The organism is Bradyrhizobium oligotrophicum (assembly GCF_051168495.1).
Lineage (GTDB): Bacteria > Pseudomonadota > Alphaproteobacteria > Rhizobiales > Xanthobacteraceae > Bradyrhizobium > Bradyrhizobium oligotrophicum_A.
In genome coordinates, this window is the sequence record NZ_JBNPVB010000017.1 from 57,672 (window position 1) to 172,335 (window position 114,664).

Below are 114,664 nucleotides of genomic sequence, written 5' to 3' on the forward strand. Positions count from 1 at the left end.
ACGGACTCCAAGCGCCTGCAGCAGGTGCTGAAGAACCTGCTCTCGAATGCCTTCAAGTTCACCGCAGATGGCGGCGTCCGCCTGAAAGTGTCGGCAGCGCTGGGCGGATGGAGCGCCGAACATCTGGTGCTCAACAATGCGCCCGCAGTGATCGCTTTCGAAGTGTCGGACACCGGCATCGGCATTCCCCAGGACAAGCAGAAGCTGATCTTCGAGGCGTTCCAGCAGGCCGATGCCGGCACGAGCCGTAAATATGGCGGCACCGGCCTCGGGCTTGCGATCAGCCGCGAACTCGCCAACCTGCTCGGCGGCGAAATCCATCTCAAGAGCGCGCCCGGCAAGGGCAGCACTTTCACGCTCTATCTGCCGCTGAAGTATTCCGGCCCGGCCACGGCGCCGCGCATCAGCCCGGCGCCCTCGATCCCCTACATTCAAACTCCCGCTCTGCAGTCGGCCGCCGCGCCGGAGCGCGCGATCGAGCAACTGGCGGATGATCGGCTCGACCTCGCGGCAGGTGACACGATCCTCCTGATCGTCGAGGACGACCCCCACTACGCCCGTGTGCTGATCGATCTCGCGCGCGACAAGGGCTTCAAGGTCCTGGTTGCAAGCCGCGGCGCCGAGGCGCTCGATCTCGCCAAGCAGTACCAGCCCGCCGCGATCTCCCTGGACGTGTTCCTGCCGGACATGCTCGGCTGGACCGTCCTGAGCCAGCTCAAGCACAATCCGCTGACGCGGCACATTCCCGTGCAAATCATCACGCTCGATGAAGACCGCCAGCACGCGCTGGCGCGCGGAGCCTTCTCGTTCGTCAGCAAGCCGACGACGACGGAAGGCGTCAGCGCGGCGCTGGCTCAGATCAAGGAATATGCCAAGCCGCGACGCAAGCGGCTGCTGATCGTCGAAGACAACGCCGCAGAGCAGATGAGCATTCGCGAACTGCTGGACCACGACGACATCGAGATCGTCGCAGCTGAAACCGGCGCCGACGCACTCGACGCCATGCGCAGTGCGCCATGGGACTGCGTCGTGCTCGATCTGCGCCTGCCGGACATGAGCGGCTTCGATGTGCTCGATCAGTTGCGCTCCGACGAGGCCTTGTCCGGGGTGCCGGTGGTCGTGTTCACGGGACGCGAATTGTCGGCTGAGGAAGATGCGGAACTCCACACCATCGCGCGCAGCATCGTCGTCAAGGGCGTGGAGTCGCCCGAGCGCCTGCTTGATGAGACCTCGCTGTTCCTGCATCGCGTGATCACGGAACTGCCGGTCGAGAAGCAGCGCATGCTGGAAAAGCTCAACAGTTCCGACGAAGATTTGATCGGCAAGACGGTGCTGCTGGTGGACGACGACGCGCGCAATATCTTTGCTCTGTCGAGCGTGCTGGAACGCCGCGGCATGAAGGTGCTGACCGCGACCACCGGCAGCGAGGCGATCGAATTGGTACAAGACAACCCGGAGATTGCGATCGTGCTGATGGACATCATGATGCCCCAGATGGACGGCTATCAAACCATCGGCGTCATCAGGCAGAAGCCGATCTTCGCCCGGCTCCCGATCATCGCGCTGACCGCGAAAGCCATGAAGGGAGATCGCGAGAAGTGCCTTGAAGCCGGCGCGTCCGACTATCTGGCAAAACCCGTCAACACCGAACAGCTGCTTCTTGCGATCCGCATGTGGCTGCACCGCTGAACGGCACAACGATCATGGAACATGAGAAGGTCAACATTCTCCTGGTTGACGACCAGCCTGCGAAACTGCTGGCTTATGAAGTCATCCTCAAGGATCTCGGAGAAAATCTCGTCGTCGCGACCTCGGGCCGCGAGGCGCTCGAGATCCTGTTGAAGAACGAGATCGCCGTCATCCTGGTCGACGTCTGCATGCCCGAACTGGACGGCTTCGAGCTGGCGCAGATGATCCGCGAGCATCCGCGGTTCCAGAAAATCGCGATCATCTTCATTTCCGCCGTTCAGGTCAGCGATTTCGATCGGCTGCGCGGCTATGAGATGGGTGCCGTCGACTACGTCCCGGTTCCGGTCATACCAGAGGTGTTGCGGGCCAAGATCAAGGTCTTCACCGAGCTTTATCGCAAGACCCGCGAGCTGGAGCACTTGAACCTGGAGCTCGAAAACCGCGTGCGCGCACGCACCGCGGAGCTCGAGCGATCAACGGCTCAGTTGAGGGAAAGCGAGCAGCGCCGCAGCATGGCCATCGCGGCCGGCAGGATGGGATCGTGGGACTGGGACTGCGTCAACGGCGACTGGATGTGGGACGAGGGGCAGTACCGCATCTTCGGGGTGACGCCGCAGACCTTCGAGCTCAACAGCGTGAACATCATGAGTCTGCTGCACCCCGATGATGCCGAGCGAGCGCGGCAGCTGGTCGCGGAGTTCGACCGCGGGGCGACATCCTGCGAAGCAGAGTTTCGTATCAACAGGCCGGACGGCGACGAGCGCTGGTGCGTCGGAACGGCGGCGGTGACTGCGGACATGGCCGGTCGCGTGATTCGCGTCAGCGGTGTCACCATCGACATCACCGAGCGCAAGCGGGCGGAGGAGCGCCAGAACCTGTTGACCCGCGAGGTCGATCACCGTGCCAAGAACGCACTGACCTTGGCGCAATCGATCGTCAGGCTGACCAAGGCCGATAGCATGAGGACCTATGTCAGCGCCGTCGAGGGCCGCATCAGTGCGCTCGCCCGCGTTCATACCATCCTCTCCCTGTCGAGCTGGCAGGGCGCAGAGATCAGCCGGCTGGTGGCCGAAGAGCTCGCCCCCTACGCGACCGGGGGCCAAGTCGGTTTCGGCGGCCCGGAACTGCAGCTCCAGCCGGCCATGGCGCAGACCCTGGCGTTGGCGCTGCACGAATTGGTCACGAACTCCGCCAAATACGGTGCGCTGTCGGCGCCCTCGGGCCATCTATCGGTCCAATGGACGATCGAGCATGAACGGCTCGATCTCATCTGGATCGAAACCGGCGGCCCGCTGGTCCATGTGCCGACCTCGCGCGGCTTTGGTACCCGCAGCCTGATGGCGAGCGTCGAGAGCCAGCTGGGCGGCCGGGCAGTGTTCGACTGGCGTCCGGAGGGACTCGTCTGCCGCCTCGTCGTGCCGCTTCGCCCCGACGCGACGCCGCCAGAGATCACGTCGTCTTTCACGGTCGCAGCGTCCAACGACGGACGAAAGCGCGCGGCCGGCTGACCGCTGCCCCAGGGCTCAGCCGGCCGCCTCCCTGGTGATCCGAACGGGCACCGACTTCGCGGCAGGCACCTTGCTGCCTTCGGCGTAGTGCTTGAGCGGGATCAATCCGTTGCACTCCGGATAGTAGGCGGCGATGCTGAATTTAGGAATGTCGTATGCGACGGTCTGCAACCCGCCGAGAGAACGATCGACGCCGTCATCGGCAACAGTCGAAAGACGTATGAGATCGCCCTGCTCGATGCCCAGCTCCTTCATGTCGGTCGCATTCATGAACACGACCTGCCGCCCCCCAGTGACGCCGCGGAAGCGATCGTCCTCGTTGTAGATCGTGGTGTTGAACTGGCCGTCGGCGCGCAACGTCATCAGCTGGAATATGCCGTTGCCGTGTTCAGGCGGGCTGAGCGCAGCTTTGGGCACCGTGAAATTGGCCTTGCCGGTTGCGGTCTTCCATTTGCGCTCGCGGGCGCCGAGCGGCCGCGGAAAGCCGCCGGGCTGGAACAGCCGCGCGTTGAAATCCCTGAACTGGTCGGGATAGGTGCGTTCGATCGCGTCTCTCACCAGTGCGTAGTTGCCGACCCAGGCGTCCCAGTCGACGCGCGGATTGGGCGGCAGCGTCGCCTTGGCAAGACCGGCGACGATGGCCGGCTCGGACAACAAGCCCTCGGCGACCGGCTTGCGCTGGCCGCGCGAGCCCTGGATGCAGGTGGTGGAATCTTCCATGGCGACGGCTTGGTCGCCGCCCGCCTGGCGATCGATATCGATCCGGCCGAGGCATGGCAGCAGGTAGGTGACCTCGCCCGGAATGATATGGGTGCGATTGAGCTTGGTCGCGATCTGCACCGAAAGCCGCAGCTTCGCCCAGGCCGGCTCCATCAGCGAGCGCTCCGGCACGGCGCGCAGGAAATTGCCGCCGAGCCCGACGAATCCCTTCACTTGGCCCGCGATGATCGCCTCGCAGGCATCGACCGTCGTGAGGCCGTCCCATCGCGGCGGCGCGAAGTCATAGAGCTCGGCCAACCTGTCGAGTGGCACCAGCCTGGCCTTCTCGGAGATTCCGACGGTGCGCTGCCCCTGGACGTTGGAGTGCCCGCGAACCGGCGAGATGCCCGCGCCCGGCTTGCCGATGTTTCCGCGCAACAGCAACAGGTTCACGATCATCTTCGCCGTCTCGACGCCATGGCGATGCTGCGTGATCCCCATCCCGTAATTGGCGATCACGGCGTGCGCCGATGCGTAGACCGTGGCGGCATCGACAATCGCGGCGCGGCCGAGGCCGGACGCCCGCTCGATGTCATCCCAAGACGCCTCCCGGCAGCAGTTGGCGAATTGTTCGAAACCGGATGTGTGCTGCTCGATGAAAGCAACATCGAGCACGCGCGGACTCTTCGCGGCGATGGCCGCATCATCCGCCTCGATCACGACCTTGCACATCCCGAGCAGCGCGGCCGCATCACCGCCGACCCTGACCTGATGGTACTGCGTGCTGATCCGGGTACTGCCGGTCAGCACCATCTCGATGGGATTCTGCGGATCGGTGAAGCGCTCCAGACCGCGCTCGCGCAAGGGATTGAACGTGATGATGGGAACGCCGCGCTTCGCCGCCTGCTGCAGGGGATGCAGCATGCGCGGTGAGTTCGTCGTCGTGTTCTGGCCGAAGAACATGATGCAATCGGCCTTGTCGAAATCCTCCAGCAGCACGGTTCCGACGGAAACTCCGATCACCTCGGGCAGCGCCACCGACGTGGACTCATGGCACATGTTGGAACTGTCCGGAAAATTGTTCGTGCCGTACATGCGCCCGAACAGCTGGTACATGTAGCTCGTCTCGAGCGACGCCCGGCCCGACGTGTAAAACACGGCGTCGTGCGGATCGAGCTTGTTGAGCTCGGCGCCGATCTCGCGAAACGCATCGACCCAGCTCACCGCAACGTAGCGGTCCGTGGCCGCATCATGGCGCATCGGATGCGTCAGGCGCCCCTGCGCTTCCAACTGATGGTCCGACCACGTCCGCAATTCGGCCAATGGATGCGCTGCGAAGAATTCGGGCCCGACGGTCTTGCCGGTGATCTCCCACGCGGTCGCCTTGGCGCCGTTCTCGCAGAATTCGAAGGCATGCGGCTTAGCCGGCTTCGCCCATGAGCAGCTGACGCACATGAAGCCGCCCGGCTTGTTCTGCTTCAGCAGGATCTCGCTGCCGAGCAGCGTCACTTCCTCCTGCGTCAGGATGCCGAGCACAGCCTGAACGGAGCCCCAGCCGCCGGCTGGAGACTTGTAGTCCTGGATCTTCGCCTTGTCGCTCACAGCAGGTCTCCACGGCCGGAAACCCGGCCAACCCGCGATCACTGCGTCGGTTCCGTTCTCATGCGAGGTTGGGATCTGGGCGGCGGCAGCGGCCGTCGAGCGCGAGGAAGTTAGGAACGACGAGCGGCGGCAGACGTCTTCCTTATGTCTCCGGCGGCGTTCCCCCATCTCGTCGGAGGCAACTCCGTGTGGACTGCGGCCCAGCGTTCAATTCGTTGAATGCTGGGCCCGTCCAGGCGGAGAAAGCCGGGAGATCCCGGCTTTCTCCGCAACGCCTCACGCAGCGCTACGCTGGACGTGACGCCCTTCCTTAATTTCCTCGATGATCTTGGCGCTAAAGGCTTCCAGATCGCCCGGATTTCGCGAGGTGATGATGCCCTGGTCGACGACGACCTCCGCGTCCTGCCATTGCGCGCCGGCATTGGCGACGTCGGACTTGATCGATTTGTAGGACGTCATCTTGCGCCCCTTGGCGATGCCGGTCTCGATCAGGAGCCACGGCGCATGACAGACCGCGGCCACGATCTTCTTCGCATCGAACATGTCCTTGATGAACTTCAGCGCCTTCGGCTCGACGCGCAGCAGATCCGGATTGATCTGGCCACCGGGCAATACGATGGCGTCATAGTCGGAGGCCGAGGCCTGGTCGAGCGTCTTGTCGACGTCGACGGACCGTCCCCAATCCTTCTGGTCCCAGCCTTTGATCGAGCCCGTGGCGAGCGAGATGATGTCCACGGTGGCTCCGGCCTGCTTCAGGCGATCGCGCGGCACTTCGAGCTCCGATTGTTCGAACCCGTTGGTGGCGAGAATTGCGATCCGCTTTCCCTTGATGCCCATCATCATCTCCTGTTCAGATTGACAACTTGGGCAACCTTGCGGACGCAACCATCGTTCCGCGACCGTGCACGACCGATTGTCACAACTGATCGATTGATCGACCGACGGATCATGGAACAGCAATGGCTGGCGGCTGTTTGTTTGCGGGAGCGGCCCTGGACCGTACCGCGAGCATACTGCGCGGCGCGGGCGAACCGGGCTCTCCGCAGGCGGACTGCGATCAGGAGCTCCTCGTGCCTTATGCCTTGTTTGAGAATGACGAAAGGTTGACCCGCGCGTTCCGGACGGAGCGTGAGGTGTGGGACGCGGCAGAGCAGGCGGATCTCGTCACCTTCGATCCCCACGGCGAGAAGGTCCTCGACAACAATTTGGAGATCAAGCCGTGCGAGGTCGCGCCCGACGAACTCGCAGGCGCGGGCGATGACCTCGTCATGCCGAAAACGCGCGATGCAGATGCGAGCCGTGGCAAAGCCTCAGCGCAGCACCCCATGTTTCCCCCTCAGGCGAACACCACGAAAAAGTCCGCATAGACGCCGCTCGAATGCGGAACAAGACGTTCTGCGCATTCTGGCGACGGCCCCGGACGCGGCGGCAATCTGCTTCTTTGAGGCCCCCCGCTCAGCCGTGCCTGGCCCCCCGGCCCCGGCGCGGCAGATCATCCGCCTGCTCCAGCTTGAGCCGCTCACGTTGCTCACGCAACCCCTCCAGGTTTGCCAGCATTCGCTGCAGCAGCGCCTGCGCCGGCTGCGTGGCAATACCGGCGCGCTGCAGCTGTACGATCTCTCGCCGCTGCCGGCCGACCTGAATGCGCAGCCGGTCGATTTCCGCTCGAATGAAATTGAGATCGCGCATGGCTGCACCTTTCAAGACCGGAGATCGAGATGGCAATATCATAGAACAAAAAAAGAACAAAATGCAAGCCGTCATGGAACCGGCTGTGCCCCGGTGCGGAGATCGGCAAAGAAACGGTACTGCAGTGTTTCCGGGCCGCGGCCTGACGCAGTCGCGAATCAAGACTCGGTTGTTTAGTCTTTGCGGCATTTCAGGAGTGCATCATGGTTGCGGATAGTGACAGCAAGGTTGCTTGGCATCGCGCTCAGCTCAAGAAGAACCGCGCAGCGCTCAAGCAGATCGAGACGGCACGTTTCACGGTCGGCGAGAGCGCCGACGCCAAGGCGATCGAACGGACCCGACGGCAGGTTGCAGACCTCCAGCTCAAGATCCGCGAGTCGGAACAGGTCGTCGGCCCCTATGACAAACAGGCGCGGCGCCCGCTGGCCACCGACTTGCGCAGCCTCTCCAACGTTGCCTGGCGCAACTGGACCGGCAACGGTCCGCGCTGACGACGACGAGCGCTCGCCGTCCTAGTCGATGGCCTTCCGCTGCCCGCCCGAAGACTCTCCAGCGATTGCCGAGATGTTTGCCGCCTGGGATTCGTCGGTTCGTTGCGTCCAGCGCGCCAACCGCTCGTCACTCCTGCGCAATGCCTCCAGATCGATCCGTCCTTCCGCCAGGGCCTGCCTGGCGCAGGCGAACACGCGATGGAACTGGGTGCCGTCATAAGCCACGAGCAGAAGATCGGCTCCCCCGTTGAGCGCCTCAACGACGGCCTTGCAGAGGTCGCGACCGTAGATCGCCCCCATGACGAGATCGTCGGTCACGATCACACCCTGATAGCTCCATCGGCCGCGGATGAGGCCGTCGAGCACGGCCTTGGAATGCGAGGCCGGCCGCTCCGCATCGATCGCCTCGACGACGACATGACCGACCATCATCGCCGCATGCGAGTTGCCGAGCACCTGACGGAACGGCTGCCAGTCCGACTGTTCCAACATATCGGCGGATGTGTCGAGCTGTGCCGAGAAGTGATGCGTATCGGCCTCCACGCGCCCCAGGCCGGGGAAATGCTTGACCGCCGCACGAACACCGCTTGCGTCCAGACCGCGGACATAGCCGAGCGCGATATCGCCGACCACGGCCGGATCGTTGGAGATCGCCCGCTGTCCGATGAGGGTGTGGAAGTCGAGGCGGTTGCGCGTCCAGCGCGGACGGAGATCGACGACCGGGGCAAGATTGAAGTTGATGCCCGCCGCCGCCAATGCCCGTCCTTGGGCGCGCCCCATCTCGAATGCGTCATGCGTGCGCCGGGCTGCCGGCAGATCGGCCAGCGTCGCGAGCCCAGGCATGTTCGGCAGGGTCGGAGACAGATGTGCGACCTTGCCGCCCTCCTGATCAGCCGAGACAAGCAGCGGCGGCAGCCCGGCTTTCGTTCGCTCGACCTGCAGTCGCGCGATGTCGCCGCCCAATTCAGCGGCGGTCCGTCCCCGCACGTTGTGGTGAGTCACGTAGACGCCGGCGATCAGGCCCTGCCGCGCCAACGCCGCGGCATCATCTGCTGACGTATAGCCGACGATGAAATGGCGTCCGAGCAGGTGCGCCACCTCCGGCGCGGTCCGCAATGTCTCGTATTTGCGCCAAGCGAACATGAATTGCGTTGCTGTCAGAGCGAGCAATGGGATGCACCATGTCAGCACCAAGAGCCGCCCCGCGACGCCCCGGCGCCAGCGTCCGCCCAGCAAGAGCAGGAGCGGAGCCGCAATGCCGATCATCAGCAGGGCGGCGTGGCCGGTCCCGCGCAGGCGAACCAGATACGGCTCGTTGCTGTTGAGCGTGATGAAGATGAAGAGCAGAGCGAGGATCCAGAGGACCACGGTTCTGATACGTCCGAGCATGTGTGCAGCCGATCATTGCAGGAAGGACGGCTCCTGCGTAACAACGCCGATCCGCCTGCGCCAGCTGCGGAATTGCGTCTGCACGAAATCTGCAAACAAATCCTGAAATGCTGCAGACCCGCTCGGGAGCGGCTGCACGCCGCCGCGTCATGCTCGGTCATCGGCTGGCGACTGCCAGCCGTGTCGTGACCAACGAGGATCCTCGCAAATGACCAGCACCGCCGAGCTGACGGCCGCTCCGACCGCCCCTCTCTCCATGTGGCACAAATTCGCCGTCGCCTTCGCGCTTCTCGGGCTCGCAGACGTCCTGTTCTACGATCAGGTCCCGGGGCTGTCCTTTCCGCTCTTCGTCGCAGCGCTGGTTGCGGCCAGCCTGCTCGCCAATCATGCCAGCATCGTTCGGACGCGCATGATGCTTGCGGTCATCATGCTCGTCGTCGGCCTGATACCTGCGATCGAGGATCTGACCCTGCTGTCAGCATCGTGCGTTGTCCTCGTCACGATCTCGGTCGTCGCCCTATCAACCAATCCCATCGCATCAGGGCTCGGCCTGCCGCTGACGTCCGCACGACAGCTGCTTCTGGTCGGACCGTTCAGGCTCATACCCGACATGATCGCCACGTTTCGCGCCCATGATTTCACGCGGCTTCTGCTGGCCTGGAGCATCCCGGTCGCGCTCGGCCTCGTCTTCAGCCTCCTGTTTGCTGCGGCCAATCCCGTGATCGAGCATTGGCTCGATCAACTACAGCCCCAGCACATCGTCTCCAGCCTGAGCTTCGGCCGCCCTCTGTTTTGGTTTCTGATGCTGTCTCTGATCTGGCCGTTCATCCATCTGCGCTGGCGGCAACAGACGAAGACGCCGGACGCACCGATCGATGCCGGAGCCGATGAAGCACCATCGGTCGTTACGCCTCTGCTCAGTCCGCAAACCGCGGTCCGCTCGCTGCTCCTGTTCAACCTGCTATTTGCGATCCAGAACATGCTCGATGGCGCCTATCTGTGGGGACATGCGGCTCTTCCGAACGGAATGACCTACGCCACCTATGCCCACCGTGGCAGCTATCCGCTGATCGCCACGGCACTCCTGGCCGCGGCCTTCGTCATCGTCGCCGTCCGCGCCAGACGGGAGGATGAGCCGCGGCTGATCCGTCCGCTGGTCTATCTCTGGGTCGGACAGAATCTGCTGCTGGTGATATCCTCCTTGCAGCGGGTCCACATCTACATCCAAACCTACCTTCTGACCCATTGGCGCATCGCGGCGCTGATCTGGATGGCGCTGGTTGCAGTCGGCCTGATCCTGATCGTGGCCCGAATCGTCCTCGACCGCTCGACGGTGTGGCTGGTCCGCATGAACCTGGTGACGCTCGCCGCAACCCTCTATTGCTGCGCCCTCGTCAACTTCACCGGACTGATCGCCGACTACAACGTCGTCCACAGCCGCGAGGCAGGACGGACCGGGGTCGCCATCGACATGCCGTATCTCGTGAGCCTCGGCCCGCGGGCCCTTCCGGCGGTCCGGCGAGCCATGCTGCTGTTGCCGCAGGAGCCAGCATTGTCGCGGATAAACGACCGGCTGCTGGAGCAGCAGGCAAGCGACATGGCCAACTGGCGCTCCTGGACGTTCCGCGGCTGGCGCTTGCAGCGCTATCTCGATACACATCCCGTGTCCCAGAAACCAAGCTGATGTCCCGCCGCGGAGCCCCGATCGTGTCCCCCCGAATCCTCATCGTCGACGACGATCCGCACATCCGCGAGGTCCTGCGCGTTGCCTTGAGCAAGGCGGGCATGGCGGTCACGGAGGCGGCCGACGGCCGCGCCGCGCTGGTCCGGTTCGCCGAGGACCGGCCCGACCTCATCGTGCTCGACGTCGGCATGCCGGAATTCGACGGCCTCGAGGTCTGCCGGCGCATCCGGCGGACCTCGCAGGTGCCGGTCCTGTTCCTGTCGGCACGGGACGAGGAAATCGACCGGATCCTCGGGCTCGAAATCGGCGGCGACGACTACGTCACCAAGCCGTTCAGCCCGCGCGAACTCGTCGCCCGCGTCAACGTCATTCTCCGGCGGGTGACGTCCGGCGGCACCGAACGCTCGGCCGATCCGGAGGAGCTCGTCCATGGCCGGCTGCGCCTCGACCCACAGCAACATGTGGCGCGCTTCGGAGACAGGCCGCTCACGCTCACGGCGCTCGAATTCAGCATCCTGCGCACGCTGATGACGCGCCCCGCGGTCGTGTACAGCCGCGACCAGATCATGAGCGCGGCGTATCAGCTCAACATCCAGGTCTCCGACCGGACCATCGACAGCCACATCCGCAACATCCGCGCCAAGCTCGCCGCCGTCCACTGCGAGGATGCCATAGAGACGGTGCATGGCGTCGGCTTCCGGCTGGGCCGCTGCGGCGGGACGTGATGGCCACCAAGCCCAAGACGAAGTGGCGGCCGTCGCTCGGACAGATCGTGTTCGGGGTGCTGGCGCTGGTCGGCACCCTGCCGCTGGTCGGGCTGTTCTTCTTCCGCATCTACGACAATCAGTTGATCCGCCAGACCCAGGCCGAATTGATCGCACAGAGCGGCGTGCTCGCGGCGGTCTTCGCCGAGGAGGTTTCGGCACGCCTCACCGCGGGCATTCCGCTGGGCGCCGAGCTGCCGCCCGAGACCCGGCCCGATGCCTCCGACGAGGTGACGCCGATCCGCCCTTTGCTCGATCTCCTGGCCAACGACCTGTTCGTCCGCCGGCCGGATGCCCGCGAAGCGGTCCGGCCTGCCGATCCCGCCTATGTCGCGATCGGCGCGCGGCTGTTGCCGATCATCCGCGAAACCCAGAAGGTGACGCTGGCGGGATATCGCGTGCTCGACCCGCAGGGCGTCGTGATCGCCGGCCGCGACGAGATGGGCAAGTCGCTTAGCCATATCGACGAGGTCGCCGCCGCACTGACGGGAAGGTACAGCGCAGCGCTACGCATCCGCATTCCCGACAAGGCGCCGCCGCCGATCTATTCGATCAGCCGCGGCGTCGGCGTCCACGTCTTCTCGGCCATGCCGGTGATCGTCAACGATCATGTCGCCGGCGTCATCTACACCTCGCGGACGCCCCGCAACATCTTCGAGCATCTCTACGTGGAGCGCGGCAAGTTCATTGCCGCCGGCTCCACCATCATCCTGACCACGTTGCTGGTCGGCCTCATCGTGGCACGCACGATCACGCGGCCGATGCGCGAGCTGGTCGATCGTGCCGGCCGGATCGGCCGCAACGATCCCACCGGCTTCCGCCCGCTCGCCCACTATGGCACGCGCGACTTCGCCGAGCTGGCCGAGCACTTCTTCGCCATGGCCGACCAGCTCGCGCGGCGATCCAACTATATCAAGAACTTCTCCGCGCACCTGACCCATGAGCTCAAGTCGCCGCTGACCTCGATCAAGGGCGCGGCCGAGCTGCTGCTGGATTCGCTGCACGCCACGTCGGGCCGGCTCACGCACGCCGAGCAGGAGAAGTTTCTCACCAACATCCTTGGCGATGCCGAGCGGCTGGACCGGATGGCGCAGCGTCTGCGCGAGCTGGCCCGTGCCGAAGCCGTGCAGCACAGTGATCAGAGCAGCCTGGCCGAAGTGATGGACGCGCTGCGCGCGCGTTTTCCCGCGGCCGGAATCGAAACACGTGGCGCATTGGACCGTCCCATCAGGCTCTCGAGCGAGACCCTTCTGATCGTCCTCACCCATCTCGCGGACAACGCCGTGCGTCATGGGGCCGGGACGATCAGCCTCGAGTTGGAGAATGATACCGGTCAGCAGGTCTTGAGGGTGAGCAACGACGGCAGTCCGATCTCGCAAGCGAACCGCGAGCGGATCTTCGACGCGTTCTTCACCACGCGTCGCGACAGCGGCGGCACCGGGATGGGGCTGGCGATCGTGCGCGCCATCATGATGAGCCACGGCGGGCAGATCGACCTGCTGCCGTCCGAGCACGACGTCCGTTTCGAACTGCACCTGCCGGCCGGTGAAGAGGCAAGACACGCCGACCTCAAATAGCACACCGCCCTCTCTCTTCTCCGAAGTTGCGCGCGAGATACGAATCCTCCTGTGGAGGACGCGGTCTAGGGCAGCCCCGGAGGCCGCCTCGCCGGGGCCGCGAGCGCAAACAATACCTCCGCCATGACGCTGCGGAAGTCCAGGCATCCTGCCGATCGTTCGTATACGAGCAATCCATTTTCCGATGGCGACCGAGCGGGCCTTGCGGCTGCGACGGTCGGTCCACGCAATTCGGAATGACTTGGCCTGACGATCCGCGTAAGGTCCACGGCATTGCACCATCGGCCAGCTTCGCCGAGGGCCTTCGGGAGACGTTGATGAGTTCCAGCCGTTTTGAGATCAACCGCCGTACCGCGCTTCTGACCTCTGCCGCGATCGCGGCGAACGTGGTCAACCCGTTCCGGGCCTTCGCCCAAGAGACCCCGCGCAAGGGCGGCGTGTTCAACGTGCACTACGGCGCCGAGCAGCGTCAGCTCAATCCCAGCCTGCAGGCCTCGACCGGTGTCTACATCATCGGCGGCAAGATCCAGGAGAATCTCGTCGACCTCGACGCCAATGGTCAGCCGGTCGGCGTGCTCGCCGAGAGCTGGGAAGCCACGCCCGATGGCAAGACCGTCACCTTCAAGCTGCGCAAGGGCGTCACCTGGCACGACGGCAAGCCGTTCACATCCGAGGACGTCGCCTTCACCGCCATGAACATGTGGAAGAAGATCCTCAACTACGGATCAACGCTGCAGCTGTTCCTGACCGCCGTCGACACGCCCGATCCGCAGACCGCGATCTTCCGCTACGAGCGGCCGATGCCGCTCAACCTGCTGCTGCGGGCCCTGCCCGATCTCGGCTACGTCTCGGCCAAGCACATCTACGAGTCCGGCGACATCCGCCAGAACCCGGTGAACCTCGCACCGATCGGGACCGGACCGTTCAAATTCGTGAAGTACGAGCGCGGGCAATACATCATCGCCGATCGCAACGCTGACTATTGGCGGCCGAACGCGCCCTATCTCGACCGCATCGTCTGGAAGGTGATCACCGACCGATCGGCCGCCGCAGCCCAGATGGAAGCCGGCGAGCTGCACTACAGCCCGTTCTCCGGCCTGACGATCTCGGACATGGCGCGTCTCGGCAAGGACAAGCGCTTCATCGTCTCGACCAAGGGCAACGAGGGCAACGCGCGTACCAACACGCTCGAATTCAACGTCCGCCGCAAGGAGCTGGCGGACGTCAAGGTCCGCCGCGCCATCGCGCATGCGATCAATGTCCCCTTCTTCATCGACAACTTCCTCGGCGATTTCGCCAAGCTCGGCACCGGACCGATCCCGTCGACCTCGACCGATTTCTATCCGGGCGCCGACACGCCGCAATATCCCTACGACAAGGCCAAGGCCGCGGCCCTGCTCGACGAGGCCGGCTACAAGCCCGGCGCCGGCGGCGCCCGCTTCGCGCTGAAGCTGCTGCCCGCCCCGTGGGGCGAGGACATCTCGCTGTGGTCGACCTTCATCCAGCAGTCGCTGGGCGAGGTCGGCATTGCCGTGGAGATCGTGCGCAACGACGGCGGCGGCTTCCTCAAGCAGGTCTATGATGAGCACGCGTTCGACCTCGCCACCGGCTGGCACCAGTACCGCAACGATCCCGCGGTCTCGACAACCGTCTGGTATCGCTCCGGCCAGCCCAAGGGCGCGCCGTGGACCAACCAGTGGGGCTGGGACGACGCCAAGATCGACAAGATCATCGATGACGCGGCGACCGAGGTCGATCCGGCCAAGCGCAAGGCGCTCTATGCCGACTTCGTGCGCGAGGCCAATACCGAGCTGCCGGTGTGGATGCCGATCGAACAGATCTTCGTCACCGTGATCACCGCAAAGGCGCGCAACCATTCGAACACGCCGCGCTGGGGATCGTCGAGCTGGCACGATCTGTGGCTTTCCGCGTGAGCCGAACTCGGTCAGAATGAGGCCATGCGCATCCTGAGCCTTGCGGGGCGGCGGCTCGCCGCCTCGATCCCAACCCTGTTCCTGATCCTGATCGGCGTCTTCCTCCTGCTGCAGTTCGCGCCGGGCGACACGGTCGACGCCATGATGGCCCAGATGGGCGGCGGCGACGCGGCCACCGCCCGCGAGTTGCGCCGCTTCTATGGGCTCGACGTCTCGGTCCCGATGCAGCTCGCCAACTATCTGTGGCGCCTGGTGCGGCTCGATCTCGGCTTCTCCGCGATCTACGGCAAGCCGGTCGCCGCCGTCATCCTGGAGCGGCTGCCGCCGACCCTGCTGCTGATGACCTCCGCTCTGTCATTTGCGTTCTTCTTCGGCTTGGTGTTCGGCGTGATCGCAGCGCGCGGCGTCAACCGATGGCCGGATACGCTGATCTCGACGGTCGGCCTGATCTTCTACGCGACGCCCTCGTTCTGGTTCGGCCTGATGGCCATCGTGGTGTTCTCGATCTATCTGCAATGGCTGCCGGCCGGCGGCTTCGAGGACATCGGCGCGGTCAGGACCGGGATCTGGCGCGTGCTCGACATCGCCAGCCATCTGGTGCTGCCGTCGCTGACGCTCGGCCTGATCTTCCTGGCGATCTACCTGCGCATCATGCGCGCCTCGATGCTCGAGGTGCTGAATCTCGATTTCGTCCGCACCGCGCGCGCCAAGGGCCTCGACGAGACCCGCATCATCACCCGTCATGTGCTGCGTAATGCCCTGCTGCCGATGGTGACGCTGATCGGACTTCAGGCGGGCACGATGCTCGGCGGCTCGGTCGTCGTCGAGACCGTGTTCTCGCTGCCGGGCCTCGGACGCCTCGCCTACGAATCCGTGATCCAGCGCGATCTCAACACGCTGTTGGGAATCGTGTTCGTATCGGCGCTGCTGGTGATCCTGGTCAACTTCGTCACCGATCTGCTCTATGCGCGGCTCGACCCCCGCATCACGGCGGAGAGCTAGCGATGGATGCCGTGAAGCGATATTTTCGCAGCCCTGCCGCTGTATTGGGCCTGATCCTGCTGCTGATCGTCGTGGCCATGGCGGTCAGCGCCGGCTATTTCTATCCGCGCGATCCGCTCGCGCTGGCCGGCCGGCCCCTGATCTGGCCGTTCGCCAATCCACGCTTCCTGCTCGGCACCGACAATTCGGGGCGCGACATCGCGGCGCAGATCTTCTACGGCGCCCGCATCTCGCTGCTGATCGGCGGCGTCGCGACGCTCATTGCGGTGACCATCGGCGTGATGGTCGGAGCGCTCGCGGGCTACTATGGCGGCTGGATCGACAACGTCCTGATGCGGATCACCGAGGCGTTCCAGACGCTGCCGAACTTCGTGCTGCTGCTGGTGCTGGTGGCTGTGTTCGGCTCGACATTGACGACGGTCACAGTCGCCGTCGGCATCGTCTCCTGGCCCGCGCCGGCGCGGCTGACACGGGCGGAGTTCCTGTCGCTGCGCGGCCGCGAATTCGTCCAGGCCGGCCGCACGCTCGGCATGCGCGACACGCAGCTGATCCTGCGCGAGATCCTGCCGAATGCGCTGCCGCCGGTGATCGTCTATGCCGGCGTCGTCATGGCGGTCGCTATCCTGCTGGAGAGCGCGCTCGCCTTCCTGCGGCTGTCGGATGCCAACGTCGCCTCCTGGGGCAATCTGATCGGCCTCGGGCGCGACGTGCTGCGCGTGCAATGGTACGTCTCGGCGATCCCCGGCGTCGCCATCCTGATCACCGTGCTCGCCGTGTCGCTGGTCGGCCAAGGCCTGAACGATGCACTGAACCCGCGGCTGAAGCAGCGATGAGTTCGAGCGAGCCCATTCTCACTGTCGACCGCCTCAGCGTTCGTCTGCCAAAGGGCGCCGACCGCACGCATGCGATCTCCGAGGTGTCGCTGTCGATCGCCGAACACGAGATCCTCTGCATCGTCGGCGAATCCGGCTCCGGCAAGTCGATGATGGCCAATGCGATCATGCGGCTGCTGCCGGACGGCGTGACCACCGACGGCGGACACATCCTGTTCTCGGGCCGCGATCTCTGCACCGCGACAGCGGCCGAGATGCGCCGCATCCGCGGCGCCGACATCGCCATGGTATTCCAAGAGCCGATGACGGCGCTCAATCCGCTGCGCACGATCGGCGATCAGATCGGCGAGGTTCTCGACATCCATACCGAGCTGTCGAAAACCGACATCCGATCGCGCGTGCAGTCGCTGTTGTCCGACGTGAACATTCCGGATCCGCTCCGCGCGGCGAAGGCGTACCCCCACGAGCTCTCCGGCGGCCAGCGCCAGCGCGCGATGATCGCGATGGCCTTGGCACTCGATCCGAAGCTGCTGATCGCCGACGAGCCGACCACGGCGCTCGACGTCACGACGCAGGCGCAGATCCTGAAGCTGATCCGCGAGCTGCAGCAGCGGCGCAAGACCGCGGTGCTGTTCATCACCCATGATTTCGGCGTCGTCGCCGAGATTGCCGACCGGGTCGTGGTGATGCAGCATGGCGTGGTGGTCGAGCATGGTCCCGCAGCCGACGTGCTGCGCAATCCGCAACATCCCTATACGCGGCAACTGATCGCTGCCGTGCCGCCCGTTGCGGCAGCGGCGCCACGCAAGCTGTCGGGAGAGACGATTCTGGCGCTGTCCGGCGTGTCGAAGACCTATCGCACCGGCGGCTTCCTCGGCCGTGGCGCGCGCGTGACCCATGCGGTCAAGGACGTCGCGTTGACGCTGCCGAAAGGCGCGACGCTCGGCATCGTCGGCGAATCCGGCTCCGGCAAATCGACCCTCGCCCGCTGCATCATTCGCCTCATCGATCCGGATGCAGGATCGATCCTGCTTGGCGGCCAGGACTGGGCGCGTCTGTCGCGCAACGAAATCCGCACGCGGACCCGGCAGATGCAGATGGTGTTCCAGGATCCGTTCGGCTCGCTGAACCCGCGTCGCAAGGCCGCCGAGCTGGTGGCGCAGGGACCGATGGTGCACGGCACGCCGCGTGATCAGGCGCTCGCCGAGGCGCGCGAGCTGTTCGCACTGGTGGGTCTCGACCCGTCTGCCGCCGATCGCTTCCCGAACGAGTTCTCCGGCGGCCAGCGTCAGCGGATCGGACTTGCCCGCGCGCTGGCGCTGAAGCCCGACGTGCTCGTCGCCGACGAGCCGGTGTCCGCGCTCGACGTCTCGGTGCAGGCGCAGGTCCTGCGGCTGCTCACCGACCTGCGCGAGCGGCTCGGCCTTTCGATCATCTTCATCACCCATGACCTGCGCGTCGCGGCCCAGATCTGCGACCTCGTCGCCGTCATGAAGGACGGCGTCGTCGTCGAGCATGGCCTGACGGGCGACGTGTTCGGAGCCCCGCAGCATCCCTATACGAAGGCCCTGCTCGAAGCCATTCCGGGTGGCGACTTCGCCCGGACGGCACATGGCTGAGCTCTAGGCGATCTCGCGGGCGTCGCGATAGCGGTACAGCAGCAGCATCAGCGGTGCGAACGGTCGCAGCAGCGCATGCGCCGGAATCGTCACCGGCTCCGTGAACGGCAGTGCCAGTTCGTTGGCCGGCACGCCGCGCACCGCCTTCGCAAGCTCGGCCCCGAGCGGAATCGTCAGCGCGACCGCGCGGCCATTGCAGCCGGTCCAGCCATAGGCGTCGGGGCCGAGACGGTGAATGCGCGGCATGTAGTCCGTGGTCATGCCGACATAGCCGTTCCAGACATAGTCGAACCTGACCTCGCCGATCTGCGGCCATAGCCGTTGCAGGCGCTCGGCCACGCGCGCCTTCAGCCGCCCGGCCTTATTGCCGGGGCCGATCACGGCACCGCCGGTCACCAGCCGGTTGCGGGCATCGTAGCGCGCGAAATACAGCTCGCCATGGGTGTCGGACATCGCCTGCCGCGATGGGATGATCGTCTTGCGGACGTTGTCCGACAGCGGCTGCGTCGCCATCTGCCACGACAGCACCGGCATCACCTCATGCGCGATATCGGGAGCGAGCGCCTTGGAAAACTCGCCGCTATAGGCATTGCTGGCCAGCACCAGCGCACGGGCGGACAGCTCGCCCTGCGCGGTCCGCACCACCCAGCGATCGCCTCGCCGCGCGAAATCGATCACCGGCGAGCGGGCATAGATGCGGCCGCCAAGGCTCAGCACCGTGCGGGCCAAGCCACGCGCAAGCGCCAGCGGATTGATGTGCCCACCTGTTCTGTTCCAGAAGCCGCCATGCCACGCGTCCGAGCCGAGCATGTCGCGCGCCTGATCGCGCGACAGCAGTTCGACATCGGCGCCGAACTTCGACCACTGCTTGAACCGGCGCTCGGCGATCTTGATGCGGCCCGGCGAATGCACCGGCTGCACCCAGCCGGCCTGCTCGTGCTCGGCGTCGATCCCGTAGCGCCTGACCGTGTCGAACAGCGTGGAGGCGCTGTCGCGCAGCATCGTGACGAACCGCTCACCGGCGGCGCCGTGACGGGCGATCAGATCCTCTGGATCGGGACGAGACAGCGTCGGGATGACCTGGCCGTTATTCCGGCCCGAGGCGCCCCAGCCGGGCTCCATCGCCTCGACGATCGCAACGTCGACACCGGACTCGCGCAGATGAAGCGCGGTCGACAGGCCGGTGAAGCCTCCGCCGATGATGACGACCTCGGCCTGCGCGCTGCCCTGAAGCTCCGGCAGATCAGGTCCGGGCGGGGTCTGCGCGGCCCACAGGGATGGCGGCCATTGAACGTCTCGTTTCATCGTGCTCATCGCGGACGACTCATCCTTGCTGGTCCACCGGCGTCGGGGAGACCGATCTTGCCTTGCGCCCGGCGACCGGCTGCGCCGGTTGCGGCGCATGGGTCGATTGGGCATAGTTCGGCCGCCAATATGCCAATTTCGCTGCAAGGAGACAAACGCGTGGCCCTCAACAATGTCATCGGTATTGATCACGCGGTCGTCGTGGTGAAGGATCTCGACGCGGCGGCCGAGACCTGGAAGCAGCTCGGCTTCACGCTGTCGCCGCGCGGCACCCACAGCGCCAAGATGGGATCGGGTAATTACACCATCATGCTCGATCCCGATTACATTGAGCTGCTCGGCATTCTCGCCGAGACCGACCACAACATTCCGACTCGCAACTTCCTCGCCCAGCGCGGTGAAGGCATCGAGCGCATCGCCTTCACGGCGATCGATTCGGCCGCGGGCGCCGAGGAGATTCGCGCCAGGGGATTCGAGCCGATCGGACCGATCGACTTCGAGCGTCCGGTGCCCCTCCCCGACGGCACGATCTCCGCCGCCAAATTCCGCGTGTTTCAATGGCCGGTGACGGAGGCCCCGGGCGGCCTGCGCATCTTCGCCTGCCAGCACAAGACGCGCGAGACGGTGTGGATTCCGGTGTTGATGAGCCACGCCAATGCAGCCAAGCAGCTCAAGCAGGCGCTGATCGTGACGCCGGACCCGGCGACGGATGCGGCACATCTGTCGCGCCTGATCGATCGCGAGGGGCGCACCGAATCCGATGGCGCGGTGACCGTCGCCTCGGGTGGCGACCGCGCCGATTTCGTGTTCCTGACCAGGGATCAACTGGCGGCGCGCTATCCTGGAGTGTCCCTCGCCGGCCTGCCCGAACGTGGCGGCGCCGGCCTCGTGTTGGCCTCGCATGATCTGAGCGCGACGGAAGCGGTGCTCGGCGCATCCGCCGTGCGCAGCGGCGCGAGCCTCGTGGTGCCGCCGGCCTCCGCAACGGGAACGCTGCTCGCCTTCGTGGCAGGTTAAAAATAGAAGAGACAGCGGCCGCGCCCGTCGCGGCCGCCACGATCTCATTCTGCCGGCTGGAACATGGCCGGGCGGCCACGCTGGCTGTCGAGCCAGCCGACGAGACGATCCATCAGTCCGCCACTCGACTCCGAGGGCTGTGCCGACGAGACGAACGGATCGCAGTGGCATTTGGCGCCGGCCGCGCGCGACATCTTCGCAACGGCCTCGGTCATCGCCGGCGCGCCGCAGGTGTAGACGACGTCGTCCGGCCGCAACTCGGGCATGTGCTCGGTCGGACGACCGCTGCGGATCGCGGGCGAGACGTTCTGCGGCTCCGACACGATCGGGATGATCTTGACGTTCGGAAACCGCGCCAAGCGGCACAGCGCCTGATGCATGTAGAACGACTGCAGCGTGCGCGACACGACGATGAAGACGATCTCGCGCTTCGGATTTTCGGTGATGGCGGCGACCGCGATCGCCCACATCGGAGCGAAGCCGGTGCCGCTGGCGACCAGGATGATGCGGCCCCGATGCTTCTGCCGGAAGAAGGCCGTGCCCAGCGGCGCCGTCAGCTTGACGCGGTGGCCGACCTGGATGTCGCGGCCGAACGCCGACGACACCAGACCATCCTTCAGAATGCGGATGTGCAGATAGAGCAGATGGCTGTCGGGGGCACCGACCATCGGGTAGGTCGGGCTGTAGCAGCGGGTCGGGAAGCCGCGATACTGAACCTTTGCGTATTGCCCAGGGAAGAACCGCAGCGGCTTCGGCATCTCCAGCGTCACGCCGACGACGTCGGGCGCGAGCCGCACGAGATCACCCACCTCGCAGTTCATGGTGACGGTGTCGGGCACCGGCTCCGTGATGATCTTCAGATCGGACACGACGCGAGCCTGGCACGCATGCGCCATGTCGCCTTCCATCCCGCCGAACAGTTTGCCGTCGACGACCGTCACCTTGCACGATCCGCAGATTCCGCTGCGGCAGTCATGGGGCAGATCCACGCCGCTGTTGATGGCGCCGTCGAGCAGGATGTCGCCCACATTCGCGTAGAACGTTTCCCTGTTGTACTGGATCTTGCAAATCTTACCCATTACTGCACCTCAAGTCGCATCGGCCGGATCTGCCTCGTATGTCTGATCTGGGTGTGGTCAAAAGCCGCGACGCGCATGAAGACACCGTTCTTGATGGGAACGTCGTACTTGCTTTTCGTGTCCATTTTGCGGGCAATTTCGAGCGTCCAGTGGCCGGCGGCCCAGCGGGCCGCACAACGGATGTCGGCGCGATCGCCGGTGAACTCGCCGCTGATGAGAACACCGGGCACGACCGTCCCGATCGGCGTCTGGGCGTCGGCTTCGGCGGAATACGGCACGGATTCGGCTTCCGTCATGAACCAGCGCGCGCCTTCGCTCTCGCCGATGTTCGGATCGAGACTGATCTCTCCCATCGCCGCCGTCATCGCGGCAACGTCCTTCGGAAGGCGCTTTGGTCTCACGCCCCGATTCCCGAGCCTCGCCGCCTCCCTGTCGATCACGAAATTGTCCGAATAGTTCGCCGTACCCGGATCCGCGGCGAAGCCGCCCTTGTAGGGCGCGAGCCCTTTCACCTGGTCCGGCGTCGGTTCGGCCGGCGGGCCGAAATGATCATCGTCCATCCAGCCCGTCGGGCCGCCGCTCGTGGCCTTCCACAACCATGCGTCGGCATAGAGATTCGGTGCGGGCGTGTAGTGGATGCCGCGTCCCGACAGCGTCGCCGGCTTGTCGGGCATCGGCTGCGAGCTCATGTGGAAGGTTCGGTCTGCGGCCAGCGTGATCGGCAGCGTCGTGAACAGCAATGAGAATTTGTCTTCGTTGAAGTCGTTCTCGTCCCCCTTGTCGAAACCGTTCTGCAGCAGATGCCATCCATCCGCCTTCTTGATCATCGGCAGCTGTTTCAACGAACGGGTCGGATCTTCCCAGATCACGAGGAAGTACACCCACATGCCGTCATGCGCTGCCTTGATCCACACGCGCGATTCGCCGGTGCCGTCGAAATTGTCGCCCTGATTGGTCGTCACCATGTGCGGCTGGATGTTGCGCCAGACGCGATCGGATGAATCGCCGTCGAGCGTCGGCGCGTCGGATGTGGCGATTCGGTACACCGTGACCGTGTCCTCGGCGTAGTAGTCGGCAGCGAACATCGCCGAGCCGACCACGATCGCTGCAGCCGTCGCGACCATGAACGGATTGGCCTGAAAGCTCGGATTGCGGCGGCGCGAATTGCCCTTCGCCGGAGCCTGCGGCGGACGTATCCGGCCCGGCGGCATGCGCGGCTCGACGCGGCCACGCACCGGCTCTTCCATGCGCCGCGGAGCGGCCACCGGCTCACGCACGGCGGGCCGCGCAGCAGGCGCCGGCCTTCTTGGAGGCGCCTCCGCCTCCTCCAGCTTTTCGGACTGCTCGACCAGCATCGTGAGCAGCTCGACGGGATCGAGCTTCGGCGGCGGCGGCGGCAGCGGTGCCGGACGGAAGACGCGATAGAGCTGCATCGTTCCGCCAATGCTGAAGTGAACCAGGACGTGGAGCACCACGAAGGCCGGAATGACCCACGTCGCGTACCAGTGGATCATCATGGTGACGTAGCCGGAGGCCACGCCGAAGAAGAGCATGCCGCCGGTGACGATCAGGATCGCCATCGAGATGAAAAGCACCCAGTGCAGCATCACGCTGATGGAGCCCAGCCGCGCCGGGCGGCGTCCGAGCAGCCCCTTGACGCGCATCTTGTCGACGGTGACGCGCCGGCCGAGCCCCGACTTCGAGATATAGATCATGTAGGCGACTGCGACGCTCGCGAGCACCACCCCCGCCGGCATGTGCCAGGTCCAGGTCCGGTGCCGCGGCAGCAGCCAGTCGAGATTGTTCGCGATCCAGGCATGGCCCGGCGCTTCGGTCGCCATGCGAAGCCCCGTCAGGAACGCGATCACCGTGGCCCCGACGAGGGTCCAGTGCAGAATGATCGTGCCATAGTCGGTCTTGCGAATCTTCATGCGTGCGCCTCCCGACATGCGCGCACGCGATCGGCGCGATTCAAAGCCGATCCGGCGACCGTATTTCGCTTCCGCGGATCGATCCGGCGCAGGATGGTCGACGAAAGACTCCTGCTGGCCGGCTCGCGACCCGAATCCATTCCCGCATCACGCGTCCCGACGATGGTGATGTAGTCCAACAACTTGTCGTCCCCCGGATATTCTTGAGTGGCAACTTCGCCTGACTTCGGCGTCGACCGCGCCGTCCTGAATGTCGATCGTTGCCCCGCTATGCTTGAGGGTGACCGGCCCGGTCACCGCCTTGATTGGTCAGCTGTCGCGGTCAGAGCCGGTGACGAGTTGCTCCGATCGCGCGAGACTGGCCCTGCTTCGCCCTCCCCTTGATTTTGTCTCGACCGTCTCTGCTACACCGCTTGCCGGATTCACCGTCGCCGCATGTTCGTTGACAGAACAATCCGACGATTGCTCCTACCGACTGAGCTGATTGTGCGTTTCGTATTGATGCACGGAGCCGCATGTCGATGTGTAGCCGCCGCCGCCATGATCGTTCTCCGTACCATCATCGAATACCGCACGGTCGTGATGCCAACGCCTGTGCGTTGCACCGCAGGAAGATTTATTCGCCTTCGTGGCTTCATTCGGCCCGGACCACGGCCAATGAGTGCAGAAGCAAGGTGATAGCCGGACCAATGTGTGACGCGGGTCGTACATGGATAGCGCCTTGACGTCGCAACTATCGAGAATCGTGAACTGATTTCGGAGCGCGCCGATCGCCGCGCACACGCCACACCAATCTGCAGCGGAACCCGCGCCGTGCCGTTCCACGGAGAATTCGCGCGCAGCGCTGCGACAGAAAGGGACGCGTGTCCAATTGTTGCCGGAAATTCGTCGGCATCGACTGTCAATAGCGCTGATTGAAGCACTGATGTCTGGGAGACGCGTCTGGATGAGTCTGGCTCAAGACCGCCCGAAAACGAAAGCCGCGGCTGCTCTCAACGATCTTCTTTCGGGAAGCGACGATCCGGTCACGCGCGGACTACGTCAGGCGCTCAAGCGCATGGCCGGCATCGGCGTGTTCAGCGGCGTCATCAACGTTCTGATGCTGTCGGGCTCCGTATACATGATGCAGGTCAATGACCGCGTGGTTCCGAGCAAGAACCTGGCGACGCTCATCGGCCTGTCGGTCATGATTCTGGTTGCCTATCTGATCCAGGGCTATTTCGACGCGTTACGCACCCGCATGCTCTGCCGCGTGGCCACCGTGTTCGATGCTAGCCTGCAGGGCGCGATTCACCACGCCCTGGCCACCCTACCGCTGCGCGGCACCAAGCCGATGATGATGCAGCAGCCGCTGCGCGATCTCGACCAGCTCCGCGCCTTCATGTCGAGCATGGGACCGACCGCCTTTCTCGACATGCCCTGGATTCCGATCTTTCTGATCGGCATGTTCCTGTTTCACCCGCTGATCGGCATCACCGCCGTCATCGGCACCGCGGCGATCATCTCGATGACGCTCGTCACCGATCGTCTGTCGCGGCAGGCGAGCAAATCCGCCAGCGACACCAGCGCCGCGCGGCAGGTTCTCGCCGATGCCACCCAGCGCAATGCCGAGGTGATCCGCGCGCTCGGAATGTCCGATCGCTTCTCGGCCCGCTGGAACGCCGTCAACGAGCGCTATCTGAAGGACAATATCCGCGCCAGCGACGTCTACGCCAATCTCGGGGCCGCCGCGAAGGTGCTGCGCTTCATTCTGCAGTCGGGCATGCTCGGCATCGGTGCGGCGCTCGTCGTCTCCGAGCAGGCATCCGGCGGCGTCATGATGGCCTCGTCGATCCTGATGGGCCGCGCGCTCGCCCCGGTGGAGATCGCGCTGGGCAGCTGGAAACAGCTGGTCGCCGCGCGCGAGGGCATCGCGCGGCTGCGCGACATCTGCAAAGCCACCGCCAAGCCGGAGGCGCCTCCGGTGGCGTTGCCGCGCCCGTTCCGCGAGCTCACCGTCCAGGAGCTGACCGTGGCCGCACCGGCCACCGATCGCCCGATCGTTCAAAACGTGTCGTTCTCGATCAAGGCAGGCACGGGTCTGGCGCTGCTCGGCGCGAGCGCCTCGGGCAAGACCTCGCTGTCGAAGGCGCTGGTCGGCATCTGGCCCGCGCAGCACGGAAGCGTTCGTCTCGACGGTGCAGCGCTCGACCAGTGGAGCAACGAAGATCTCGGCCGCCACATCGGCTACCTGCCGCAGGACGTCGCACTGTTCGACGGCAGCATCGCCGACAACATCTGCCGTTTCGACGAGAATGGGAGTTCGGACGCAATCCTCAAGGCCGCGCAGATCGCCGGCGTCCACGACATCATCCTGCGGCTGCCGGAAGGCTATTCGACGCGAATCGGCCAGGGCGGGATGTCGCTGTCGGCCGGTCAGCGGCAGCGCGTCGGTCTTGCGCGCGCGGTGTATGGCGATCCATTCCTGATCGTCCTGGACGAGCCGAATGCGAATCTGGACACCGACGGCGAGAATGCGCTGAGCCGCGCCATCCAGATCATGCGGCAGCAGAATCAGAGCATCGTCATCGTCATCTCGCATCGTCCGAGCGCGCTGAATGCTCTGAACATGGCGCTGGTGCTGTACGAAGGCAAAGCGATCGCGTTCGGTCCCTGTCAGGAGATCTTTGCCCGCGTGGCCGGCGCCAACAAGGTCGCCGCAGGACCCGCCATTGCCCACGCCGCCGCTGCACCGAGGGTCGCCGCTCCCGCTGCGGCGCCAAATCCGAACGCCCGATCGCTTCGTCGCGCCGCCCCAGCAGAAAGCGCTTGATCAATGAAACACATCAACGACTTCAGGCCCTTCGACGATGACGATTACGTGCGACCGAAGAGCCGCGCTGTCGGTCCGCAGGGCGATGCGTTGATTCTCGAACTGCAGCGGCTGCAGGGCGCCTTCGACGACGGTTCGGAGGACGACCCGCGGCAGCGTCGCAGCGCACGCGAGGGCGGCAAGAAGCGACGGCGTCCTCCGCCGGCGCAAGCCAAGACCAAGCCGCGCTCCAAGAAAAAAGGCAGCAGGATGGGCCGCGCCCTCGACGCATCGCTGTCGCTGTTCGGCCTCGGCACCCCCGCGCCCCGCACGGCACGCCGGGGCGAAGGCATCCGCGAGATGGATTGGCAACGGCCCGCACCAGTGCGCGCCTACGAGCCGGAGCTGTCGCTGCCGCCACGCAATGCGCCCGCGCGCGTGCCGGGCAACAATGCGGCCCCTGTCGTGGACCTGAGGGATTCGCGACGCGATAGCGCTGTCGTCGCTCCGCGGCCGATGGGACACCAGAACCTCCCTGCCCGCCTTGCGCATGCCCCTGCCGTGCCGCAGACCGGGGTCCGTCGGCTGGTCGGCACCGCCGGGACAGCGCTGACGACAGGCATGACCTTCATTGCCACGCAGGGAACGGCGGCCGATCTCGACGACGACTCGGACGAGTCGCTCGTTCCGCGCGTCGGCCGCATGTTCGAAAACGAACTGCGTCTCGGCTTGCGCGTCCTGCTGGTGGCGGGCGTCTTCGGCGGCGGCTGGCTCACCCTGGTGCCGCTGGCCGGCGCGATCGTGGTGCCGGGCAATCTCGTGGTGCAATCCAACGTGAAGGCCATTCAGCATCCGACCGGCGGTATCATCGCGGAAATCAAGGTCGACAATGGCAAGCGCGTCGCGGCCGGCGATCTGCTGGTGCGGCTCGACGCGACGCAGAGCCAGGCCCAGCTGCAGTCGATCACCAAACAGCTGAACGAGCAGCGCGCCAAGATTGCTCGCCTTTCCGCCGAGCGCGACGGCCTGGAGCAGCCGGACTATCCGGCAACGATGACGTCCCGTGCCGACGATCCTCACGTTCGTGCGGTGATCGCCTCGGAGAATGCGTTGTTCAAGGCCCGTGCCGTCACGCGCAGGAGCCAGAAGGAATTGCTGCAGGGGCGCATCGTTCAGCTCAACAACGAGATCAGCGGCATGGAGGCTCAGCTCGATTCGAAGAACAAGCAGATCGACCTCATCAAGGGCGAACTGGCCGGCGTGCAGGATCTCTATGACAAGCGCCTCGTCCCGCTGACGCGGCTGACGACGCTGCAGCGGGAAGCCGCCCGAATCGACGGTGAACGCGGCCAGCTGGTGTCCAGCGTTGCAGAAACGAAGTCCAAGATCAGCGAAGCCGAACTGCAGACCGTCAAGATCGATCAGGATTTCCGTAGCGAAGTGGTGAAGGATCTGAGCGAAGCGCAGGCCAAGGAAGGCGATCTGGTCGAGAAGGGCGTCGCCGCCCGCGATCAGCTGGACCGCATCGAAATGCGCGCGCCGAACTCCGGCACCATCCACCAGCTTGCGGTTCACACCATCGGCGGCGTCATCAAGCCCGGCGAGACCGTCATGGAGCTGGTTCCTGATTCCGACGAGTTGCAGGTCGAGGGGCATGTGCAGCCCAAGGACATCGATCACGTCCACACCGGACAGGATGCGATGGTCCATTTCAACGCCTTCAACCAGCGCACCACGCCGCAGTTGAGCGGCCAGGTCTCGTTCGTGTCGCCTGACATTACCAACGACCAGCGAACGGGCTCCACCTTCTACACGGTGAGGATCACGCTGTCGGACGAGGAGCGGAAGCGGCTCGGCAGCGTCAATCTCATGCCGGGCATGCAGGCCGAAGTGTACGTTCAGACCGGGAGCCGCACGATGCTCAGCTATCTGATGAAGCCGGTGCTCGATCAGTGGCGCCGCGCCTTCGTGGAGTAATCGGCCCGATCAGCAGCGGCCTGCGAGTTGTTTGGCGAGGAAGCGCCGGCCGCATCAGTACCTGAACATGAACGTTGCAAACTTTTCCGGTGCCTCGAACCCGATGGTGCCGACGGTTGCGATACAGCCGACCGACGCTCCATCAGGCGTCAGCACCGACGCGCGCGATCGCGCGGACAGGCCGCGACTGCCGCCGCCATCGGCCGTCCCGACCCAGGACGGACCGCAGGGCCTGCGCTTCGACTTCAACGACGGCTGCCGCGTCATGCTGCCCGACAATGGACAGCCCTGGCGTGTCCGGTTGAGCGATCTCGAGACCGCCAACGTCCTGTTCGACGTCGAGCTGCGCTCGGGACACGTCAACAGCAGCAAGCGCTACTTCGTCCCATTCAGGCTCGAAGTCTGGTCAGCGTCCGAACTCCTGCTGCGCCACGATTACGACGCCACCGGACGCGACGTCCTGATCCAGTTTCCGGTCGGCACCATCGGCGACGTCATCGGGTGGCTGGGCTATGCCGTGAAGTTCAAGGAGCTGCACCAGTGCCGGCTCATCTGCGCGATGGGAGAAACGCTGATCCCGCTGTTCCGCGCCTCCTATCCGGACGTCACGTTCGTGACTCACGAGATGGTTCGGGCGGAGCAATATTACGCGACCTACTCGGTCGCCCTGTTCTTCGACGATGCAGACCAGGTTTATCAGCCCTGTGACTTCCGGCAGGTCGGCCTGCACCGGACCGCAGCCTACATTCTCGGCGTCGACCCGGCCGAACGGCCGCCACGCGTGGCGCTCAGCGATGAAGGCCGCCCCATCGCGGAACCCTATGTCTGCATCGCCGTACAGGCCACGACTCAATGCAAGCACTGGAACAATCCCGACGGCTGGCGGAGCATCGTCGGCTTCCTCAAGGCGAGCGGATACCGGGTCATCTGCATCGATCAGAAGGCGGAGCGCAGCCACGGAGCTTTCCGGACGCTGCGTCCCGCCGATGCCGAGGATCAGACCGGGGACCGGCCGCTGCAGGAGCGTGCCCGCTGGCTGCGGCACGCGGCCTTCTTCATCGGCCTCTCCTCCGGCCTGTCATGGCTGGCCTGGGCCGTCGGAACGCCGGTCGTGCTGATCAGCGGCTTCACTCATCCGACCAACGAGTTTGCGACCCCCTATCGCGTCATCAACCATCACGCCTGCAACAGCTGTTGGAATGACGCGCGACATCGCTTCGATCACGAGGATGCTCTGTGGTGTCCGCGGTGGAAGGGCACGCCCCGGCAATTCGAATGCACGCGTCTGATCACGGCAGAACAGGTCGAGGGGATGGTGCGCAGAATCCCCGGCTTCGGACAGGGCGTGCGTCCGCAACCGCGCCTGCAGGTTTCGGCCGCTCCGCACGATGCCGCCTTGGCAGCAAGTTCGCCACCGGCCCCGACCGGCGGTGACGAGCCGATTGCGCTTGCCACGCTGCTGGCGCAGCCGCGCGGTGACGTTGCTCGCGGCGGCCTTGCCGTCGGTGTGACGGTCGGCGCAGGACGACTGCTGGATCACGCCGCCGCTCAGATCGCGGAAGGCGACCGCACCGCAACCGCCGGCGATCTGGTCGGTGCATTGCAGAACTACAAGCACAGCGTCGATATCGTCAGGCACCTGACCCAGGCCGATCCCGACAATGCCGGCTTTCAACGCAACCTATCAGTGGCCTTGAATCGAATCGGCGCCGTATTGTTCGTGCAGCGAAATCTTCCGGGCGCGCATGCGGCTTATTCCGCCAGCCTCGCCATCGTCCAGAAGCTGACGGCAGCCGATCGCACCAATCTCGGCTTTCAGCGCGATCTAGCCTGGGGCCACGCTCTGCTGGCAGACGTGCTCGCCGCCCAGGGCCGCCATGCCGAAGCGTTCGAACAGCGCCGCTCCAACGCGGCGCTGTTCACCCGGCTCGCCGGCATCGCGCCCAACGATTCGTCGCTGCAGCAATCGCTCGCGACGTCCTACCAGAGCCTCGGCGACGCCTTCGTTCCGCTCGGCAAGATCGACGGCGCGCTGACCGTCTATCGGATCAGCCTTGGCCTGACCAAGCGCGGACTTGATGCAAACGGGCAGGATCCGGCCTGGAACCAGATCTACACCAGCCTGCTGCAGAAGATCCGGGCCGCGCTGCTGGCGCAACGCCAAGCCGCACCGCCGTCCTGAACAGCCCGCGACGAAATCATCGATATATTTCGGTTGTGCCTCGGCAGCCCGCTCATCGACGCAGGCGGTGATCCGTTGCGCCTATCGCCTCGATGCGGACGCGAAGAGGATTGTGGCAAGTCAAGATGCCTGCCCTGGGCCGTCAGGCCCTTCCAGCCTCTCCATCTCTACCGATCGGTCGCTCACCGGCGAGATGCAGGCGGGATCTTGACGGCAATGTGCCGTTCGCATCGCATCGATGGCGCCCGTAATCTGCCGCTTGCCACTGGAAATCAATCACTTGGCAGCTCGTTTGGTCGGATCGTTCGCGGCTCCGCGATGCCCGAACAACAACATATTTGCGGACGTCCCCGCGCCTCTTTTGGCCCGATTACTGCGACCATATAGCGCCATGCGACAAAGTACCGCGCGACAGACGGGCGCACGGTACGGAGGCGCATCGACGGCAAGGCGCAGTTCGAACGCGCCGCGTGTCCGCGGCAGGCCGATGCAGTTCCGCATCGTCTGGCCAGTTTCGGTACGGGGCCCTGCCGGGCGTCGGATGAACTTGGGGAGAGATGATCCATGGCGAACAACACCTTCAACCCGACGGCCCTGGCCAACGGCACGTCGAACCTGCTGGTGCGCGCCTCCGCGCTCAACCTGTCGACCGATCTGGTCCAGGCAGGCGTCGTGTTCAACGATGCGGTCCGCGCCTCGCTCGGCCTGTTTACGCAGGCCGGCAGCGGCAACTCGAATCCGTTCCTCGGCAGCTACACGACGGATCTACATGCCGTGCAGAACGACATCGCAGCGATGCTCGCCAATCCGGGACAAGTGACCCTCGGCGGCCAGACCTTTACTCTCAATGCCACCGACACCGCGGTCCTCACCAACGTGCAGGCACAGATCTCGACCCTGATCACCGCTGCAGGGCAGACCACCAACGCGGCGACGATCACCGCGGCAGACCAGACAGTCCATGCAATCCAGCAGGAGATCCTGCAGGAGATCAACGGCGACGCGCATCTCTCCGGCGCCCTCAACAAGGTGACGTTCCTCGCCAACACTGGCGGCCAGGACGTCGGCTTCCAGAATTCGCCGGCCGGCGCCGACGATGCGACGACCCTGGCTGCGGCGACCGCCGGCAACACGCTCAAGGACGTCGGCCTCGTGTTCAACAAGGTGGTCGATCTTGCCTCCGGCGGCATCCACACCGGCAATCTGCAGGAGGTGACGACCGACCTCACCGCGATCTCGCAGGGACTGACCAATATCCTGAACAACAAGACTCAGCTCGCACAGATCGAGAACGGCGAGACTGCGAACGCCGCAGCGCTGACCACGATCCATCTGCAGACGGTGCTCGGACAGGTCAATCTCGAGCTGACCCAATACGCCAAGGCGGAAACGACGGGCAATCAGGCGGCGCTGCGCGGCACCGCCGACAATCTGCTCGACAGTATCGACATCATTCAGGGCGACGCCAACCTGAACATGGCAGCCGGCGGCAACGGCACGCCAGGCCACGCCGGCGGCTTCGCCGAGGATCCCGGCGGATTGACCGGGACCGTGACCAAGTTCCAGGACAATCAGGCGCAGACCAATTTCTGGGCCGCGTTCCTGGCCGAGGCCAACACCATCAACGCGACGTTGCAGAAGATCTCGACCGGAGGCGCACAGGCCAGCGCGGCGCTGATCACGCAGATTCAGAACTATCAGCAGTTCGGCGCCAATTTCGACGCCGCCCAGGGCAACGTGTTCCGCGGCCGCTTCGACAACGAACTGCTCAGCGGCACGCTGGAAGCCGATACGGCAGCGGCGGTGAAGGGCCTGCAGGGCATCCTCAACGGTGACACGGGTGCAGCGCTCGCCGCCGACAAGGCGATGCTCGCCGCGGCTGGCCAGGGCTTCGCGGCCGACGCCATGGACGTCTCCGGCAACAACATCGCCATCGGCGGTGCGACCTATGTCGGCTCGGCGACGACGGTCTCGACGGCGACGTCGGTGCACGGCCTCGCCCAGGGCACGATCCCGGTGACGGCAACCCCGAACATCGCGAACGGCACGGGCGGCAGCAGCACGACGCCGCCGGGTACGGGTGGCGGCGGAACGGGGACCGGCGGGATGCACACGACGCCGGTGAATTTCAGCCCCACGGCACTCGCCAACGGCACGTCGAACCTGCTGACCCGCGCCACGGCGATCCAGCATTCGACCGATCTCGTGCAGGCCGGCGTCGTCTTCAACGATGCCGTTCGCGCCTCGCTCGGCCTGTTCAGCCTCGCCGGCAGCGGCAACTCACCGACCTTCCTCAGCAGCTATCAGGCCGACATCACCGCGGTGCAGACCGACATCGCGGCAATGCTCGCCAATCCGGGTCAGGTGACGCTCGGCGGACAGACCTTCACGCTGAACGCCACCGACACGGCGGTGCTGAGCAATGTCGAGGGCCAACTGGGCACGCTGCTGCAAGCTGCCGGTCAGTTCGCGAACGCGACGACACAGGCCGCAGCCAGCCAGACGATCCATGCGCTGCAGCAGGAGATCCTGGGCGAGATCCACAACGACGCACATCTGGCGAACGCACTGAACAACGTGCCCTTCCTTGCCAATACCGGCGGTCAGGACGTCGCATTTCAGACCTCTCCGGCCGGAGCTGACGATCCGACGAGCCTGGCTGCGGCCACCGCCGGCAACAGCCTCAAGGACGTCGGACTCGTCTTCAACAAGGTGGTCGAGCTCGCCTCCGGCGGCATCGACGCGGCGCACCTGCAGGAAATCAACACCGATCTCACGGCCGTGTCGCAGGGCCTGACGGCCATCCTCAACAACAAGACGCAGCTCGCGCAGATCGAAGCCGGCGAGACCGCGAACGCAGCCGCGCTGACCACGATTCACCTGCAGACGGCACTCGGCCAGATCAACCTGCAGCTGAACAAGTATGATCAGGCTGCGACGACCGGCAATCAGGCGGCGCTGCGCGGCACCGCCGACAATCTGCTGGACATTATCGACATCGTGCAGGGCGACACCAATCTCAACATGGCCGCGGGCGGCAACGGCAATGCGGGCCATTCCGGCGGCTTTGCCGAGGATCCTGGCGGACTGACCGGCACGGTCACCAAGTTCCAGGACAACCAGGCGCAGACCAATTTCTGGGCCGCCTTCCTGGCCGAGGCCAACACCATCAACGCAACGCTGCAGAAGGTCTCGACCGGCGGTGCACAGGCCAGCGCGGCGCTGATCACGCAGATCCAGAACTACCAGCAGTTCGGCGCCAATTTCGACGCCGCCCAGGGCGCCGTCTTCCAGGGCCGCTTCGACAACGAACTGCTGAGCGGCACGCTCGAGGCCGACACCGCGAATGCGGTGAAGGGCCTGCAGGGTATCCTGAACGGCGACACCGGTGCGGCCCTCACCGCCGACAAGGCGATGATCGCCGCCGCCGGCCAGGGCTTCGCCGCCGACGCGATGGACGTCTCCGGCAACAACATCCCCGTCAACGGCGGCACCTATGTCGGAACCGCTACGACCGTCTCGACGGCAACCTCGATCAAGGGCACCGCGCACGGCACCATCCCCGTTACGGCCACACCGAACCTCGCCAACGGCACCGGCGGCACTGCGGCTACCGGGACCACGACGGGTGGCACGGGAGCCGGCGGTACGGCGGGCGGAGGTACGACGAGCGGAGGCACGACCGGCACGTCGACGGGGACCACGACGGGCAACAACGACGCTGGTCACTGCCATGATCATCATGATCACAGCAGCCACGAGTCGCATACCGCAGGGAGCGCAATGGCCGGTCCCGACATGTCGCATCATCACGCGATGCATCACATGTGGGCCTGAGAGAGCGGTCCGGACGCGTCAGAACGCGGCTATCGCTCTCTGGCGCTCCAGAAAAGGAGACGAGCAGGAGATCAAAACGTGACACCAGGGAGAGCCGAGACGCATCAACCGTTCCTCGTCGATCGAGTCGGCTGTCGTTGGAACAGTTCCAAAGAGAGCGCGCGGAACGCGCGCAAGATCAGGGCAACTTCTTGTCTGGACCGTGTATCGATATGTCGCTTGAACGAGAATGTTGCGAATATGTCACGACTGAAATCAACGACTTAGAACTCTTCTTCAGGTTGCCGTGGCCGAGCTGCGACAATACGCGCATGCCCGAACAACATCATATTTGAGCACGCCGCGGCGCTTCTTTTGGCCCCATTGGAGCAAATAATTCCCAAGTGCTCTGAGGCTGCGACATTTCGCCCGCTCCGCGAAGGGGTGAACGAGACGCCGCAGCCCGATCAACGCCCGCGTGCTGCCGATACGCCAAGCAGCTGACGCCGGGTTGAAACTTGGGGAGATGATCTAATGGCAGCCAATACCTTCAACCCGACGGCGCTGGCGAATGGCACGTCCAACCTGCTGGTTCGCGCCTCGGCGCTGAACCTGTCGACCGATCTCGTGCAGGCCGGCGTCGTGTTCAACGACGCGGTCCGTATCTCGACCGGCCTGTTCTCGACGCCGCAGAACAGCGGCAACTCGAATCCGTTCCTCGGCAGCTACACGACCGACCTGCATGCGGTGCAGAACGACATCAACGCGATGCTCGCCAATCCCGGCCAAGTCACCCTGGGCGGCCAAGCGTTCACGCTCAACGCCACCGACACCGCAGTACTGACGCAGGTGTCGAACGAGATCACGACGCTGATCAACGCGGCGCCGAACACGACCAATCCCAACACGCTGGCCGAAGCCGACCAGACCATTCACAACGTTCAGCAGCTGATCCTGCAGCAGATCCAGGGCGACGCGCATCTGTCGTCGGCACTGAACAACGTTCAGTTCCTCGCCAATACGGGTGCGATGGATGTCGCCTTCCAGTCGCTGCCGGCCGGCAACGACAGCGCGGCCAATCTCGCGGCGGCGACTGCCGGCGATCTGGCGGCGATCGGCCAGGTGATGAACGCGGCAGCCGATCTCATTCTCGGTGGCATCAGCGCCAACAATCTGGGGCAGGCCACGGTCGACTTCACGGCCGCACAACAGGGGCTGAATGCGATCCTCAACGACCCTACAAAGCTGGCCGCGCTCGAGGCTGGTCTCACCGCGGTCGACGCGCAGACCACAACACTCCACCTGATGACACTGGCTGGCCAGATCGGATTGCAGCTCAACAAGTATGACAGCCCGGAAACCCAGGCCAACCCGACCGCCCTGCGCGGCACGGCCGACAACATCCTGGACATGATCGACGTCTTCCAGAACGACGCGACCCTCAATGCGGCGGCGGGCGGCACCGGTGCGCCGGGCCACGCCGGAGGCTGGTCGGAACTGCCGGGCGGCCTGACCGGCACGGTGACCCGATTCCAGGACAATCAGGTCCAGACCAACTTCTGGGCGTCGTTCCTGGCCGAGGCGAATACGCTGGGTGCCAAGCTCAACGCGGTGGCGAATGGCACCGCGGCGGCGACGCAGGACATCATCACGCAGATCGTGAACTACCAGAACTTCGGCACGCAGTTCAACAACGCGCAAGGCGCCGTCTTCCAGGGCCGCTTCGACAACGAGCTCGCCGCCGGCGCGCTGCAGTCCGACTCGGCTATGGCGACAAAGGCGCTACAGGGCATCATGAACGGCGACACGGGTGCTGCGCTCGCAACTGATCAGGCCATGCTGAAGGCGGCCGCCGCCAACTTCATCGGCAACGCCGGCGACATCGGCGGCAACAACATCGCCATCGGCGGCGTGGACTACGTGAACTCGGTGACGAGCTTCATACAGGCCACTGCCGTCAACGGCATTGCCATGGGCACGGGCGCGCCGGCCGGCGCCAACCCGAACATCGCCAACGGCACCGGCGGCACGCCGGCGAGCACGACCACGCCCGGCGGCGGCACGACGGGTGGAGGGACCACCGGTGGAGGCACGACAGGTGGAGGCACCACCGGAGGCGGCACTGCCGGCGGAGGCACGGCGGGTGGCGGCACGACCGGCGGTGGAACGACGGGCGGCGGAACGGCAGGCGGCGGAACGGCAGGCGGCGGCAACCAGACCACGACGACGCACTGTCACAGCCACCATCACCATAGCAGCCACCACACGGCCGCAGCGGCAGCCGCCGCAACGGCGGCGGCAGCATCGAGCGGACCCGACATGTCCCATCACCACGCGATGCATCACATGTGGGGCTGACGCCTCCAGCCAACGCGATGGCGTCGAGCCGGCGCAGACCAAACGGGTCTGCGCCGGCTCGACTACGTTTTGACGAGCACGCTTGCCCGCTCGCAAGTGACCGTAGATCCATCGGCACGCCACCTGCGCCAGAGCACTTGCCGCTCATCGCCAGACGCGTGCACCACCTTGATGAGTTCTGACCGATCGTTCGCGATCGGCCATCGGCAAGCCTCGGTTTCGCTTCATTCCGCCTCGACAACGGCTTTGGTCGACCATTCAGCAAGTTGGCATCATGAACGAGCCCGCCCTCGCCTTCCGTCCCCGACTCGTACCCGCGCCAGCGGGCGCCGATGCGCCTTCACCGACCGTGATCGACGAGCGCGCGCTGCGGATTGCCGAAGAAGCCTATCGCAAGGTGCTTGCCCTCCAGCCGCGGCATTTCCGAACGCTGTGCAGCCTCGCAATGGTGCGCCTGCAGCTCGGCGATGCGCACGAGGCGCGCACCCTGCTGGACCAGGCCGCAGAGCAAGCCGGCGAGTCCGCAGATCTGCATCTGTCGATCGGCAATATCTTTGCCGGGCTGGGCGACCTCGCCAAATCGAATACGCATCTGCAGCGTTCGGTCGCGCTCGACGATTCATCGACCGAAGCGCGCCTCCTGCTCGGCAGTGTCCTCACGAGCCTCGGCGATCCGGCGAGCGCTGCGCAGCACCTTGAGCTGGCGCTCGCCGCCCGCCCAGACGATGCCGATGCCCACCAGGCCCTCGGCTTTGCGTTGCAGCGTCTCGGCCAGCACGAGCGGGCGCTGTCGCATCACGAGGCCGCCCTGAGTGCCCGGCCAGATTTCGCGGCCGCCGCAGCCAGCCTGGGCGACGCCTGCCGCCAGCTCGGGCGGCATGCCGAGGCGATTGCGCACTACTCCCGCGCGCTCGAGATCCAGCCGACCGCGCCGGTCGTGCTGCTCAACATCGGCGGCTGCCAGCAGGCGAGCGGCCAGTTCGACGCCGCCATCCGCACCTATCAGCAGGCGCTCGCGCTCAGCCCGCATCTTGCGGAGGCGCACTACAATCTCGGCAACCTGCATCTGGAGATGAAGAGCTGGCCAACCGCCATCTTCCATTACGAGCGCGCCATCGCCGAGCGGCCCGATTTTCCCGAGGCCCACAACAATCTCGCCAACGCGCTGCAATCGCGCGGCAGGCCGGAGGAGGCGCTGGCGCATTATGACGAGGCGGTCCGCCGCCGTCCCGATTATGCCACGGCCCATCGCAATCGCGGCGACACGCTGCGCAACATGAAGCGCTTCGAGGAGGCGATCGCGAGCTATCGCACCGCCCTCGTCCATGATCCGCGCGATGCGACCACGATCAACCACCTCGCCGGGGTGCTGATGATCCTGGGCCGGCTCGACGACGCGGCGCGCGCGTATGAATCCGCCCTGGCGATCAATCCCCGCAACGTCGGCATTCATCTCAACTACGGCGTCGTCAAGCCGTTCACCTTGGACGACCCGCGCTGGGCACCGCTGCAGGATCTGGCGGCGGGCGCGGAGACGCTCAGCGACGACGCACGCATCGCCCTGCATTTCACGCTCGGGCGCGCTTATGCCGACATCAAGGACGGCGAACGGTCGCTGGTGCACCTCAACGCGGGAAACGGCCTCGAGCGGCGGCGCATCAACTATGACGAGAACCAGACCTTGCGCCAGATCGAGCGCATTCGCGCCGTCCTGTCCAGGGAGATGCTGCAGGCGCGCGCCGGACACGGTGATCCATCGCAGGCGCCGGTCTTCGTCATCGGCATGCCGCGATCCGGCACCAGCCTCATCGAGCAGATCCTGGCCAGCCATCCCGCAGTCCATGGCGCCGGCGAGGTCAACTATTTCGCCGCGGCCGCCGGGCAGTTGTCCGATCGCGCCGGGGGCGACTATCCGGAGATGCTCGCCAAATTCACCGATGCCGATTTCGCCATCCTGGCGCGTGCCTATCTCGAACGCTTCACCGACCTGCCGGCGGACACGCGCCGCATCGTCGACAAGATGCCCTCGAACTTCCTGTTTGCCGGGCTCATCCACCTTGCGCTGCCCCATGCGCGGATCATTCACGTCCGACGCAATCCGGTCGACACCTGCCTGTCCTGCTACACCCAGCTGTTCGCCGAGCCGCAGCCATTCGCCTATGATCTCGCCGAGCTCGGCCGCTACTACCGCGCCTATGATGGGCTGATGAGCCATTGGCGCGCCGCTCTGCCGGACGGCGTCATGCTGGAAGTGACGTATGAGGACGTGGTGCGCGACTTCGAGCCGCATGCCCGCAGGATCGTCGCCCATTGCGGGCTCGACTGGGACGATGCCTGCCTGACGTTCCATGAGACCGAGCGCCCGGTCAACACCGCGAGCCTGGTGCAGGTCCGCAAGCCGCTGTTCACAGGATCGGTCGGCCGCTGGCGGATGTATGGCGATCGCCTGAAGCCGCTGCTCGATGCACTCGGTCGGGCCGCGCTGCAGTCGACGATCGCCGACGCGATCGCCGGCGTTGCGCAACCCAAGGCCACAAACGTCGCCCCACCCGTGGTCACGCCGACGACGGAGGCGCATCCGTTCAACGCCGAGCAGCTCGGGTCCCTGCAGACGCTGGCCGAAGGCGCGGCCTCGGTGGCCAAGAAGCTGCAGAGCCGCGGCGACCACAAGGATGCCGAGACCGTGTTCCGGCTGATCCTGGCGGGACGGCCGAACCAGTTCGACGCCCTGGTCGGGCTCGGAATGATCTGCACCACCGCCAATCGCCTCGACGAGGCGAAGGACTATTTCCAGCGTGCGGTCGCAGTGAACGACCAATCCGCGGAAGCCCATGGCAGCATCGGCGCCGTCGAAGCCTCCGCCGGCCGCTACGAGGTGGCCGTGCGGCACTACGAGACCGCACTCGCATTGTCGCCGAGCCATCCCGGCATTCTCTACGCCTTTGCCATGGTCCGGCAGAATCAGGGACTGATCGACGAGGCGATGGCCCTGCTCCGGCGCGCCATCGACAACAAGCCGCAGCATCTCGACGCCTATTTCGCGCTCGGCAACCTGCTCTATACGGCCGGCAAGGATATCGAAGCGGCCAAATGCTACCTGAAGGTTCTCGATTTCAGCCCGGAGCACGCCGAGACCCACAACAACATCGCCAACGTCCTGCTGCGCCAGGGCCATCGCGAGCGCGCTGTCGAGCACTACAAGCGGGCGATCGCGAGCCGGCCCGATTATGCCGATGCCTATGGCAATCTCGGCAATGCGTTCCTGGAATTGAACCGTCTCGAGGAATCGATCGAGCAGAACCTCCTGGCCATCAAGATCAAGCCGGAGCGTTTCGGCTCCTACAACAATCTGGGCGTCGCCTACCAGGCGCTCGGTCGTTTCGAGGAGGCGACCGCGTCATTCCAGAAGGCCCTGGAACTGGCACCGGACGACGCGTCGATCCACCTCAATCTCGCGAACATGTCGAAGTTCAAGCCGGACGACAGCCGGCTTCCCAGCCTGCAGCGGCTGGTCGAACGCGTCGATCGGCTCGATCAGGAGAAGCAGATCGCCGCCCATTTCGCGATGGGCAAGGCGCTGTCGGACCTGAAGGACTACGACGCCGCCTTTTCGCATCTGCACAAGGCCAACACGCTCAAGCGCAACAGCTTCGACTACGAGTCCGAGCAGCGGCTCGGCATGATGCGCAACGTCGCCAGCCGCTTCACGCCGGAGTTCTTCCGCACGGTCGCAGGCCATGGTGACGACTCCTGGGCTCCGATCTTCATCGTCGGCATGCCGCGCTCCGGCACCACACTGATGGAGCAGGTGCTGGCGAGCCATTCGAAGGTGTTCGGCGCCGGCGAACTCGAGACCTTCAAGGACCTGGTCGGCGAGTGCGCCAACCGCCAGAAGGTCGTTCCCGCCTACCCCGATCTCGTTACACAGCTGCCGCCGGACGAGATCACCAGGCTGGGACGGGACTACACCGCCCGCGTCCGCGTGCTGGCCCCCGACGCCGCGCACATCGTCGACAAGATGCCGCTGAACTTCCTGTTCGTCGGCATGATCCACGCTGCGTTTCCGCGCGCCAGGATCATCAACACGAGGCGCGACCCGCTCGACAATTGCGTCTCATGCTATTCGCTGCTGTTCACCGGCTCCCAGCCGTTCGCCTACGACCTGACCGAGCTCGGCCACTACTACCGGGGATACGAGCGCGTGATGGAACATTGGCACGAGGTGCTGCCGCCCGGCGTCCTGATCGACGTGCAGTACGAGGACCTGGTCGACGACCTCGAGGGTGTCTCGCGCCGCGTGCTCGATCATTGCGGCCTGGACTGGGAAAACGCCTGTCTCGACTTCCATCGCACCGAGCGCACGGTGCGCACCGCGAGCCTGATGCAGGTGCGAGAGCCGATCTACCGCCGTTCGATCGGAAGCTGGCGCCGCTACGAGAAACATCTCGGACCGCTGTGCGAGGCGCTCGGCATCGACTATCCGCCACCGGCGGCGTGACCGCCGGCAAATAACCGGGTGCTGTTGCCCAGGGATCGGTGACAGGCGCGGCACCCGGCTATCCGGCCGCGCGGCGGAGCGGCTTACACACTATGCTCCAGGCCCTTTAAGAAATTATCTTCATCATATGCCGAAGCGGCGCTTTTACTACGAACACGCCACAACTAATATCACAATCACTGGTTGATGTCGTGATGCACATCTGTCATTGGAGCGAACCCTGTTCGTAGATCGACCAAATCGCTCGCGCCATTCTCGAAGCCGATCTGCAATCGATCTTTATCGTCGGCTTCTGATAGCTCACTCCGTTAGTTCGATGGCAGGTCTACGAGCCCACCATGCTGCAGCGTCGCCGCGCCGGAGGCCTCGCGCCCGCGCCATGATCGTGCGCGTCGTCGCAAACCGGTCACCGAACGGGAACCACGACGCGCTCCCGCCGGCTCGACGCGGCCTCTGCGGTGGGGTCCGCAAGCGACCTTGAGATCCGGCCGGCGCGCACCAACCTGCGGGCCAGTTCCAGATCGTGGGCCGTGTCGCGCCTCGCGCCCCCGGCGGGCGCACCGCCGGGCCGGATTGACCACGATTGTGATGAATGCGCAGCAGGCGCTTGACCTGGACGCCAAGGCTTGGTTTGACCCGAATTCGTCCGGCCCCGGAGCCTGCCCGACTGGACACATCGCCCGCCCCAACCGTGGAAGATCCCCGCCATGCGTATCACCCTCGTCGGCTCCCGCCATTTCGGTGTCGCCACACTGAACATGCTGCGAGAGCGAGGCATCGAGATCGCGCGCGTGGTCGTGCACGACGGCGAAGACCGGCTCGCAGCGACGGCGCGCGCGGCCGGAATCGAGGTCCTGGTCCAGGCCGATCCCAAAGTGGTGCCTGCCGGCGAGATCGCCCCCGGAACGGACTTGATCGTCACGGCGCACAGCCACGCCCGCGTCACGCAGGAGGCGGTTGCCGCCGCCAAGCTCGGCGGCATCGGCTACCACCCCTCGCTGCTGCCGCGGCACCGCGGCATCGCGGCCGTCGAATGGACCATCAAGGAAGGCGATCCGATCGCAGGCGGGACCATCTATCACCTCGCCGAGCGGATGGATGCCGGCGCCATTGCGGCGCAGGACTGGTGCTTCGTCAGGAAGGGCGAGACGGCCCGCGAATTGTGGGAGCGCGCGCTGGCGCCGCTCGGCCTTAAGCTGCTCGGCGACGTCGTCGAATCAGCCAAGGCGACCGGCGCGATTCCCGCCAAGCCGCAGGACGAGCAGTTCGCGACCAAGGCGCCGAGCGTCACGCCGCACTGAGCGACACCCATCGCGCAACGGTCGTATCCCCGGCCCTCGGCAGGCTAGGACCGTCGTCCCTGGCGGTCCCGTCGAACACAGGTGCGGTCACCGCAAAGGTATGGCTCCGGTCTGCTCATGTCGTGCGCGAGCACGCAATTTGCCCACAATGCCGCCAGAATGGTTCATGACCGGGTTCCGCATTAATCCTTAATGGCCTGAAACTGCTCAATAAAATTTTGTTTCGGCGCTGCGGCAAATTTTCGTCACAATTTTTCCAAATAAGCTTTCTTCATCAACGACATTGAGGGACAACGATTCATGCGTTTCGACCGCATTGGAATGGCTTTCGCCGCGTCGATCCTGGTGGGTGGCTCGGCCGCCCCCGCATTCGCCCAATCACTCTATGATGGTCAGTGGCAGGTCACGATCGTCACCAACAGCGGCAGTTGCGAACCACAGGCCAGCTCGACCCTGACCGTTGCAGACGGTAAGATTTCGGCGGCTGGCGCCAATGTGTCGGGTTCGATCGGGCGCGAAGGTCTCGTCAAGGTCTCGATCAATGGCGCATATGCGAATGGACAGCTCAACGGCAATTCGGGTTCGGGCAAGTGGAATGGAGCCTCGGCAGGCATTCCGTGCAGCGGTCGCTGGCAGGCCTCGCGCCTGTAACGGCGGTCCGTCTGTTTTGAAGGTGGCGCGGCGGCTGACGGCCGCCGCGGTCGTTTTCGCGGCCAGCATGGCCGCCTCGCCGGGACACGCCGATCCCGGCCCCTTCACCGGCATGGCTGGAACATGGGGCGGCGGCGGCACCGTCGCACTCGAGGATGGCTCGACCGAGCGCATCCGTTGCCGGGCGAGCTACGGCGTCTCCGGGCCGCGAATGACCCTGGTCCTCACCTGCGCCAGCGACGCCTACAAGTTCGGCCTCCAAGCCGACGTCGTCGCCGAGGGCTCAGCGATCTCGGGCACCTGGAGCGAGACCAGCCGCGGCGTCAGCGGCGTGCTGCAGGGCCGCGGCGGCGGCGGCAACTTCCAGCTGCTCGCGACCACCGCCGGCTTCAACGCCAACATTGCGCTCGCGACCCGGGGCAACAGGCAGTCGGTGTCGATCCGGGCCGACAGCCAGTTTCGCGCCGCGAACATCTCGCTGTCGCGGTGAGGAAGCTGCTCAGGCGCGCTTGGCGCCTGGCACCGGTCTGGCGGCCGCGGCCGGCGGCGGCGCCAGCTGGGCTGCGGTGCGCTTGATGGTCTTGGCGACCAGCAGCGCCTGCTCGCGGGTCATGGCAAAATCCTGCACGCCCTTCTGGGTGGTCAGCGACAGCACCATGAGATGAGGCTCCCGCTCGGGCCAGCCGGTGGCAAAGGCGGTCAGGAAGTCGGCTGAGGCGGCGCGTTCGGTCATGTGTCAAGCTGCCCTTGGCTGTTTCGCGGCGGTCGCTTTAGGACGAAACGCCGTCACACTCCACGGTTTTCTCCGTACGCTTTCTCGGCACGTTTCTTCCGGCCCGACGCGGCGGTGCAGATGATCGCCCGCGCTGCGCGCGTTGATGCACTGCACCGTTGATTTCATTTGCATTGCCTTGCACGCGAGGCGATACAGCCCGCCTTCGCTCGCCCCGCCCGCCTCTCCGCCTCGGCCCCATGCATCGTCCCGCTTCGAAACTGATGGCCGCGCTGTGGATGACCGGCTGGCTCAGCCTCATGCTGGTGATGGCGGTGGCGGGACGTGAAGCCATGCGCGAACTGAACGTGTTCGAGCTGATGGAGCTGCGCTGTCTCATCGGGCTCGCGATGCTGTCGCCCGTGATCGCACTCAGCGGCGGCTTCGCCACGCTGCGCACCACGCGCCTCCAGCTGCACGCCGCCCGCAACCTGATCCACTACGGCGCCCAGCTCGGCTGGTTCTTCGCGCTGACCCTGATCCCGATCGGCCAGGTCGTGGCGATCGAGTTCACGATGCCGATCTGGACCGCACTGCTCGCCGCGACCTTCCTCGGCGAGCGCATCACCCTCTTCAAGCTCGCAGCCATCGTCTTCGGCCTCGTCGGCGTGGTGGTGATCGTTCGCCCCGAGACCGGGACGATCAATCCCGGCCAGCTGATCGCGCTCGGCGCGGCCGTCGGCTTCGGCATCTCGATCGCGCTGGTCAAGTTCCTGACGCGCACCGAGCCCACCGTCTCGATCATCTTCTGGATGCTGGCGGTGCAGTCGGTCGCCGGCCTCGTCCCGTCGCTCGCACTGTGGACGTCGCCGTCGGCCACCGCCTGGGGCTGGATCGTCGTCGTTGCCCTGTGCGGCACCTTCTCTCATTTCTGCATGGCCCGCGCGATGCTCTATGCCGACGCCACGGTCGTCATCCCGATGGACTTCCTGCGCGTGCCGCTGACCGCGACCGTCGGCTGGCTGGTCTATTCGGAGCGTCTCGACGGCTTCACGGTGCTGGGCGCTGCCCTGATTCTCGCCGGAAACCTGTTGAATTTGCGCCCGCCGCAGCCGCAGCGGCTGCCGGTCAACTCGTCGCAAAGCTGATTGCGAGGCTAGCTCTCGCGAGTCGATCCTCTGTGAGGTCTGTCACGGACCAGTCAGATACACGCGATTGGCGTTGGCTTCGCGCAACACTCGCGAACTGCTTTGTGGCGAAAGCGAGATTTTTTGTTCGGGACCAAGACTTTTCGGCGCGAACGGCGACAAATGCTGCAGTGATCGCTTCGCCTGATCTTTGGGGGATCTCCTGATGCGCCTTCTCACCATCACCCTGTCCCTGCTCTGCATGGCGCTGACCGCTGGAGCCGCAAAGGCCGACCGCCGGGTCGCCTTCGTCGTCGGCAACGGCGCCTACAAGAGCGTGGCACAGCTGCCCAATCCGCCGGTCGACGCCAAGGCCATGGCGGCCACTTTGCGCAATGTCGGCTTCGACGTCGTCGAGGGCACCAATCTCACCCGCGACAAGATGACCGAGAAGCTGCTGGACTTCGGTCGCAAGGCGCAGGGCGCCGACATAGCGGTGTTCTATTACGCTGGCCACGGCATCGCGATCGCCGGCACCAACTACCTGCTGCCGGTCGATGCCGATCTGAAATCTGAGATGGACGTCAAGCTCGGCTCGGCGATCAACATCGATGTCACGCTCGATCAGACCATGGGCGATGCCAAGGTCAAGCTGGTGTTCCTCGATGCCTGCCGCGACAATCCGTTCGCCGCCAAGATCAAGTCGAACTCGCCGACCCGCAGCGTGTCGGTACAGACGGGACTGGCCGAAATGAAGTCGGGCGAAGGCACCTTGATCGCGTTCGCGACCGGTCCCGGCCAGACCGCGCTCGACGGTGATGCCGGCGCCAACAGCCCGTTCACCCGCGCGCTGATCTCGCACATCGCCCAGCCCGGCGTGGAGATCCAGCAGGCCATGACCGCGGTCCGCGCCCAGGTCAACGAGGAGACCAGCAAGGGGCAGCTGCCGTGGGGACACACCAACCTGATCGGCGCGGTCTATCTCAATCCGGCGGCAACCCCGCCGGCTGCAGCCGCCGCACCGGGAGCCGCTGCGGCTGCAGCCGTGATCAATACCAGCGCCGCCGAAGCCGAGCTCGAGTTCTGGCGCTCGGTGAAAGACTCCAACAAGCCGGAAGAGCTCAACGCCTATCTTTCCACCTATCCGAACGGACAGTTCAAATCGCTGGCGATGGCCCGCATCGCCTCGATCGAGAGCGGCGCCATCAACACCGCGACCCGCAACGTCGCTAAGGGCGTCGATCCGGCGACCTTCACCGAGGAAGGTAACCAGGTCAGCGAGGATCAGATCGGCCTCGACAAGACCAAGCGCCGTGACATCCAGCGCCGCCTGACCGGCCTCGGCTTCGACACCAAGATGACCGGCGTGTTCGACGACGAGACCCGTGGCGTGATGAAGCGTTGGCAGGCCGCGCGCGGCTATCCGTCGACCGGCTTCCTGACCAAGCTGCAACACAAGGCGCTGCTGGCCGAGCCGCAGCCCGCACCGGCCACCGCCGCAACGGGTGACGAAGCCAAGCCGCGCCGCGCCAAGCCGGCCGGCAACGTCGCTGCCGGCAACCCGCCGCCGCAGGGCGCGCCGGTCTACCGGAATCCGCCGCCGCAGGACAATGCGGGCAACGCCGCCGGCGCAGCCTTCATCGGCGGCATGATGGGCGGCGTTCTCGGCGGCGCGCTGCGCCGCTGAGCGCCCGAGCTTCGCCAGACGCGACAAGCCCGTGCCGCAAGGCGCGGGCTTTTTGCTGGCCGCAACGCTCATGCCGCTACAACCGCCGATTTGACCTGGGCCAATCACGGCTTTTTGGTGTAGAGATCATGGCGGATTCCAGTCGCCGATCACGCTTCAAAAGGGGGTTCAGATGCGGGGTGGCAGCCTCATTCCGGCACTCGTTCTGTCGTTCGTGTTGTCCGCGCTCGCCGTCGATGCTGCGCGGGCCGACCGGCGCGTGGCGTTCGTGGTCGGCAACGGCGCCTACAGGAACGTGGCCCAGCTTCCCAATCCGCCCGTCGACGCCAGGGCGATGGCGGTGACCCTGCGCAATGTCGGCTTCGACGTCGTCGAGGGCACCAACCTCAACCGCGAGCAGATGACCGAGAAGCTGCTGGAGTTCGGCCGCCGCAGCCAGGGCGCGGACGTCGCCGTGTTCTACTACGCAGGCCACGGCATCGCGATCTCCGGCACCAACTACCTGCTGCCCATCGATGCCGACATCAAGTCGGAGATGGACGCCAAGCTCGGTGCCGCCATCAATGTCGACGTCACGCTCGACCAGACGTTGGGTGACGCCAAGGTCAAGCTGGTGTTCCTCGACGCCTGTCGCGACAATCCGTTCACCGCCAAGATCCGGTCGAGCACGTCGACGCGCAGCGTCTCGGTGCAGACCGGTCTCGCCGAAATGAAATCCGGCGAAGGCACGCTGATCGCGTTCGCCACGGGTCCGGGTCAGACCGCGCTCGACGGTGACGCCGGCACCAACAGCCCGTTCACGCGCGCGCTGATCGCGCACATCACTGAGCCGGGCCTCGAGATCCAGCAGGCCATGACCAAGGTGCGCGCCCAGGTCAACGAGGAGACCGCCAAGGGCCAACTGCCTTGGGGCCATACCAATTTGATCGGCACCGTCTATCTCAATCCCAACGCGGCCAGCACCCCTGCGGCCGCCGGCGCCGTGCCAGCAGCCGTCGTCGCGGCCCTTCCTGCGAACGACGTCGAGCTCGAATTCTGGCGCTCGGTGAAGGATTCCAACAAGCCCGAAGAGTTCAAGGCCTACCTCACCAACTATCCCAACGGCCAGTTCAGATCGCTGGCGCTGGCCCGGGTGGCGTCGCTGGACAACGCCCCATCGACCACGACCCGCAACCTCACCACGGGCGTCGACCCGCTTACCTTCACCGAAGAAGGCACGCAGGTCAGCGAGGACCAGATCGGCCTCGACAAGGGCCAGCGCCGCGACGTGCAGCGCCGCCTCACCGGTCTCGGCTTCGACACCAAGGCGACCGGCAAGTTCGACGGCGACACCCGCGCGGTGCTCAAGCGCTGGCAGGCCGCCCGAGGCTATCCGTCGAGCGGCTATCTCACCAGGCTGCAGCACAAGGCCCTGCTCGCCGAGATCGTCCCGGCTGCGTCGGCCGCCAGCGCAAGCGAGGACGAGCGGCCTGCCCGCCGGGCGCAGCGCAGCAGCGGCGGTGGCGGCGGTGGCCATCATCGCGGCGGTCCGGACGCCGGTGCGGCCTTCATCGGCGGCATGATGGGCGGAATGCTCGGCGGCGCGTTCCGGCGCTGATCCCGATGCCCCGGCACAGCGCAGCTGAAAGGCCGCCGGCCGGAGCAGCCGTCGAAGCGGTGGCAACGTGGAGCCACCGCCTATGGCACAGTCGTCAGAGGCCGGCCGCCTTGCGCAGGGCCGCATTGATGCGGTCCTGCCAGCCAGGCCCCTCGGATTGAAAGTGCTCCAGCACGTCCTGGTCGATCCGCAGGGTCACCTGCTCCCGCACGCCGGGGACGGCCGCCTTCTTGGGCGGCGGCGCCTCGACCGGCTTGGTCGTCACCTTCTTGAACGCAGCCTCGGCCTCGGTACGAGGGTCGGCGAGCGTGCGCGGACGCCGCGGCTGATCGGCCATGATCAGATTCCTTCGAACAGCGCCGTGGACAAATAGCGCTCCGAGAACGACGGCACGATCGCCAGGATCGTCTTGCCCGCGTTCTCCGGCCGCTTGCCGATCTCGATGGCGGCCGCAATGGCCGCGCCCGAGGAAATGCCGCCGGGAATGCCTTCGTTGCGGGCCAGCGCGCGCGACGTCTCGATCGCGGTCGTGCTGTTGATCTTCACGATCTCATCGATCACCGACCGGTCGAGAATGTCCGGGACGAAACCTGCGCCGATGCCCTGAATCTTGTGCGGCGAATGCTGGCCGCCCGACAGCACCGGGCTCTCCTCCGGCTCGACCGCCACGACCTTGAGTCCGGGCTTGCGCGATTTCAGCACCTGGCCGACGCCGGTGATGGTGCCGCCGGTGCCGACACCGGCGACGAAGACGTCGATATTGCCGTTCGTGTCGTTCCAGATTTCCTCGGCCGTGGTGCGACGATGAATCTCGGGATTGGCCAGGTTCTTGAACTGTTGCGGCATCACCGAGTTCGGCGTCGTGCGCACCAATTCCTCGGCGGTCGCGATCGCGCCCTTCATGCCCTGCCCTGCCGGCGTCAGCACGATCTCGGCGCCGAGAAACGCGAGCATCTTGCGCCGCTCGACCGACATCGATTCCGGCATCACGAGCTTCAGCTTGTAACCACGCGCCGCCGCCACGAAGGCCAGCGCAATACCGGTGTTGCCGGAGGTCGGCTCGATCAGCACGGTGTCTGGCTTGAGCACCCCGGCCTGCTCCATGGCCAAGATCATGCCGACGCCGATGCGATCCTTCACGCTCGCCGCCGGATTGAAATATTCCAGCTTGGCCAGAATGGTCGCCTTGACGCCGTGCTGCTCCGGCAGTTTTCGCAATCGCACAATCGGCGTGTTGCCGAACGCGTCGACAATTGAATCAAATACGCGCCCTCGCCCGGGACGCTGCGTCGCAGCTGATGACTCCATCAGATCACTCCTTGCGCACTTCGGCGCGACATCGACAATGGTCCGGACCATCTTCAGCGAGCTTGTTGCGCTGCGCAAGCACGTTTACGCGATCGTATGGGCACCGCGGCGCACAACAACTCGTGGCTAAATTACGCAAAACCAACGCATTTGTGTTGCGACAAGGTCAATGAATTCGGTTTAGATTAGACTTCAGTCGGACGGAGATTCACGGTGCGGCGTCGCCTCCCGTCGGGGTCGACATCGGTGAGCGCCCGTCAGTGAATTGTCATCTTCGAGATGGTACAATCAGGATGTCGGTGCCGCACGAGTTTGTCCCGGCAGGACAGAGCATCCGACACTGGACCACATAAGAAGAGACCACCAGACAAACTCTTTGTGTGACGCACTTCAAACCCGTTGGAAGTTGGACGAGTTGAAAGTTGGACGCGTTCGAAAATCGATCCGTTCTAAATCGACGTCACTGACACCGAAAACGACAACAAAGAGATCGCCCAGGAGGTCACCATGTCAGCACTCGCGGATCTCATGTCGACCACATCGCCGCGCCCGAATCCCCGCGGCTGCGACTTGCCGACATGCCCGGTCTGTGCCGACTCCATGATTGCTGCGGAGGCATCGGCCTATCTGGCCGATAATGCGATCAGCTATCTCTGGACCTGCGACACCTGTGGCTACGGCTTCGTCACCAAACATTCCGTGAGGAGCCGCTTCGTCTGCAACTGAACGGCATCGCGACGCAAACGTTCCACGACGTGATGATGGAGCCGTGACGTCGAGACGAGACGCGTAGCCTATGCACGCTGTGATGCCACCGTTGCTTCGCGATCCCGTGAGACTGGCAGGTGCCGCTGACAGTCTTTGCGCGTCATAGACCGATCAGACCGTGTGCGGCGCGATGTCGCCGCGCGCCCAATCCGCCTTGGTGCGCTGATAGAATTCCGTGAACCGCCCCTGCCCGATCGCCTCGCGCATCCCGGCCATCAGCTGCTGGAAATAGGCGATGTTGATTTCCGACAGCAATGTCGCACCAAGCGCCTCTCCGGCCTTGATGAGGTGATGCAGATAGGCCCGCGCGTAACTGCACGCCGGCGGCCATGGGCTCTCTTCGTCCAGCGGCCGCGGATCGTCGGCGTGGCGGGCGTTGCGCAGGTTCACGGGCCCGAAGCGGGTGTAGGCGACGCCATGGCGGCCGTTGCGGGTCGGCAGCACGCAGTCGAACATGTCGATGCCGCGCCTGACCGATTCCAAGAGATCATCGGGCGTGCCGACACCCATCAGATAGCGCGGCCGGTCTGCCGGCAGAGCGGGAACGGTGGCCTCGATCATCTCGAGCATCACCGCCTGCGGCTCGCCGACGGCGAGGCCGCCGATGGCATAACCATGGAAGCCGATATCGACCAGCGCCTCGGCGCTTGCCACGCGCAAGCCCGGCACGTCGCCGCCCTGCACGATTCCGAACAGCATGTAGCCCGCAGGCGCGCTTTCGAAGGCGCGGCGGCAGCGCTCGGCCCAGCGCAGCGACAGCCGCATCGCGCGCTCGATGTCGTCGCGCTCCGCCGGCAGCCGCACGCATTCGTCGAGCTGCATCGCGATGTCGGAGTTGAGCAGGCGCTGCACCTCGATGGCACGCTCCGGCGACAGTTCGATTTTGGCGCCGTCGATATGCGAACGGAACGTCACCGCCTGCTCGGTGACCTTGCGCAAGCCCGATAGCGACATGACCTGGAAGCCGCCGGAATCGGTCAGCATCGGCCCGCCCCAGCCGGTGAAGCGCTGCAGGCCGCCGAGGGCGGCGATGCGCTCGGCGGTGGGCCGCAGCATCAGGTGATAGGTGTTGCCGAGCACGATGTCGGCGCCGGCCTCGCGCACGTCGCGCCAGTGAATGCCCTTCATGGCCCCGGCGGTGCCGACAGGCATGAAGGCGGGCGTCCGGACCACGCCATGCGGCGTCGTCAGCCGGCCGGTGCGGGCCGCACCGTCCGTGCCGAGCAGGTCGAAATGATTGGGAAGGTCGCCAGCGGGGGAGCTCATGGCCGGCTTATTGCGTCAGGATGGCCCCCGATTCAACCGTGATCGGCGCAAGTTTCGTCCGCAACCGCCGTTGACGGCGGTTCCGTGCGCCCTTATGGTCCCACGCCATGTCGACCTCGACCAAACGCACGACGAAAACCACCAAGCCCTCGGGGGCCTCGGGAGGCGTGCGCGCGTAGTCGAACTCGATCGCGACCATCTTCGAACCGAAGCCCCGCCTGATGCAGGTCCGGGGCTTTTTTGTTGCCCAAATTCCAACTGGAGACTTTGAGACGTGCCCCAAGATTCCCGCCGAGATCCCACCATTGCCATCGTCGGCGTCACCGGCGCCGTCGGCGCCGAATTCATCGCCACCCTGGAGCGCCGCAACGTCCGCGTCGGCAAGCTCAAGGCGCTGGCGAGCGCGCGCTCGGCCGGCCAGACCGTGAGCTTCCGCGGCCAGCCCATCGTGATCGAGGAGCTGACCGAGCGCTCCTTCGAGGGCGTCGACATCGCGCTGTTCTCGGCCGGCAGCGGGATTTCCAAGAAGTTCGCGCCGATCGCCGTCCGCTCCGGCGCCGTCGTGGTCGACAATTCCTCGGCCTTCCGCATGGACCCGAACGTGCCGCTGGTCATCCCCGAGATCAACGCCCGCCGCATCCGCGACCACAAGGGCATCATCGCCAACCCGAATTGCGCGGCGATCACGGCCCTGGTGCCGCTGTGGCCGATCCATCAGCAGAACCGCATCAAGCGCGTGATCATCTCGACCTACCAGGCCGCCAGCGGCGCCGGTGCGGCCGCGATGGACGAACTGGTGCAGTCGACCCGCGCCAGCCTCAACGGCCAAGTTTATGCGCCGAAGGTGATGCCGCATCCGTTCGCCTTCAATTTGTTCAGCCACAACACCGCCATCGATCCCCACACCGGCTACAACGACGAAGAGACCAAGGTCATCAACGAGACCCGCAAGATCTTCGAGGACGATGGGCTTGCGATCGGCGTCACCTGCGTCCGCGTGCCGGTGCTGCGCGCGCATTGCGAGGCCATCACCTTCGAATGCGAGAAGCCGATCACGGAAGACGAAGTCCGCCGCATCCTCGCGACCGCGCCGGGCGTGCGCATCGTCGACGACCGCGCCAACAACTACTTCCCGATGCCGGTCGATGCCTCCGGCCAGGACGACGTGCTGGTGGGGCGCATCCGCAAGGACCTGTCGGATCCGAGCGGCCATTCGATCGCGATGTTCGTCGCCGCAGACCAACTGCTCAAGGGCGCCGCGCTCAACGCCGTGCAGATCGCGGAGCTCCTGCCGGAGCGGGCGATGGCGTAGCTGACTGGACGAAGTTGCAATGAGCCGCATCGCCATGACGCTCGGAAGCCGAGCGCGGTGCGCATAGATGCGCCCTCTCCCCTTGTGGGAGAGGGCATCGCCGGCCTATCCGCGCGCGCGGTTGGGTGAGGGGTATGTTTCAGCGAGGCATGCTCGTGGAAAGATACCCCTCACCAACCGAGCTTGCCGCGCTGTCCTACATGCCCTCTCCCACAAGGGGAGAGGGCGCATTCATGCGCACCGGCACTGTCTATCATCTCAACTGGAAACTAATGAGTCTGAGGGTGGGCAAAGGCGCAGCCCAGCTCTCTCCTCGCGCACGACCGCAGTGGCGCCGTGCCCACCGTCTTGCCGAGGAGCGCGCTGATGGGCGGTGGGCACGCGCCGCCTTCGGCATCGCTTTGCCCGCCCTACGGTTCGACGACACGCTCGTCCTGTTGACGAAACAACAGACACGCATCGCCATAGGAATAGAACCGGTAGCCACTGCTAATCGCATGCGCATAGGCCGCCTGCATCGTCTCCAGCCCGGCGAAGGCCGAGACCAGCATGAACAGGGTCGAGCGCGGCAGATGGAAGTTCGTCATCAGGATGTCGACGGCGCGGAAGCGATAGCCGGGGGTGATGAAGATCGCCGTCTCCGCCTCGAACGGCGCGATGGTGCCGTCCGGCAGCGCCGCGCTTTCCAGGAGCCGCAATGATGTCGTGCCGACCGCGACGATGCGGCCGCCTTTGGCACGGGCCTCGTTCAGCGCCGCCGCGGTCTCCGGCGTGAGGCTGCCCCACTCCGCATGCATGCGGTGGCCCTCGGTGTCCTCGACTTTGACAGGCAGAAACGTGCCGGCCCCGACATGCAGCGTGACGCGCTGCAGTCCGACTCCGCGTTCGCGCAGCCGCTGCTCCAGCGCCGGCGTGAAATGCAGGCCGGCCGTGGGGGCCGCCACCGCGCCTTCCCTGGCCGCGAACATGGTTTGATAGTCGGCGGCGTCCTGTTCGTCCGCCGGCCGCTTGCCGGCGATGTAGGGTGGCAGCGGCGGCCGGCCGAGATCGGCGATGGCCTGGTCGAGCGCCGGGCCGTGAAACACGAAGGACAGCGTCACCTCGCCCTCGTCGCCCTTGGCCTCGACCGTCGCATCGAGATGGCCGAGCAGGCAGACCTTGCCCTCGTTGCCGAAGCGGATCGTGTCACCGGGGGCGAGCTTCTTGGCCGGCCTGACCAGCGCCTGCCAGCGCGAGCCGTCGAGCCGCTTGATCAAGGTCGCCTCGATCTTGGCCTCGGTGTCGCGGCTGATACGGCGGCCCGAGAGCTGCGCCGCGATCACCCTGGTGTCGTTGACGACGAGCTGATCACCCGGCTCCAGCCAATCCGGCAGATCGGCGACGCTGCGGTCGCGCTGCACGCCGTCGCCCTGCACCACCAGCATGCGCGCGGCCTCGCGCGGGCTGGCGGGCCGCAGCGCGATGTTTTCGGGCGGAAGATGGAAGTCGAACAGGTCGGTGCGCATCGTACTGGGACGAGCATCGGAAACCTCATCCTGAGGAGCGCGCCAGCGCGTCTCGAAGGATGAGGCCCGACTGTGGCCTCATGGTTCGAGACGCGTGCTGCGCACGCTCCTCACCATGAGGGTCGTTCGTTACGCCGGATCGGCGGCCATGCGGGCCTTGACGATCTTGTCGGGGTTCTGCACCGGCTCGCCGCGCTTGATCTTGTCGACGTTCTCCATGCCCTCAGTGACCTTGCCCCAGACCGTGTACTGCTTGTCCAGGAAGCGGGCGTCGTCGAAGCAGATGAAGAACTGGCTGTCGCCGGAGTCCGGGCTCGCGGCGCGGGCCATCGAGGTGGTGCCGCGCACGTGCGGCTCGGCATTGAACTCGGCCTTCAGCTTCTGGCCGGAGCCGCCGGTGCCGGTGCCCTGCGGACAGCCGGTCTGCGCCATGAAGCCGTCGATGACGCGGTGGAACACGATGCCGTCATAGAAGCCCTCGCGGACGAGCTCCTTGATGCGCGCGACATGGCCGGGCGCGAGATCGGGACGCATCTCGATGGTGACGGGGCCCTGGGTGGTTTCGAGGATCAAGGTATTTTCGGTCACAGCCATGCTGGTCTCTCGTTTCGCTGGGAATGATGGGGGTCAGGACAATTCAAATCCTGGGTGTATTCTCGATCTGCCTTCCAAAGGTCCGGCCGTCCCCCCTGACGGCCATCCGAGCATGACGGAACGCTCGGGCGATGCCGGTCCAGGATAGACCCATCGGGCTCAAAGCTGAAGCCGGCGGTCCTGTCGATGGGGCGCAGAACCGGGCCGCATCCCTGACGCGGCAAGGGGATCCTTGAACGCCGGGAACCCGGGCACGTGACCCGGGCGCCCTGCTCCACGGGCCTACTTGATGTCCGAGGCGACCTGCACCTTGACCATCTTGTCGGGATCGGTCACGGCGCCGCCGGCCGAACCCGCAGGCGCCTTCTTGAGCTTGTCGACGACGTCCATGCCCTGCACGACCTCACCGATCACGGTGTACTGGCCGTTGAGGAACGAGGCATCGCCGAAGCAGATGAAGAACTGCGAATTGGCGGAATCGACGCTGTCGCCGCGGCGCGCCATGCCGACGGTGCCGCGCTTGAACGGCGTCGACGAAAACTCCTGCTTCAGGTTCGGATATTTCGAGCCGCCGGTGCCGTCGAACTTCTGGCCGTCGCCGGTCTGCGCCATGAACCCGTCCATGACGCGGTGGAACGGCACGTTGTTGTAGTAGCCTTCGCGCGCCAGCGTCTTCAGCCGCTCGGCGTGCTGCGGCGCCAGATCGGTGCGCAGCTTGATGACGATGCGGCCCTTGGTGGTGTCGATGACGAGCGCGTTCTGCTTGTCGAGCCCGGCGGGCAGCGATTGCGCCAGCGCCGGCAGCGCGAAGACGACAGCGAAGACGAAGGCGAGAGCGCGGATCATGGCTACTCCGAAGGAATGAGGGAACGCGTGGCAACGCCGCGCGGCGCGAAAGGCCAGCGGCGCATGGACTGTCAAACGAACTTGGCCTTGAGGCTGTCGACCACCGACGGCGGCACGAAATGCGAAATCTCGCCGCCCATGGCGGCGATCTGGCGGACCAGGCTGGCCGCAATCGGACGAACGGCAACCGACGCCGGGACGAACACGGTCTGGACTGCCGGTGCCATGGTCTGGTTCATGCCGGCGAGCTGCATCTCATAGTCGAAATCGGTACCGTCCCGCAGGCCGCGGATCATGAGAACGGCTCCGGCCTTTTGCGCTGCGGTCACGGTCAGATTGTCGTAGGTGGCGGTCTCGAACCCGCAACCCGCCGCCGCAGCGACCGGCCCGAACACCTCCTGGGCCATCGCCAGCCGCTCCTCGGTCGAGAACAGCGGCTTCTTGCCGTGATGCACGCCGACCGCAACGATCAGCCGGTCACAGAGATGAACGGCCTGCCGGACCACGTCGAGATGGCCGTTGGTGACGGGATCGAACGAGCCTGGATAGAGCGCAATGCGTTGCATGCGCCCGTCCTATACCGCCCGGAACAGACCGGCAAGCCGCCGTCGCGGGCGCTGGCGCGGCTGTGATGGCCGGGACAGGCTCGATCCGCGCGAGATCTGACGACGCCGGCCGGAACTGCAGCCCCCTTCGACGATTGTTTCATGGGACCCCGGACCACGAAACACATCCGCCAGGACACGAAACCAATTCGCTCGGCCGGCGAAAGCATCCCGAAACCCGAAGAGGTTATCAAATCCTTAACAAACGACAGGCCGGGAACGGCCCAAGACCAGGACAGGGGACCGTCATGATCAAAGCGCTTTCTGCCATCGCAGCGGCCGGCTTCGTGGCCACCGCCCTCACCGTGCTGCCCGGCTTTGCCCCGGAGGTCGCCGCCAGTGTACCGCAGCCGCTGGCCAAGGGCGATCGCCTGGACTTCCGCCCGATCGGCCGCGACTGCTCGCAGCAGGCTTGGCCGAACTTCGAGGCCTCCTGTCTGCGCACCGCCGGCACCAAGGCGACGATCCGCGAGGCGCGGGTGGTCGGCGTCGACCGGACGCAGTGAGCGAATAGCGAATAGCGAATAGCGAATAGCGAATAGGCAAGAACCCGATTCGTCCCTACTCGCTACTCCCTATTCGCCATTCGCCTTCTTACTCCCCATTCGCCGCTTCAGTCCCATTCGCCCCGTTGCCATTCTCCGTCTCTTCGCCGATGTGCTCCACCGAGACGACGTGCTCATCGTCGGCGGTGTTGAACACGATGACGCCCTGGGTCGAGCGACCGGCGATACGGATGCCGTCGACGGGACAGCGGATCAGCTGGCCCTTGTCGGTCACCAGCATGATCTGATCGCCGTCCTCGACCGGGAATGACGCGACGAGCTTGCCGTTGCGGTTGTTGACGGACATCGCGACGATACCTTTGCCGCCGCGGCCGGTGGTGCGGTACTCGTAGGACGAGGTCCGCTTGCCGTAGCCGTTGACCGAGACGGTCAGCACCACCTGCTCCTGGGCCGACATCTCCACATAGCGTTCCTGCGACAGCTGGATCGAGCCCGCGGCTGCGGCCTCCTCGCCCTCGCTCTCGACCGGCTCCTCGGCGGCCGTATCGCCCGCCATGGCTCGGCGCATCTTCAAATAGGCGGTGCGCTCGTCCGAGGTGGTCTCGACGTGGCGCAGGATCGACAGCGAGATCACCTTGTCGCCCTCGGCGAGCGCGATGCCGCGCACGCCCATCGAGGTGCGCCCCGTGAACACGCGCACGTCCGGAACCGGGAAGCGGATGCACTGCCCGCCCGACGCCGTGAGCAGCACGTCGTCACGCTCGGTGCAGATCTGCACGTTGACGATCTCTTCGCCCTCGTCGAGCTTCATCGCGATGATGCCGGAGCGGCGCACATCGACGAAATCCGACAGCTTATTGCGGCGGACATTGCCGCCGGTGGTGGCGAACATCACGTCGAAATTGGCCCAGGAGGATTCGTCCTCCGGCAGCGGCATGATCGTGGTGATGCGCTCGCCCTGCTCCAGCGGCAGGATGTTGATCAGCGCCTTGCCGCGCCCGTTGGGCGCCGCGACCGGCAGCCGCCAGACCTTCTCCTTGTAGACTTGGCCGCGCGACGAGAAGAACAGCACCGGCGTGTGCGTGGACGCCACGAACAGCCGGCTGACGAAATCCTCCTCGCGGGTCTGCATGCCGGCGCGGCCCTTGCCGCCGCGGCGCTGGGCGCGATAGGCCGACAGCGGCACGCGCTTGGTGTAGCCGGCATGGGACACGGTCACGACCATGTCCTCGCGCTGGATCAGGTCCTCGTCCTCGACCTCGCCTTCCTGCTCGGCGATCACGGTGCGGCGCGGCGTGCCGAACTCGGCTTTGACGGCGGCGAGTTCGTCCTTGACGATGCCCTGCACGCGCGCACGCGAGCGCAGGATGTCGAGATAGTCGTTGATTTCGATCTTGAGCTTGTCCAGTTCGTCCGAGATTTCCTCGCGGCCGAGCGCGGTCAGCCGTTGCAGGCGCAGATCGAGAATGGCCCTCGCCTGCTCGAACGACAGGCGGATGGTGCCATCTTCCGCGAGCCGATGACGGGGGTCGTCGATCAGGGTGATGATGGCCTCGACATCCTTGGCCGGCCAATCGCGCGACATCAGCGCATCGCGCGCGCTGGTCGGATTTGGCGACGTCCTGATGACGCGGATGACCTCGTCGATATTGGCGACGGCGACCGCGAGGCCGACCAGGATGTGGGCGCGATCGCGCGCCTTGTTGAGCAGGTACTTGGTTCTGCGCGTGACGACCCGTTCGCGGAACGCGATGAAGATCGTCAGCAGATCCTTCAAGGTCATCGTCTGCGGACGGCCGCCGTCGAGCGCCAGCATGTTGGCGGCAAAGCTCGTCTGCAGCGGCGTGAATTTGTAGAGCTGGTTCAGCACCACGTCCGGCACCGCGTCGCGTTTCAACTCGATCACGACGCGATAGCCGTCGCGATCCGACTCGTCGCGCAAATCGGAAATGCCTTCGATCTTCTTCTCGCGCACCAGTTCGGCGATGCGCTCGACCATCGTCGCCTTGTTGACCTGGTAGGGAATCTCGGAGACGATGATCGCCTCGCGATCCTTGCGGATGGTGTCGATCCGCACCTTGCCCCGCATCATGATCCCGCCGCGGCCGAGATGATAGGCGCTACGGATGCCCGCCCGCCCGAGGATGATGCCGCCGGTCGGAAAATCCGGGCCCGGAATGATGTTGATCAGGTCGTCGATCGTGAGTGCGGGATTGTCGATCAGCGCGACGCAGGCGTCGATGACCTCGCCGAGATTGTGCGGCGGGATGTTGGTGGCCATGCCGACCGCGATGCCGCCGGCGCCATTGACCAGCAGGTTCGGGAACTTGGCCGGAAGAACCGAAGGCTCCCTGTCCGAATTGTCGTAGTTCGGCTGGAAGTCGACCGTGTCCTTGTCGATGTCGTCGAGCAGCGGGATCGCAGACTTCGCGAGCTTGGCTTCGGTATATCGATACGCTGCGGGAGGATCACCGTCGACCGAGCCGAAGTTGCCCTGGCCGTCGATCAACGGCACGCGCATCGAGAAGTCCTGCGCCATGCGCACCATGGCGTCATAGATCGACTGGTCGCCATGCGGATGGTATTTACCGATGACGTCACCGACCACGCGCGCGGACTTGACGTACTTCTTGTCCGGCGTGTGCCCCTGCTCGTACATCGAATACAGGATGCGACGATGCACCGGCTTCAGGCCGTCGCGCGCATCGGGCAGCGCTCGCGACACGATCACGCTCATCGCGTAATCGAGGTAGGAGCGCTTCATCTCGTCGAGGATGGAAACGGGACGAATGTCGGAAGGTCCGCCCGGCTCGCCGGGCTTCTCATCTTCAGGTTCAGACAAAGGGGATTCCGGTCGGTTTGACAGGCGAAAATCGCTTGGAATCATATACTCCAGGAGCGTGCCGCAAACCACCCCTAAGGATGTCCAAGGCGCGCTTTTTCCGCTCGCCTTTCCAGTCACTTAACCAGACCGCGCAGCCGCCTGCGAGATGCTGCGGAAACGGCTCCGCTACGAGCCGAACACCACCTTGTGCATGACCCGTCCCGGCAGCAGCGTGAACAGTCCGGCGATGACGAGGGCGCCGGCAAACAGCGCGATCATGGCGCGGCGATGGGCCGTTACCCGATGGCGATGCGCAGCCCATACGGCCAGCGGCAGCGCGGCCAGCGTGTAGAGCGACAGCAGGTGGATCGGGCTCCATGGACCGACCAGCCGGATGGTATGAATCCAGAACGAGCTGGCCGCAACGGCGGCCATCAGCGCCACCCAGATCCAGCCGAGCGTTCGATGCGGCAAGGTGCCCTTGGGTGCAGCGAACTGGACCAGCCCCAGGGCGAACGCCGTCATCGCAGCAAGGGCGTGCAGCTGGATGGCGGGCTCGGCATCGAACAGCGGCGCAAAGCTCATGCGACGGCCCCGGCATGGCGGCCCGCGCGTTGCGCGGCCCCCCTTGATAGCATCGACATGTTGATAGCATCAACATTGGCTGCACGCATCCAGGGCTTCTGCCTGCCCTCGACCGCGGCACGCAGCCACCCGCCGACGCCCGTCCAGACACGAATGGAAGCCGACGCGTGTTTGCCGCGTCGCCGCGCGCGTCAGAACGGAATGTCGTCGTCCATGTCGCTGTTGCGTCCGCCACCGCCGGCCGAAGCGACCGCGCGGCGCGGCGGCGCCATCGACGGACCGCTGCTGCCGAAATCGCCACCCGGCTCGTCAGCGAAGTTGCCGCCCCCGCCGCCGCCTCGGCCATCGAGCATCGTCAGCGTCGAATTGAAGCCCTGCAGCACGACCTCGGTCGAGTATTTCTCGACACCGCTCTGGTCGGTCCATTTGCGGGTCTGCAGCGCGCCCTCGATGTAAACCTTCGCGCCCTTCTTGAGATACTGCTCGGCGACCTTGCAGAGACCTTCGTTGAAGATCACCACGCGGTGCCACTCGGTCTTCTCCTTGCGCTCGCCGGTGCCCTTGTCGCGCCACGTTTCGGACGTCGCGATGCTCAGATTGGCGATCGGCCGACCATCCTGCGTGCGCCGGATCTCCGGATCCTTGCCGAGATTGCCGACCAAAATCACCTTGTTCACGCTACCCGCCATCACACTCTCCCGCGGTTTTCAGAAATGCACTGGACCGGCCATGCTCACCGGTGCATCGGCGCAAGGCGGCGAAACCCGTCCTTCGGGCGGACCCTATACGGTTGCCGCTAAGGCCACCTGCCTTCTCATCGCTTATCCACATATAGCAACGCGCCCCGGATTGTTCCAGCTTTGTTCGCATCGCAACGCCCACAACCATGCGTATAGTACCGCGGAACCCAACGGGAACCAAAAGTTCCGCCACGGAACCCTGAAATGGTTCCCTATAATCACGGAAAAATAATTAACTTTCATTAGGTTAGGTCGCCTCACATCCTCCTCGCCTGTGGCTTTTGGGAGACGGTATCCAGAGTTGAATCGCGTATATTTGAGGATGGAATGGGGCCGACACGCTGGTCGTACCATCTTCACAAAAGCGCGCCTCCGGGGACGATTTTCGGGGCGCAAAACGCGGGAGACTTGGGATGAAACTTGGGATGAAGAGTGTTTTTCTTGGAGCTGTCAGCTTGATCGGTTTGGGGTCGCTGGCCCCCGCAGGCGCCGCCGATCTCGCCGCCCGCCCTTACACCAAGGCGCCGATGGTGGCCCCCGCCCCGCTGCCGACCTGGGCCGGCTTCTATCTGGGTCTGCAGGGCGGCGGCGCCTGGGGGCGGAGCGATGAGACCTTCTTCGGCGCGCCGAATACGGCGATCTTTGCCGGCACCCAGCGCTACGACTTCAACGGCGGCTTCGCCGGTGGCGTCATCGGCTACAACTGGCAGGTCGACAACGTCGTGTTCGGTCTCGAAGGCGACTACCACTGGGCCGACGTCGACGGCCGCTCGAGCGTGATCAACGCTGGCCTCGGTGACACCTACTTCACCAAGCTGCGTGGCTTCGGCGACATCAAGGGTCGTCTCGGCTGGGCTGCTGGTCCGGCGCTGTTCTTCGTCAGCGGCGGTGCCGCCGTCGGCGACCTGCAGCACCGCTATGACGGCGTTCCGGGTAACGTGTTCGTACGGAACGACTGGCGCTGGGGTTGGACGATCGGCGCTGGCGCCGAATACATGTTCGCCCCCAACTGGTCGGCGAAGGTCGAGTACAACTATCTCGATTTCGGCAAGAGCACGATCCAGTACTCGCCGGTCGTGGCCAACCGCTCGGAGTGGAGCGACACCATCCACACCGTCAAGGCCGGCATCTCCTACCACTTCGGTGGTCCGGGCGTGTCGCGCTACTGATTGCGCCCTGGAAGCGAATATGTCGAAAGGCCGGCCTCGCGCCGGCCTTTTTTTGCGTGCCAGAACCGGCACTTGCTGAGCCGTTGTGTCCTTTGGGTGACGGCTTTTTACCACGGAAGGGTCTATCAAGGCCTCGCGGATGGGCGTTGGTGAGAGTGTGCGTGCGGGCGTCGGACTGGGTTTGGGGACTGCGATGAGAAGGCTGTTGCTGGGGGCGACAACCTCGCTGGCGTTGGGGCTTGCGCCGGCGATCGCAGCCGATTTGCCCGCGCGCACCTTCACCAAGGCGCCCGCGATGATCGCGACGATCTATGATTGGAGCGGCTTCTATCTCGGTCTGAACGCTGGCGGTGGCTCCGCACGCAGTTGTTGGACCAACAACGTGACCTTTGGCGGCGTCGCCGCGACCAATGCCGAGGGCTGCCACGATGCGGCCGGCGCGCTGGCCGGCGGCCAGATCGGTTATCGCTGGCAAGCGGGCAGCTGGGTGTTCGGTGTCGAAGGCCAGGGCAACTGGGCCAACCTCAAGGGCAGCAACACCAGTCAGCTCGCGCCCGCGGTCACCAACCAGACCAAGGTCAACGGTGTCGGCCTTCTCACCGGCCAGATCGGCTATGCCTGGAACAACGTGCTCTGGTATGTGAAGGGCGGCGCAGCCGTCGCGGGCGAGAAGTACACCGGTCTCGCCACCGGGACGGGCACGGCGTTCGACCAGTCCACCGCGACGCGCTGGGGCGCGACGGTCGGAACCGGCGTCGAAGTGGGCTTCGGCAAGAACTGGTCGGTCGGCGCCGAATACGAACATATCTTCATGGGCAACAAGGCCCTCAACTTCTCCGGCCTTCCCGCCGGTGGGGCGACTCGAACCGATACCGTCGGTCAGGACGTCGACATGGCCACCGTCCGCGTCAACTATCGCTGGGGCGGTCCGGTCGTCTCCAAGCACTGACGCACTGACGCCGCGGTACGGCCGTCTCACCGAGCTCGAGCTTCGGCCGGGCCGCACGCATGCAGGTCACGCCACTCAGGCAGGCCCCCGCCGCCGGCACGGGCCCGCTGCCAAACCCATCCCGCCCCTGCCCGTTTACCGCCGGTTAAGCACGACCGACACAACGGCGCGCCTGCGCCCGTCGGTTCACCGCTTCGAAAATCAGTCCCTCCTACGATCAGCAACACGCCACATCGGGGCCGGATCGGAGGGATCCGGCGATGGTCGTTCTGGGACTGGGGAGAGAAGAGATGCAGAAGACAACGCTGATCGTGACGGCGGGCGCCGCCTTGCTCGGAGTGGCACCGGCATCGGCAGCCGACTTCGCTGCGCGGCCCTATGGCAAGGCGCCGCCGCCGGCCTATGTCACGCCGCTGCCGAGCTGGGCCGGATTCTATCTCGGCGTCAACGGCGGTGCCGACTGGAGCCGCAATTGCTGGACGCTGAACAATGTCGGCGGCGCGCCGGTCGTGCCGACGCAGTCCGAAGGCTGCCGCAACGCCTCGAGCGGCCTCATCGGCGGCCAGGTCGGGTATCGCTGGCAGGCCGCCAGCTGGGTGTTCGGCCTCGAAGCCCAGGGCGACTGGACCGACCTGAAATCGTCGAACGCCAGCACCGCGGCGCTCGCGGCCGGCATCACCAACAACACCAAGACCGACGCGATCGGGCTGTTCACCGGTCAGGTCGGCTATGCCTGGGGCAACGTGCTCTGGTATGTGAAGGGCGGCGCGGCGGTCACCCACAACAAATACACCGGCACCGCCAACGCGGCGGCTCCGTTCCCGGTCGGCACGCTGCTCGACTCCGCCAGCGAGACCCGCTGGGGTGGCACCGTCGGCACCGGCGTCGAATTCGGCTTTGCACCGAACTGGTCGGTCGCGGTCGAGTACGATCACCTCTTCATGGGCTCGCGCGACGTCAGTTTCCCCGCGACGGCGACTGTGAACTCCCGCGTCGACACCATCAAGCAGGACATCGACATGGCGACCGTCCGGGTGAACTACCGCTTCGGCGCGCCCGGCACGCGCTACTGAAACACCTCGCCGCGCACGATTGCGAAAGGCCGGCGTCCGCGCTGGCCTTTTTCGTGTCCGAGGCCCGGCACCGCGGCGGCTCTTTTGTGTTAAATATTTGATTTATAACGCTTTTTTGGCCATGTGGCGCGTGCGTTACAGCCTCCCGGGGGTGCCCCGTGTATGACTTCCCCATCGCTTGTCATTCCAACTCCTTGGGGGAGAATTTGATGAAGAAGTTGCTCGTGATCACGACGGCTCTCGTCGGCATCGCAACCGCCACCTCGGCGTCCGCAGCGGACCTCGCGGCACGGCCCTACACCAAGGCGCCGCCGATGATGGTCGCCATCAACGACTGGGGCGGCTTCTATCTCGGCATCAACGGCGGTTACGGATCGAGCCGCAATTGCTGGACCCTCGTGGCCGGCCCGGCCGAGGGGTGCCATAATGCGACCGGCGGCACCATCGGTGGCCAGTTCGGCTATCGCTGGCAGATGGGTTCGGTGGTGTTTGGCCTGGAAGCGCAGGGCAATTGGGCCGACCTGACCGGAAACAACGTCAGCCCAGTGTTCGCCCCGGACCGCAATCGGAGCAAGCTCACCGCCTTTGGCCTGTTCACCGGCCAGATCGGCTATGCCTTCGAAAACGTCCTGCTCTACGCCAAGGGCGGCGCGGCCGTCACCGACACCAAGTACGAGATCTTTTCCGGCGTGATCAACACCGTGCTGGCCACCACGACCGTGCACAAATGGGGCGCGTCCGTCGGCGCCGGCGTCGAATACGCGTTTGCGCCGAACTGGTCGGTGGGCTTCGAATACGACCACCTGTTCATGGGCAACACGAACGTCCCGTTCCGCGGCGCGGTCTTCACCCAGACCGACACCATCAAGCAGGACGTCGACCTGTTCACGGCGCGCCTCAACTACCGCTTCGGCGGCCCGGTCATCGCCAAATACTGACTCTGGAAGGCTCCAGAACTGCAGAAGGCCGGCCTCGCGCCGGCCTTTTTTGTTGCAAAAAAGCGCCCTTGCTTCAACGCCACAACGGGAACCAAGCACTTGAGCAACATGATCTTTCCAGATCATGTCAGGATCTGCGCTGTTTCGCCGCGACTGTGTCTTCGCGGTGACGGTAATCCGTACGGAACCGGGCTATAGGAACCTCGTCAACTTGAACGGGTGAGTCTGTTTCGTGCGTAAGCTTTTCGGTGCGATGCGGACTTCAAGGAATAAACTGGAGACAAGAATGAAGAAGATCCTGCTCGCGACCGTGGCCGTGGCCGCCCTGGCCGCTCCCGCCGCCGCCGCTGATCTCGCTGCACGCCCGACCTACACCAAGGCCCCGGTTCTCGCGCCGGTGATGACCTGGACCGGTTTCTACATCGGTGCGATGGGCGGCTATGCCACGGAAGAGTCGTCTGGCGTCAAGGGCGGTCTGGCCGGCGGCACCATCGGCTACAACTGGCAGCAGGGCCCCGTCGTGTACGGCCTCGAGGCTGACGCAGCTTGGGCCGACCTCACTGACTCGATCTCCGGCATCGTCCCGGGCTTCGGTCTCGTGACCGCCAGCACCAAGGTCAACAGCACCGGCACGGTGCGCGGCCGCATCGGTTACGCCTTCGGTCCGACCCTGCTGTACGCCACCGGCGGTTATGCCTGGGCCAACAACAAGCTGTCCCTGTCGGCGCTCGGCGTGGGCGTGTCCGACGAGCAGTTCCTGAACGGCTGGACCGTCGGCGCTGGCGCAGAATGGATGTTCGCACCGAAGTGGTCGGTGAAGGCCGAGTACCTCTACAAGTCCTTCGAGGGCAAGAGCTACTTCAATGGCGCGCTGGCGACCGGCGACCTCAACCTGCACTCCGTGCAGGTCGGCGTGAACTACCACTTCTAAGAACGACGCCTCCGGGCCAACGCACAAAGCCTCCGCTCGACCCGAGCGGAGGCTTTTTCTTTGGGCGGCGCGTTTGCGCGATTCGAGCCCGCGACGGGGCAAACCCGCTCGGGTCCGCTCGGCCTCCTGCCAATCGCTGCCACGCGCGCAGCGCATTGTTGATGATTCGTGCGCGGCACTGGAAATCCAGCTGCGTTCTTCCTACGTTCCGAGCATACCTTTCCATTGGCGTCCGATGGCCGGTTCCCGGCGGTGCGCGCCTGCAATGATGGCGCGATTTGGCGCCGTGGGACGATCGTCATGGATGAAGTGATCAAGGCCAAGCAGCGCACGCAAGCCAACTCGTCGAGCCTGCGGGCGATCACCATCCGCGGTGCCCGCGAGCACAATCTCAAGAACATCGACGTCGAGATCCCGCGCGACAAGCTCGTCGTCTTCACCGGGCTCTCCGGCTCAGGCAAATCCTCGCTCGCATTCGACACCATCTATGCCGAGGGCCAGCGCCGCTACGTCGAATCGCTCTCCGCCTATGCGCGCCAGTTCCTGGAGATGATGCAGAAGCCGGATGTCGACCAGATCGACGGCCTGTCGCCGGCGATCTCGATCGAGCAGAAGACCACGTCGAAGAACCCGCGCTCCACCGTCGGCACCGTCACCGAGATCTACGATTACATGCGGCTGCTGTGGGCGCGTGTCGGCGTGCCCTACTCGCCGGCCACCGGCCTGCCGATCGAGAGCCAGACCGTGTCGCAGATGGTTGACCGCGTGCTGGCGCTGCCCGAGGGTACGCGGTTGTATCTGCTGGCGCCGGTCGTGCGCGGCCGCAAGGGCGAGTACAAGAAGGAGCTCGCCGAATATCTCAAGAAGGGCTTTCAGCGCGTCAAGATCGACGGCACCTTCCACGAGCTCGCCGAGGCGCCCACGCTCGACAAGAAATTCCCGCACGACATCGACGTCGTCGTCGACCGCATCGTCGTCCGCCCCGACATCGGCCAGCGCCTGGCCGAGAGTTTTGAAACTGCGCTGAAGCTCGCGGAGGGCCTCGCCGTCATCGAGTTCGCCGACGCGCCAGCCTCCGCCGCGCCGGCGGAGGAGAAGGAAAAGAAGAAGACCGCAAAAATCCACGACAAGAGCGGGCCCGAGCGCATCCTGTTCTCCGAAAAATTCGCCTGCCCGGTCTCCGGCTTCACCATCCCCGAGATCGAGCCGCGGCTGTTCTCGTTCAACAATCCCTATGGCGCCTGCCCGGAATGCGGCGGCCTCGGCGTCGAGCAGCATGTCGACGCCGATCTGGTGATTCCCGACAAGGACGTCACCCTGCGCAAGGGCGCGATCGCGCCCTGGGCCAAGTCGTCCTCGCCCTATTATTTGCAGACGCTGACCGCGCTCGGGAAGTTCTACAAGTTCACCCTGGACACCAAGTGGAAGGACCTGCCGAAGAAGACGCAGAACGCGCTGCTGCACGGCTCGGGCGACGACGAGATCAAGTTCACCTATGAGGACGGCGTCCGCGCCTACGACACCAAGAAGCCGTTCGAGGGCGTCATCACCAACATCGAGCGCCGCTTCCGCGAGACCGAGAGCGAATGGGCGCGCGAGGAGCTCGGCAAATACTTCAACGACGTGCCCTGCGCCGGCTGCAAGGGTTTTCGACTGAAGCCCGAGGCGCTGAGCGTCAAGGTCGGCGGCAAGCATATCGGCGATATCTCCGAGCTCAGCGTCAAAGCCGCCGGCGAATGGTTCGCCGAGGTGCCGAAGCAGCTCAACGCGCAGCAGACCGAGATCGCGACCCGCATCCTGAAGGAGATCCGCGACCGCCTGACCTTCCTGCTCGACGTCGGCCTGAACTACCTGACCCTGGCGCGCTCCTCCGGCACCCTGTCCGGCGGCGAGAGCCAGCGCATCCGCCTGGCCTCGCAGATCGGTTCGGGGCTGACCGGCGTGCTCTACGTCCTCGACGAGCCGTCGATCGGCCTGCACCAGCGCGACAACGCCCGCCTGCTCGACACGCTGAAGCGGCTGCGCGATCTCGGCAACACCGTGATCGTGGTCGAGCACGACGAGGACGCCATTCGTCTCGCCGACTACGTGCTCGACATCGGCCCCGGCGCCGGCACCCATGGCGGCCACATCGTCGCCGAGGGCACCCCCGCCGAGATCATGCGCAATCCGAAGTCGCTGACCGGCAAATATCTCACCGGCGAACTCGAGGTCGAGGTGCCGGAGCGGCGGCCGCCGAACCACCGCCGCACCATCAAGGTCATCAACGCCCGCGGCAACAATCTGAAGAACGTCTCGGCCGAGATCCCGCTCGGCCTGTTCACCGCCATCACCGGCGTCTCCGGCGGCGGCAAGTCGACGCTTCTCATCGACACGCTCTACAAGGCGATCGCGCGCAAGCTCAACGGCGCCAGCGAGGGCGCCGCGCCGCACGACCGCATCGAGGGCCTGGAGCACATCGACAAGATCATCGACATCGACCAGTCGCCGATCGGCCGCACGCCGCGCTCCAATCCCGCGACCTATACCGGCGCGTTCACGCCGATCCGCGAATGGTTTGCCGGTCTTCCCGAGGCGAAGGCACGCGGCTACGAGCCCGGCCGCTTCTCCTTCAACGTCAAGGGCGGCCGCTGCGAGGCCTGCCAGGGCGACGGCGTCATCAAGATCGAGATGCACTTTTTGCCGGATGTCTACGTCACCTGCGACGTCTGCAAGGGCAAGCGCTACAACCGCGAGACGCTCGACGTATTGTTCAAGGGCAAGTCGATCGCCGACGTGCTTGACATGACCGTCGAGGAGGCCGCCGAGTTCTTCAAGGCGGTGCCACGCGTCCGCGACACGTTCGAGACCCTGCGCCGCGTCGGCCTCGACTACATCCATGTCGGTCAGCAGGCCACCACGCTCTCCGGCGGCGAGGCCCAGCGCGTCAAGCTCGCCAAGGAGCTGTCGAAGCGCGCCACCGGCCGCACGCTCTACATCCTCGACGAGCCGACCACCGGCCTGCACTTCCACGACGTCAAGAAGCTGCTGGAGGTGCTGCACGAGCTGGTCGCGCAGGGCAATACGGTGGTCGTGATCGAGCACAATCTCGAGGTCATCAAGACCGCCGACTGGGTGATCGACTTAGGCCCCGAAGGCGGCGACGGCGGCGGCGAGATCGTCGCCTGGGGCCCGCCGGAGGACATCGTCAAGGCCCCGCGCAGCTACACGGGGCAGTTCCTCAAGCCGGTGCTGGAGAAGTCGGCCAAACCGAAGAAGCGCGGGCGTGGCGCCGCCAGCGAGGCCGCGGAGTAGTTCCTCCTTTGACGTCATTGCGAACGAAGCGTTTCAGCCGAAGCCCAGCGGGCGAAGGCGGAAGCAATCCAGGGCCGAGCACGCGACTCTGGATTGCTTCGTCGTTTCGCTCCTCGCAATGACGCATGTGATTGATACCGGTTCGTAAGGCGAAGCCCGCCGCTCTCCAAAGAGCGACGGGCTTGATCACAACGAACTCAACTACCAGCGATAATACCCGCTGCGCGTGCCATTGTTGTTGCCGCCGGGGCCGACGTCGCCCTGGGACGAGCTCGGGGTCGGGTGGTTGGTGCCGTTGTAGCCGGTGCCCCAGCCCGGACCGTAGTAGGGCCCCGGCGCGACGGCGACGTAGCCTTCCTCATAGCCCGGCCTCACCTCATAGACCGGCGCCGGCGCCCAGGCGTAGGCGTCGCGGTCGGCGTAGGTGGGCATCCCCTGTCCGCCATAGCCGTAGCCGCCGGGGCCGTACTCGCCGGCCGAAGCGCCGACCGTGGCGGTCACCAGAGTCGCGGCCGCCAGCGCAGCCATTGCAATCATGCGCATCATCTCGCTCCTTTGTTCCTATTCTCGCGGGGACAAACGACGCCGACGCGGCCGAGGTTCCGCGGCAGCGTCCAACAATCTTGCGAGCCGACGCGACGCTCACTCGGCGGACCGATGATCCAATCGGATTGCTGAGAGAGAAACGGACTCGATAGACACGACAAACCCGCCGCTCGTGTCCGAGCGGCGGGTTGGTCAGGTCGCGCTAGCGCGCGGGGATCGTTACCACTGGCGATAGGCGCCGGTCAGCGTGCCGTTGTTGTTGCCCTGCGGGCCGACATCGCCCTGGCTCGAACTCGGGGTCGGATGGTTGGTGCCGTTGTAACCGCGGCCCCAGGTCGCCGGACCCTGACGATACATCGGTGCCGGCGCGGCGTCATAGCCCGGCTCGGAATCGTAGGACGCGGCCGGCGGAACCCAAGCCATCGAGTCGTTGTAACGGGCATAGCCCTGAGCGGATGCGGCGGCCGTGCCGATCACCAGCGTTGCGGCGGTAAGCGCCGCCATCTTGATCGCATGTTGCATGTGGTGTTCCTTCTTCTTGTGCGGGGTCAACGGCCGCACTGCGGCAGCGTTCCTGCAGTGCAAGGTCACAAACGCCGTGAGCCGATCGTGATCGGCCGCGACTGCCGTTCAAGACAGAGTGAGGGTCGCCCCGTCGCAGCAGCAGGTCAGGCGGCGACCGCGCGTCGCTGCGTCACGCCGGTCTCGGTGCCGCACGCCGCCCCGTCCGATTGCGTCCGGCGTATCGTGTTGCTATTGGCGCAGGCCGCCACGCCCGACCTCATGCTGCAGATCGCCCTTCCGCTCTTTCACCACGTTCGGTCCGATGCCCTACTCCCTCGTCATCTTCGATCTCGACGACACGCTGGCCGACAGCCTTCCGTGGTTTCGCCGCAACGTGAACATCGTGGCGGCGCGCTATCGCTTTCGCCCCGTCGTCGACGAAGACGTCGAGCTTCTGCGCCACTCCTCGGCGGCCGAGGTGCTGCAGCATCTCGGCGTCTCGCGCTGGAAGCTGCCACTGATCGCGCGGCACATCCGCCGCCTCAAGACCGAGCAGGCCGCCAGCATTCCGCTGTTCGCCGGCGTCGAGGCCATGCTGGCGACACTGGCCGCTGCGGGCATCCGCCTCGCGCTGGTGTCCTCCGATACCGAGGCCAATGCGCGCCAGAAGCTCGGCGCCTCCGCGCAGTTGTTCTCCGCCTTCGACTGCTCGGCCTCGCTGTACGGCAAGGCGCGCAAGTTCAGGCGCGTGGTGAAGCGCATGGGTTCCGCTGCCACCGAGGTCATCGCCATCGGCGACGAGACCCGCGACATCGATGCGGCCCGCGCCGCCGGCGTCGCCTTCGGTGCGGTGACCTGGGGCTACGCGGCGGAAAAGGCGCTGCGCGACCGGCAGCCCGAACTCGTGTTCACCCGGATGGAGGAGATCGTTGAGCGGCTGGTGGGGACGCCAGCCGCACGTGATACGTCGCCTGCATGAGCGTCGGCGGCATCTGCCACTGCCGGCGCGGAGCTACCGCCGCAGGAACGCGCCGAACGCGCGCGGGCCGTCGCCGACCTTGATTTCGCCGGTCACCTTCAGCGTCGCGACGTCGATGACGCTGAGCATGTTGCTCTCCCAATTGGCGACGATGATCTGCCGGCCGTCGGCGGTGGCTTCGATGCCCTCCGGATAGTCGCCGACATTGATGCGCTTGAGCGGCTGCAGGCTCGCCACGTCGAACACGCTGACCGTGCCGTCATACTGATCGGTGACGAAGCCCCTGCCCTGCGCCAGCGCGACCGCATAGGGCCGCAGGCCGGTCTTGACGCGGCCGATCTCCCTGAAATCAGCGAGATCGATCACCGACACGTCGTTGGACCCGACATTGGCGGTATAGGCGCGCCTGCCCTCGGCGTCGATGGTGACGCCGAACGGGCGGGTGCCGACCTTGATCGTCCTGAGCCGCTGCCGCGTCGACGTGTCGATCACCGAGACCTGGTCGTCGTCGCGGTCGGCCGAGAGCAGCAGCTTGCCGTCCGGCGTCACGGCGAGCCCCGAGGGCGAGGCGCCGACCGCGATGCTCGTGGTGACCGTGCGGGCGCTGGCGTCGATGACCCGGATCGCCGCGCTGTACCAGTCGGCGACATAGACCGTCGCGCCATTTGGCGTCACCACGATGCCGAGCGGCCCGCCGCCGACATCGATACGCGCGACGACTTTCCGCTCGTGGGCGTCGATCACGCTGACGGACTTGTCGTCGGGGCTCGCCACATAGGCGAAGCGCCCGTCGGCGGCGACAGCCACGCCGGCCGGCTTGCCCCCGATCGGAATCGTCGCCACCGGCTTCGACGTCGCGAGATCGACGATGGTGAGATCATCGCTAAGCTGATTGGTGACGAAGGCTTCTTCGGCGTGGGCAGCGGCGGAGCTGCAGGCGAGGACGGCTGCGAGCAGAAGAACGCAGATACCATGATGAAGATGTCGTGCACTGGGGCCGCGAACCCGGCACTCGCCTCTCCCCGCTCGCGGCAGAGCTATCGCATATGGAGATGCGGAGCTGTCCCGGCGGGCAATCCTGCTGATGAGTTGCTCCGTCATGCCCGGGCTTGTCCCGGGCATCCACGTCGTTCTCAGCATGCCGAACGACGTGGATGGCCGGGACGAGCCCGGCCATGACGACGTGGAGAGAGACGAGCACGAAACCGCGATCGTCATATGCGATAGCTCTGCCGCTTGCGGGGTGAGGTCGGATTGCATCGAAGATGCAATCCGGGTCCGCGCATCTGCCGACCCCAGCCCTCACAGCGCGAGCGAAACCCGTCGCGGCCCCGTGAAGAACGGGGAGAGATAGCGCAGCACCTTCTGGGGAACATCATCGGCCCTCAATGAGCAATTCGTCCGCTCAGCTCCCGCTCTCCACCTTCTTCTTCAACCCGTCCAGCCCGCCCTTGTAGAGCCCGCTCACGGCGTTCACCGCGGCCTCGTCGCTCAGCTCCGGCGGCGGATCGTTGTTGGGGAAGCCGCGGTAGAACGCGCCGACCCATTCGACCATGCTGCCCTTGCCGTCGGCGCTCGGCGTGACCGCGATGGTCGACGAGTAGTTCGTCACCGGCAGCACCTTCACATCCACGGCCGTGATGCGGTACGAATAGCTCATCTTCTCGGCGTCGTATTTGTAGAGTTCCTCCTCGACGGTGCCGCCGCCCTTCAAGGTCAGCTTGCGGGTCGCGCCGACCTCGTTGCCCTTGTCGCCTTCGGTCTTCTCGACCGGGCCGAGCCAGCTCATGTCCTGGAAGTTGCCGATCACGGCCCACACCTTGGCGGGCGCGGCGTTGATCTCGACATGCTCCTGCACCTTGCGCCGGGTCGGACCATGCGCATCGGCCGTGGTCAGGGTCATGATTGTCAGGGCCGTCGTTGCGATCGCCAGCGCCTTGCCGAACACCATCCTCATCTCGTTTCCTCAGTCACTCTCATTGGCCGGCGCATCCGGCGCGCGGCGGCGCATCTTTGCACCGCTCCCGATTGTTGCAACAAAAAAGACCGTGTCGTGGCGATCGGCGGCCGCTCAATTCGCGCCGCAGCAGCGCTTGTATTTCTGGCCGGAACCGCACGGACAGGGGTCGTTGCGGCCGATCTTGCCGAGCGATGCGAACGGATTGGGCCGGTCGGCGAAATCGGGCGCCCCGGGCATCGCCGCGCCGCTCTCCCGATACCGGTAGAGGGTCAGCACCGCATCGCGGATATCGGCGGACATATCGCCGAGGTGGAGACGCGGATCGCGGTCATCCTCGAGCGCCCGATCGATGGCGATCATCAGGATCACGGCCGCAGCCGCCACCTCGCCGCCGGCCTGCCGATAGGCCTCGAAGCGCTCGGGACGCAGGCCCACCGCCGCAGCAAAGCCTTCGGTCCACAGTTGCCAGATCACATCGCCAGTCGTGGGATCGACTGAAAAGCGCGGCTGATACCGCTCCGGATCGCGCGCCAGCGTCCGTGCGATCTCGTCGTGATACGCCATGACCAGGCCAAGCACCGCATTGGCATGTTCGATGCTCGCAAACACCGAGTGCCGTCCCTTGCCGAATCCGAACGCCGCCGCGAACCATTCGCCGGGCGGGACCTGCTCGGGCAGAACCAGGAGACCGGCGATGAAGCCGTCGAGTTCCTCCAGCACCATCGCGCGATCGTCGAGGGCGAGCAGCGCCTGGTCGAGTTCGTCGTGGCTGGTCTCTTCCGGCATGCTGCAACCTTCTCTCGTCCGCCCTTGCTCGCGCGCCGCGAGTCGCCCGACGGGCACGCGACCGGGCCGCAACGCGGCGGGTTTGACACCAAAACGGGCGTGCGCGCAAAACCTAAATTTGCAAGGGGGATCAGCGGCATCACCTCTGTCCAGTCCCGCGGCGAAAAATTTCCCTCTTTCGCTTTTTCGCAATTTCGGTTTTCCTGTCCGCGTCCCGTCCTCACGAGAGGGGCGCTTCGCGGTCGTCACGGACGTTGAGGCGGGATGCGGTGGGCGTGTCGGTGCTGCAGCGTGGTCTCATGATCGCGCCGACGAACGGCACGATGCGCACGGTCAAGTCGCGTGGTCCTGATACCCCGACGCTGGTATCAAGGTCGAAGGGCTGGACGAGTCCTGCGACCGACGGTGGCCAACAAGCCCGGAGCACCGGGGAGAACGCGAAGCAGCCGTTCCAACCATCGCGCGGGGAATGCCGGGATGTCTCGGCTGAACCTGTGGTACCTGCCGCCTGCATTTTTTTGAGCAGGCGGGCCATGGGGGCGGCCAGCTCCCGGCATTCCCCGCGCCCTCTCATTCGATGAGGGCGAAACGAACGTCAAAGCTCGGGTGCGAAGGCATCGCGAGACGATAGCACCATGTCCCACATGTTTCGTCCGGTTTCCGCGCAATCGCCGCCCCATCCTCCGCTGTCGTTGCCCGCGCAGGCGGGCAATCCAGTCCGCCGCGGCCTCTCGATCGAGCCGGGCGATGACAGCTCAGAAGGCGGCAACAGATGGGCTCAATTGAACGGATGAGCACCGCAACCCCACCTCAACTCTCTCCTCCGTCATGTTCGCGGCGGCACGAAGCGACGAGCCCGGAATCCTGCGCGCGAAGCGTAGCATCAGTCGTCCACCGGCTCTCGCAACTACGCCACGACTTCCAGCACCAGCTCCATCGTCATCAGCACCGGATTGTCGCCGCGAACCAGGCGTCCCTGCGCCAACGCGCCGGTGTAGTCGACCAGCGCGACATCGAGCGTGGCTTCGAGGCCGCCGGCTCGGTGCGCGACGACGCCGGAGGTGATCGTCAGCTCCGTCGCAAACGGATCGACGATCGCACCATCCTCGAAGCGCGCGCCGATGGTCGAGCCGACGCCGCCGCGGATGCGGGCCTCACGGATCCCCTGCGCCCTGCAGAAGTCTTCGAGACAGCCGGCGACGTCCTGGTTCGGCCGCAGCCGCAGCGCGAAGGCGCGGCGCTCCGTCGTTGCCCCGCTCCGCACGGCCGCGACCGGGCCGAACAGCTTGAACCCGGTCTCGGGGTCCGGCTCCGCCTTGAAGATCGCGCCGTCCAGTCCGAAGGCCGCGACCTCGAACGCCTCGGCAACGATGGTCTCCTCTGGCAGGATGTGGCCGCCGCCGTTGCGGCCGCCCTCTTCCGTCCACAGCGCATGGCAGTGAAAGAACGGCGCGCCGTCGCGCACGCCGAGCGTCATGGTGGCGGTGGAGAGATGCGTCACGCCGGCAGGCCGATAGGTCTCGCTGTAGAACGCCGCATGGTCCGGCGTCTTCGACAGCGCGGGCATGACATAGGCGAATGGCCCGAGCGCGCCGCGTTTGATCTCGAGCACACCGCCGGCAAAGCCCTGCGCCGCGAAGCCGCGGTGGGCCGCTTCCAGCAGCGGCAAGCCTTTTTCAAGCGTGAAGCTGAAGGCGCGGCCGCGTGCCTCGACCCACTGGATACGTTCTGCAACCGGCGCGCCGGGCTGAGTGATGGATCGCATTCCTCGTCAGCCCTGCTTGGTGAGATCGAGCAACCCGCGCGCCTCGAGCTCGTCGCGCACCAGCCGCTTGGGGATCTTGCCATAGCCGGACTTCGGCAAGGCGTCCCAGAAGAAGAACCGCTTCGGCATCTTGTAGCGCGGCAGCTTGGTCGCGAGATAGCCGGCGATGTCGCTCTCGCTCGGCGCGACAGCTCCTTCGCGCGCGACACAGACGGCGACACCGACCTCCCCCCAAACGGGATCGGGCACGCCGAGCACGGCGACCTCGCCAATGTCGGGATGGGTCAGGATCTTTTCCTCGACCTCACGCGGATAGATGTTGGAGCCGCCGGAGATGTACATGTCCGAGGCGCGCCCCGTGATGTAGACGAAGCCCTGCGCGTCCATGTGGCCGAGATCGCCGGTGCGGAACCAGCCGTCGCGGAACGCCTTCGCATTGGCCTCGGGATTGTCGTAGTAGCCAGCGAACACCGCCGGGCCGATGACGCAGATCTCGCCGGTCTCGCCCGGCTTCAGCTCGCGTCCCGCATCGTCCTGGATCGAGACCTGCATGCCGGTGCGCTCATAGCCGCAGCTGCCGATCCGCGCCTCCGGCCCATCCTCCTCCTCATGTGCCGCCGCCGGCAGCACCGTGATGTTGCCGGTGACCTCGCCGAGGCCGAAATACTGCACGATGACCTTGCCGAGCCGCGCCAGCGCGCGCTTCTGGTCCTCGCGATACATCGGCGCGCCGGCATAGATGACGTGGCGCAGCGAGGAATGGTCGAACTGATCGACGGCGGGATGCTCGACCATCATCTTCAGGATGGTCGGCACCGTGAAGAGATTGCTGACGCGATGCGTCTCGATCAGGCGGAAGGCTTCGGTGATGTCGAACTTCTCGCTCGGCAGCAGCACCGTCTTGGCGCCGCGCGCGCTCTGCATCATCTGGTGCACGCCGGCGCCATGCGACAGCGGCGCCACCACCAGCGAGGCGTCGTGCTCGGTGGTGCCCGGCGTCAGGTCCGCGAGATGGTTGGTGATGACGAACGCCATCTGGCCATGCGTCAGCACTGCCGCCTTGGAGCGGCCCGTGGTGCCCGAGGTGAAGAAGAACCAGCAGGGATCGTCATGCTCCACATCAGCGTTGGCAAGGTCGGCGCCCGCATGCGCCTTCATCGCCTCGGCCACGGATCGCGTGCCGAAGTTGCCGGTCTCGCCGATGCGCCAAGTGAAGGACGCGGTCGTCACCGCCGCGGCATGCTCCGGAAAATCGCCATGACAGAGAAACGCCTTCGCGCCCGAGGCGGTCGCGAGATAGGCGACCTCGTCCGGCATCAGGCGGAAATTGGTGGGCACCCAGACCGCGCCGAGCCGGAACGCGGCGAACATCGAGACGAACATCTCCTCGCAGTTCTTCGAATGCACCAGGATGCGATCGCCCTTGGTGATGCCCTGCTCTGCCAGCGCCGCCGCGAGCGCCGAGACCATCATGTCGATCTCGCGCCAGGTCCAGGACCGCTCGCCCCACACGAAGCCGATGCGGTCGCCGAGCCGACGGCCGTTCTGCGTCACGATATGCGCGAGGTTCATCACCCGCCGCGACATGCGCAAGGGGGCGGATGTCATCGACGGGCGCTCGCGTCTCGGCAGCGGAAGAACAGAACCATGGCCACGTCCCCTCGATCGATCCCCGGACGATCTCGGCCGCCCTGGTCCAACGTCCTGTTTATCGTGGGATCGCAAGCCGTCGCAAGATCGCCCCGGCCATCGCACCCATGCAGCCGTGTCATTCGAACGAATGCATCCGCCGTGCGACAAACCCGTCGCCGGCAGCGCATGCGTTCATTTCGATTCCTTCATTCCTGGCGCGCCGAATCTGATTTGAGGACACCCATGATCGACCGTCGCCTTTTACTCCTGAGCCTCGCCGGCGTGCTCGCCGCGTCCCCGCTGCGCGCGCAAGGCGCTGCCAGCGATCCCGCGGCACTGTTGAGCGCGATCTACACCCGCGTGGCCAAGGGCACGGGCGAGGACGGCGGCAACTTCGTCATCGAGAGCAAGGCGGCGCGCGCAAAATATCTGTCGGCATCGCTGGCCGCCCAATGGGCCAGGATGGACGCCCGCACGCCCAAGGGCGAGGTCGGCGCAGTCGATTTCGATCCGATCACCAACTCGCAGGATCCGGATGTCGCCTCGTTCAAGGTCACTCCGGAAAAGCAGGAGGCCGACAAGGCGACTCTCGCGGTCACCATCACCGGCCATCGCGGCGCGCGCAAGGAACAGGCCGACAGCATCATCCGTTACGACCTCGTGCGCGAAGCCGGCCAGTGGAAGATCGACGATATCAGAGGCGCGGTCGATGGCCAGGCGTGGTCGATCCGCGCGATGCTGGCCGACTTCATCAAGCTGACCGACGAACCATCGAGAAAGTAGCGCCGCATGACGACCGTCCGCGACAACAAGACCAAAGGCCGATTCGAGCTCGACGTCGAAGGCGGCATGGCCTTCGCCACCTACCGGGCCACCCCACAGGCGGTCGTCATCACCCACACCGAAACCCCGGCGGCCCTGCGCGGCCGGGGCATTGGTTCCCAGCTGGTCGAGGGCGCGCTCGCACTGATCCGCGCGGATGGGCGCAAGGTCGTCGCAGGCTGCAGCTTCGTCGCCGATTACCTCCGCGACCACCCGGAATACCAGGACATCAGGGCCTGATGCCCCGTAGAACTACCGAGCACTGCGACCGGGACGCGCGCGTTAACGCCATGGCTACCTGGATGGATCAGCAATCCCCGCCGAACAATCAACCGGACCGATGGGGAGAGGCTCATGTTCGTCACCGCCATTTTCGCCGCGCTCAAGCGCTACGTTCACTACCGCACCCAGCTGTCTTATCTCGACCAGCTCGACGAGCGCACCCTGCGCGACATCGGCTTCAGCCGCGACCAGATGTATGCGCAGGCCTGGGAGCGCGCCGCCTTGGTCCGCGTCTGAGGCTTTCGCGCGCGACGCTGCAGAGCGTCGATGCGATCCGACATCGAAGACGACAAAGGCCCGCGCGATGGCGGGCCTTTCTCTTTTCGGCTGAAGTCTGCGTCAGCTCAATGCTTGATCTCCGGCGGCAGCTTGCCGCCATTGGCCGCGAGCTTGCTCATGACCTGCTTGTGCAGCCAGACGTTCATGCTGGCGGAGTCATTGGTGTCGCCGCTGTAGCCGAGTTCCTTGGCAAGCTCCTTGCGCGCCGCCAGGCTCGACTCGATGTCGAGCGCCTTCATCAGGTCGACGATCGAGGTCCGCCACTCCAGCTTTTCTTTCTTGGCGGCCGCGGCCTTGTCGACGATCGCAGCCACGTCGACGTTTTGCGCCGCGGTAGCCTCAGCCGTATCGCCGGCCGGCGCTGTTCCGCCCGCCGCCGGCGAGCCGCCGCCAGCCGGCGCAGCCTCGGCATGGTGACCGAAAATCGCGCCCATGATCTTTCCGAAAACGCTCATCGATGGCTCCCAATGGATAGAGTTCGTCCGAATGAAGAACTCGGCTGGCGGTGTTCGGTTGCTGAGCTGCCGTCACAGCACCTTCGCCCGCCGCTCACCTGCCGAGGCGAACACGGCGACGGTTGTGAAGCTTACCGAAGGCGGAATGACGGCGGAATGACGTTGTCCGGGAAATGCGCCGCGTCATCGAGTTCCACCGCCGCCCTAATGCACTGCGACATTCACAGCTCTCACCGAGGCGTGAGTAGGCGCTGCCGCGTTTGTCACTATCCTCTCGTCTTCCGTTCGCGAATGGCCGCCCCGAGGTTCGTCGCGTCTGGCCATTCGCGATCCGTCCAACGACAAGCGCGGCCCGGCCGGCACGGTTGGGAAGCGCGTCATGAGGCATGAGGGAGCGAACGACGATGGCCACTTACCACAGCAATGTCGATGCACACGTCCGGCCTGCCGACGAGGTCGCGGCCGAGATCACGATCCGCACGATCGACCTTTCCAGCCTGACGCGCGCGCTGCGGCTCGGCTGGGACGACTTCAAGGCGGTTCCGAGCCACGCGGTGATGCTGTGCGCGATCTATCCCGTGCTCGGCCTCGTGCTGGCGCGCGCCGCGTTTGGCTATGCCGTGCTGCCGCTGCTGTTCCCGCTCGCTGCCGGTTTTGCCCTGCTCGGCCCGTTCGCCGCACTCGGCCTCTACGAACTCTCCAGCCGCCGCGACCGCGGCGAGGAGGCCGGCGCCTGGGATGCGTTCGAGGTGCTGCGCTCGCCCTCGTTCGGCGCGATGCTCGGGCTCGGCACCTTGCTGCTGGCTCTGTTCGTCACCTGGGTGGCGACGGCGCAGGCGATCTACGTGGCGGTGTTCGGCTATGGCGGCGCCGATGGTGTGAGCGATTTCCTTCAGCGCATCTTCACCACGCCGCAAGGTTGGTGGCTGATGGCGGTCGGCTGTGGCGCCGGCTTCCTGTTCGCGCTGCTGGCGCTGTGCCTCAGCATCGTCTCCTTCCCGCTGATGCTCGACCGCCACGCCGGCGCGCTCGAAGCGGTGGTGACCTCGCTGCGCGTGGTGGCCAAGAATCCGGTTCCGGTTGCCGCCTGGGGCCTCATCGTCGCGGCGCTGCTCGTCGCCGGCACGATCCCGTTCTTCCTGGGGCTGGCCGTCGTGATCCCCGTGCTGGGCCACGCCACCTGGCATCTTTACCGCGAGGCGATCGCGATCCATCCCGACGCCGCGCGGGTCGTCACGCCGGCGCCGCGCGCGTCGAAGCCGGCTGCCGATTTTCCGGCCAATCTGTTCCCGTGGCGCTCGCGCGACCGGACGTGAGGACGCGCGCATGAGTTCGCTGCTGCCGCCGGCCCACGGGCCGGTGGTCGTCTCGAGAAGCCGGCGACGGGTCATAGAGGACGGCGGCGCCGGTCACGAAAACCGACGGCAACGTGATCGGCAGGCCTTGTTGCTGCCGCGGTTACGCCCGACACGGAGCGGGTCCCCGACCCTGTTTGAGTCCATTGCCGTCCAGGTGTTTCGATGATTGTCCGCGTTCTTGCCGCCCCCGTTTTGGCCTGTCTCACTGTCCTGATGATTTTTTCCGCCCCCGCCCGCGCCGCCGTTCCCTGCGGCACCGGCAACTTCGATAGCTGGCTCGCCGATTTCAAGACCGAGGCTGCGGCCAAGGGCATCTCGCAGACTGCGATCAACGCCGCGTTCACCGGCCTTACGCCCGATCAGAGCGTGCTCAATCGCGACCGCAGTCAGAAGGTGTTCAGCCAGACCTTCGAGGAATTCTCCGGCCGCATGGTGCCGCCGCGGCTGACCCGCGGCTCCAACATGCTCAAGCAATACGGTTCGGTGCTGTCGCGGATCGAGCAGAGCTACGGCGTGCCCGGCGAAGTGCTGGTCGCGATCTGGGGATTGGAGACCGATTTCGGCGTCAATGTCGGCAAATTTCCGACCGTCCGCGCCCTGGCGACGCTGGCCTATGACTGCCGGCGCGCCGAGCAGTTCCGCGGCGAGCTGCTCGATGCGCTGCGCATCGTCGACCGTGGCGATCTTCAGCCGGCCGAGATGCGCGGCGCCTGGGCCGGCGAGATCGGCCAGACCCAGTTCATGCCGTCGTCCTGGATCAAATACGCGGTCGATTTCGACGGCAATGGCAAGCGCGATTTGATCCGCAACGTGCCCGACGTGCTGGCGTCCACCGCAAACTACCTGAAGGGCTATGGCTGGCAGAAGGGCAAGGATTGGGAGCCGGGAGGCCCGAACTTCGCGGTCATCCAGCAGTGGAACAAGAGCGAGGTCTATGCGCGGACGATCGCGACCTTCGCGACCCAGCTCGCACGGGCGCCGTAGGCCCGGACGGAGAAACGGCCGATCGCGGACGCGACCGGCCGGTGGTTCGATGAGTGAGAGATGTGGCCGTTACTTGATCATCCCGGCCTGCATCGCCTTGGTCAGATGCATGCTGCAGGCTCCCATCTTGCCGCTCAGCAGCGCGTCCTGGGCCGCCGCGATCTCGCGCTGTGCCGTGAATCGGGCATCGCCGTCGGCCATGGCCTCGATCGCCGTCTCGGTCTTTTCCAGATTGGGACCGCTGCAGCCGGCGCCGTGCATCTTCGCCGCCTGAGCCGGCCCGAACGTGGTCATCGCCGCGATGACGAGCGCGGCCCCCAACAGTTTGCTGTTCATTGTTCTTCCTCGCTGGTGCAATGGCGTCGGCATCATTGCCGGGCACCGCGACACTTTGCCGCACATTCACGCGGCATCACGAATGAAATCCTCGAGAGCAGCGCGTGATCAGAAAATGGTTCTCCAAGGCGCGAAGTCAAATAATGAACTTTAATTCACATGAAACCACCCATGCGTTCACAATGGCACGGCTGGGCTGCGGACCTGATCTGCCAGCCTTGTCGTGCGGTCAGCCGATCACGACTTCCGATGCTGAAATTCAAACGAATGATTGAAAAACCGCATGAATACGGGGCTTTTCCGGCCAGCCTCAGCGTTGGACGCTTGCCTGCTCGATTCTTACTCAAGGGTTACGCAAGCTATGCGCCGAAGGTTTAGCTGCATCGCAACATCGTCGCTTCCGCATTGCAACAATCTCTTCTATGTTCATTCCAACGATGAAGTTCACCCGAAGAACTGAATCGTGAACTAAGGAGAATTGACATGTTGCTCTCACTCATCCGCATGGTGCAGGCGTTCCGTGAGTATCAGCGCAACGTTGCCGAGCTGTCTCAGCTCAGCGATCGCGAACTTGCCGACATCGGTCTCGACCGTTCGGACATCCCGCGCGTTGCCGCCGGTCACTACAACGGCTGATCAGCCTGCTTCCGATATCTACCGGACATCGCCCGCCTCGCTGCGGGCGTTGCCGTATCTGGGCCTTGCGGCACGCGACACACCCGCCCGGTTTCTCGCGATGAACTCCACTGGCGCATTTGCAGCGCCCGCGAAAAGCGCTACCTGTCCCGCGCATGACAGGGACCAAATCACTTTCGAACACCGTCCACGTTGTCGGCGCGGGCCTCGCCGGCTCCGAAGCCGCCTGGCAACTGGCCGAGACGGGCATCGACGTCGTGCTGCACGAGATGCGGCCGGACCGCATGACAGAGGCGCACCGGACCGCATCTCCGGCTGAACTCGTGTGCTCGAACTCGTTCCGCTCGGATGACGCCGCCAACAACGCCGTCGGGCTGCTGCACGCCGAGATGCGCCGGCTGGGCTCGCTGATCATGCGCGCAGCCGATGCCAACCAGGTCCCGGCCGGTGGCGCGCTCGCGGTCGACCGTGACGGCTTCTCCGCGGCCGTGGCGGCAGCCCTGCAGGCACATCCGCGCATCGAGCTGCGCCGCGGCGAGATCACCGGCCTGCCGCCGGCGGACTGGGGCAGCGTCATCGTCGCCACGGGCCCGCTCACCTCGCAACCGCTCGCCGAGGCGATCCGCGACCTCACCGATGAAACCGCGCTCGCCTTCTTCGACGCCATTGCGCCGATCGTGCACAAGGACACGATCGACATGTCCAAGGCCTGGTTCCAGTCGCGTTACGACAAGGTCGGTCCTGGCGGCACGGGTGCGGATTACATCAATTGCCCCATGACCAAGGAGCAGTACGACGCCTTCGTGGCGGCGCTGCTGGCGGGCGAAAAGACCGATTTTAAAGAGTGGGAGACCAACACGCCCTATTTCGACGGCTGCCTGCCGGTCGAGGTGATGGCCGAGCGCGGTCACGAGACGCTGCGGCATGGTCCGATGAAGCCGGTCGGTCTGACCAACCCACACGACCCCACCGTCAAATCCTACGCGATCGTGCAGCTGCGTCAGGATAACAAGCTCGGCACGCTCTACAATATGGTCGGCTTCCAGACGAAGCTGAAATACGGCCCGCAGCAGCAGATCTTTCGGACGATCCCCGGTCTGGAAAACGCGGAATTCGCCCGGCTCGGCGGCCTGCACCGCAACACGTTCCTCAACTCGCCCAAACTGCTCGACCAGCAACTGCGCCTGCGTGCACAGCCGCGGCTGCGCTTTGCCGGCCAGATGACGGGCTGCGAGGGGTACGTCGAATCGGCCAGCATCGGCCTCATCGCGGGCCTTTACGCCGCTGCGGACATGCGCGGCACAACTCTGCTGCCGCCTCCGCCGACCACCGCGCTCGGTGCCTTGCTGGGCCACATCACCGGCGGCCATATCGAGACGATCGACGGGGCGACGCGCTCGTTCCAGCCGATGAACATCAATTTCGGCCTGTTCCCGCCGCTGGCTGCGGCCCCGACCAGAAAGCCTGATGGCTCGCGGCTGAAGGGCAACGAGAAGACGGTGGCCAAGAAGCAGGCGATGAGCGCCCGCGCGCTGGCCGATCTCGATCGCTGGATCGCCGAACATCTGCGCGTCGCAGCCGCTGCGTGAGAATAAGATGAGTTTGCCCAAGACTGACTCCGCCTGGCTGGCGGCGCGCTGGAGCGAAGGCGTGCTGCTCAAGCGCGACGTGTTCTCGACGGTCGAGCGTGGCCGCTTCGTCGGCGAGACCGGCCCAGTGGATGCCGTGCTGCGCCGGCTCGACGAAGTGCCGTGGTGGTCGTTCGTGCTGGCGCGGCATCTGTTCGCCAGGGAGCGCAAGGCGTTGACGCGTGCCAAGGGGCTCGATGCCGGCCCCAATCTGTTGTGGGCCGGGGATCGCGCGCTGGTGCGCGGCTTCATCAACGGCGTGGCCCTGCATCTGGCTAAGCCGCACGGCAATGTCGCCTATTTCCGCTCGGCCAAGCGGATGATGCGCCGGCTGCATCGCGCCGGCATCACCCACAACGACCTCGCCAAGGAGCAGAACTGGCTGGTCGGCCATGACGGTCATTGCTACGTCACCGACTTCCAGCTGGCGGCGTGCTTCTCCGGCCGCAGCCGGCTGTTCCGGGTCGCGGCCTATGAGGATCTGCGCCATCTGCTCAAGCACAAGCGGACCTACGCGCCCGAGGCGCTGACACCGAAGGAACGCAAGATCCTGGCGCGCAAATCGCTGGTTGCACGGATCTGGCTGATGACCGGCAAGAAGGTCTACCGTGGGATCACCCGCGGCATCTTCAATTTCACCGATCGCGAGGGCGGCGGGCGGCGGCTCGTCAACGATGCCCCGGTTCTGATGGAGATGATTCGTAAAAACCCCGGTGTCCGTGATGCGGCGATCGTCGCGTTCGCCGACCGCCGCACCGGCGTCGGCCTCTATGCCTTCGTCGAGGCGGAACAGCCGGCGCTTGAAACCCAGTTGCAGAGCGAGCTGACCTCCGCCAAGGGCCCGAAGCCGCCGGAACACATCCAGGTCGTCCACGCCCTGCCGCGCGACGCCAGCGGCCGGCCACGCACCGAGCTGCTGCAGCTGGTTGCGATGAACCAGATCGACCTGATCGAACCGATGATCACCAGCGACAGCGACCGTGCGTTCCTCAAGGACATCCTGGACTCGCGGAAGAACCTGCGCGACCGATTCAATTTCGAGGCGGACCTGAAGCTGCCGTCGACCTGAGGCGCGCGCCGTCCATGACCCGGGCTCCTGTGATTTCGGGGCGGACCCGCTATATATCCAGAGCACACTTGGCGAGGACACGGCGATGGACATCGAGACCGGAGCGCAGACAGCCACTCATTCGTCGATCATCGAGATCGTTCCAACAGGCGGTCCCCTGGGCGCAGAAGTCCGCGATGTCGATCTCAAACGTCTGGACGACGCGGCTTTCGCCGTCCTGCTCCGCGCCTTTCGCGACCATTCCGTACTGCTGGTGCGCGGCCAGACCCTGTCCGACCAGGACCTCATCGCCTTCAGCCGCCGCTTCGGTGATCTCGACTGGGCACCCGTGCAGGAAAACGGCCGCCGCTTCGTCGACGGCCTGCCCGAAATCTACATCGTCTCGAACGTCAAGGTGAACGGCGAGGCGATCGGCAGCCTCGGCGCCGGCGAAGCGGTGTGGCACACGGACATGTCGTATCTCGACACGCCGCCGATCGCGAGCGCGCTCTATGCGCTGGAGATTCCGCCCGTCGGCGGCAATACCTCGTTCTGCAGCATGTACGCCGTCTATGACGCGCTTCCTGCTGATTTGAAGCGCCGCATTGCAGACCTGAAGATCAAGCACGACGGCACTTACAACAGCGGCGGGTTCGTGCGGCAGGGCGTGACGCCGACGGATGATCCGCGCACGTCACCCGGCGCTGTCCATCCGCTGGTCTGCACACATCCCGAGTCCGGCCGGCAGATGCTGTATCTCGGACGCCGCCGCAACGCCTATCTCGTGGGCCTCGAGCTGGCCTCCTCGGAGGCGCTGCTCGACGAATTGTGGACCTATGTCGCGCGTTCCGAATTCGCCTGGGAGCATGCGTGGAAGGTCGGAGATCTCGTCATCTGGGACAATCGCTCCACGATGCACCGGCGTGATCCATTCGACGATCATGCGAGGCGAATCATGCATCGAACCCAGATCAAGGGATCTCAACGCCCGCGCTGAGTCGCTTGCGTAGCGCATGCGCCCGATGAAGCGTCATGTTGCCTGCGAACGAGTTGCAGCTTGCTGCATATTTCCTCGCGCGTCGGCTCGAAGCGTCCAATTTCTGACTCAGAGCGGCAGAGTGTGCCGACAATCGGCGGATCGTGCCGCGATCCTTCCGCGAATTGCCTCCGAGCCGAAACAACCCCGACAAATTATCGTGGTTGATTTGCATCGCTGGTGAAACTTGGGAGATGACGCAAGTGAGTCTCAGAAGCGACGTTGCGCGAAGCACTGAAAGCAGTCTCGTCCAGGTCATCCCGACAGGAAAATCGCTCGGTGCCGAAGTCTGCAGTGTCGATCTCAGATCCTTCGACGATTGGGCGTTCGCCTCCTTCATGCGCGCGCTGCTCAAGCATCAGGTCCTGCTCGTGCGCGGCCAGCGCTTGAGCGAGCGCGACATTGCGGCCTTCAGCCGCCGCTTCGGCCACGCCGATCTCCACTATACGTCTCCCGGCACCATGATCGGCGACAGACTGTCGTTCTGCAGCCTCTACGCCGCCTATGATGCGCTGTCGCCGGTGCTGCGAAGCCGGGTTGCTCATCTGAAGGTTCGTCATCTGGCGACAGAGACCGCCGATGACGGCCGACGCACCATCCTCGCAGGTCCCGTGCATCCGTTGGTCGGCCTTCATGCCGATACGGGCCGCTCGATGCTTGCGCTTGGGCAGCGCCGCCATTCCTACGTCGTCGGCCTCGAGCATTCCGAATCGGATGCGCTGCTCGATGATCTCTGGCAGCTTGCCGAACGGCCCGAATTCGGTTGGGCCCACACGTGCCGGGCCGGTGATCTCGTGGTGTGGGACACACGCTGCACGATCCACCGGCATGTGCCGCCGGACATGCCGACCCTCCGCCACAGCCCGCCGCTGTGGAATGCGATGCCGACAGCGTGACGACTGGCGCCGGCGTCAACGCCCGCGAAAACTGACCGACCTGGCGGCGCGCCACAGCGTCCATAGCGTCGCGAGACGCGAGCGCGGCTGCGGCTGGAACGGGTCGCCAGCGCGGCGCTCGGCCTGCGCCAGATCACGACGGACCAGCGCGAGCGGCAGCAGCACCGGCCGCACCGCCGGTGGCGTCTCGCCCGCCAGCATCAGTGTGTGATCGAGATGCTGCCGCGCCTCGCCGCGCAGATCGGTGAGCATCGCCTGGATCGCCGGCATGGCCTTGCCGGCGAACATCTCCTTCTGGCTGACACCATGCCGCACGAGGAGATCGAGCGGGACGTAGAGCTGGCGGTGCGCGGAATCGCGCGGCAGGGAAGCAATCACCTGCAGGATTCCGAGTGCGATGCCCGCGTGGTGCGCCAGATGATCCGACTCGGCAAAAGGCGGTGCCACGATTTGCATCGCGAGCGCGAACAGCGCCCCGCGCGTGTCGCCGAGATAGCCGTCCAGCGCCGCCATGGTCGGCATCGGATCGTTGTAGAGATCGAACTGATGTTCATCGATCAGCCGCGTCAGCCGCTCGACCGGAAGCGCAAAGCGCTGCACAGTCAGCAGCAGCTCGGCGGCCACGGGATTGCCCTCCACGCCGCCATGTTCATGGCCCGTCAGCGCATCGTGCCACCACTGCAGACGAACCTCGCCAGGGAGCGGCTGCGAGACCAGATCGCGGATACGGCTGACCTCGACGTTGTACGCATACAACGAGAGCAGCGCGCGCCGGATGTCCGGCGCGACGAACAGGGTCGCGGCGTAGCGGTCAAAATCATGCTCGCGGACGAGGCTTGCACAGAACGCGGCGTCGCTTTGGGAGCCGGTCTCGCTCATGGCACCGCGATCAGCGCGGCCGCCACCCGCCGCCGCTCGCCGATCATGACATTGTAGGTGCGGATCGCAGGCCCGGTCTGCATCGCGTCGAGCACGACGTTCACGCCGCGCAGCGCGGCGCGCAGCGGCGTCGGCGGAATCCAGACTTCGGTGCCGGTGCCGACGATCAGCGTGTCGATCTTGTTGGCCGCATCGAAGATGCGCTGCAGGGAATGGCGATCGATCTGGCTAGGCTGGGTGACGTCCCAGGCCCAGATCGAATCCGGCAGGCACAGCAGCGAGCCGCGATGCGACATGTCGGCAAAGGCGAAGCCGCCTTTGCCATAGCCGTCGATCGCTGCGGACCGCGGAAAATGCGGCGTGTCAGCTGACATGCGAGACCAACCTTCCAGCCCCGATCCGGCTCCAATGGCTGGTCCCGATCAAGGCTTCTTCTTCGGCTCGTCGACCTGATCCCCCCGAACGGTGCCGACGCCGAGATAGATCAGGATCGGCGCCGCGATGAATATCGAGGTGTAGGTGCCGACCAGCACGACGCCGAACATCATGACAGCCGTGAAGCTGTGAATGGCCGGGCCGCCGAACAGCAGCAGAGCGAGCAACGCCAAGGTCACCGTGACGTGGGTGATGATCGAGCGCGACAGCGTCGAGTTGATCGACTCGTTGAGCAGTTGCGGCATCGGCATCTTCTTGTAGCGCCTGAGCATCTCGCGGATACGGTCGTAGATGACGACGGTGTCGTTGAGCGAGTAGCCGAGAATGGTCAGCAGCGCCGCGATGCTGGTGAGGTCGAAATCGACCTGGCTCACCGACATGAAGCCGATCGTCAGCACGATGTCGTGGACGTTGGCGATCATGGCACCGAGCGCGAACTGCCACTCGAAGCGGAACCAGAGATAGATCAGGATCGAGACGATCGCGAGCATCAGACCGAGCATGCCGACGGCAAGGAACTCGCCGGACACGCGCGGACCCACGACCTCGACCCGGCGATATTCGACGGAATCGCCGATTGCCGCCTTCACCTTGTTGGCGGCCTCCTGCTGCGCGGCGTCACCGCCGGGCTGCTCGGCAACGCGGATCAGGACGCCCTCAGGACCGCCGAACTGCTGCAGCTGCACCTCGCCGAGGCCGAGCGTGGCCAGCGTCGCGCGCATCCCCGCGATATCGGCCGTGCCGGACTTGGCCCGCACCTCGAGCAGGCTGCCGCCGCGGAAGTCGATGCCGAGGTTGAGGCCATGGGTGAAGAACAGCACGATCGCGAGAATCGACAGCGCCGCCGAGATCGGAAAGCTGATGCGACGGAACTGCGTGAAATCGAAATGCGTGTCGTCGGGAACGATGCGCAGCGACGGCAGCAGGCCGAGCGCGCTGACCACTGTCAGCACCGCGATCAGGATGCCAAGCCCGATGAGAACCCAGTGTGTCACTTTAGCTCCTAGATTGGCACGCTTTGCGGCCGCTTCCACCGCACCCAGGCCGCCACGATCAGGCGGGTGAGCGTGAAGGCGGTGAAGACCGTGGTGAGGATGCCGATGCCGAGCGTCACGGCGAAGCCGCGCACTGGGCCGGTGCCGATGTAGAACAGCACCGCCGCGGCGATGAAGGTGGTGATGTTGGAGTCGAGAATCGTCGCCAGCGCGCGCTTGAAGCCGGCGTCGATCGCCGAGATCGCGTTGCGACCGCCGCGCAGTTCCTCACGAATGCGCTCATAGATCAGCACGTTGGAGTCGACGGCGATGCCGACCGTGAGCACGATGCCGGCGATGCCCGGCAAGGTCAGCGTTGCATTCAGCAGCGACAGCACGCCGAAGATCATCGCGACGTTGACTATGACCGCGATGTTGGCGAACACGCCGAACAGCCGGTAGGTCAGCAGCATGAACACGATGACCAAAATCGAGCCAACATAGGAGGCAAGCTCGCCCTTGGCGATCGAATCGGCGCCGAGACCTGGACCGACGGTGCGCTCCTCGATGACCGTGAGCGGCGCCGGCAGTGCGCCGGCGCGCAGCAGGATCGCAAGCTCGTTGGCCGATTGCACCGTGAAATTGCCGGAGATCTGGCCCGAGCCGCCGGTGATCGGTTCGCGGATGACGGGCGCCGAGATCACCTTATTATCGAGGACGATGGCGAAGGGCTGGCCGACATTCTCGGTGGTGGCCTGCGCGAATTTGCGCGCGCCGGCCGAGTTGAACCGGAACGAGACGATCGGCTCGTTGGTGCGCTGGTCGAAGCCGGTCTGGGCATCCGAGAGATCGCCGCCGGAGACCAGCACCTGCTTCTTCACGACATAAGGCTGGTTGGGCGGCGAGGCGCTCTGCAGCACCTCGGAATCCGGTGGCACCCGCCCCTGCATCGCCTGATCGGGCGACACCGAGCTGTCGACCATGCGGAATTCCATCTTGGCGGTTCGGCCAAGCAGGTTCTTGAGCTCGGTCGGATCCTGCAAACCGGGGACCTGGACCAGGATGCGGTCGGTGCCCTGGCGCTGGATCACGGGCTCGACAGTGCCGAGCTCGTTGATGCGGCGTTCGACGATCTGGATCGACTGTTCGATGGTCTGGCGGATGCGCTCGGTGATCGCGGCCTGCGGAATCGTCAGCCGGATCAGGCCGCTGCCGGCGTCACTGACCTCGAGGCTGCGCTGGCCGCTGGAGCCCAGCAGGCCGCCGAGCGGCTGCGAGAGATCGCGCAGTTTGGACAGCGCAGCTCCTACGTCGGTATCCTTGGTGATCCGGACCTCGACGCCGTCACCGCGGCTGACCAGTCCCGTGTAGCCGATCTTCGCATCACGGAGCGTGCGGCGGACATCGTCGCGCACCGCATCGAGCCGCTCCTTCTTGACGTAGTTGGAATCGACTTCGAGCAGCAGATAGGAGCCGCCCTGCAGGTCGAGGCCGAGCACGATATGGCGCTGCGCCCAGGCCGGCCAGGTCTTGACCGTCGCTTCCGGGAAGAAGTTCGGCACCGCGCACAGGCACACCACGAGCGCCGTGAGGATGATGCCCAGCGCCTTCCACCGCGTGAAATACAACATGGGAGTGATCCGTAGGGGCCGCAGCAGGCCCGGAAAATCAGAACATCAGACGGCGAACGAGGTCCGGTCTCGGACCGGCCGGGCGACGATCAGCTTGCGGCCTTGTCTTCTTTCTTGTCGTCCTTCGCGTCTGCCTTCGCCGGCTCGCCCTTGGTGCGGACGCCGGTGATCATCTGACGCATCTGCCGCACGCGGATGCCGTCGGCGATCTCGAACTCCACCTGGTCGTCGTCGACGACCTTGGTGACCTTGCCGACCAGACCGCCCTGGGTCACGATCGTATCGCCGCGGCGGACGTTCTTGACGAGGTCGGCGTGCTCTTTGACCTTCTTCTGCTGCGGCCGCAGGATCAGGAAATACATGATCACGAAGATCAGCGCGAAGGGCAGCAGCGACATCAGCATGCTATTGGTGTCGCCGGCGCCGGCGGCCTGGGCATAGGCAGGGGTAATCAGCATGCGGTCGATCCTCGTGGGCCAGCGCCCGGTGAGACGGGAATAGCCGGCGAACCACGCTTGTCTCGGCGCGGGCCGGCCTCTTTGCGAATTTCGCGCGGAATATAACGGCCGCGGTCCCAATAGCAAGGCGCCCTTCCCCTTCATTTCGCCCCGCTTGCGGCCGCGAGCGAGGCCCGATATGGCTGCCCCATCAGGAACTTGCAGCATGTCGAAAAAACCAGCCAAAGCCCCGCCCCGCAGCCCCGCCAAATCCCTCTCCCGACCACTCGCCAAGGCCGCCAGGCCGGCGGCGCAAAAGCCGTCGAAGGTCGCGGCAAAACGTCCCGCCAGCCCAGCCGCCGACAATACGCCGGAGCGGATCGCGCGTGCGCTGGAGGCGATTGCCGTGCATCTGGCGGCAACCCATGCGGGTGCCGCGCCGGCGCAGGATCTGGATGCAGCCGACGCTTTCGTCTGGCATCCGAACGGCAGGCTCGCGACCGTGCCGCGCGTCAGCCGCGTCGACATCGACCTGCTCAAGGGCATCGACCGGATGCGCGACATCCTGATCGAGAACACCGAGCGCTTCGCCAACGGCCTGCCGGCCAACAACGCCCTGTTGTGGGGCGCGCGCGGCATGGGCAAATCGTCACTGGTGAAGGCCGCCCACGCCAGCATCAACGTCGCGCGCAAACCGGCCGATCGGCTGAAGCTGATCGAGATTCACCGTGAGGACATCGAGAGCCTGCCGGCGCTGATGGACATCCTGCGCGCTGCGCCGTTCCATTTCATCGTGTTCTGCGACGACCTGTCGTTCGACGGCAATGATGCGTCCTACAAGTCGCTGAAGGCCGTGCTCGAAGGCGGCATCGAGGGACGTCCCGAGAACGTCATCCTCTACGCGACCTCGAACCGGCGCCATCTGCTGGCGCGCGACATGATCGAGAACGAGCGCTCGACCGCGATCAATCCGGGCGAAGCGGTCGAGGAGAAGGTCTCGCTGTCCGACCGCTTCGGCCTGTGGCTCGGCTTCCACCGCTGCAGCCAGGACGAATATCTCGCGATGGTCAAAGGCTATTGCAGCCATTTCGGCATCGCGGTGGACGAGGACGATCTGCAGCGCGAGGCGCTGGAATGGTCGACGACGCGCGGCTCCCGCTCCGGCCGCGTCGCCTGGCAGTTCACGCAGGATCTCGCGGGCCGACTCGGCGTGCGGCTGAGCGCGAAGTAACAGCGCCGATCATCTCCTCCATTGTCATGCCCCGCGCAGGCGGGGCATCCAGTACGCCGAGGCTGGATCGTCCGCCTGCGCGGACGATGACCGCCGCGTTTGTGGCACGCAGCCTGCCCCACACGCTGTCATTGCGAGCGCAGCGAAGCAATCCAGACTGCCTCAGCAGAAAGACTCTGGATTGCTTCGCTGCGCTCGCAATGACGGATGTTGACAGCCTCGGTCAAACAATCGGACCCGCCCGAGGCGGGACCGATCGCGGAGATAAGCTGAATCTCACGCCCCGTTGAGGAATTGCAGCGGGTCAACCGGCGACGATCCCTTGCGGATCTCGAAGTGGAGTTGCGGCGATCCGACTTCTCCCGATTGACCCGACTTGGCAATGACCTGGCCGCGCTTGATCGGATCACCGCGCTTCACCATCAGCTCACTCGCATGGGCATATGCGGTGACGTAGCCGTTGGAATGCCGCACCAGGACAAGGTTGCCATAACCCTTCAGTTCGTTGCCGGCATAGGCGACGACGCCATCCTCCGCGGCCTTCACCGGCGTGCCCTCGGGCACGGCGATGTTGATGCCGTCATTGGACTTGCCGTTCGTCTTGGCGCCGTAGCTCGTGATCACCTTGCCGCGCGCCGGCCAGCGGAAGGTCGGCAGCGAGCTCGTGGTCTCGGCCGGGCGCGCCGGCTCTTCCTCTTTCTCCGGCGCCGGATTGGCCTGGGCCAGCCTGGCGGTCTGGACAGGCCCCGCCGTCGCCACCCGCGTGGTCGGCATCGGCGCGGGCACGGTCGCAACCGCCTGGGGAACGGCTGCGACCGGGGCCACGGGCGCAGCGGCCGCTGCGACCTTGCCAGGGACGGTCAGCCTGGCACCGAGCTTCAGGGGAGAACTCTGATCGAGATTGTTGGCACGGGCGAGTTCAGCCGGCGAGATGCCGTTCTTGCGCGCGATGCCAGCCAGCGTATCGCCACGGTTGACGAAGTGGACGGTCGCGGAGCTGGCGGGGGCCGCGACCGCCACCGGCCGCGGCGCGACCGGCGCAGCCATGGGCGCCGCGGCGACCGGTGTCGCGACCGGTTGAGCGGCCGGCGCAGCCGCAACCGTGCCGGGATGCGGAATGATCAGCTGCTGGCCGGGCGACAAGGCCCTTGGACCCTTGTAGCCGTTGGCGGCCAGGATCTCGGCAGCCGTCACGCGATAGCGCTTGGCCAGGATGTCGAGCGTATCGCTGGTGCCGACGATGATCTTGGTGCCTCCGGCAGGGCGCGCCGCGGCGACGGAGCGCGGCGGCACCGCGCCGGTGGTCTCCAGTTGCGGCTGGGCCGGCGGCGCATAAGCGCGCACCGGTGCCGCAGGCGGCGCATAGGGCTGCGGTGCCGGGACCGATGCAGGGGGCGCATATGAAGCCACGCCGCGTCCGCCTGATGCCATGCCTCCGGCGCTGCCGCCGGACGGATAGGACTGCGGAGCTCCGACCGCCGGCGGCGGCAACGCCGACGACGAATAGGCCGGCACCGGCGCGGGCGCCGGCGCATATTGCTGCTGATGCTGCCTGGCCGGCTGCGCCTGCACCGACCCGGTGGCGTCGGAGGCGAAGGGGTTGGAAAACGGGTTTTGCGCCTGCGACAGCCGCGACGACATGTCGGCGCTGCAGCCGGCGACGCCGAACGACATCAGCGCCAGCGCCGTGACCTGCGGCAGGCGGCGCGAGCGAAGCAACTCGACGATAGCGGGCATGGTTACTCACTCGTACGCAACAAACAACGAATTCGAGTAAACACAGCCGCGGTAAATAAGCGCTTAAGCCGCGAATAAAGCGTTGGCGGGCCTGCTGATCCGCTCGTTTAAAGTTCGCGCGCAATCCCCGGAATTGCCGGCACAAATCGCACGTCGACGAGCTCCTTGCGGTCGAAGCGATCGCCATTTCTGGTGACCCTGACGAGGGTCTGGACCCCGTGATGGGGCCCCACCGGCGCGATCAGGATACCGTCCGGCTCCAGCCGGTCGAGCAGGCTCTGAGGAATTTCGTCCATCGCCGCCGTCACGATGATGCGGTCGAACTGGCCGGCCCCGGGCGGCAGCGCATAGCCATCCCCCAGCATGACCTCGACGTTGAAGCAGTTGAGCTTCTCCAGCCGCTCCCGGGCCTTGTCGGCCAATGTCCGAAAGCGCTCGACCGTCAGGACGTGGGCCGTGAGCCGGGACAGGATCGCAGCCTGATATCCCGACCCGGTCCCGATTTCGAGCACCCGGTGGGTCTTCTGCAGCTTGAGCTGCTCGGTCATATAGGCGACGACGAAGGGCTGGCTGATGGTCTGCCCACAGGCGATCGCCATCGCGCTGTCGCGATAGGCATCGGGACGATCGGCCGGCAGCACGAACTCCTCCCGCGGCACCTCCTCCATCGCGCGCAAGACAGCCTGGTCACTGATCCCGCGGCGGCGCAGGGTCAGCTGAAACATCATCTTTTCTGGCGGAGGCGTCGGGGGCATAGTGACGTTTCGATTATTCACCTGCGTCCAATTTAGAGCATCGTCGACGTGTTGCGCACCGAATTTCGGCGCAAGCCGCGGCGAAGACGGAGGGCCTTCCGTGAGGGACCCCACAAATCCGCTGCCGGCCAGGAACCACCGGTGACCGAATCCGTTCACCTTGCGGGGCAATTTTGCCCGCCGAGGAGCCGCCATATGCAGGGACGACGATGTTGACGTTGCGTAGCAAGCGGTTATTTGCAAGCGTCAGATCGGGTTTGGGCGAGGACTGACATCATGACTGCACCGCGGCCTCCGCGCGGCTCTGTGTTTCTGGTCGAAGACGAAGTCATGATCAGGATGATGGTGGCCGACATGCTCGAGGAGCTCGGCTACACTGTCGCGGCCGAGGCCGGCGAGATCGGCGAAGCACTGCGGCTCGCCGAGAGCACCTATTTCGATGTCGCCATCCTCGACGTCAACGTCAACGGCAAGGTGATCTCGCCGGTGGCCGATCTGATCAAGTCGCGCAATCGTCCCTTCATCTTCGCAACCGGATACGGCTCATCCGGGCTGCCCGAGGAATATCGCGACCGGCCTGCTTTGCAGAAACCGTTTCAGCTCGAGACGCTCGGCAAGGCGATCGAGCTCGCCCTGCGCAGCGCCGAGCCCCAGGGCTAGCCACGGCTGGTCGCCGGGGCGATCGGAGATAACGACCTTTCAGCCGAGAATGTCGCTGAGCTTGCCGGAAAACGCCTCATCGGTGCGATCGAGGCGCAGCGGCGTCACCGACACGTAGTGGGCCGCCAGCGCGGCGAGATCGGTGCCCTCCTCGGGCACGTCGAGAGCCGCGGCACGGTCGAAGCCGACCCAAAAATACGGATTGCCGCGACCGTCGCGGCGCTCATCGACCTTCAGGAAGCCGAGATTGCGCTTGCCCTGGCGGGTCACGACGATGCCCCGGACCTCGTCGGGCGCGCAGGACGGAAAGTTGACGTTGATCACCGTGTTCTTCGGCACGCCGGCTTCCAGCACCTTGCGCACGATTTGCGGCCCGAATTTGAGCGCGGTGTCCCAGGACGGCTTGTCGCGGGTGGCGACGCTGAATTCCTGCGACAGCGCAAACGACGCCAGGCCGAGAATCGTGCCTTCGAGGGCGCCGGCGATGGTGCCGGAATAGACCACGTCCTCGGCGACGTTGCGGCCCTTGTTCACGCCGGAGAGCACTAGATCTGGACGCTGCTCGCCGAGAATGTGTCGGGCGCCCATGATGACGCAGTCGGTCGGCGTGCCGCGCACCGCGAAATGCCGCGGACCGACCTCGCGCAGCCGCAACGGGTCGTTGAGCGAAAGCGAATGCGACACGCCGCTCTGGTCGAGTTCGGGCGCGACGATCCAGACGTCGTCGGACAGGACGCGCGCGATCTCCTCGATCACCTTGAGACCCGGCGCATGGATCCCGTCGTCATTGGTGCAGAGAATCCGCATGGCCAGCCTTCCATCCCGTTCAAGACGATTGCCGGGGTGTCTTATCTGCTGCGCAGCATCGAGGCAAACCCCGGCGCCCTGGCTTGCTATCGGTTGTTCAGGGCCGGATTCGCCACTGCGGCAGGAACCGGGCGAGCTTCCCTCGCGTCCCCAACTTGAGCGACACGGTCGGGATAGCCGACACGTCGGACGCTGGCGTCGGCACCGGCGTTGCGGACTCCGCCCGCGGCAGCGCCGGAAATCGGGCCCGCGCGACATCGAGCGCCTTGTCGAAGTCGGCAGCGTTGAACCAGGGCTGATGGCGCAGGGACTCGCCGAGGCCATCGTCCCACACCGTCGCACGATCGATGTCGAATGCACCCTCCAGGCGCTGATCGACCGCCTGGATGCCGGAGCCGGTGACGGCCCATTGCCGTCCAATCCAGAAAATATCCCGATGCAGGGCCATGGCCGCCTCGGTCTGAAAAGCGATTGCTGAACAGACCGCAGGATACGACCAGCCCGGCGCCGCGCAAGACGGCGCGCGGTCCGGATGCAGTTTGCCGCGCCGTTATGGCTCCGCAGCGACCACCTTGAGGCCGCCCATATAGGGCTGCAGCACGTCGGGGACGGCGATCGAGCCGTCCGCCTGCTGATAGGTTTCGATCACCGCGATCAGCGCGCGGCCGACCGCCGTCCCCGAGCCGTTCAATGTGTGCACGAAACGGGGCTTGCCGTCGCCGGCACGGTAGCGTGCATCCATGCGGCGGGCCTGGAAGTCGCCGCACACCGAACAGCTGGAAATCTCGCGGAAGGCGCCGCCGTCGCCCTGCCCCGGCATCCAGACCTCGATGTCGTAGGTCTTCTGCGAGGAGAAGCCCATGTCGCCGGTGCACAGCGTGATGACGCGATAGTGCAGATCGAGCCGCCGCAGCACTTCTTCGGCGCAGGCCAGCATGCGCTCATGCTCGTCCTTGCTGGTCTCCGGCGTCGTGATCGACACCAGTTCGACCTTGGTGAACTGGTGCTGGCGGATCATGCCGCGGGTGTCGCGACCCGCGGCGCCCGCCTCCGCGCGGAAGCACGGCGTCAACGCCGTGAGCCGCATCGGCAGCTCCTTCTCGTCGACGATCGATTCACGCACCAAGTTGGTGAGCGCGACCTCGGCGGTCGGAATGAGACCCAGACGCTCGGTCTTGAGACGCTCGTCCGGCGCGATGAGGAGCTCGCCTCTCACGGCCCAGAACTGGTCGTCCTCGAATTTCGGCAACTGGCCAGTGCCGAACATGACATCGTTGCGCACCAGCAGCGGCGGATTGATCTCGGTGTAGCCGTGCTCGGTGGTGTGCAGGTCGAGCATGAACTGCCCGAGCGCGCGCTCCAGCCGCGCCAGTCCTTTTTTCAGCACGACGAAGCGCGCGCCCGACAGCTTTGCTGCCGATTCGAAGTCCATGCCGAGCGCCGTGCCGATGTCGTCGTGCGGCTTCGTCGCAAAGGCATAGTTGCGCCTGCCGCCAAACACATGACGCTCGACATTGTCGTGCTCGTCCTTGCCGTCCGGCACCTCGTCGAGCGGCAGATTGGGAATCGCCGACAGCTCGCGCGCCAGTTCCTCGTCGGCCTGCTTGGCGGCGGTCTCGAGCTCCGGCATCGTGGTCTTGAGCTTGGCGACCTCCTCCATCAGCGCCGATGCGCGCGCATCGTCCTTGGCTTTCTTGGCCTCGCCGATCTCCTTGGAGGCGGCGTTGCGCCGCGCCTGCGCCTGCTCGGACGCCAGGATCGCGGCACGCCGCCGCTCGTCGATGGCCAGCAGTTGCGACGACAGCGGCGCCAGACCCCGGCGCGTCAGCGCCGCATCGAAACCTTGCGGATTGTCGCGGATCGATTTGATGTCGTGCATGGTCGTTCGGTCCTGGGAACGAAAAGATGTCGGCGAGTCGCCATGGTGCGCGGGCCGGGCCTGCACTACCGCGAATGGCCGCGGATGGGAACAGGCTACGCCCGCCCGGGACGAGCCCGGGCAGCAAAGCCCACCCTACGCGGCCGGATTGGTCGGCAGGTTGTCCGATCCCGACGACGAGCCGGAGCCCGACTTGGTCGCATTTGCCTGCTTCTCGACGATCCCCACCGCGATGATGGCGCCCTCGTAGAGCGCCAGCAGCGGGATCGCCAGTGACGCCTGGCTCAGCACGTCCGGCGGCGTCAGCACCGCGGCGATGATGAAGGCGACGACGATGAAATAGCGGCGCTTCTCCCGCAGCATCTGCGAGGTGACGATGCCGATGCGGCCGAGCAGGGTCAGGATCACCGGCAGTTGGAACGCGATGCCGAACGCGAAGATTAGAGACATCATCAGCGACAGATATTCGCCGACCTTGGGCAGCAGCGCGATCTGTGCGGTGTCCGGGCCGCCGAGCTGCTGCATGCCGAGCGAGAACCGCACCAGCATCGGCATCACGACGAAATAGACCAGTGCGGACCCAAGCGCGAAAAACACCGGGGTCGCGATCAGGTAAGGCAGGAAGGCGTTGCGCTCGTGACGATAGAGCCCGGGCGCGACGAACTTGTAGATCTGCGTTGCCACGATCGGGAATGAAATGAAGCCGGCGCCGAACATCGCGAGCTTCAGCTGCGTGATGAAGTATTCGAGCAGCTGCGTGTAGATGAACTTGCTGTTCTCCGCGCCCGCCACCCAGACGAACGGCAGCACCAGGATGTTGTAGATCTGCTTGGCGAAGAAGAAGCAGAAGATGAAGGCCACGCCAAAGCCGAGCAGCGCCTTGATGAGCCGCGACCGCAGCTCGATCAGGTGGTCCATCAACGGAGCCTTGCTGGCCTCGATATCTTCGACGGTCATGACGCTTTGGCGTCCTTCGGACGTTCGGCCTCGGACGCTGCCGGCAGCTCAGGCAGCGGCTCGGACTTGATCTCGCGCACGATGGCCAGCGGCTCGCCCACGGCCTGATGAGCCTCGGCCTCCGCGAAAGTTTCAGGTCGAGGAGCTTCGGGGGTGGTCGGAATCACCGGAGTCTCGGGCGAGGCGGCGACCGCGTCCGTGGCCGGCACAGTCGGCTCGGCGGGCTTGTCGACGCCCTCGATGTCGAGCGCCTTGTCGACGTCGCGCTGCAGCGACGTCATCAGGCCGCTGGGCGTGAAACCGCTGGCGGCTTCCTTGACCTCGTCGAAGCTCTTCTTGAGGTCGGCCATCTCGGCCTCGCGCATCGCTTCCTGGAACTGCCCCTGGAACTCGGAGGCCATCCGGCGGGCCTTGCCCATCCACTGCCCGACCATGCGCAGAACGCCGGGAAGCTCCTTGGGGCCGATCGCAATCAGCGCGACGACCCCAATGACGAGCAGTTCACTCCACCCGATATCGAACATCTAAAAATCCGCCACCGCGACGACGCCTGTGATCCCGCCCTGCCCGGGCCCGTCCGAGCAGGTCCCGCCTTGCGGGAGCGCGCGCCGCCCGCGCCTCATCAACAGCAGATCAAACGGCCTTGCTGCCGACATCCGTGCGGGTGGCCGAAGGAGTCGCGCCATGATCGATCGACTTGACCGGCTCGGTCTTCTCCGGCGCCTTGTCGTCGTCCTGCATGCCCTTCTTGAAGGCCTTGATGCCCTGTGCGACATCGCCCATCAGATCGGAGATCTTGCCGCGCCCGAACAACAGCAGGACGACCGCGATCACCACGATCCAGTGCCAAATGCTAAGCGAACCCATCCTGCAAACCCTCCAAACATCGGCGCAGCCTTCACCCGACTGCCCGTCGACGCTACCGCCGAAACCGCGCCATATCCATGGACTTGACCGCGACACTTCGCTTCTAGCATCCGGTTGCGAAACAGCAACACGAACGCAAGGCGGCGGGGACCGAAAACGGCGCGCGGACAGCCCGATCTGGCCGGAAGGTAGGCGTCGGCGCCCCCAAAAACAAGCACTTAGGCTCCGCTTAATCGCGGCCGAAGCTACGTAATAACGCGAGTGTTAACGGCCTTGCGGCCGTTACCGTTCTCGATCCGGCGAACCGTCCTCGTCGGTATCGCCGTCGCCTTCGTCGTTCCTGCCGTCGACCTCGTCGTCCGCCGCGGCGTCATCCGACTCGGCCTCAGCTTCGGCCTGAACGTCAACCTCCGCCGAAAGCTCAACGGTTTCGGCAACGGCCTCGTCGCCCTGCTCGGCGACGGCTTCGTCATCCTGCTCGGCAGCGAAGGCCTCGACCGCGAGGCTCACCTCGGCGATCTCGTCTTCGGCGGTCTCGTCGTCCACGTCCGAGTTCGGCAGTTCCAGATCGCCGAGAACGGCCTCCACGGTGCCCTCGTCGTCCACACCGGCCGCCTCGGCCTCGACGGCTCCCGCCTCGGCGGTTTCGGCGACGGCGCCGACCGCCACCACCTGGGCCGTTTCAGCCTGCTCCGAATCGGCCTCGCCAGCCTCAGCCTCCTCGGCTTCGACTTCGACCGCCGGCGCCAGCGCCAGATCGAGATCACCTGGGTCCAGCGGCTCCTCGTCCTCGCGGAGGGTCGGATCGTCGGACGGCGTCGGAACCGTGAAGCCGGTCGGCAGACGCGAATCCAGGAGGCCGGTGCCCTTCAGCTCCTCGAGGCCCGGCAGATCGCCCAGGGTCTCCAGGCTGAACTGAGTCAGGAAGGCGTCCGTCGTACCAAAGGTCAGCGGCCTGCCCGGGGTTTTGCGGCGACCACGCGGCTTGATCCAGCCCGTCTCCAGCAGCACGTCCAGCGTGCCCTTGGAGGTGACCACGCCGCGGATCTCTTCGATCTCCGCGCGCGTCACCGGCTGGTGGTAGGCGACGATGGCCAGCACCTCGATGGCGGCGCGCGACAGCTTGCGCGTCTCGGTGCTTTCGCGCGTCATCAGCCAGGCGAGATCGCCGGCGGTGCGGAACGTCCACTTGTTGGCGACGCGCACGAGGTTGACGCCGCGATTGGCGTAGTCCGCCTGCAGCTGCGCCAGCGCGGCCTTGATGTCGACACCTTCAGGCATACGCTTGGCGAGCGCGGCCTGCTCCAACGGCTCGGCCGAAGCAAACAGGAGAGCCTCGAGGATGCGCAACGCTTCGGGGCGCACCTCGGACTCGCTCGCCGCGATCTCGTCGGGCTCTTCCATGCGCAGTTCCGCCAAGCTTGCCATGGCAGGGTCTCCTTCTTCGTTACTCAACCGTCAAGTCCGGCGCAGCCATAGCGCCGGGCTGGATCGGTGGACGCTTACGAAAATACAGCGGCGCGAACGCCTGCTTCTGGTTCAGCTCGAGCTTGCCTTCGCGAACCAGTTCAAGCACGGCCGCAAAGCTCGATGCGAAGACGGTGGCTTTCTGCGCAGGCTCGACGACGTAGTCCAACAGGTAGTCGTCGAGACATCCCCAGTCGTCCGACACCTCGGTCATGCCGACCAGACGTTCGAGCGACGCCCGCGCCTCGGCGAGCGACCAGACGGTGCGCTTGGCCATATGGACGGATGTCACCACGCGCGACTGGCGCTGAATGGCGTAGGCCGACAGCAGGTCGAACAAGGTCGCGGTGAACTTGGGACGGCGGACTTCCGCAATCTCTTCCGGATTGCCGCGCGGGAACACGTCGCGCTGGAACTGCGGCCGGTTCATCAGCCGATTGGCGGCCTCGCGGATCGCCTCCAGGCGGCGCAGCCGATTGGCAAGCGCAGTGGCCATCTCCTCGGCGCTCGGCCCTTCCTGGGCCGGCGGCTCGGGCAGCAGCAGGCGCGACTTCAGGAACGCCAGCCACGCCGCCATCACCAGATAGTCGGCGGCGAGTTCGAGCCGGATTTTTCGCGCGGCCTCGATGAATTGGAGATACTGGTCGGCGAGCGCCAGGATCGAGATCTTGGCGAGGTCCACCTTCTGCTGCCGCGCCAGCGCGAGCAGCAGGTCGAGCGGGCCTTCATAGCCCTCGACGTCGACGACCAACGCCGGTTCGGCCTCGGCCAGCTCCGTCGTGGGACGGCCGGTTTCAAACGACAGAATTTCAGCGGTCATGCGCTCGCGGGTCCCAGCCGGTTGATCAGGGCGTCGAGTTCGGCGCGCGCGGCGCCGCGATCGAAGCCCGTGGGTGCCCTGCGCGCCGCAAGCGCGCGGTCGGCCCGGGTCAAAGCCTGCCCTGCAAGCAACGGCGTCTCTGCCGCGACGGCCTGCATCTCGTCGAGATTGCCGTTGCAATGCAGAACCATGTCGCAGCCGGCCGCGACGATCGCGCGCGTGCGTTCGGCGAGCGATCCGGCCAATGCATTCATGGAAACGTCATCACTCATCAACAAACCCTGGAACCCGATCCGTCCGCGAATCACCCGCTGGATCATTGTCGCAGAAGTCGTGGCCGGATGGGCGGCGTCGATCGCGCTAAACACAACATGTGCAGTCATCGCCATCGGCAGGTCGGCCAGCGGCCGGAACGCGGCGAAATCGGTGGCGTCGAGTTCCGCTTCCGGCGTGTCGACGGTCGGCAGGCGGAAATGCGTATCGGCGGTGGCGCGGCCGTGCCCCGGGATGTGCTTGAGCACCGGCAGCACGCCACCCTGCTCCAGCCCCTCGGTCACCGCGCGGGCGATCGTCGCCACCTTGGCCGGCGTGGTGCCATAGGCGCGGTCCCCGATCACGGCGTCGGCGCCGGCAACCGGGACGTCAGCGAGCGGCAGGCAGTCGACCGTAATCCCCAGCTGATGCAGATCGTCGGCGATCAGGCGGGCGCTGAGCCAGGCGGCGCGGAGGCCAGCGGCCGAATCAAGGTCGTAGAGCCGGTCGAACACCACGCCTGCGGGATAGACCGGCCAATGCGGCGGCCCCAGCCGCTGCACCCGCCCGCCCTCCTGGTCGATCAGGACGGGAGCGTCGGCGCGACCCACGCAACTGCGTAATTCCTTAACCAGTGCAGTCACTTGAGCGGGTGACTGGACGTTGCGTTTGAACAGGATGAAGCCCCAGGGCCGGCTGTCGCGGATGAACGCGCGCTCGGCGTCGCTGAGGTCGAGGCCGGAGATGCCGGTAATGAAAGCCCGCATGGTCATACGGGCCGCATAGACCCCGCCTTCCGGGCGGTCAAGCAAGCCTTACTGGTTGCTGAACGGGAAACACTGGCCGCCGGCAGTTTTCAACGATCCGCACATCTTGTTGGCCTCTTCCTTCGTCGCGAAGGGGCCGACGGCCGCGCGGTACTTGACACCACCCTTCTCGCCCAGATCCATCCGTTTGATGATCGGCTCGTACTTGCCGAGCACCGCGCCATACTTGTCCTGCACGGACTTGTAGGACGACATCGCCTCGGCTTCGCTCGCCTGCGACGAGATCGAGACCAGATAGCCGCCGGTGCGCTCGTTCTGGGTCTGCTCCGTGACCGGTACGGCCGTCGCGATGCGCGCCGGGGTATTCGCCGCAGGCGCGGCCTGCGGCGTCAGCGGCATCGGGCTGTCGGTCGCGGCGGAGGCATTGGCATTCGCCGGCGACTTGCGGCCCTTCGGCGTCGCCGCCGCCTTGGTTGCCGGCGCAGCCGGCATCGGCGGGTCGGCCGCGGGAGGCTGATTGCCTCCGGTCACGGACAGGGTCTTGATGGGGCGCGGATCGCTGTTGGGCAGAATGCCGTTGGCGTTGGCCATCTGCGGCATCGAGGCCGCGCCGGCGCTGGCCGGCGGCGGCGCCCCATTCTGAGTCATCTGCGGGAACACCACGCGCGGATTGCCGCCGCGGGTGTTGAGGTCCATCGGCGCCTCCTCGCGAGACACCAGCTTCTCGCCGCCATCATTGCCGAGCAGCCGGTCCGGCACCTTGGGTGTCGTATCCTGCTGCGCCATGATCTTGGTCGGGCTGTTATCGGCGCGGATGATCGGCGGCTCACCGGTGCGGGCCGAGGAGATGTAGGTCTTGTAGCCATAGGCGCCGCCGGTCCCGACCACCGCAAGGGTCAGCACCGCGAGCACCGTGCTCATGCCGCTGCGCCGCCGCGGCCGCTCCTCTTCCTCGCCCTCGTCGTAGCCGTCCTGATAGCCGTACTGACCGTCCTGAAAATCGTTGTCGCCCTGATAGCCGTGCTGTCCGGATCCCACCTGGCCGAACAGCGCATCGTCATAGCGCGACGAATCCTGTTCGTTGTCATCGAAATCGCTGCCGCGGTTGTAGTCGCGGTCGTTCTCGGCGAACCCGTGGCGCGACTCGCCGACGCTGTAGTCGAGCTTCGACAACTGATCGGCGAACTCGGCATTCGGATAGCCCGGCTGCTGCCGGGACGCGGCGGCGGGCCCGAAATCCTGTTCGGGGAAGCCCGGCTGCCCGCGCGGATCCTGATAGCCGGCGGGAAAAGACGGCGGCGGCGCGGGCTGCTGTGGCTGCCCCATATCGGCGAACGGATTGGTGGCGGCTTGCTGTTGCGCGTTGGGCGCGCGCTGCATCCAGGTCGGCGGTCCGGGCGGAGGCATGCCGACGGCCGGCTGGTCCTGGGGAGCTGCGGGCCGGGCCATCGGGCGCTGCTGCGCCTGCGGGGTGGCTCGGCCGGATTGCGCGAAGGGGTCGTTCTGTCCGATCAGGCGAGCGAGTTCGGCGAGCGGATCGGCATCGCCCTGCTGGTTTCCACCGCGGCCAAAACCATCAGCGGGAAAGGGTCTGTCCTGGTAACGATCAGCCATCGTGATGAAGCGTCCCTGCGGGTGAGCCGCATATGCGTCCTAAGGCGGACCCTGCCAGATTGAGGCCCCCAACTGAAGTCGTGTGTTTCCCCCAATCAGCGCATTGCATCAGGAGCATTAACGCCCAAGATCGCAAGTCCCGACGCCAGAACCGAGACGACGCCCTGAACCATGGCCAAACGTGCCTTGGTCAATTCTGCATCATCATCGATAATGAAGCGTAAATAGGGCAAATCCCGGCCCCGCGTCCAGAGGGCGTGAAATTCGCTTGCAAGTTCATATAGGTAGAAGGCGATCCTGTGCGGCTCATGCGCCAGGGCCGCGCTTTCAACCGTACGTGGGTACAGCGCCAGCCGTTTCAAGAGGTCGTGTTCGGCCGGGTCGGAGAGTTTTTCGAGGGGCGCCTGGCCGAGATACGCGAGTCGCGCCCCCTCCTCCTCCGGCAGGTCCGGGACGCTGTCCCGGGCATTTCGGAAGATCGAATGCCCACGCGCATGGCCGTACTGGACATAGAACACGGCGTTGTCGCGTGACTGCTCGATGACCTTGGCGAGGTCGAAATCGAGCACGGCGTCATTCTTGCGGTAGAGCATCATGAAACGGACCGCATCGCGCCCCACTTCATCAACAACTTCCCGCAAGGTGACGAAGTCGCCGGAGCGCTTCGACATCTTCACCGGCTCGCCGTTGCGCAACAGCTTGACGAGCTGGACGACCTTGACGTCGAGCACAGCCTGCGCGGCCGTCACCGCCTTCACCGCGGCCTGCATGCGCTTGATGTAGCCGCCGTGATCGGCGCCGAACACGTCGATCAGGTCGGCGAAGCCGCGCTCGAACTTGTGCCGGTGGTTGGCGATGTCGGATGCAAAATAGGTGTAGCTGCCGTCCGACTTGATCAGCGGACGATCGACGTCGTCACCATAGGCGGTGGCGCGGAACAGGAGCTGCTCGCGATCCTCCCAGTCTTCGGGCGGCGCGCCCTTCGGCGGCGGCAGGCGGCCTTCATAGACGTCGCCGCGCTCACGCAGGAAATCGATGGTCTCCGCGACCTTGTTGTTTCCCTGGTTGATGAGCGAGCGCTCGGAGAAGAACACATCGTGGCGGATGTTCAGCGCGGCGAGATCGTCCTTGATCTCGGCCATCATCATCGCGATCGCCTTGTCGCGGACGATCGGCAGCCACTCGGCCTCGGGCATGGCCTTCAGCCTGTCGCCATGCTCGGCCTTGAGCGCCTGCCCGACCGGCTTCAGATAGTCGCCGGGGTAGAGCCCTTCCGGGATCGCGCCGATATCCTCGCCGAGCGCCTCGCGATATCTCAGAAACGCGGAGCGCGCGAGCACGTCGACCTGCGCGCCGGCATCGTTGATGTAGTACTCGCGCGTGACGTCGCGGCCTGCGAACTGCAACAGGCTGCACAGCGCGTCGCCAAACACGGCGCCGCGGCAGTGGCCGACATGCATCGGTCCGGTCGGATTGGCCGAGACGTACTCGACGTTGACCTTCGGCGCGCCGGAAACCGGCGCGATCCGTCCGTAGGCCGCGCCTTCGCGCAGGATCGTGCCCAGCGCCCGCGCCCATACCACGGGCTGCAGAGTGAGGTTGATGAAACCGGGACCGGCGACATCCACCTTCGCCACCAGTTCGTCCGCGCGCAGGCGTTCCGCGATCTTGTCGGCGAGATCCCGCGGCTTCGCCTTGGCCTCCTTGGCGAGCACCATCGCGGCGTTGGTCGCCATGTCGCCGTGGCTCGGATCGCGCGGCGGCTCGACCACCACGCGCGAAAAATCGATGCCCTCGGGCCAGCCGCCGTCCTTGGCGAGCGCGGCGCAGATCGCGTGGACGCGGGCCAGCATGTCGGCAAAAAGATAGGGGGTGGACGCTTGTTCAACCATGCCGCCGCCTAACGCAAATCCGGGGTCGAGTCAAAAAGCCGGTGGTGCTCGGTCAAGGCGAAACGGTCGGTCATTCCGGCGATAAAATGGCCGATGCGGCGCGCGCGGTCGCCCTCCCCGTCAGAACCGTCGAGCCAACCGGCCGGCAGGGTTGCGCCGTCCGCCTGGTAGCGGCCGAACAGGTCCGCCACGATGCGCTCGGCATCGCGCATCACGCCCATCACCCGCTCGTGCCGGTACATCCGCTGCCAGAGAAACGCCTTGATGGTGGCCTCGTGCGCGGCGGCGTCGGCCGGAAACGCCACCAGCGGACCGGCGTGGCGGCGCACGTCGTGCGGCGAGGCCGGTTGTGCCCGCGCGATTCGGCGCTCGGCTTCGGCGGCGACGGCCGCGATCAGATAGGAGATCAGCTCGCGCACCAGCTCGGCGCCGCGCCTGATGTCGTCGAGAACAGGGTACTGGCGATCGATCTCGGCGATCATGTCCGCAAGCAGCGGGATCTCCTTGAGATCGTCGACCGCGAACAGGCCGGCGCGCAGGCCGTCGTCGATGTCGTGGGCGTCGTAGGCGATGTCGTCGGCCAGCGCGGCGACCTGGGCCTCGAGCGAGGCGTAGCTCCACAGTTCCAGGTCGAAGCGGGCGTTGAACTCGGCGATCCCCGTCGGGACCGGGCCCTGCATCGGCCCGTTGTGCTTGACGATGCCCTCGAGCGATTCCCAGGTCAGGTTGAGGCCATCGAAATCCGGGTAGCGCTGCTCGAACGACGTGACGATGCGCAATGTCTGGGCATTGTGGTCGAAGCCGCCGAAGTCGGCCATGCAGCGGTTCAGCGCCCGCTCGCCGGCATGGCCGAACGGCGGATGGCCGAGATCATGCGCCAGGGCCAGCGTCTCCGTCAGATCCTCGTCGAGGCCGAGCTGGCGGGCCAGGGCGCGGGCGATCTGGGCGACTTCCAAAGAATGGGTCAAACGGGTGCGGTAGTGGTCGCCTTCGTGGAAGACGAACACCTGGGTCTTGTGCTTGAGCCGGCGGAAGGCGGTCGAATGGATGACCCGGTCGCAATCCCGGCGAAACGGGCTGCGGGTGCGTGACGGCGGCTCGGCGAACAGGCGGCCCCGGCTGCGGTCGGGATCGCAGGAATAAGGGGCGCGGGGGGCAGCCATTCCGACCGACACGGGCGATTGTTTCCTTTGAGATTTGATTCCAGGACGGAGCCCACTTAACTATGGGGAGCGTCCGGCACCAAATGAATAGGGCATGACGCGCTTTCCGGAGACACTTGCCATGACCGAACTCGCCACGACCGATGCCCCGACCGGCCCCGTCACCATCAGCGAACGCGCCGCCCGCCGCATCGGCGAGATCCTCGGCAAGGAGACGGCAGGCGCCATGCTGCGCATCTCGGTGGAAGGCGGCGGCTGCTCCGGCTTCCAGTACAAGTTCGACATCGACCGCGCCAAGGCGGACGACGATCTGGTGATCGCGCGTGAGAAGGCGGTCGTGCTGGTCGATCCGGCCTCGGTGCCGTTCCTTGCCGGCTCCGAGGTCGATTTCGTCGACGATTTGATGGGCGCCTCGTTCCGGATCAACAATCCCAACGCCACCGCCTCCTGCGGCTGCGGCACCAGCTTCTCGGTCTAGCCCCCTCCTCCCGTCCCGGCTTCAGGCCTCCGCCGTCGCGACCGGGCTCTCCGAAGGCGCGAGCTCCGGCGCCTCCACGCTCGGCGCGGGCGTCCCGATCGCCTTCAGCATCGCCGCCACCATCGCGGGCTTGCGCAGCGGCTTGGGCAGGAAGTCCGTCATGCCTGCCTCGCGGCATTGCCTGATGTCGTCTGGGAAGGCGTTGGCGGTGAGCGCGATGATCGGCAGCTCGGCGAGCCGGCCGCCCTTGGCGCGAATGGTCTGCGTCGCGGTGATGCCGTCCATCTCGGGCATGCGGACGTCCATCAGCACCAGGTCGAACTCCTGCTCGACGGCCGCATTCACCGCCTGCAGGCCGTCCGGAACGATGCATTTGTCGACCGCGAACTCCTGCAGCATCTTCGACACCACCATGCGGTTCGTGGCGTCGTCCTCCGCGATCAGAACGCGCAGCGGACGGCCGAGCGCCTCGATCCGCGCCTTGAGGTCGCCAGCGCCGACCCGGTCGCCGCGCTGATCCGAAACCTGTTTGTCGCTCCACGGCAAGGTCAGGCTGAAGCGGAAGGTCGAGCCCTCGCCCTGCACCGACGACACCGCGATGGCTCCGCCCATCTGCTCGATGATGCGTCGGGAGATCGCAAGCCCGAGCCCGGTGCCGCCAAAGCGGCGGTTGATCGAGGCATCGGCCTGGGCGAAATCCGTGAACAGCTTGCCGACCCGATCGACGGGAATGCCGATGCCGGTGTCGGAGACACGCCACTCGATCGTCGCCTTGTGATCGTCGCGCGACCTGCACGCGACCGCGATGGTGAGGCCGCCGCGCTCGGTGAACTTCACCGCGTTGGACGCGAGGTTGATCAGCACCTGGCGGATGCGCGCGACGTCGCCCTTGAGCGCCGCCGGCAGCTTCGGGTCGATGTCGGCATTGACCAGCAGGCTCTTCGACTTGGCATTGACGCCGATGATGGAGGTGACCGCCTCGACCAGCGCCGCCGGCGAGAAATCGACGGTCTCGAACTCCAACTTGCCAGCATTGAGCTTCGACAGATCGAGGATGTCGTTGAGGATGCGCTGCAGATTGTCGCCGGACTCGCGGATCGTCATCACCGCGTGGCGCTGCTCGTCGTCGAGCTTGGTGTCCAGCAGGGTGGAGGCGAGACCGAGCACGCCGTTCATCGGGGTACGAATCTCGTGGCTCATCATCGCCAGGAAGTCGGACTTCGCCCGGCTCTCGGCCTCGGCCTGCTCGGCCCGCCAGCGCTCGGTGACGTCGCGACCGAAGCCGCGATAGCCTGCGAATTTGCCGTCATAGTCGCGCGCCGGCCGCGCCGTCAGCGCCCAGCGCCGCCGCTCGCCGCCGGCCACGACGACATGGATCAGGATCTCCGGAATCGACAGCCGCTTGGTCATGCGGTCGGCAAGCGATTTGAGCGTCGCCGTATCGGTCGGGCAGAGATATTTCAGCGTGTCGATCAGCCGCTCGCCCTTGAGCTGATCCAGCGGCAGCTGGGCCACGTCGGCAAAGCGCTGCGGCGCATCGATCAGGCGACCCTCGGCGTCGGTCTGCCACAGCCAGCTCGACGCGTTCTCCTGGAATTCCTTCAGCAGCAGCGAGATCGTCTCGTTCTGACGCTCGTGACGGATCTGCGCCTTCAGGTTCTCCAGGAACACGTTGCCGTGCGACACCAGGTGGCGCACCATGAACGACGTGTAGAGCAGCAGAAACACCACGAGCACCAGATAGGTCGCGCCGCCGCACAGAAACAGCGAGCCGACCGAGCACAGCATCAGGGTCCAGGTGTAGGCGAGACCGGCCCGGGGCACGCTCGACATCGCGAATGCCCCGCCGGAAATCATCCCGGTCATCAGCGAGCCGACGATGATCTGCAGATGCGGATCGACCTGCGGCATCACGATCAGCGGCAGCGATCCCCAGATGCAGGCGAGAAAGAACGACTGCAACGTCATGCGCTGGATGGCGCGCTCGGACGCCTCCTGCGGCCGGGTCTTGCGCGCGCGCCACCAGCCGCGCAGCGCCAGGCCGCCCGCCAGGGCGATCGCGGCGCCCCATGTGATCAGAAACAGATTGGACACCGTGTTCCAGAACACGCCGAGAATGATGGCAGCGTTCGCGAAGTTGATGCCGATGGTCACGGGGACGAGGCGTGCGACGGCATCGATCTGCCGCGCGCGGATGCGGCGGCGGTCGCGCTCGGTCAGCGCTTCGTCATCGAGGCCTTCGATCGCGCCGAAACCACCGATCCACAGGAAGAACGCACCCAGCGGGCTGGCGCCGGCAGTTCGCTTCGACGTCGAGGGATTCCCAGGCCAATTCATGAGCACGCAGAACCTTGCTTGTGATCCCCTGGCATGCACGACCTGCTGCTTCAGCCGCGTTAATTGCTTCGCCCGTAGAATTACGGGCCGGAGGCTTCGAATCCCTCGTTCACGCGGTCCTGCCCGGCGCTCATTCGTCCCGGTTCGAAACGGGCGCCGCGCTTGGAATGCGGGCCCTCGTTCTCGCGGCCTGATCGGCCCGAGTCATGATCGCAGCGTTCACCCTCGTTCAGGTCGATACGCCCCTCGTGCCGGGGCGGGACGGAGACAGAAGAACACGATTTCCGAGAATATTTTCGTGAAAGAACTGGACAAGGTCCTACACGTTGAAATTGCACGGAAAATTCGTTTGCACCGGCCAACGCCCAATTCGGCGATCACACGCCGTGCAGCAACGCGCCGCCAATTCGATTTGAGCCTCAGTTTGGCCGTTGATCACATGGTATTTGAACACCCGGGACGGTTCCCGTGCTACTGAAGCTCCGCGCGTCGTCCGGTCGATTCCAGCAGGAGCGGTTGGTGCGGGCGAGGCGACGAATTGGGGCGACGATATCGTTGGGACCGCCGTAGAGCTGGGACGCCGTGTAAAAGGGTACACGACCATGCGTGGTCTGATGCGGTTCTTGGGATTCTCTTTTGCCGTTGGCACCGTCCTCTTCCTGATCGCCGGAGCCGGCGTGGCCGGCCTGATCTGGCAGTTCTCGAAAGACCTGCCCGACTATTCCCAGCTTCAGGACTACGAGCCCGCCGTCATGACCCGCGTGCACGCGGCGGATGGTTCGCTGCTAGGTGAATATGCTCGGGAGCGCCGGCTCTATCTGCCGATCCAGGCGGTGCCGAAGCTGGTGATCAACGCCTTTCTCTCCGCCGAGGACAAGAACTTCTACCAGCATGGCGGGCTCGATTTTTCCGGCATGGCGCGCGCGGCGATCGCCTATGCGCAGCATTTCGGCTCCGACCGCCGGCCGCAGGGCGCATCGACGATCACCCAGCAGGTCGCGAAGAACTTCCTGCTGACCAACGAGCTGTCGTTCAATCGCAAGATCAAGGAGGCCCTGCTCGCCTTGCGTATCGAACGCGCCTATTCCAAGGATCGCATCCTCGAGCTCTATCTCAACGAGATCTATCTCGGCTCCGGGTCCTACGGCATCGCCGCCGCCGCGCTCTCCTATTTCGACAAATCCGTCGACGAGCTCACGATCGCCGAGGCGTCCTACCTTGCCGCCCTGCCCAAGATGCCAGGCAGCCTGCACCCGATCCGGAATCACGACCGTGCCATCGAGCGCCGCAACTACGTCGTCGATCGTCTGTTCGAGAATGGCTGGATCGGCAAGGCCGAGGCCGACAAGGCGCGCCAAGAGCCGATCACGCTGAACAATCACGCCGCCAACGCCCATACGTTCGCCGGTGAGTTCTTCGCCGAGGAGACCCGCCGCGACCTGTTCGAGCGATACGGCGAGAAGAAACTGTACGAGGGGGGTCTGTCGGTCCACACCACCCTCGCCCCGAAGATCCAGGTGATGGCGCGCAGGACCCTGGTCGCGGGACTGGTCCGCTATGACCAGGAGCAAGGCTACCGCGGGCCGGCCAGCAAGCTCGACATGTCCGGAGACTGGGGCGCCCGGCTTGCCGAGGTGAAGTCGCTGACCGACATCTCGCCCTGGCGCATGGCCGTCGTGCTGGAGACCTCGGAGCAGTCTGCGCGCATCGGCTTCCAGCCGCCGCGCGAATTCGGCGCGGTCAGCAAGGAGCGCCAGACCGGACTGATCTCGCTCGACGGTGTCAGATGGGCCAGAGCCGTCGCCGGCCCGGCGCGCGGCAAGACCCCCACCGCGGTTTCGCAGGTGCTGCAGCCCGGCGACGTGATCTATGTCGATCCTCTCTTCAAGGATGGCAAGGCGGTCGACGGCCAATATCGGCTGGAGCAGCTGCCGGAAGTATCGGGCGCGATGGTCGCGATGGAGCCCAACACCGGCCGGGTGGTCGCGATGGTCGGCGGCTTTTCCTACGATCAAAGTCAGTTCAACCGGGCATCGCAGGCCTACCGGCAGCCCGGATCGACCTTCAAGCCGATCGTCTATTCGGCCGCGCTCGACAATGGCTATACGCCATCGAGCATGATCGTCGACGCGCCGCTGGAGATCGAGCAGGGCCAGGGCAGCGAGGTCTGGCGTCCGGAGGATTTCACCAGCGGCAAATATCTTGGACCGACGACGCTGCGCAATGCGCTGAGATTGTCGCTGAACACGGTCACCGTCAGGCTCGCGCAGGATGTCGGCATGCCCTTGATCTCCGAATATGCGAAGCGCTTCGGGATCTACGACGACGTCCCGAACTATCTCTCTTATTCGCTGGGGACCGGCGAAACCACCGTGATGCGGATGGTGACGGCCTATGCGATGATCGCGAACGGCGGCCGTCGCGTGAAGCCAACGCTGATCGATCGAATCCAGGACCGCTATGGTCACACCATCTTCCGCCACGACAGCCGGGAATGCCGCGGGTGCGAGGCGCCCGAAGGCTGGCACAACCAGCCCGAGCCGCAACTGGTGGATCACCGCGAGCAGGTGCTGGACAGCCTGACCGCCTACCAGATCACCGAATTGATGGAAGGCGTCGTGCAGGGCGGCACCGCGGTCGCGCTCAAGGAGGTCGGCAAGCCGATCGCCGGCAAGACCGGCACCACCAACGAGGCGAAGGACGTGTGGTTCGTCGGGTTCTCGCCGGATCTCGTCGTTGGCCTCTATATCGTATATCGGCTACGACAAGCCCCGCAGTCTCGGACGGACGGCGCAGGCGGCGCGCATCGCGGCTCCCGTCGCGCGCGACTTCCTCAAGCTCGCGCTCGTCGACAAGCCGGCGACTCCGTTCAAGATGCCGGCCGGCATCAAGCTGGTCCGCGTCGACGCGAAGACCGGCATGCGCGCAGCCATTGGACAGACGAGCGGCGTGATCCTCGAGCCGTTCAAGC

The 114,664-nt window shown here is 65.5% G+C and carries 96 protein-coding genes and 1 pseudogene (2 of these 97 only partly in view); 48 read left to right on the top strand and 49 right to left on the bottom strand.

Annotated features, from left to right (window positions below; translation table 11 throughout):
• Both ACQR1B_RS27235 and ACQR1B_RS27240 read left to right on the top strand, forming a co-directional pair.
• Positions 1-1,689, top strand: the final stretch of a protein-coding gene (locus tag ACQR1B_RS27235) for a HAMP domain-containing protein (protein WP_434835465.1). Its footprint begins 4,533 nt before the window's first position; the window shows 1,689 of its 6,222 coding nt (coding positions 4,534-6,222); its start codon lies beyond the left edge, outside the window; it ends in the stop codon at positions 1,687-1,689.
• Between the two features lie 14 nt (positions 1,690-1,703).
• Positions 1,704-3,197, top strand: coding sequence for an HWE histidine kinase domain-containing protein (locus tag ACQR1B_RS27240; RefSeq protein ID WP_434835466.1), 1,494 nt, complete (start codon positions 1,704-1,706; stop codon positions 3,195-3,197).
• Positions 3,198-3,212: 15 nt separating this feature from the next.
• Here the strand turns inward: ACQR1B_RS27240 and ACQR1B_RS27245 are convergent, their stop codons facing one another.
• Positions 3,213-5,498, bottom strand: a complete 2,286-nt coding sequence (locus ACQR1B_RS27245) for an FdhF/YdeP family oxidoreductase (RefSeq protein WP_434835467.1) — start codon at positions 5,496-5,498, stop codon at positions 3,213-3,215.
• 276 nt (positions 5,499-5,774) lie between these two features.
• Positions 5,775-6,335: a type 1 glutamine amidotransferase domain-containing protein gene (locus tag ACQR1B_RS27250; RefSeq protein ID WP_434835468.1), complete on the bottom strand. Its 561-nt coding sequence runs from the start codon at positions 6,333-6,335 to the stop codon at positions 5,775-5,777.
• Between the two features lie 122 nt (positions 6,336-6,457).
• Between ACQR1B_RS27250 and ACQR1B_RS27255 the strand changes: the two genes are divergently transcribed.
• Complete coding sequence (locus ACQR1B_RS27255; RefSeq protein ID WP_434835469.1) at positions 6,458-6,865, top strand: hypothetical protein; 408 nt, start codon at positions 6,458-6,460, stop codon at positions 6,863-6,865.
• Between the two features lie 88 nt (positions 6,866-6,953).
• On the opposite strand, the gene ACQR1B_RS27260 is transcribed toward ACQR1B_RS27255, so the two are convergent.
• Positions 6,954-7,187 carry a hypothetical protein gene (locus ACQR1B_RS27260; RefSeq protein ID WP_434835470.1) on the bottom strand — a complete coding sequence of 78 codons (234 nt, stop codon included), beginning with the start codon at positions 7,185-7,187 and terminating at the stop codon, positions 6,954-6,956.
• A 203-nt stretch (positions 7,188-7,390) separates the two neighbouring features.
• On the opposite strand from ACQR1B_RS27260, the gene ACQR1B_RS27265 reads away from it, so the two are divergent.
• Entirely contained in the window at positions 7,391-7,678 is a 288-nt protein-coding gene (locus ACQR1B_RS27265) for a hypothetical protein (protein WP_434835471.1), read from the top strand.
• Between the two features lie 21 nt (positions 7,679-7,699).
• Here ACQR1B_RS27265 and ACQR1B_RS27270 read toward each other — a convergent pair whose 3' ends face one another.
• Positions 7,700-9,067 (bottom strand): glycoside hydrolase family 3 N-terminal domain-containing protein, encoded by a 1,368-nt coding sequence (locus ACQR1B_RS27270; protein WP_434835472.1) that lies wholly within the window; start codon positions 9,065-9,067, stop codon positions 7,700-7,702.
• 208 nt (positions 9,068-9,275) lie between these two features.
• On the opposite strand from ACQR1B_RS27270, the gene ACQR1B_RS27275 reads away from it, so the two are divergent.
• The 7 genes from ACQR1B_RS27275 to ACQR1B_RS27305 all read left to right on the top strand — a co-directional run bounded on the left by ACQR1B_RS27275 (position 9,276) and on the right by ACQR1B_RS27305 (position 18,480).
• Positions 9,276-10,751, top strand: coding sequence for a DUF4153 domain-containing protein (locus ACQR1B_RS27275; RefSeq protein ID WP_434835473.1), 1,476 nt, complete (start codon positions 9,276-9,278; stop codon positions 10,749-10,751).
• A 23-nt stretch (positions 10,752-10,774) separates the two neighbouring features.
• Complete coding sequence (locus ACQR1B_RS27280; protein WP_434835474.1) at positions 10,775-11,476, top strand: response regulator; 702 nt, start codon at positions 10,775-10,777, stop codon at positions 11,474-11,476.
• Positions 11,473-13,092: an ATP-binding protein gene (locus ACQR1B_RS27285; RefSeq protein ID WP_434835475.1), complete on the top strand. Its 1,620-nt coding sequence runs from the start codon at positions 11,473-11,475 to the stop codon at positions 13,090-13,092. The genes ACQR1B_RS27280 and ACQR1B_RS27285 overlap by 4 nt, the downstream gene beginning before the upstream one ends.
• 317 nt (positions 13,093-13,409) lie before the next feature.
• The gene (locus ACQR1B_RS27290) at positions 13,410-15,026 is read left to right on the top strand and encodes an ABC transporter substrate-binding protein (RefSeq protein ID WP_434835476.1); all 1,617 of its coding nucleotides are present in this window, start codon (positions 13,410-13,412) and stop codon (positions 15,024-15,026) included.
• 24 nt (positions 15,027-15,050) lie between these two features.
• Positions 15,051-16,028, top strand: a complete 978-nt coding sequence (locus ACQR1B_RS27295; RefSeq protein ID WP_434835477.1) for an ABC transporter permease — start codon at positions 15,051-15,053, stop codon at positions 16,026-16,028.
• A gap of 2 nt (positions 16,029-16,030) precedes the next feature.
• Positions 16,031-16,861, top strand: coding sequence for an ABC transporter permease (locus ACQR1B_RS27300; protein ID WP_434835478.1), 831 nt, complete (start codon positions 16,031-16,033; stop codon positions 16,859-16,861).
• Positions 16,858-18,480 carry an ABC transporter ATP-binding protein gene (locus ACQR1B_RS27305; protein ID WP_434835479.1) on the top strand — a complete coding sequence of 541 codons (1,623 nt, stop codon included), beginning with the start codon at positions 16,858-16,860 and terminating at the stop codon, positions 18,478-18,480. Before ACQR1B_RS27300 ends, ACQR1B_RS27305 begins: the two co-directional genes overlap by 4 nt.
• 3 nt (positions 18,481-18,483) lie before the next feature.
• Here ACQR1B_RS27305 and ACQR1B_RS27310 read toward each other — a convergent pair whose 3' ends face one another.
• Positions 18,484-19,794, bottom strand: a complete 1,311-nt coding sequence (locus ACQR1B_RS27310) for an NAD(P)/FAD-dependent oxidoreductase (RefSeq protein WP_434835480.1) — start codon at positions 19,792-19,794, stop codon at positions 18,484-18,486.
• Positions 19,795-19,944: 150 nt separating this feature from the next.
• On the opposite strand from ACQR1B_RS27310, the gene ACQR1B_RS27315 reads away from it, so the two are divergent.
• A complete protein-coding gene (locus ACQR1B_RS27315) occupies positions 19,945-20,802 on the top strand; it encodes a VOC family protein (RefSeq protein WP_434835481.1) in 858 nt (285 codons plus the stop codon).
• 44 nt (positions 20,803-20,846) lie between these two features.
• Here ACQR1B_RS27315 and ACQR1B_RS27320 read toward each other — a convergent pair whose 3' ends face one another.
• Genes ACQR1B_RS27320 through ACQR1B_RS27330 form a run of 3 tightly spaced genes read right to left on the bottom strand, consistent with a single transcriptional unit; the run spans position 20,847 to position 23,991 of the window.
• Positions 20,847-21,881: a 2Fe-2S iron-sulfur cluster-binding protein gene (locus ACQR1B_RS27320; protein ID WP_434835482.1), complete on the bottom strand. Its 1,035-nt coding sequence runs from the start codon at positions 21,879-21,881 to the stop codon at positions 20,847-20,849.
• Entirely contained in the window at positions 21,881-23,812 is a 1,932-nt protein-coding gene (locus tag ACQR1B_RS27325; protein ID WP_434835483.1) for an ethylbenzene dehydrogenase-related protein, read from the bottom strand. Before ACQR1B_RS27325 ends, ACQR1B_RS27320 begins: the two co-directional genes overlap by 1 nt.
• Positions 23,809-23,991 carry a hypothetical protein gene (locus ACQR1B_RS27330; RefSeq protein ID WP_434835484.1) on the bottom strand — a complete coding sequence of 61 codons (183 nt, stop codon included), beginning with the start codon at positions 23,989-23,991 and terminating at the stop codon, positions 23,809-23,811. Before ACQR1B_RS27330 ends, ACQR1B_RS27325 begins: the two co-directional genes overlap by 4 nt.
• Positions 23,992-24,869: 878 nt before the next feature.
• Here ACQR1B_RS27330 and ACQR1B_RS27335 point away from each other — a divergent pair.
• The 9 genes from ACQR1B_RS27335 to ACQR1B_RS27375 all read left to right on the top strand — a co-directional run bounded on the left by ACQR1B_RS27335 (position 24,870) and on the right by ACQR1B_RS27375 (position 43,876).
• Positions 24,870-26,624, top strand: a complete 1,755-nt coding sequence (locus ACQR1B_RS27335) for a type I secretion system permease/ATPase (RefSeq protein WP_434835561.1) — start codon at positions 24,870-24,872, stop codon at positions 26,622-26,624.
• 3 nt (positions 26,625-26,627) lie between these two features.
• Positions 26,628-28,580: an HlyD family type I secretion periplasmic adaptor subunit gene (locus ACQR1B_RS27340; RefSeq protein WP_434835485.1), complete on the top strand. Its 1,953-nt coding sequence runs from the start codon at positions 26,628-26,630 to the stop codon at positions 28,578-28,580.
• Between the two features lie 67 nt (positions 28,581-28,647).
• Entirely contained in the window at positions 28,648-30,762 is a 2,115-nt protein-coding gene (locus ACQR1B_RS27345; RefSeq protein WP_434835486.1) for an autotransporter strand-loop-strand O-heptosyltransferase, read from the top strand.
• Between the two features lie 564 nt (positions 30,763-31,326).
• Complete coding sequence (locus ACQR1B_RS27350) at positions 31,327-34,599, top strand: beta strand repeat-containing protein (protein WP_434835487.1); 3,273 nt, start codon at positions 31,327-31,329, stop codon at positions 34,597-34,599.
• A gap of 513 nt (positions 34,600-35,112) precedes the next feature.
• Positions 35,113-36,936, top strand: a complete 1,824-nt coding sequence (locus ACQR1B_RS27355) for a hypothetical protein (protein ID WP_434835488.1) — start codon at positions 35,113-35,115, stop codon at positions 36,934-36,936.
• A gap of 274 nt (positions 36,937-37,210) precedes the next feature.
• Complete coding sequence (locus ACQR1B_RS27360) at positions 37,211-41,434, top strand: sulfotransferase (RefSeq protein ID WP_434835489.1); 4,224 nt, start codon at positions 37,211-37,213, stop codon at positions 41,432-41,434.
• 707 nt (positions 41,435-42,141) lie between these two features.
• Entirely contained in the window at positions 42,142-42,735 is a 594-nt protein-coding gene (locus ACQR1B_RS27365) for a formyltransferase family protein (RefSeq protein WP_434835490.1), read from the top strand.
• 300 nt (positions 42,736-43,035) lie between these two features.
• The gene (locus tag ACQR1B_RS27370; RefSeq protein ID WP_434835491.1) at positions 43,036-43,386 is read left to right on the top strand and encodes a hypothetical protein; all 351 of its coding nucleotides are present in this window, start codon (positions 43,036-43,038) and stop codon (positions 43,384-43,386) included.
• Between the two features lie 67 nt (positions 43,387-43,453).
• On the top strand, positions 43,454-43,876 hold the full coding sequence (locus ACQR1B_RS27375; RefSeq protein WP_434835562.1) for a hypothetical protein: 423 nt from the start codon (positions 43,454-43,456) through the stop codon (positions 43,874-43,876).
• 9 nt (positions 43,877-43,885) lie between these two features.
• Here ACQR1B_RS27375 and ACQR1B_RS27380 read toward each other — a convergent pair whose 3' ends face one another.
• On the bottom strand, positions 43,886-44,119 hold the full coding sequence (locus ACQR1B_RS27380; protein WP_434835492.1) for a hypothetical protein: 234 nt from the start codon (positions 44,117-44,119) through the stop codon (positions 43,886-43,888).
• A 239-nt stretch (positions 44,120-44,358) separates the two neighbouring features.
• Here ACQR1B_RS27380 and ACQR1B_RS27385 point away from each other — a divergent pair, with 239 nt between their 5' ends.
• The 3 genes from ACQR1B_RS27385 to ACQR1B_RS27395 all read left to right on the top strand — a co-directional run bounded on the left by ACQR1B_RS27385 (position 44,359) and on the right by ACQR1B_RS27395 (position 48,509).
• Positions 44,359-45,246 carry a DMT family transporter gene (locus ACQR1B_RS27385; RefSeq protein WP_434835493.1) on the top strand — a complete coding sequence of 296 codons (888 nt, stop codon included), beginning with the start codon at positions 44,359-44,361 and terminating at the stop codon, positions 45,244-45,246.
• Positions 45,247-45,451: 205 nt separating this feature from the next.
• Entirely contained in the window at positions 45,452-46,912 is a 1,461-nt protein-coding gene (locus ACQR1B_RS27390; RefSeq protein ID WP_434835494.1) for a caspase family protein, read from the top strand.
• A 172-nt stretch (positions 46,913-47,084) separates the two neighbouring features.
• Positions 47,085-48,509 (top strand): caspase family protein, encoded by a 1,425-nt coding sequence (locus tag ACQR1B_RS27395; RefSeq protein ID WP_434835495.1) that lies wholly within the window; start codon positions 47,085-47,087, stop codon positions 48,507-48,509.
• 94 nt (positions 48,510-48,603) lie between these two features.
• Here the strand turns inward: ACQR1B_RS27395 and ACQR1B_RS27400 are convergent, their stop codons facing one another.
• Together ACQR1B_RS27400 and cysK are read right to left on the bottom strand one after the other, a co-directional pair.
• A complete protein-coding gene (locus ACQR1B_RS27400; RefSeq protein ID WP_434835496.1) occupies positions 48,604-48,846 on the bottom strand; it encodes a BrnA antitoxin family protein in 243 nt (80 codons plus the stop codon).
• Positions 48,847-48,848: 2 nt separating this feature from the next.
• Entirely contained in the window at positions 48,849-49,817 is a 969-nt protein-coding gene (cysK, locus tag ACQR1B_RS27405; RefSeq protein ID WP_434835497.1) for a cysteine synthase A, read from the bottom strand.
• 507 nt (positions 49,818-50,324) lie between these two features.
• Between cysK and ACQR1B_RS27410 the strand changes: the two genes are divergently transcribed.
• A complete protein-coding gene (locus ACQR1B_RS27410; protein ID WP_434835498.1) occupies positions 50,325-50,543 on the top strand; it encodes a hypothetical protein in 219 nt (72 codons plus the stop codon).
• A gap of 153 nt (positions 50,544-50,696) precedes the next feature.
• Here the strand turns inward: ACQR1B_RS27410 and tgt are convergent, their stop codons facing one another.
• Together tgt and ACQR1B_RS27420 are read right to left on the bottom strand one after the other, a co-directional pair.
• Positions 50,697-51,851 (bottom strand): tRNA guanosine(34) transglycosylase Tgt, encoded by a 1,155-nt coding sequence (tgt, locus tag ACQR1B_RS27415; RefSeq protein WP_434835499.1) that lies wholly within the window; start codon positions 51,849-51,851, stop codon positions 50,697-50,699.
• A 7-nt stretch (positions 51,852-51,858) separates the two neighbouring features.
• Positions 51,859-52,050 carry a hypothetical protein gene (locus ACQR1B_RS27420; protein WP_434835500.1) on the bottom strand — a complete coding sequence of 64 codons (192 nt, stop codon included), beginning with the start codon at positions 52,048-52,050 and terminating at the stop codon, positions 51,859-51,861.
• 75 nt (positions 52,051-52,125) lie between these two features.
• Between ACQR1B_RS27420 and ACQR1B_RS27425 the strand changes: the two genes are divergently transcribed.
• The gene (locus ACQR1B_RS27425; RefSeq protein ID WP_434835501.1) at positions 52,126-53,163 is read left to right on the top strand and encodes an aspartate-semialdehyde dehydrogenase; all 1,038 of its coding nucleotides are present in this window, start codon (positions 52,126-52,128) and stop codon (positions 53,161-53,163) included.
• A gap of 410 nt (positions 53,164-53,573) precedes the next feature.
• Here ACQR1B_RS27425 and queA read toward each other — a convergent pair whose 3' ends face one another.
• The 4 genes from queA to coaD form a co-directional block, all read right to left on the bottom strand.
• On the bottom strand, positions 53,574-54,668 hold the full coding sequence (gene queA / locus ACQR1B_RS27430; RefSeq protein ID WP_434835502.1) for a tRNA preQ1(34) S-adenosylmethionine ribosyltransferase-isomerase QueA: 1,095 nt from the start codon (positions 54,666-54,668) through the stop codon (positions 53,574-53,576).
• A 129-nt stretch (positions 54,669-54,797) separates the two neighbouring features.
• On the bottom strand, positions 54,798-55,262 hold the full coding sequence (locus ACQR1B_RS27435) for a peptidylprolyl isomerase (RefSeq protein ID WP_434835503.1): 465 nt from the start codon (positions 55,260-55,262) through the stop codon (positions 54,798-54,800).
• Positions 55,263-55,544: 282 nt separating this feature from the next.
• Positions 55,545-56,108 carry a peptidylprolyl isomerase gene (locus ACQR1B_RS27440; protein WP_434835504.1) on the bottom strand — a complete coding sequence of 188 codons (564 nt, stop codon included), beginning with the start codon at positions 56,106-56,108 and terminating at the stop codon, positions 55,545-55,547.
• Positions 56,109-56,179: 71 nt separating this feature from the next.
• Complete coding sequence (gene coaD / locus ACQR1B_RS27445) at positions 56,180-56,674, bottom strand: pantetheine-phosphate adenylyltransferase (protein ID WP_434835505.1); 495 nt, start codon at positions 56,672-56,674, stop codon at positions 56,180-56,182.
• 287 nt (positions 56,675-56,961) lie between these two features.
• Here coaD and ACQR1B_RS27450 point away from each other — a divergent pair, with 287 nt between their 5' ends.
• On the top strand, positions 56,962-57,219 hold the full coding sequence (locus ACQR1B_RS27450) for a hypothetical protein (protein WP_434835506.1): 258 nt from the start codon (positions 56,962-56,964) through the stop codon (positions 57,217-57,219).
• Positions 57,220-57,307: 88 nt separating this feature from the next.
• Here ACQR1B_RS27450 and gyrA read toward each other — a convergent pair whose 3' ends face one another.
• The 3 genes from gyrA to ACQR1B_RS27465 all read right to left on the bottom strand — a co-directional run bounded on the left by gyrA (position 57,308) and on the right by ACQR1B_RS27465 (position 61,317).
• Positions 57,308-60,061, bottom strand: a complete 2,754-nt coding sequence (gene gyrA, locus ACQR1B_RS27455; protein ID WP_434835507.1) for a DNA gyrase subunit A — start codon at positions 60,059-60,061, stop codon at positions 57,308-57,310.
• Between the two features lie 168 nt (positions 60,062-60,229).
• Complete coding sequence (locus tag ACQR1B_RS27460; protein ID WP_434835508.1) at positions 60,230-60,628, bottom strand: DUF2306 domain-containing protein; 399 nt, start codon at positions 60,626-60,628, stop codon at positions 60,230-60,232.
• A 191-nt stretch (positions 60,629-60,819) separates the two neighbouring features.
• A complete protein-coding gene (locus ACQR1B_RS27465; RefSeq protein ID WP_434835509.1) occupies positions 60,820-61,317 on the bottom strand; it encodes a single-stranded DNA-binding protein in 498 nt (165 codons plus the stop codon).
• Between the two features lie 476 nt (positions 61,318-61,793).
• Between ACQR1B_RS27465 and ACQR1B_RS27470 the strand changes: the two genes are divergently transcribed.
• The 6 genes from ACQR1B_RS27470 (at position 61,794) to uvrA (ending at position 69,722) form a co-directional block, all read left to right on the top strand.
• Positions 61,794-62,537 carry an outer membrane protein gene (locus ACQR1B_RS27470; RefSeq protein WP_434835510.1) on the top strand — a complete coding sequence of 248 codons (744 nt, stop codon included), beginning with the start codon at positions 61,794-61,796 and terminating at the stop codon, positions 62,535-62,537.
• Between the two features lie 193 nt (positions 62,538-62,730).
• Entirely contained in the window at positions 62,731-63,486 is a 756-nt protein-coding gene (locus tag ACQR1B_RS27475; protein WP_434835511.1) for an outer membrane protein, read from the top strand.
• 290 nt (positions 63,487-63,776) lie between these two features.
• On the top strand, positions 63,777-64,559 hold the full coding sequence (locus ACQR1B_RS27480) for an outer membrane protein (RefSeq protein WP_434835512.1): 783 nt from the start codon (positions 63,777-63,779) through the stop codon (positions 64,557-64,559).
• 209 nt (positions 64,560-64,768) lie between these two features.
• Positions 64,769-65,497, top strand: coding sequence for an outer membrane protein (locus ACQR1B_RS27485; RefSeq protein ID WP_434835513.1), 729 nt, complete (start codon positions 64,769-64,771; stop codon positions 65,495-65,497).
• Between the two features lie 286 nt (positions 65,498-65,783).
• Positions 65,784-66,428, top strand: coding sequence for an outer membrane protein (locus tag ACQR1B_RS27490; RefSeq protein WP_434835514.1), 645 nt, complete (start codon positions 65,784-65,786; stop codon positions 66,426-66,428).
• Positions 66,429-66,728: 300 nt separating this feature from the next.
• The gene (gene uvrA / locus ACQR1B_RS27495; RefSeq protein ID WP_434835515.1) at positions 66,729-69,722 is read left to right on the top strand and encodes an excinuclease ABC subunit UvrA; all 2,994 of its coding nucleotides are present in this window, start codon (positions 66,729-66,731) and stop codon (positions 69,720-69,722) included.
• A 201-nt stretch (positions 69,723-69,923) separates the two neighbouring features.
• Here uvrA and ACQR1B_RS27500 read toward each other — a convergent pair whose 3' ends face one another.
• Positions 69,924-70,268, bottom strand: a complete 345-nt coding sequence (locus tag ACQR1B_RS27500; RefSeq protein WP_434835516.1) for a hypothetical protein — start codon at positions 70,266-70,268, stop codon at positions 69,924-69,926.
• A 219-nt stretch (positions 70,269-70,487) separates the two neighbouring features.
• Positions 70,488-70,790 carry a hypothetical protein gene (locus tag ACQR1B_RS27505; RefSeq protein ID WP_434835517.1) on the bottom strand — a complete coding sequence of 101 codons (303 nt, stop codon included), beginning with the start codon at positions 70,788-70,790 and terminating at the stop codon, positions 70,488-70,490.
• Positions 70,791-71,094: 304 nt separating this feature from the next.
• Here ACQR1B_RS27505 and ACQR1B_RS27510 point away from each other — a divergent pair, with 304 nt between their 5' ends.
• On the top strand, positions 71,095-71,751 hold the full coding sequence (locus tag ACQR1B_RS27510; protein ID WP_434835518.1) for an HAD-IA family hydrolase: 657 nt from the start codon (positions 71,095-71,097) through the stop codon (positions 71,749-71,751).
• A 33-nt stretch (positions 71,752-71,784) separates the two neighbouring features.
• Here ACQR1B_RS27510 and ACQR1B_RS27515 read toward each other — a convergent pair whose 3' ends face one another.
• From ACQR1B_RS27515 to ACQR1B_RS27535, 5 genes are all read right to left on the bottom strand, one after another.
• A complete protein-coding gene (locus tag ACQR1B_RS27515; RefSeq protein ID WP_434835563.1) occupies positions 71,785-72,720 on the bottom strand; it encodes a cytochrome D1 domain-containing protein in 936 nt (311 codons plus the stop codon).
• Positions 72,721-73,156: 436 nt separating this feature from the next.
• A complete protein-coding gene (locus ACQR1B_RS27520; protein WP_434835519.1) occupies positions 73,157-73,708 on the bottom strand; it encodes an SRPBCC family protein in 552 nt (183 codons plus the stop codon).
• A gap of 114 nt (positions 73,709-73,822) precedes the next feature.
• On the bottom strand, positions 73,823-74,497 hold the full coding sequence (locus ACQR1B_RS27525) for a UPF0149 family protein (protein ID WP_434835520.1): 675 nt from the start codon (positions 74,495-74,497) through the stop codon (positions 73,823-73,825).
• 907 nt (positions 74,498-75,404) lie between these two features.
• Complete coding sequence (locus tag ACQR1B_RS27530) at positions 75,405-76,262, bottom strand: PCC domain-containing protein (protein WP_434835521.1); 858 nt, start codon at positions 76,260-76,262, stop codon at positions 75,405-75,407.
• Positions 76,263-76,268: 6 nt separating this feature from the next.
• A complete protein-coding gene (locus ACQR1B_RS27535) occupies positions 76,269-77,870 on the bottom strand; it encodes an acyl-CoA synthetase (RefSeq protein ID WP_434835522.1) in 1,602 nt (533 codons plus the stop codon).
• Positions 77,871-78,137: 267 nt separating this feature from the next.
• Here ACQR1B_RS27535 and ACQR1B_RS27540 point away from each other — a divergent pair, with 267 nt between their 5' ends.
• The 3 genes from ACQR1B_RS27540 (at position 78,138) to ACQR1B_RS27550 (ending at position 79,235) form a co-directional block, all read left to right on the top strand.
• On the top strand, positions 78,138-78,677 hold the full coding sequence (locus ACQR1B_RS27540) for a DUF3828 domain-containing protein (RefSeq protein ID WP_434835523.1): 540 nt from the start codon (positions 78,138-78,140) through the stop codon (positions 78,675-78,677).
• A gap of 6 nt (positions 78,678-78,683) precedes the next feature.
• Entirely contained in the window at positions 78,684-78,956 is a 273-nt protein-coding gene (locus ACQR1B_RS27545; protein WP_434835524.1) for a GNAT family N-acetyltransferase, read from the top strand.
• Between the two features lie 114 nt (positions 78,957-79,070).
• Positions 79,071-79,235: a DUF1127 domain-containing protein gene (locus ACQR1B_RS27550; protein ID WP_434835525.1), complete on the top strand. Its 165-nt coding sequence runs from the start codon at positions 79,071-79,073 to the stop codon at positions 79,233-79,235.
• A 107-nt stretch (positions 79,236-79,342) separates the two neighbouring features.
• Here the strand turns inward: ACQR1B_RS27550 and ACQR1B_RS27555 are convergent, their stop codons facing one another.
• Positions 79,343-79,732: a DUF3597 domain-containing protein gene (locus ACQR1B_RS27555; RefSeq protein ID WP_434835526.1), complete on the bottom strand. Its 390-nt coding sequence runs from the start codon at positions 79,730-79,732 to the stop codon at positions 79,343-79,345.
• 404 nt (positions 79,733-80,136) lie between these two features.
• Here ACQR1B_RS27555 and ACQR1B_RS27560 point away from each other — a divergent pair, with 404 nt between their 5' ends.
• Both ACQR1B_RS27560 and ACQR1B_RS27565 read left to right on the top strand, forming a co-directional pair.
• Positions 80,137-81,048 (top strand): DUF2189 domain-containing protein, encoded by a 912-nt coding sequence (locus ACQR1B_RS27560; protein ID WP_434835527.1) that lies wholly within the window; start codon positions 80,137-80,139, stop codon positions 81,046-81,048.
• Between the two features lie 255 nt (positions 81,049-81,303).
• Positions 81,304-82,074 (top strand): lytic murein transglycosylase, encoded by a 771-nt coding sequence (locus ACQR1B_RS27565; RefSeq protein ID WP_434835528.1) that lies wholly within the window; start codon positions 81,304-81,306, stop codon positions 82,072-82,074.
• Between the two features lie 69 nt (positions 82,075-82,143).
• Here the strand turns inward: ACQR1B_RS27565 and ACQR1B_RS27570 are convergent, their stop codons facing one another.
• Entirely contained in the window at positions 82,144-82,410 is a 267-nt protein-coding gene (locus ACQR1B_RS27570; RefSeq protein ID WP_434835529.1) for a hypothetical protein, read from the bottom strand.
• Between the two features lie 483 nt (positions 82,411-82,893).
• On the opposite strand from ACQR1B_RS27570, the gene ACQR1B_RS27575 reads away from it, so the two are divergent.
• The 5 genes from ACQR1B_RS27575 to ACQR1B_RS27595 all read left to right on the top strand — a co-directional run bounded on the left by ACQR1B_RS27575 (position 82,894) and on the right by ACQR1B_RS27595 (position 87,654).
• Positions 82,894-83,046 (top strand): DUF1127 domain-containing protein, encoded by a 153-nt coding sequence (locus tag ACQR1B_RS27575; protein ID WP_006614327.1) that lies wholly within the window; start codon positions 82,894-82,896, stop codon positions 83,044-83,046.
• A 155-nt stretch (positions 83,047-83,201) separates the two neighbouring features.
• Positions 83,202-84,635: a methylenetetrahydrofolate--tRNA-(uracil(54)-C(5))-methyltransferase (FADH(2)-oxidizing) TrmFO gene (gene trmFO / locus ACQR1B_RS27580; protein ID WP_434835530.1), complete on the top strand. Its 1,434-nt coding sequence runs from the start codon at positions 83,202-83,204 to the stop codon at positions 84,633-84,635.
• A 7-nt stretch (positions 84,636-84,642) separates the two neighbouring features.
• Positions 84,643-85,743: a serine/threonine protein kinase gene (locus ACQR1B_RS27585; RefSeq protein ID WP_434835531.1), complete on the top strand. Its 1,101-nt coding sequence runs from the start codon at positions 84,643-84,645 to the stop codon at positions 85,741-85,743.
• Between the two features lie 85 nt (positions 85,744-85,828).
• Positions 85,829-86,719: a TauD/TfdA dioxygenase family protein gene (locus ACQR1B_RS27590; protein WP_434835532.1), complete on the top strand. Its 891-nt coding sequence runs from the start codon at positions 85,829-85,831 to the stop codon at positions 86,717-86,719.
• A gap of 242 nt (positions 86,720-86,961) precedes the next feature.
• Positions 86,962-87,654 (top strand): TauD/TfdA dioxygenase family protein, encoded by a 693-nt coding sequence (locus ACQR1B_RS27595; protein WP_434835533.1) that lies wholly within the window; start codon positions 86,962-86,964, stop codon positions 87,652-87,654.
• A 15-nt stretch (positions 87,655-87,669) separates the two neighbouring features.
• Here ACQR1B_RS27595 and ACQR1B_RS27600 read toward each other — a convergent pair whose 3' ends face one another.
• The 5 genes from ACQR1B_RS27600 to yajC all read right to left on the bottom strand — a co-directional run bounded on the left by ACQR1B_RS27600 (position 87,670) and on the right by yajC (position 92,031).
• Positions 87,670-88,533 (bottom strand): phytoene/squalene synthase family protein, encoded by an 864-nt coding sequence (locus tag ACQR1B_RS27600; RefSeq protein WP_434835534.1) that lies wholly within the window; start codon positions 88,531-88,533, stop codon positions 87,670-87,672.
• Positions 88,530-88,907, bottom strand: a complete 378-nt coding sequence (locus ACQR1B_RS27605) for an Mth938-like domain-containing protein (RefSeq protein ID WP_434835535.1) — start codon at positions 88,905-88,907, stop codon at positions 88,530-88,532. The genes ACQR1B_RS27600 and ACQR1B_RS27605 overlap by 4 nt, the downstream gene beginning before the upstream one ends.
• Positions 88,908-88,955: 48 nt before the next feature.
• Positions 88,956-89,963, bottom strand: coding sequence for a protein translocase subunit SecF (gene secF / locus ACQR1B_RS27610; RefSeq protein ID WP_434835536.1), 1,008 nt, complete (start codon positions 89,961-89,963; stop codon positions 88,956-88,958).
• Between the two features lie 8 nt (positions 89,964-89,971).
• Positions 89,972-91,573: a protein translocase subunit SecD gene (gene secD, locus ACQR1B_RS27615; RefSeq protein WP_434835537.1), complete on the bottom strand. Its 1,602-nt coding sequence runs from the start codon at positions 91,571-91,573 to the stop codon at positions 89,972-89,974.
• An 89-nt stretch (positions 91,574-91,662) separates the two neighbouring features.
• Positions 91,663-92,031 carry a preprotein translocase subunit YajC gene (gene yajC, locus ACQR1B_RS27620; protein ID WP_434835538.1) on the bottom strand — a complete coding sequence of 123 codons (369 nt, stop codon included), beginning with the start codon at positions 92,029-92,031 and terminating at the stop codon, positions 91,663-91,665.
• Between the two features lie 205 nt (positions 92,032-92,236).
• Between yajC and ACQR1B_RS27625 the strand changes: the two genes are divergently transcribed.
• Entirely contained in the window at positions 92,237-93,241 is a 1,005-nt protein-coding gene (locus tag ACQR1B_RS27625; protein ID WP_434835539.1) for an ATP-binding protein, read from the top strand.
• A gap of 276 nt (positions 93,242-93,517) precedes the next feature.
• Here ACQR1B_RS27625 and ACQR1B_RS27630 read toward each other — a convergent pair whose 3' ends face one another.
• Entirely contained in the window at positions 93,518-94,978 is a 1,461-nt protein-coding gene (locus tag ACQR1B_RS27630; RefSeq protein ID WP_434835540.1) for a peptidoglycan DD-metalloendopeptidase family protein, read from the bottom strand.
• A gap of 107 nt (positions 94,979-95,085) precedes the next feature.
• The gene (locus tag ACQR1B_RS27635; RefSeq protein WP_434835564.1) at positions 95,086-95,733 is read right to left on the bottom strand and encodes a protein-L-isoaspartate(D-aspartate) O-methyltransferase; all 648 of its coding nucleotides are present in this window, start codon (positions 95,731-95,733) and stop codon (positions 95,086-95,088) included.
• 276 nt (positions 95,734-96,009) lie between these two features.
• On the opposite strand from ACQR1B_RS27635, the gene ACQR1B_RS27640 reads away from it, so the two are divergent.
• Positions 96,010-96,393, top strand: a complete 384-nt coding sequence (locus ACQR1B_RS27640; protein WP_434835541.1) for a response regulator — start codon at positions 96,010-96,012, stop codon at positions 96,391-96,393.
• A gap of 39 nt (positions 96,394-96,432) precedes the next feature.
• Here ACQR1B_RS27640 and surE read toward each other — a convergent pair whose 3' ends face one another.
• The 12 genes from surE to ACQR1B_RS27700 all read right to left on the bottom strand — a co-directional run bounded on the left by surE (position 96,433) and on the right by ACQR1B_RS27700 (position 108,890).
• Positions 96,433-97,200, bottom strand: a complete 768-nt coding sequence (surE, locus tag ACQR1B_RS27645) for a 5'/3'-nucleotidase SurE (protein ID WP_434835542.1) — start codon at positions 97,198-97,200, stop codon at positions 96,433-96,435.
• 97 nt (positions 97,201-97,297) lie between these two features.
• Positions 97,298-97,648, bottom strand: a complete 351-nt coding sequence (locus ACQR1B_RS27650) for a hypothetical protein (protein WP_434835543.1) — start codon at positions 97,646-97,648, stop codon at positions 97,298-97,300.
• Between the two features lie 102 nt (positions 97,649-97,750).
• Complete coding sequence (serS, locus tag ACQR1B_RS27655) at positions 97,751-99,079, bottom strand: serine--tRNA ligase (RefSeq protein WP_434835544.1); 1,329 nt, start codon at positions 99,077-99,079, stop codon at positions 97,751-97,753.
• A gap of 135 nt (positions 99,080-99,214) precedes the next feature.
• Entirely contained in the window at positions 99,215-100,036 is an 822-nt protein-coding gene (gene tatC / locus ACQR1B_RS27660) for a twin-arginine translocase subunit TatC (RefSeq protein ID WP_434835545.1), read from the bottom strand.
• Positions 100,033-100,560 (bottom strand): Sec-independent protein translocase protein TatB, encoded by a 528-nt coding sequence (gene tatB / locus ACQR1B_RS27665; protein WP_434835546.1) that lies wholly within the window; start codon positions 100,558-100,560, stop codon positions 100,033-100,035. The genes tatC and tatB overlap by 4 nt, the downstream gene beginning before the upstream one ends.
• A gap of 109 nt (positions 100,561-100,669) precedes the next feature.
• Positions 100,670-100,903 carry a twin-arginine translocase TatA/TatE family subunit gene (locus ACQR1B_RS27670; RefSeq protein ID WP_006614346.1) on the bottom strand — a complete coding sequence of 78 codons (234 nt, stop codon included), beginning with the start codon at positions 100,901-100,903 and terminating at the stop codon, positions 100,670-100,672.
• 282 nt (positions 100,904-101,185) lie between these two features.
• On the bottom strand, positions 101,186-102,331 hold the full coding sequence (scpB, locus tag ACQR1B_RS27675) for an SMC-Scp complex subunit ScpB (protein ID WP_434835547.1): 1,146 nt from the start codon (positions 102,329-102,331) through the stop codon (positions 101,186-101,188).
• 19 nt (positions 102,332-102,350) lie between these two features.
• Positions 102,351-103,190 (bottom strand): segregation and condensation protein A, encoded by an 840-nt coding sequence (locus ACQR1B_RS27680; protein WP_434835548.1) that lies wholly within the window; start codon positions 103,188-103,190, stop codon positions 102,351-102,353.
• Complete coding sequence (gene nagZ, locus ACQR1B_RS27685; RefSeq protein ID WP_434835565.1) at positions 103,187-104,215, bottom strand: beta-N-acetylhexosaminidase; 1,029 nt, start codon at positions 104,213-104,215, stop codon at positions 103,187-103,189. Before nagZ ends, ACQR1B_RS27680 begins: the two co-directional genes overlap by 4 nt.
• Before the next feature lie 42 nt (positions 104,216-104,257).
• Positions 104,258-105,823 carry an SPOR domain-containing protein gene (locus tag ACQR1B_RS27690; protein ID WP_434835549.1) on the bottom strand — a complete coding sequence of 522 codons (1,566 nt, stop codon included), beginning with the start codon at positions 105,821-105,823 and terminating at the stop codon, positions 104,258-104,260.
• A gap of 95 nt (positions 105,824-105,918) precedes the next feature.
• Positions 105,919-107,715 (bottom strand): arginine--tRNA ligase, encoded by a 1,797-nt coding sequence (gene argS / locus ACQR1B_RS27695; protein ID WP_434835550.1) that lies wholly within the window; start codon positions 107,713-107,715, stop codon positions 105,919-105,921.
• Between the two features lie 8 nt (positions 107,716-107,723).
• Positions 107,724-108,890: a deoxyguanosinetriphosphate triphosphohydrolase gene (locus ACQR1B_RS27700; protein WP_434835551.1), complete on the bottom strand. Its 1,167-nt coding sequence runs from the start codon at positions 108,888-108,890 to the stop codon at positions 107,724-107,726.
• A 109-nt stretch (positions 108,891-108,999) separates the two neighbouring features.
• Here ACQR1B_RS27700 and erpA point away from each other — a divergent pair, with 109 nt between their 5' ends.
• On the top strand, positions 109,000-109,356 hold the full coding sequence (gene erpA / locus ACQR1B_RS27705) for an iron-sulfur cluster insertion protein ErpA (RefSeq protein ID WP_434835552.1): 357 nt from the start codon (positions 109,000-109,002) through the stop codon (positions 109,354-109,356).
• Positions 109,357-109,377: 21 nt separating this feature from the next.
• Here the strand turns inward: erpA and ACQR1B_RS27710 are convergent, their stop codons facing one another.
• Positions 109,378-111,693 carry an ATP-binding protein gene (locus ACQR1B_RS27710; protein WP_434835553.1) on the bottom strand — a complete coding sequence of 772 codons (2,316 nt, stop codon included), beginning with the start codon at positions 111,691-111,693 and terminating at the stop codon, positions 109,378-109,380.
• A 602-nt stretch (positions 111,694-112,295) separates the two neighbouring features.
• On the opposite strand from ACQR1B_RS27710, the pseudogene ACQR1B_RS27715 reads away from it, so the two are divergent.
• Positions 112,296-114,664, top strand: a pseudogene (locus ACQR1B_RS27715) (penicillin-binding protein 1A) (it continues 122 nt past the right edge of the window).

What these genes read in the sequence shown, in the direction of transcription:
- scpB (WP_434835547.1), bottom strand. Translation starts at nt 102,331, where the DNA reads ATGGCAAGCTTGGCGGAACTGCGCATGGAAGAGCCCGACGAGATCGCG.
- ACQR1B_RS27270 (WP_434835472.1), bottom strand. Translation starts at nt 9,067, where the DNA reads ATGCTCGGACGTATCAGAACCGTGGTCCTCTGGATCCTCGCTCTGCTC.
- coaD (WP_434835505.1), bottom strand. Translation starts at nt 56,674, where the DNA reads ATGCAACGCATTGCGCTCTATCCAGGCTCGTTCGATCCCGTCACCAAC.
- erpA (WP_434835552.1), top strand. Translation starts at nt 109,000, where the DNA reads ATGACCGAACTCGCCACGACCGATGCCCCGACCGGCCCCGTCACCATC.
- ACQR1B_RS27370 (WP_434835491.1), top strand. Translation starts at nt 43,036, where the DNA reads ATGCGTTTCGACCGCATTGGAATGGCTTTCGCCGCGTCGATCCTGGTG.
- ACQR1B_RS27250 (WP_434835468.1), bottom strand. Translation starts at nt 6,335, where the DNA reads ATGGGCATCAAGGGAAAGCGGATCGCAATTCTCGCCACCAACGGGTTC.
- ACQR1B_RS27560 (WP_434835527.1), top strand. Translation starts at nt 80,137, where the DNA reads ATGGCCACTTACCACAGCAATGTCGATGCACACGTCCGGCCTGCCGAC.
- surE (WP_434835542.1), bottom strand. Translation starts at nt 97,200, where the DNA reads ATGCGGATTCTCTGCACCAATGACGACGGGATCCATGCGCCGGGTCTC.
- ACQR1B_RS27340 (WP_434835485.1), top strand. Translation starts at nt 26,628, where the DNA reads ATGAAACACATCAACGACTTCAGGCCCTTCGACGATGACGATTACGTG.
- ACQR1B_RS27565 (WP_434835528.1), top strand. Translation starts at nt 81,304, where the DNA reads ATGATTTTTTCCGCCCCCGCCCGCGCCGCCGTTCCCTGCGGCACCGGC.
- nagZ (WP_434835565.1), bottom strand. Translation starts at nt 104,215, where the DNA reads ATGACCATGCGGGCTTTCATTACCGGCATCTCCGGCCTCGACCTCAGC.
- ACQR1B_RS27625 (WP_434835539.1), top strand. Translation starts at nt 92,237, where the DNA reads ATGTCGAAAAAACCAGCCAAAGCCCCGCCCCGCAGCCCCGCCAAATCC.
- ACQR1B_RS27355 (WP_434835488.1), top strand. Translation starts at nt 35,113, where the DNA reads ATGGCAGCCAATACCTTCAACCCGACGGCGCTGGCGAATGGCACGTCC.
- queA (WP_434835502.1), bottom strand. Translation starts at nt 54,668, where the DNA reads ATGCGCACCGACCTGTTCGACTTCCATCTTCCGCCCGAAAACATCGCG.
- ACQR1B_RS27550 (WP_434835525.1), top strand. Translation starts at nt 79,071, where the DNA reads ATGTTCGTCACCGCCATTTTCGCCGCGCTCAAGCGCTACGTTCACTAC.
- ACQR1B_RS27345 (WP_434835486.1), top strand. Translation starts at nt 28,648, where the DNA reads ATGAACGTTGCAAACTTTTCCGGTGCCTCGAACCCGATGGTGCCGACG.
- uvrA (WP_434835515.1), top strand. Translation starts at nt 66,729, where the DNA reads ATGGATGAAGTGATCAAGGCCAAGCAGCGCACGCAAGCCAACTCGTCG.
- ACQR1B_RS27470 (WP_434835510.1), top strand. Translation starts at nt 61,794, where the DNA reads ATGAAGAGTGTTTTTCTTGGAGCTGTCAGCTTGATCGGTTTGGGGTCG.
- ACQR1B_RS27275 (WP_434835473.1), top strand. Translation starts at nt 9,276, where the DNA reads ATGACCAGCACCGCCGAGCTGACGGCCGCTCCGACCGCCCCTCTCTCC.
- ACQR1B_RS27465 (WP_434835509.1), bottom strand. Translation starts at nt 61,317, where the DNA reads ATGGCGGGTAGCGTGAACAAGGTGATTTTGGTCGGCAATCTCGGCAAG.
- ACQR1B_RS27500 (WP_434835516.1), bottom strand. Translation starts at nt 70,268, where the DNA reads ATGATGCGCATGATTGCAATGGCTGCGCTGGCGGCCGCGACTCTGGTG.
- ACQR1B_RS27360 (WP_434835489.1), top strand. Translation starts at nt 37,211, where the DNA reads ATGAACGAGCCCGCCCTCGCCTTCCGTCCCCGACTCGTACCCGCGCCA.
- ACQR1B_RS27585 (WP_434835531.1), top strand. Translation starts at nt 84,643, where the DNA reads ATGAGTTTGCCCAAGACTGACTCCGCCTGGCTGGCGGCGCGCTGGAGC.
- cysK (WP_434835497.1), bottom strand. Translation starts at nt 49,817, where the DNA reads ATGGAGTCATCAGCTGCGACGCAGCGTCCCGGGCGAGGGCGCGTATTT.
- tatB (WP_434835546.1), bottom strand. Translation starts at nt 100,560, where the DNA reads ATGTTCGATATCGGGTGGAGTGAACTGCTCGTCATTGGGGTCGTCGCG.
- ACQR1B_RS27395 (WP_434835495.1), top strand. Translation starts at nt 47,085, where the DNA reads ATGCGGGGTGGCAGCCTCATTCCGGCACTCGTTCTGTCGTTCGTGTTG.
- ACQR1B_RS27570 (WP_434835529.1), bottom strand. Translation starts at nt 82,410, where the DNA reads ATGAACAGCAAACTGTTGGGGGCCGCGCTCGTCATCGCGGCGATGACC.
- ACQR1B_RS27490 (WP_434835514.1), top strand. Translation starts at nt 65,784, where the DNA reads ATGAAGAAGATCCTGCTCGCGACCGTGGCCGTGGCCGCCCTGGCCGCT.
- ACQR1B_RS27305 (WP_434835479.1), top strand. Translation starts at nt 16,858, where the DNA reads ATGAGTTCGAGCGAGCCCATTCTCACTGTCGACCGCCTCAGCGTTCGT.
- ACQR1B_RS27605 (WP_434835535.1), bottom strand. Translation starts at nt 88,907, where the DNA reads ATGTCAGCTGACACGCCGCATTTTCCGCGGTCCGCAGCGATCGACGGC.
- ACQR1B_RS27520 (WP_434835519.1), bottom strand. Translation starts at nt 73,708, where the DNA reads ATGAGGATGGTGTTCGGCAAGGCGCTGGCGATCGCAACGACGGCCCTG.
- ACQR1B_RS27680 (WP_434835548.1), bottom strand. Translation starts at nt 103,190, where the DNA reads ATGACCGCTGAAATTCTGTCGTTTGAAACCGGCCGTCCCACGACGGAG.
- ACQR1B_RS27240 (WP_434835466.1), top strand. Translation starts at nt 1,704, where the DNA reads ATGGAACATGAGAAGGTCAACATTCTCCTGGTTGACGACCAGCCTGCG.
- ACQR1B_RS27420 (WP_434835500.1), bottom strand. Translation starts at nt 52,050, where the DNA reads ATGGTCGCGATCGAGTTCGACTACGCGCGCACGCCTCCCGAGGCCCCC.
- ACQR1B_RS27265 (WP_434835471.1), top strand. Translation starts at nt 7,391, where the DNA reads ATGGTTGCGGATAGTGACAGCAAGGTTGCTTGGCATCGCGCTCAGCTC.
- ACQR1B_RS27640 (WP_434835541.1), top strand. Translation starts at nt 96,010, where the DNA reads ATGACTGCACCGCGGCCTCCGCGCGGCTCTGTGTTTCTGGTCGAAGAC.
- argS (WP_434835550.1), bottom strand. Translation starts at nt 107,715, where the DNA reads ATGGTTGAACAAGCGTCCACCCCCTATCTTTTTGCCGACATGCTGGCC.
- ACQR1B_RS27390 (WP_434835494.1), top strand. Translation starts at nt 45,452, where the DNA reads ATGCGCCTTCTCACCATCACCCTGTCCCTGCTCTGCATGGCGCTGACC.
- ACQR1B_RS27410 (WP_434835498.1), top strand. Translation starts at nt 50,325, where the DNA reads ATGTCAGCACTCGCGGATCTCATGTCGACCACATCGCCGCGCCCGAAT.
- ACQR1B_RS27575 (WP_006614327.1), top strand. Translation starts at nt 82,894, where the DNA reads ATGTTGCTCTCACTCATCCGCATGGTGCAGGCGTTCCGTGAGTATCAG.
- trmFO (WP_434835530.1), top strand. Translation starts at nt 83,202, where the DNA reads ATGACAGGGACCAAATCACTTTCGAACACCGTCCACGTTGTCGGCGCG.
- ACQR1B_RS27710 (WP_434835553.1), bottom strand. Translation starts at nt 111,693, where the DNA reads ATGAATTGGCCTGGGAATCCCTCGACGTCGAAGCGAACTGCCGGCGCC.
- yajC (WP_434835538.1), bottom strand. Translation starts at nt 92,031, where the DNA reads ATGCTGATTACCCCTGCCTATGCCCAGGCCGCCGGCGCCGGCGACACC.
- ACQR1B_RS27485 (WP_434835513.1), top strand. Translation starts at nt 64,769, where the DNA reads ATGAAGAAGTTGCTCGTGATCACGACGGCTCTCGTCGGCATCGCAACC.
- ACQR1B_RS27310 (WP_434835480.1), bottom strand. Translation starts at nt 19,794, where the DNA reads ATGAGCACGATGAAACGAGACGTTCAATGGCCGCCATCCCTGTGGGCC.
- ACQR1B_RS27450 (WP_434835506.1), top strand. Translation starts at nt 56,962, where the DNA reads ATGATCAAAGCGCTTTCTGCCATCGCAGCGGCCGGCTTCGTGGCCACC.
- ACQR1B_RS27460 (WP_434835508.1), bottom strand. Translation starts at nt 60,628, where the DNA reads ATGAGCTTTGCGCCGCTGTTCGATGCCGAGCCCGCCATCCAGCTGCAC.
- ACQR1B_RS27600 (WP_434835534.1), bottom strand. Translation starts at nt 88,533, where the DNA reads ATGAGCGAGACCGGCTCCCAAAGCGACGCCGCGTTCTGTGCAAGCCTC.
- ACQR1B_RS27290 (WP_434835476.1), top strand. Translation starts at nt 13,410, where the DNA reads ATGAGTTCCAGCCGTTTTGAGATCAACCGCCGTACCGCGCTTCTGACC.
- ACQR1B_RS27475 (WP_434835511.1), top strand. Translation starts at nt 62,731, where the DNA reads ATGAGAAGGCTGTTGCTGGGGGCGACAACCTCGCTGGCGTTGGGGCTT.
- ACQR1B_RS27545 (WP_434835524.1), top strand. Translation starts at nt 78,684, where the DNA reads ATGACGACCGTCCGCGACAACAAGACCAAAGGCCGATTCGAGCTCGAC.
- ACQR1B_RS27260 (WP_434835470.1), bottom strand. Translation starts at nt 7,187, where the DNA reads ATGCGCGATCTCAATTTCATTCGAGCGGAAATCGACCGGCTGCGCATT.
- ACQR1B_RS27590 (WP_434835532.1), top strand. Translation starts at nt 85,829, where the DNA reads ATGGACATCGAGACCGGAGCGCAGACAGCCACTCATTCGTCGATCATC.
- ACQR1B_RS27670 (WP_006614346.1), bottom strand. Translation starts at nt 100,903, where the DNA reads ATGGGTTCGCTTAGCATTTGGCACTGGATCGTGGTGATCGCGGTCGTC.
- ACQR1B_RS27530 (WP_434835521.1), bottom strand. Translation starts at nt 76,262, where the DNA reads ATGCGATCCATCACTCAGCCCGGCGCGCCGGTTGCAGAACGTATCCAG.
- ACQR1B_RS27365 (WP_434835490.1), top strand. Translation starts at nt 42,142, where the DNA reads ATGCGTATCACCCTCGTCGGCTCCCGCCATTTCGGTGTCGCCACACTG.
- ACQR1B_RS27385 (WP_434835493.1), top strand. Translation starts at nt 44,359, where the DNA reads ATGCATCGTCCCGCTTCGAAACTGATGGCCGCGCTGTGGATGACCGGC.
- ACQR1B_RS27555 (WP_434835526.1), bottom strand. Translation starts at nt 79,732, where the DNA reads ATGAGCGTTTTCGGAAAGATCATGGGCGCGATTTTCGGTCACCATGCC.
- ACQR1B_RS27325 (WP_434835483.1), bottom strand. Translation starts at nt 23,812, where the DNA reads ATGAAGATTCGCAAGACCGACTATGGCACGATCATTCTGCACTGGACC.
- ACQR1B_RS27350 (WP_434835487.1), top strand. Translation starts at nt 31,327, where the DNA reads ATGGCGAACAACACCTTCAACCCGACGGCCCTGGCCAACGGCACGTCG.
- ACQR1B_RS27320 (WP_434835482.1), bottom strand. Translation starts at nt 21,881, where the DNA reads ATGGGTAAGATTTGCAAGATCCAGTACAACAGGGAAACGTTCTACGCG.
- ACQR1B_RS27480 (WP_434835512.1), top strand. Translation starts at nt 63,777, where the DNA reads ATGCAGAAGACAACGCTGATCGTGACGGCGGGCGCCGCCTTGCTCGGA.
- ACQR1B_RS27525 (WP_434835520.1), bottom strand. Translation starts at nt 74,497, where the DNA reads ATGCCGGAAGAGACCAGCCACGACGAACTCGACCAGGCGCTGCTCGCC.
- ACQR1B_RS27435 (WP_434835503.1), bottom strand. Translation starts at nt 55,262, where the DNA reads ATGGCTGTGACCGAAAATACCTTGATCCTCGAAACCACCCAGGGCCCC.
- ACQR1B_RS27400 (WP_434835496.1), bottom strand. Translation starts at nt 48,846, where the DNA reads ATGGCCGATCAGCCGCGGCGTCCGCGCACGCTCGCCGACCCTCGTACC.
- ACQR1B_RS27300 (WP_434835478.1), top strand. Translation starts at nt 16,031, where the DNA reads ATGGATGCCGTGAAGCGATATTTTCGCAGCCCTGCCGCTGTATTGGGC.
- ACQR1B_RS27510 (WP_434835518.1), top strand. Translation starts at nt 71,095, where the DNA reads ATGCCCTACTCCCTCGTCATCTTCGATCTCGACGACACGCTGGCCGAC.
- ACQR1B_RS27380 (WP_434835492.1), bottom strand. Translation starts at nt 44,119, where the DNA reads ATGACCGAACGCGCCGCCTCAGCCGACTTCCTGACCGCCTTTGCCACC.
- ACQR1B_RS27535 (WP_434835522.1), bottom strand. Translation starts at nt 77,870, where the DNA reads ATGACATCCGCCCCCTTGCGCATGTCGCGGCGGGTGATGAACCTCGCG.
- ACQR1B_RS27335 (WP_434835561.1), top strand. Translation starts at nt 24,870, where the DNA reads ATGGCCGGCATCGGCGTGTTCAGCGGCGTCATCAACGTTCTGATGCTG.
- ACQR1B_RS27540 (WP_434835523.1), top strand. Translation starts at nt 78,138, where the DNA reads ATGATCGACCGTCGCCTTTTACTCCTGAGCCTCGCCGGCGTGCTCGCC.
- ACQR1B_RS27255 (WP_434835469.1), top strand. Translation starts at nt 6,458, where the DNA reads ATGGCTGGCGGCTGTTTGTTTGCGGGAGCGGCCCTGGACCGTACCGCG.
- ACQR1B_RS27630 (WP_434835540.1), bottom strand. Translation starts at nt 94,978, where the DNA reads ATGCCCGCTATCGTCGAGTTGCTTCGCTCGCGCCGCCTGCCGCAGGTC.
- serS (WP_434835544.1), bottom strand. Translation starts at nt 99,079, where the DNA reads ATGCACGACATCAAATCGATCCGCGACAATCCGCAAGGTTTCGATGCG.
- ACQR1B_RS27375 (WP_434835562.1), top strand. Translation starts at nt 43,454, where the DNA reads ATGGCCGCCTCGCCGGGACACGCCGATCCCGGCCCCTTCACCGGCATG.
- ACQR1B_RS27635 (WP_434835564.1), bottom strand. Translation starts at nt 95,733, where the DNA reads ATGCCCCCGACGCCTCCGCCAGAAAAGATGATGTTTCAGCTGACCCTG.
- ACQR1B_RS27650 (WP_434835543.1), bottom strand. Translation starts at nt 97,648, where the DNA reads ATGGCCCTGCATCGGGATATTTTCTGGATTGGACGGCAATGGGCCGTC.
- secD (WP_434835537.1), bottom strand. Translation starts at nt 91,573, where the DNA reads ATGTTGTATTTCACGCGGTGGAAGGCGCTGGGCATCATCCTCACGGCG.
- ACQR1B_RS27440 (WP_434835504.1), bottom strand. Translation starts at nt 56,108, where the DNA reads ATGATCCGCGCTCTCGCCTTCGTCTTCGCTGTCGTCTTCGCGCTGCCG.
- ACQR1B_RS27690 (WP_434835549.1), bottom strand. Translation starts at nt 105,823, where the DNA reads ATGGCTGATCGTTACCAGGACAGACCCTTTCCCGCTGATGGTTTTGGC.
- tgt (WP_434835499.1), bottom strand. Translation starts at nt 51,851, where the DNA reads ATGAGCTCCCCCGCTGGCGACCTTCCCAATCATTTCGACCTGCTCGGC.
- tatC (WP_434835545.1), bottom strand. Translation starts at nt 100,036, where the DNA reads ATGACCGTCGAAGATATCGAGGCCAGCAAGGCTCCGTTGATGGACCAC.
- ACQR1B_RS27295 (WP_434835477.1), top strand. Translation starts at nt 15,051, where the DNA reads ATGCGCATCCTGAGCCTTGCGGGGCGGCGGCTCGCCGCCTCGATCCCA.
- ACQR1B_RS27505 (WP_434835517.1), bottom strand. Translation starts at nt 70,790, where the DNA reads ATGCAACATGCGATCAAGATGGCGGCGCTTACCGCCGCAACGCTGGTG.